The sequence below is a fragment of the Lentzea sp. NBRC 105346 genome (genome assembly GCF_030269605.1).
Classification (GTDB): Bacteria; Actinomycetota; Actinomycetes; order Mycobacteriales; family Pseudonocardiaceae; genus Lentzea.
The window spans coordinates 345,147-459,101 of record NZ_BSTQ01000003.1; the positions used below are offsets into that span (position 1 = coordinate 345,147).

Below are 113,955 nucleotides of genomic sequence, written 5' to 3' on the forward strand. Positions count from 1 at the left end.
CGTAGAGCAGGCGCGAACGCTGGCTCAGCGCGGCGATCGGGGTGTCCGTGCCCATCGACCCGATCGGCTCGAAACCGTTGGTGGCCATCGGGGTGAGCAGGATCCGCAGCTCCTCCTCGGTGTAACCGAAGGTGAGCTGGCGGCGCATGACGGACTCGTGGCTCTGCACGACGTGCTCACGGTCCGCGAGGTCGGCCAGGTCGAGCAGGCCGGCGTGCACCCACTCGTCGTAGGGCAGCTCGTCGGCCAGCCGCGACTTGAACTCGTCGTCCTCGACGATGCGGCCCTCGTCGGTGTCGACGAGGAACATGCGGCCGGGCTGCAACCGCCCCTTGGCCACGACCTGGTCGGACGGCACGTCGAGCACACCGGTCTCGGACGCGAGCACGACCCGCCCGTCGGCGGTCTGCCACCAGCGCGCGGGCCGCAGGCCGTTGCGGTCGAGCACCGCGCCGACCAGCGTGCCGTCGGTGAACGTGACGCAGGCGGGACCGTCCCACGGCTCCATGAGGCTCGCATGGAACTGGTAGAACGCGCGCCGCTTCGGGTCCATCGTGGCGTGGTTCTCCCACGCCTCGGGGATCATCATCAGCACGGCGTGCGGCAGGCTGCGGCCACCGAGGTGCAGCAGCTCGAGCACCTCGTCGAAGCTCGCCGAGTCCGACCCCTCGGGGTCGCAGATCGGGAAGAGCCGCGCGAGGTCGCCCGGAATGAGGTCGGACTCGAGCAGCGCCTCGCGCGCCCGCATGCGGTTGCGGTTGCCGCGCACCGTGTTGATCTCACCGTTGTGCGCGACGTACCGGAACGGGTGCGCCAGCGGCCACGACGGGAAGGTGTTCGTGGAGAACCGGCTGTGCACCAGCGCGATGGCGCTGTGCAGCCGTTCGTCGAGCAGGTCGGGGAAGAACGCGGGCAGCTGGCCCGTCGTCAGCATTCCCTTGTAGACGATGGTGCGCGCGGAGAGCGACGGGAAGTAGACGTCACCGTCGTGCTCGATCCGCTTGCGCAGCGCGAAGGTCGATCGGTCCAGCTCGATGCCGCTCTGACATCGCCGCCCCTTGACGAACAGCATGGAAAAGTGCGGAACGACCGACATCGCGGTCGGTCCGACGTTCGCCTTCTCCGGGTCGACCGGCACGTCACGCCAGCCGATGACGTCGAGCTCTTCCTCGTCGGCGATGCGCTCCGCGTTCGCGATCGCCTGCTGACGCTTTTCGGGCTCAAACGGCAGGAAAGCGATTCCAGCGGCGTACTGCCCACGTTCGGGCAGCTCGAACTCGACGACCTCCCGCAGGAACTCGTCGGGCAGCTGCAGCAGGATGCCGGCACCGTCACCGCTGGTCGGCTCCGCGCCGGCGGCGCCACGATGCTCCAGGTTGGCGAGCGCGGTCAGAGCGTCGCTCACAATTCCGTGCGAACGCCGACCCTGGATGTCGGCCACCATGGCCACGCCGCACGCGTCACGCTCGGCATTAGGGTCGTACAGACCCTGGGGACCGGGGATGGCGGAGAAGATCACTGCGCAGACCTCCTACGTCGTCCTCGCCAAAGAACAACAACGTCCTCGTGCTCAGACCTCGAACCAACAGGTTGGGCACGGGACGACGGTGGCCCGCGTGTTGACGCGACTTTAACAGCCGCGAAACCATGGAACACCCTCCAACGGGTGATCTAGGTCATTGACACGTAACGATTGAGGGCTGCTGAGCGACATTGCGGCGAACACTCACCGTTCGTTACGTCCGCGTTAGCGTAGCCGAACGTTCGACCGGCGTAAGTCGCCTGAGATGTGCACGACATTCGGGTGTGACAGCCAAGTGCGCTGGGTATCCCGTCGTGTTGCCTGGTCAGCCACTCGCCGTCTCAGTTAGCGGACGCTCACACCTGGCTCGGTTGGCCCGAAACGAGAAGGCGGTCCTACGCGGACGGTGACGGGCCGCGGACGCCACGTCCTGATCGGACGGCTGGACTCCCCCATGCGATTGCGTGTTTCATGATCTGACGCCGCCTTGCACACCCTGCTCAGTGCAAGGAGAAGAACATGAGAATCCTCGTGACGCTGACCGGCCTGATGGCCGCGCTGCTCGTCGCACCCCAGGCCCACGCCGCCGGCCCGCCGCCGGGCGAGACGGGCTGGAAGAAGCAGAACTTCACGTACAAGATCCACAGTCCGTACGACCGCCCGGTGAGCGACCGCTACACGTTCAGCGGCGGCGTGCACACGATGAAGATCCTGAAGACGGACAAGCCGTTCGAGCCGGGCAGCAAGACGAGTCCGCGGACCGAGATGCGCTGGCTGCAGGAGTACACGACGGGCGAACACCTGTGGAGCGCCGACGTGTGGATCAAGTCGGGCACCAACGGCTCGTCGATCGCGCAGATCCTGCGCGTCAAGCATCCGAGCGGCACCCCCGCCACGGACATCATGTTGTTCGCGCACAACCAGAACGGCGGGACGTTGAAGCGCTACAACGGCGAGGTCGTCAAGACCGGCGTGTACGACAAGTGGTTCAGCCTCAAGATCGCGCACAACGCCAAGACCGGGAAGATCCGGGTGTTCGCGGACGAGAAGCTCGCCCTCACCGTGAACGACCGGGGACCCGCGACGCGGCACTTCAAGAACGGCGTCTACGGGACCAGCGGCAGCTCCGAGGCCAGGTTCCGCAACGTCGAGTACTGGACCCGCTGATCGCTCCTTGACTTCGGACCGAGCCGAAAGCAATCATGAGCCCTCGTAGCCGGTGGTGACGCTCTGTTCACTCACCGGCCACCTGGGGGCTGGGGGGCTCGAAACCGGTGGCGCGTTCTCGCCGTGCCGGTTGTTCGTCGTTGCGCCTCATCTCCCGCATGTCCGCACGACGACTGGGGAGAAGACATGAAGGTCCAGGTTCTCTTAGCAGGCACCGCGGCGCTCGCGAGTCTGGGAGTGCTGATCGCACCCGCCGCGACCGCGGCGGAGCAGACGCCCGGCTACACGTGGGTCAACGCGGAGCCGAACTACCAGCGCACCACCAACGGCGGCCGGGCGAGCTGGAACGTCCAGGCCAGCAACCCCGAGGGCGACCTCACGGTGGCGTGCCTCGAGAACGCCGGCGACGGCCAGTCCGGCGGGTGCTCCAACCACGACGTCTACGTCAACTGGAACGTCTCGCACTACTACAACAACTGCGTGCAGTACGACGCCACGGCGCGGTTCGGCGCCGTGAGTGACGGCGAGCCCGCTCACTACACCGCGGAGAACGTGACCGTCGCCGTTCGCAACGGCGGGGCCTGCCGGTAGGGAACGCCACGCCGGTGGCGGCGCGACCCGCCGCCACCGGCCGGGCCGGAGCGGGAGTGAGCTCAGTGCGGAAAAAGCATCGCGCGTTCGTCGTGCTGACCGTGGCCGGAATCCTCGCCGGTTGTGCGGTCGCCACCCTCGGGCAGCAGGCGAGGATCAGCGTCGAGGCCGCGCTCGCGGACAACGCGCGCGGCGCGTACGACATCCTTGTCACGCCGGGTGCGGCGATGAACCTCGAGCAGACCCACGGCGTGGTGGAGCCGAACTTCCTCGCGGCGACCGGTGCCGGTGGCATCGACCTCGCCACGGTCGAACGCGTCCGCGGACTCGGGGACGTCGAGCTCGCGGCGCCGGTGTCGATCGTCGGCTCACTCGCCCTGCCCGCGCAGGTTCCGCTGCTGGCGGGCAACGCGACCGCGGTTCAGCCCGGCCTGTACGACGTGTCCCTCACCAGTGGTTTCGCCGACGGTGTGCGGGAGTGGCCGGCCACGAGGGAGCAGTTCAAGCTCGCCGTGACGCCGCAACGCAAGGTGCTGGCCGTCAACGACACGATGGGCGCGGACCCGGTGTTCAACGTCGTCGGCACGTCGGTGCCCGCACTGCGGCTGCCCGTGGTCGCCGTCGACCCGGTCGCCGAGGCCGCGCTGCTCGGCGGTGGGCACGACGTGCTCACCAGGCTCGCCGCGACTCGGGCCGCGAAGGGCACGTGGACCGCCAAGGAGTTCTCCGACGCGGGCCAGCGGATCCTGGGGTCGCTCAGCGGACCGGACCGGATGAACGCGCTCGGCAACCTGGCCAAGCTCAAGGGCACCGCGAGCGCCTCGCCCGCCACCCCGGTGATCCCCGTGGTCACCGTGTCGAACCTGCCGATGCGGCGCTACCTGCGCGCCGAGGTCACGCAGCTCGGCGGGGCCGACAGCGTCACCGGGCTCGCCGAGGACGAGCGGACCGCGCTGGTCCAGGCCGCTTCGCGCGCCGGCGGGTTCGCGACGCGCAGGCTCCCGGCCGAGGTGAGCACCGACCCGGTCGGCGTCATCTCCTCCCGGCCGTTCTACGTCGACTTCCCCGGCCAGCGCATCGATCCCGCGAAGGTCGGGTTCAGCTACCGCACCCAGGACGACCTGCAGCTGCGGGACGTGCTCTCCGGCCGCCCCGACTACCGGACGCTGTCCACCCCCGGTGACGGCCGTCCGCTCGAGGTCGGCGTGACCGCGCTGCCCGCCGAGGGCGATGCCGAGCCGCGGTACCGCGCCACCGAGTCCGTGCCGCTCGCGGTGAACGCGCCCGCGATGAAGGCACCCGCGGTCGAGCCGTTCGCCATCGGCGACCTGCCCGCCGAGAGCCTGCGCCCCGCCGGCGCGGACGGCGTGGGCAGCGTCCCGCTCGGCGTCTACGACGTGCCACCGGTGCGGGTGCTGGAGAGCGAGCACGCGAAACCGGGCACCGAGCTGTTGTCCACGGGCAACCCCGCGGGCCTGGTGTCGCTGCCGCCCGCGGCGATCGCGGACGTGCGCGACGCGGTGACGTTGCGCGGCGGCAAGCCGGTCGACGCCATCCGGGTGCGGGTCGGCGGCATCACGAAGTACGACACGCCCGCGGTGTCCAAAGTGGAACGGGTGGCCGACCGGATCATGGCGCTCGGCCTGCACGCCACGATCGTGCTCGGGTCCAGCCCGCAGGAGGTCCGGATCCGCGTCGCCGGCTATCTGCCGGACGGCCACGGTGGCCGCACCGACCTCGGTGTCGTCGGCCAGCGCTGGACGACGATCGGTGCCGCGCAACGGATCGAGCACGGCACGAGCACCACGGGCCTGCTCCTCGGCGGCCTCGCCGCGGTGGCGTTGCTGGGTGTCGTGCTGTCGCTCCAGGTGGCCAGGGGCGCCTCGCTCGCGCGGGACGCGGCCGTGCTGCGCCTGCTCGGGTGGCGCCGGAGCCGGGCCGCGCGCTGGCTCGCCGCGCCGACCCTCAAAGCGGCCGCGGCCGGCGCGCTCGTGGTCGCGGCCGGGTGGTGGCTGAGCTCGGCACCGGCGACCTCGCTCGCGCTCGGGCTGACGATCGCGCTCGCCGCTCCCCTGGCACTCGTCGCGGGGCTGTGGCGCGCGAGTGGTTCCTCGGTCGTCAGGACGACGAGGTCCGGCGACGTGCGCCGGGCGACGTGGGCGGGTGCCGTGCGCGGACCGGCGTCCCTCGCGGTCCGGTCGGTGCTGTCGCGGCCGCTGCGGCACGCGGTGCTGGTCGCGCTCCTGGTGATCGGTGGCGTCACCTTCGCGCTGGGCACGGACGCGCTGCTCGCGCTCGGCGGGCGGACCGGCCCGACGATGCTGGCGGGCCTGGTCGTCGACTCCGTGCGACCGATCTATCACCTGCTCGTCTGGGGTTCGCTCGCGGCGGTCGTGATCGGCGCGCACGCCCTGAACTCGTTCATCAGCACCGACACCGCCGCCGAACGACGCGCCCTGCGGCTGTGCGGCTGGGACGCGGCGGCACTGCGGAGCACGCGCCGCCGGCGGCGCGTGCTGCTCGCCGCACCGGCCCTGCTCATCGCGTTCGTCCTCACCATCGCGCTCATCGGCGCCACCGCACCGGCCGTCACGGCGGTGATCGCGTTCACCGCGTCGAGCCCGCTCTGGCTCGCCCTGTCGGAAAGGACGGCATCGGCATGACCGCCGCCGCGCTCGAACTCCAGGACCTGCGCGTCACCTACGGCGAGGTGACCGCCCTCGACGCGTGCACGGCCGCCGCGCACAGCGGTCAGATCTCCGTCCTCAAAGGACGGTCCGGCTCCGGGAAGACGACCGCGCTGATGGCCGCGGCCGGTCTGGTGCGGCCCACTGCGGGGCACGTGCGGTGGCAGGGCGAGGACGTCTACACACTGAGCGAGCGGGACCGCGACGAGCACCGCCGCATCACGATGGGCGTCGTGCTGCAGGACGGCGGCCTGCTCGACGGGCTGACCGCCGAGGAGAACGTGCTGCTGCCGGCCGCTCACGGCCGCGTCGGCAAGGCGGACCGCGATCGCGCGACGGCGTTGCTCGCCAAGGTGGGACTCGAGTCCAGGGCCCGGCACCTGCCCGCCGAACTGTCGGGCGGGGAACGCCAGCGCGTCGCGATCGCCCGCGCGTTGATGGGCTCACCGCGGGTGCTCGTCCTCGACGAGCCGACCGCGAGCCTCGACCGGACCTCCGCGAACGGGGTGATCGACCTGCTGACCGCGCTCGCCGCGGAGGGCACCGCGTTGCTGGTCGCGACGCATGATCCCGGGCTCGCCGCCGCCGGGCACCACAGCGTCACCCTCGAATGAGGGGTGGCTTGTTCTAGAAAACTGGGGGACAGAAAGGTGAAACGGAGACTGGGCGCACTCGCCCTGGGTTTCACGTTGACCGTGACAACGATGTCAGGCACGGAAGCGACCGCCGCGCCGCTGACCGATCCGGGCCTGGCGTTGCAGCAGCAGGACCAGACGGTCGGTGACACGTCGACCGTTCAGCTGGACCAGCGCGACAAGGTCCTGCCGAAGAACTGGAAGACGGCGGACGACCTCGCGTGGACGACATCCGGTGACGCCACGGGCTTCCACGTGCTCGTCGCGGACTCGAAGTCCGGCTACACGTGGCGCACGGCGGCGTCGCTGAGCGAGCCGACCATCGAGACGGACATGTGGATCGGCAACGCGTGCCTCACGTCGTCCGGCCGCAAGCTGGTCGTCACGTACGCGCCGCGTCACTTCACCAACCGCGAGCACCTGTTCAACCGCGGGGCGTTCGCCGCGACCGTCGACATCCCGACCGGCGTGGTGAAGAAGCTGCCGATCACGTCGACCATCGCCTACTTCAACCCCGGCTGCGGCCAGGGCGAGTCGGCGGTGCTGACGCAGGCCGGTGACCAGGCCATGGGCAAGACCCGGCTGGTGAAGCTCGACGCCACGACCGGCACGCTGCAGAAGGCCGTCGAGATCGACGGCCAGGTCACGTCGGCGGTGCCCGCGAACAGCGCCATCGTCGCCGCCTCGGGTTCGTCCGTCGTGCAGATCGCCGCCGACGGCAAGAAGAAGGCACTCGCCACCAGCACCGATGTGGCGTTCCGGCTGCACGCCGACGGCAACGGCGGCGTCGTTTTCATGGACCACGTCGGCGACACCGCCCGCGCGTTGCGGACCGCCGGCGGCAGCACCAAGGTGATCGCCGAGGGCAAGCTCGGCGAGTTCGCCGTGACGGCCGGGTCCAGTGGCCGGGTCTTCCTGACCGGCTCCGCGAAGGTCGCCGGCGGTCTGCCGCAGAAGGTGACCGCGCTGAACGTCCCGGCCGGCGCCGAGGTGTCGAGCACGGGTGCCGTGGCGATCACCAAGAGCTCCAAGAAGTCGCTCGCGAAGCGGCCCGACCAGATCACCGCACAGGACCTGCCGCAGCAGCCGGACGACCCCGAGCGCGTGGACATCGCGGCGAAGGTGGTCGCCACCGGCGCCGACCTCGCGTTCGATGTGCACCCGCAGGGCCGGGTCAGCGACAAGTCCGGGCAGGGCCGGACGATCAGCCCGGCGTTCACCGGCGCTCAGTCCACCGGCGAGGTGTCCGCGACCGGCGGTCCGAACGACCCGGTGGACGGTGACTACAGCTGCGCGGTGCCGCGCAACGACGTGAACACGCAGGTGTACCAGCCGACTCCGCGCCAGGTGGAGTGGGCGGTCGACCAGGCCATCAGCGGTGACCTCACGGTGCAGCGCCCCGCCAACTGGAAGAACTCGGGCCTGCCCGCGTACACGCCGCAGGGCATGTTCCCGCGGCGCGGTCTCGTCGGCGGCGGCACCGTGGCGCCGCAGCTCATGCTCGGCATCCTGTCGCAGGAGTCGAACCTGTGGCAGGCGGCACGGGTGGTCAACGAGGGTTCGTACGGCAACCCGTTGATCGGCAACTACTACGGCATCTCGTTCAACGACGACGAGCTGAAGTGGAAGATCGACTTCGTGCACGCGGACTGCGGGTACGGCATCGGCCAGGTCACCGACGGCATGCGCCGGCCGGGTCACCCCAGGCCGGGCGACGACACCCCACCGCTGCCCGAGGTCCAGCAGCGCGCGATCGCCATGGACTACGCGGCGAACATCTCGGCGGCGCTGCGGATCCTCGAGGACAAGTGGAACCAGATGCAGGGCGTCGGCATGAAGCTCGGCAACAACGACCCGTCACGGATCGAGAACTGGTTCTTCGCGACGTGGGCGTACAACTCGGGCTACCACCAGCCGGGTGCGACGGACGGCGGCATGGACACGAACGGCGCATACGGGCTCGGCTGGATGAACAACCCGGTCAACCCGAACTATCCGGCGGACCGCAAGATGTTCCTGCTCTCCGACCCGCGGGACGCGGCACATCCGCAGGACTGGCCGTACCCGGAGAAGGTCATCGGGTTCGCGGGCAACAGCATCGCGAAGACCCACGGCGCCGGGTTCCTCCCGGCGTGGTGGAACACCGATCTGTACAAGGAGACGTCGAAGCCGCCGAACGAGATGTTCTGCAACGGCACCAACGACTGCCAGCCGGGTGCCAAGTACAAGCCGACCGAACCGGGCGTCGAGGACCAGGATCCCGGGCCGTGCGCCCACAAGAACAAGGTCGGGCAGTACGACCTGCGGTGCTGGTACCACGCGGCCAGCACGTGGAAGCAGGACTGCGACGACACGTGCGGCATCTCCTTCGTCCGCTTCGATCCTCCGTACGCGGAGCAGCCGGACGGCTCGGAGAACCCGCCGAACTGCGAGATCAACAACATCCCGTCCAACGTGCTGATCATCGACAACCTGCCGACGTCCCAGGTGTCGATGAGGGACTGCAACAAGAGCACGTGGTCCAACGCCGGATCCTTCCGGCTGGAGTTCGCCGGTGACGCGGCGACGGACACCTACACGTCCAAAGCGGACACACATCAGCTGGGCGCCGGGTTCGGTGGCCACTTCTGGTTCGCCCACACCCGGACCGACGGCGACACGGGCCGCAAGATGAGGGTGAACGGCACCTGGACCCTCGATCGACAGCTCAACGGCTACGCGAGGGTCATGGTCCACATGCCGGACCTCGGGGCGCACACCCAGCGGGCCAAGTACCTGGTCAACCTGGGCAACGGGTTCACCGAGACCCGGTCGCTGATGCAGCGCACCGAGGAGAACCGCTGGGTCCCACTCGGCGTGTTCAAGTTCGGCGGAAGGCCCACGGTGAGCCTTTCGAACATCACCGATCCCGCGGACGGCGTGGAGGACATCGCCTGGGACGCCATCGCCTTCCAGCCGCTGCCCGGCAAGCCGCGCAACCAGGTGGTCGCGCTCGGCGACTCGTACTCCTCGGGTGAGGGTGCGGTCACCGAGCTCGACGGCAAGGGCACCGAGTACTACCGCGAGACGGACAGCGAGGGCACGACCCCGTACCGGAACGCGTGTCACCAGTCGAAGCTCGCGTGGAGCCGCAAGGGCGTCATGCCCGACTCGCCGGAGACGATCGGGGCACGTGCCGACGTGTGGGATCCCAACATGGACTACCACATGCTCGCCTGCTCGGGCGCCCAGACCGAGCACCTGTTGCCGTCCCCCGAACAGGGACAGCCACCGGTGAAGAACGCCTGGGGCGAGACCGCCAAGGGGAGCTACCGGGAGGGATCCCAGCTGGACCGGGGCTTCCTCACCGGCGACACGACCCTGGTGACGCTGTCGATCGGTGGCAACGACACGGGGTTCACCCCGATCATCACGTTGTGTGCGTTCACGAGTGACTGCAAGAACAAGAAGCTGGACAACGGGAAGACGCTCGACGAGAACACCCGCGAGATGATCGACACGATGGTCGTGCCGTCACAGCAGACCGTGCTGCGTGAGATCGCCAAGAAGGCGCCGAACGCGCGGATCATCCTGATGGGATATCCGATCCTCCTGGAGAGCAACTGTCCCGGAGGCGGCATCACCGACGCCGAGAACGTCGAGTGGCTGCGGTCGATCGCCATCCACCTCAAGACGAGGATGGTGAGCGTGGTGGCCGACGCGCAGGCCGGCGGGATCGACGCGCAGGAGGGTCTGCCCATCCCGTTCTTCGAGGGCAAGGGCATCTGCGGCAACCCGGAGGCGATCCACGGCGTGATCGACAAGCAGTTCAAGACGCCGGGCGAGTCGCGGGGCCCGCTGGAGTTGACCAGTCAGCAGTCCTACCACCCGAAGCCGCTCGGCACGTCGCTCTACGCGCAGGCGTTCCAGCAGGCACTCGCGCGGCCGAAGCCGCCCCAGTAGGAATGGATCTCTGAATGAACCGGCGCACGCGCTCGACCATCGCACTCGCGCTCGTTTGCGGTGCGAGCGCCTGCGCCGGTCCGCGCACCGCGTCCGAGGAGGCCGTGGACAACGCGTCCACGGCCGTCCGGGCGCGGGCGGCCCAGATGCGCGAGGACGTGGAGTACCTGTGGCGCGAGCAGGGTGAGGGGGACGTCGTCCCGATCGTCCAGAACTCGATGGCGCAGAACTACATTTGGCTCATCGACCATCGCCAGGAAGGCGGCGCGACGGTCGTCGACGTCGCCGTGCACGACGTCGGCAGCGGCGACGGGTTCCTGTTGCCCGACCGGCAGACGGTCGTGGTGCGGCTGTGCGTCCGGCTCGACGTGCGGAAGGGCGCGCCGGTCGTGATGACCGACGCGCCCTGTCCGTCCACTCTGGACAACTCAGTCCGTGGACTCGGCACCGTCAAGGCGACGGTGACCCTGACCTGAGGTCAGTGCACGGTCGCGTGCTGCTTCTGCATCAGCTCGTCGACGTCCACCGAGTCGGGATCGTCGAGGACCTGCTTGAGCTGGTCGCGGTCGAGCCCGCCCTGCCAGCGGGCGACGACGAGCGAGCCGACACCGTTGCCGATGACGTTGGTGATGGCACGCGCCTCGGACATGAACCGGTCGATGCCGACGATGAGTGCGATGCCGACCGCGGGGATCGCGCTGTGCGCCTCGAACGCCTGCAGTGACGCGGCCAGGGTGACCAGGCCGGCGCCGGTGACGCCCGCGGCGCCCTTCGAGGCGATCAGCATGAACAGCAGCAGTCCGATCTGGACGCCGAGCGACACGTCGTGGCCCGTGGCCTGGGCGATGAAGATCGCGCCCATGGTCAGGTAGATGCACGTGCCGTCGAGGTTGAACGAGTAGCCGGTCGGGATCGTCAGGCCGACCACGGACTTGTCGGCGCCGGCCGCCTCGAGCTTGACGAGCAGGCGCGGCAGCACCGACTCGCTGGAGGACGTGCCCAGCACGATGAAGATCTCGTCCTTGATGTAGCGCAGGAACTTCAGCAGGCTGAACCCGGCGAAGCGCGCGACCAGGCCGAGCACGATCGCGATGAACAGGATGCAGGTCAGGTAGAACGACCCCATCAGCCACGCGAGCTTGCCGAGGATCGAGCCGCCGAACTTGCCGACCGTGTAGGCGATGCCGCCGAACGCGCCGATCGGCGCCGCGTACATGACGATCTTGATGACGCCGAACATCACCTTGGCGACCGTCTCCATCGCGTCGACGACCTTCTGGCCGCGCTCCCCCATGCCCGCGACGGCGATCGCGACCAGGATCGCGACGACGAGGACCTGGATCAGCTGGCCGTCGGTGAACGCGCTGACGAACGACTTCGGCACCAGGCTGAGGATGAATCCGGTGACGCCCGTTTCGGCACTCGACGCCGACTTGAGGGTGTCCTTCGCGGCGTCGGCGTTGAGGTGGATCTCGCCGCCGTGGTGACCCGGTGCCACGAGGTTCACCACGATCAGGCCGATCGCGAGCGCGACCGTCGTCATCGCCGTGAAGTACAGGATCGTGCGCAACGCCAGGCCACCCGCCTTGGCGAGGTTGCCCAGCCCGGCGATGCCGACGATGATCGTCGCGAAGATCGTCGGCGCGATGACGACCTTCACGAGGTTCACGAACAGGTCGGCGAGCCACTTCATCTCGCTCGCGGGTTTCTTGAACAGGAACCCGAACAGTGCCCCCGCCACGATGGCCACGACGACCCAGAAGTACAGGTGTTTGTAGATCGGTTTGCGGGCTACGGCGGTGCTCGCCACGGCTCCTCCTCAGTTCGGGTTGCAGTGAGGGTGACCACAGCCTGGATCGGCTACAAGCCGACACTCGGAAACTTCAGACACATCTGACGTAACGTTTAGTCTTTATCGGTGTTGCTCAGCCGACGCACGCTGCTGGTAGGGGCGGCCGCCTTCGCGGCGGTGCCGGGGTGCACCTCGCACTCGTTCGAGGTGCCGCCGTCTCTCGTGCTGGCGACCGGCCCGGAGGGCGCGGTGTTCCGCGAGATCGGCGCCGCCCTGGTCGCGGCCCTGCGCGAGCAGCTCCCCGGATGCGACGTCACCGCGCGGCCCACGGGCGCGTCCGTCGAGAACCTCCGGCTGCTGCACTCGGGCCAGGCGCAGCTCGCGCTGTCCTCATTGGACCCGATCGTGGAGGACGTGGCGGGCATCTCCGCCGTCGGCCGGCTGTACGACAGCTTCATGCAGGTCGCCGTGCCGACCGCGTCGCCGGTCCGGGCGTTGCGGGATCTGTCCGGGCGGACGGTGTCCGTCGGCCCGGTCGGCTCGGGTACCGAGTTCACCGCGACGCGCCTGCTCGAGCTGCTCGGCGTGCGGGCGAGGTTGCTGCGAATGTCGCACACCGAGGCGGCCCAACAGCTTTCGTCCGGTGGCATCGACGCGCTGATGGCGTTGACGGGCATCCCCACGCCGGCGATCACCAGCGTGCAGGACCGGGTCCGGATGCTCGACCTGCCGGAGGAGGCGTCCCAGCTGGCCGACCGGTTCCCCGGCCCGTACGTGCCCGCGACGATCCCGGCGACGACCTACGGCACACTCCCTCCCAATAGGACGTTCGCGGTGCCGAACCTTTTGCTGGCGTTGAACTCCCTGAGCGCGGACGTCGTCGAGGTGGTCACGCGGACGGTGTTCACCGAGTCCGCGCGCATCGTGCGCGGACACCCCGAGGCGTCGCGGATCAACGTGCGGACGGGCATCGCGACCGGCCAGGTGCCGCTGCATCCCGGTGCCGAACGCTGGTTCCGTTCGGTCAAGCGCTGAGGGTCACGACGACTTCGAGGCCGTGCGGTTTGTTGTCGTGCAGGGTGAGGGTGCCGCCCGCCGACTCGATCAGCTCCGCGCAGATCGCCAGGCCCAGTCCAGTGCCGGTGATGTTCTGGTGCTTGGTCGCGCGCCAGAACCGGTCCAGTGCCTGGGTTCGTTCCTGTTGGGAGAGGCCCTCGCCGTCGTCGAGGACGTGCAGGGCGACGTGGCCGTTGTGTGGTCGCGCGGTGACCGTGACCGTCGTGCCGCCGGACAGCCGCACGGCGTTGCTGACGAGTTCGTCGAGCACACTGCCCAGACCGCCCGGCGGTTCCTGCACGCTGAGGTCCGCGGGCACGTCGACGGTCAGCTTCATGCCCGCCTGCAGGGCCAGCGCGCGCCACGCGGGTACGTGCGTCGCGAGGAGCGTGTCGATCTCGACGGGTTCGGCCGCGGACGCGCTGTCGAGGCGGGTCGCGGCGAGCAGCGTGTCGAGGACCCGGCCCATCTCCTCGGCCTCGTCGACGGCGATCTGCTGAGCCTCGCGCGCGGCTTCGGTCGTGACGTGCGGGGCGAGGTTGTCCACGGCGAGCCGCAGGCTGGCCAGCGGGTTGCGCAGCTGGTGCGACGCGTCGCTGACGAACGCCCGCTGCCTGCGCAACGCCCGGCCGACGACGTCGACCATGGTGTTGAACGACCGCGCGAGCCGGCGCAGCTCGGGCGGCCCGCCGACCTCGTCCGCGCGCACGTCGAGGTGCCCACCGGCCACCTTCGCCGTCGCCTCGTCCAGCCGCCGGACCGGCCGCAGCACCCAGCGCGACATCGGCCACGCGGCGGCGACGACGGCGAGCATCGGCAACAACCCGGCGAGCGCCAGCAGTCCCCACTGCCGGACCACCTCGGTGCGCAGGCTGCCGGTCGGCGAGACGGTGACGACGGCCGCGACGACCTCGCTGTCGCGGCCCACGGGTTCGACGACGACGAGCGGCCCGGTGTGCCACGGCCAGCCCGAGTAGTCGGGCTCGGGCCGATACCCGCCGAACGCCGCGGTGAGGCCGTTCTTCACGTCCTGGTCGTCGAGGTCGAACGTGTCGCGAGTGGACAGCAGCACCTTGCGGTCAGTACTGATCAACCCGACGGCGACGCCGTAGAGCTGGTCGTACCGCTTGATCTCCTCCTGCAACGCGACGAGCCGATTCGACTGCAACGCGCTCTCGCCGAGGCTGGCGAACCGGCTGGCGTCCCCCAGCCGGTCGAGGTAGGTGGCCTGCGTCTCCCGTTGCACAACGGCGAACGCCAGCGGCACGCCGAGCGCGCCGACGAGCGCGACCAGCAGCGGCACCACGATCACCAGCAACCGCTTGAGCATCAGACACCGACCAGGCGATAACCCACTCCGCGAACCGTCTCGATGCGGACATGATCGCCCAGTTTGGACCGCAGCGCCGCCATGTGCGTGTCGAGCGTGCGCGACGGCGCCTCCCAGTGCGCCTGCCACACCTGGTCGACGATGAAGTCGCGGCTGACCACCTCACCGGTCCTGGCCATCAGCAGCGCGAGCAGGTCGAACTCCTTGCGCGTCAACGACAACGGCTGCCCGCCGACGGTCACCGTGCGCGCATGTGTGAACAGCACGACGTCGCCCGTTTTCATCGGTTGCTCGGCCTCGGGTTCCGCCCGGTGAGTCCTCGTTCGCCTCAGCACCGCCTCGATGCGCGCCAGCAACTCCGCCGTACCGAACGGCTTCACCACGTAGTCGTCCGCCCCCGCGCGCAACCCCAGGACGCGTTCCCGCTCCTCACCGCGCGCGGTCACCGTGATGACCGCCGTACCCGAGCGTTTCCGCAGCTCACGGAGCACGTCGAGGCCGTCGCCGTCGGGCAGTCCCAGGTCGAGCAACACCACGTCCACGGGCGCGGCCTTCACCGCGTCCTGCGCGGTCGCGACCCGATGCACCTCGTATCCGGCGTGGCGCAGGGCGGTCAGCAGTCCCCGCGCCACCCGATCGTCATCTTCGACGACGAGGATGCGCACCCGTTCACTCCGTCTTTTTCGCGGACTCCGGCTCTTCCGCTTCCACGGGCTCCTGCGGCTCTTCCTCGGCCTCTTCGTCGTTTTCGGTCTTTTCCTCAGTGGCTGCTCGGAGGGCCGCGATGTCCTCGCGCTCTCCCTTCGACCGGGCGAGGATGAAGTAGACGACCCCACCGATGAAGACCAGCGCCGACACGAACACGTTGACCCGCACGCCGGCGATGAGCGTGGCCTCGTCGGTGCGCATCAGCTCGATCCAGAACCGCCCCGCGCAGTACCCCGCGACGTACAACGCGAACGCGCGCCCGTGCCCGAGCCGGAACCTTCGGTCCGCCCACACGACGAGCGCCGCGACCCCGAGGTTCCACAGCAGCTCGTACAGGAACGTCGGGTGCACGACCGCCATCGGCGTGTGGTCGACCGCGACCCCGCCCAGCTGGTCCGGCAGCCCGGTGGCCGGGTTGACGCGGTGGTAGATCTCCAGGCCCCACGGCAACGTCGTGTCGCCGCCGTACAACTCCTGGTTGAAGTAGTTGCCGAGCCGCCCAACGGCCTGCGCCACCACGATGCCGGGCGCCAGCGCGTCCGCCATCGCGGGCAACGGAATGCCCTTGCGCCGGCACCCGATCCACGCACCCACCGCACCCAGCGCGATCGCGCCCCAGATGCCCAGGCCGCCGTTCCAGATCGCCAGCGCGTCCAGCGGGTTCTTGCCCGGCCCGAAGTACTTGTCGTGGTCGGTGATGACGTGGTACAGCCGCCCACCCACCAGACCGAACGGCACCGCGAACACCGCGATGTCGGTGACCTCGCCCTTCACACCCCCACGCGCGACCCAGCGGCGTTCGCCCCACGAGATCGCGATGATGATGCCCAGGATGATGCACAGCGCGTAGGCCCGGATGGGGAGCGGACCGAGGTTCCACACACCGCGGTCGGGGCTCGGGATCGTGGCCAGAACGGCGTTCAACACGGGGACCACCGTAGCGGTTGGCTCCCGCACGGCTACTCCGGCCGTGCGATCGTTATCCGGTTGACCTCGGGTCGATCTCGGGGTGTGGCGCCTTCCAGGGGCGGGGCGCGCGTTGCCGCTGGGCTCAGCCCTCGGGGGTGCGGGTTGCACCCAGGCTCGGTGCTCGAGCTCAGGGCGCCGTTGCCCCTGGGGGCTTGGGGCGCTAGTTGCCTTGCGGCCTCGGGGTGCGTGTTCTGCCTTGCGGTCTCGGGGTGCGTGTTGCGCTCGGCGCTCGCAGGCCGTGTTGCCCTCGAAGCTCGGAGCGCGCTGCGCTCGGACCTGGGGCTGCGGGGCTCAGGATGCGCGTTCACCCAGTCCAGGCTCGGGTGCATCCTGCCTGGCTGCCGCAGCGCGCAGCGCGCGAAGCTGCCCCGCGAAGGGCAAGCCTGACGCCTGGGGTGTGAAGCAGAAGCTTCACACCCGCGACGCGTGAGCCCCAACCAGATGCGTGAACCCACTACCCCGCGAACCGTGGTTCGTGAGCCCACCACCCATCACCCGCGCCACGTGGGCCCGCCCATCACCCTCGTGAGCCCGGCATTCGCCACCCGCAGCGCGTGAGCCCGACACCTGACGCCCGCGCCGCGCGCGCCCGCACCCCGCCGTACACAGCCCCCGCACCGCCTGAAGCTGACGCCTGCCCCGGCCCGACCCCCGCCGCCCCCCGCGCGCTTCCTTTTGCTCGGAGCGTACTGCCGGGGTCTGACAATTTTCCGGCTCCGCCCCTGGTCGCCGGTTTTACGCCGCCGCAAGTCCCCCAATCGTGGCAACGCTCACCCCCGAAACGCAGCGGCCTGAATCTCGTACAGCTCGTGGTACGTCCCGCGGGCGGCATGCAGCTCGGCGTGCGTCCCCTGTTCGACGATCTTCCCCTCGGCCAGCACCACGATCCGGTCGGCGTTCTTGATGTTCGCCAGCCGGTGCGTGACGAGGATCGTGGTGTTCCGGCTCGCGTGCTTGAGGCCGGTGAACACGCGGGCCTCGGCCTTGGCATCGAGTGCGGCCGTCGGTTCGTCGGCGACCAACACGTGAGCGTCGCGGTAGATGCCGCGCGCGATGCCCAGGCGCTGCCACTGCCCGCCCGAGAGGTCCTGCCCGTCCTGGAACCGCTTGGACAGCAGCGTCTTCTCCTTCATGGGCAACGAGTCCACGACCTCGTCGGCACTCGACAGGGTCAACGCCGCACGCCACGCCTCAACGGAATCCCGATCCAGGCGCCCGACCACGACGTTGTGCTCGGCGGTCATCGGCCAGCCCGCCGGATCCTGGGCGATGACGGCGATCTGGTCGTGCACGCTGTGCGGGTCGGCCAGCGCCAGATCGACGCCGTCCCACGTGACGGTGCCGGTCGTCGGCTGGTAGAGACCGGTCAGCAGCTTGCCCAGCGTCGTCTTGCCCGAACCGTTCTCGCCCACCAGCGCGATCACCTCACCGCGCCGGACGACCAGGTCGAGTCCCTGCACGGCGGGCTTGTCGGCGGCCGGATACGTGAACGACACGCCCGACAGCCGGATCTCGGCCGGGTCTACCGGCGCCTGAACGGACGACGAAGGCTGGCGCCGGCGGGCGCACTCGGCGAGCAGGGTCTTGTAGAACTCGATGTGGAACGAACCCTCGTGCAGCAGGTCGACCGAACGCATGGTGTTCGACAACGACTGCGACGCCGTTCGCATCGCCAGGACCGCGGTGCCGGCCAGAGCTAGCGGCAGCTGACCCGAGTACAGCAGTAACCCCAGCACGCCGTAGGCCAGACCGCTGCCCAGACCGCCGGCCGCACGACCCACCAGCCGGATGAAGTTGCTGCGGTGCGCCAGGCGGATTTCGTCGGCCATCAGGCTCTCGGTGACGCGGCGGTGCTCGTCCAGTAATCGCTCCTGCAACGTGAGCGCGTGCCGTTCGAGCGCGTACTCGCGCGACATGGCGACGTCCTCGATCACGCCTTTGCGCATGTGTCGCGTGACGCCTTCCAGCCAGTGCTTGCGGTGCAGCCTGCCGACGCGCGCGGCCGCCCAGCCGTCGCCGACCGCGGTCAGCAGCAGGGCCAGCGTCAGCCACGGGTTGAGCAGACCGGCGGTCACCAGCGCCGCGCCGAGTGCGATGAGGGACGCCACCAGGTCCGCGATCCACCGCACGCACCCGTCGATGTACTCGACGCCGTCGCGACCACCTCGCCGGATGAGTTCACGGAAGTCGGCGTCCTCGAACGCGAGCAGCTCCGTCTTCACGACCGCGGCCGTCACCGCGTCGTCCGCCGCGCGGGTCACCAGCGGTCTCAAAGCACCTTCCACGCTGCCCACCGCGGCGTCGAGCAACGCACGCGTGGCATACGACGCGACCACGAGCGCGATCGCCGGTAACGACGCGAGCAGGCGTTCCGGCGTCGGGCTGTCTTTCAACAACGCGGTGAAGACGTCCGCGGTGGCGAGCAAACCGAACGCGGTCACACAGCCCGACGCCACGTGCACGACCGCGGCGAGCAGCGTCAGACGGCGCGAGGCTCGCCACGCCAGGCCTGTGACCACGCGAAACACCGTCGGCAGCTCGCGGAGCGCCTGGCGGAACGTCGCGTCCGCCACTTGCTCCGTGACCGCTGCCCATTTTGGAGTCTTGAGTTTCTCGACGCCGATCAAAGGCGTGTCTCGCCGCAACGAATCCCCCCGGAGTTCGCACGAATGATGAACCCAGGTTAGCAACGTTCCATTTCGCTGAAAATATTAATTAATGCGCTAGACCGAAAGGGCGATCGTGGCCGGAAATGGCCGTTCGATGGTCAGCACACCGTCGCGGCTGGTCGCGATCTCGACGTACTCGGTGCCCTGCAGCTCGAGCAGGGTTGCCGCGACCACCGGTTCCTTCGGGTCGACCACCAGGTACAAGGGCACGGCGGCCTCGGCATAGAGCTGACGCTTCACCAAGAGGTCGTTGATCCGAGTGGTCGGCGAGAGCACCTCACCGGCCGGCAACAAATCCTCGGCCGGAAGGTAGTCGCCGGACGAACCGGGTCTGATGATGGTGAAGTCCGGAACCAGCAAGCGTTCGCTCGACAAGCGGACGTAGACCTCGATGGTCGCCTCGAGCTCGGCCGGACACGCGTCCCTCAGCGCGACCGCCGCAACAAGGAGAAGCCGCTGATGGCGATACGTGCCCAGCGGGCGCACGATCAGCGCGCCATCGACGACTTCGATGCGCTGGCTGTGGTCTTCGGGTAGTGCGAGGACGTCGTCGATCGTCCACGGGCCGTGGTGAGCGGGCAAGAGGTGTTCGGAGGTGCCTGGTTGGTGCATGTAGCCACCATCTCGGCGGGGTCTGACAGTTTTGGCCTCGAACAGCGCTCACGCCAAAAAGGTCGCCCGATCGTGTGTCAGGCAGGCGTGACGGCCTGACGCACACCCGCCGCCAGCTCCGCCCCCAGCGCCCGCACGGCGTCCTCACCAGACGAAGCCGCGGTCACGAAGGCCGACCCCACGATGACCCCGTCGGCGAACGAGGCGAGCTCGGCCGCCTGCGCCCCGGACCGCACCCCGAGCCCCACACCCACGGGCATCGACGTGTGCTCCCGCACCCGGCGAACCAGCTCCGGAGCCGCCGACGACACGACGTCCCGCGCCCCGGTCACACCCATCACCGAGGTGGCATAAAGGAACCCGCGCGAGGAAGAGGCCGTCAGCGCGATCCGTTCCTCCGTGGAAGAAGGCGCCACGAGGAAAATCCGATCCAGATCGTGCGCCGAGGAAGCCGTTATCCAGGACTCGGCCTCATCGGGCACCAGGTCCGGAGTGATCAACCCGAGTCCACCGGCAGACGCCAAGTCGCGCGCGAAGGCGTCCACGCCGTACCGCAGAACGGGGTTCCAGTAGGTCATCACGACCGCGCGTCCACCGGAAGAAGCAACAGCGGACACCACGTCGAACAGGTCACGCACCCGGAACCCGGCGCGCAGAGCGGTCTCCGCCGCCACCTGGATGGTCGGCCCGTCCATCACGGGGTCTGAGTACGGCAGGCCGATCTCGACGAGGTCGCAGCCCGACTCGATCATCGCCTTCAACGCGGAGACGGATCCGGGGACGGTGGGAAAACCGGCGGGCAGGTAGCCGATGAGCGCCGCCCGCCCCTCGGCCGCGGCCTGCGAGAAGACGGGCGCGAGGCGGCTCATGCGTTCTCCTTGTCGAGGCCGAACCACTCCACGGCCGTGCCCATGTCCTTGTCGCCACGGCCGGACAGGTTGACCACCAGCAGGCCCGACGGCCCCAGCGACTGACCGACCTTCAACGCGCCCGCCAGGGCGTGGGCCGACTCGATCGCCGGGATGATGCCCTCGGTGCGCGACAGCAGCGCGAACGCCTCCATGGCCTCGGCGTCGGTCACCGGGAAGTACTCGGCACGCCCGGAGTCCTTCAGGAACGAGTGCTCCGGCCCCACGCCGGGGTAGTCCAGACCGGCCGAGATCGAGTGCGCCTCGGTGATCTGGCCGTCCTCGTCCTGCATGACGTAGGACATCGCGCCGTGCAGCGAACCAGGCGTACCGGCCGTCAAAGTCGCGCCGTGACGCCCGGAGTCGAGACCGTCACCGCCGGGCTCCACGCCGATCAGGCGCACAGAAGGATCATCGATGAACCCGTGGAAGATGCCGATCGCGTTCGAACCGCCACCCACACACGCCAGCACGGCGTCGGGCAGGCGGCCGGCCTTCGTCAGGATCTGCGAGCGCGCCTCGATGCCGATCACGCGGTGGAAGTCGCGGACCAGCAGCGGGAACGGGTGCGGCCCCGCGGCCGTGCCGAGCAGGTAGTGCGTGTCGTCGACGTTCGCGACCCAGTCGCGCAGCGCCTCGTTGATCGCGTCCTTCAACGTGCGCGAGCCGGTCTTGACCGGAATGACCTCGGCGCCGAGCAAACGCATGCGCGCGACGTTCAGCGACTGGCGCTGCGTGTCGACCTCGCCCATGTAGATCACGCAGTCGAGGCCGAGCAGCGCGCACGCCGTCGCGGTCGCCACGCCGTGCTGGCCGGCGCCGGTCTCGGCGATCACGCGCTTCTTGCCCATGCGCCGCGTGAGCAGCGCCTGGCCGAGCACGTTGTTGATCTTGTGTGAACCGGTGTGGTTCAGGTCCTCGCGCTTGAGGAACACCCGCGCGCCGCCCGCGTGGGCGGCGAACTTCGGTGCCTCGGTCAGCAGCGAGGGCCGACCGGCGTAGTCCTTCAGCAGCCCGTTGAACTCGTCGAGGAACGACGGGTCGGTGCGCGCCTTCTCGTACTCGGCGGCGAGCTCGTCGACAGCCGCGATGAGGGCTTCCGGCATGAACCGGCCGCCCCACGGCCCGAAGTGGCCGCGCTCGTCGGGGTCGTGCGGCGTGGGCGTGAACTGCCCCATCGAGAAGCTCCCCTTACCGAGTTACCGACTGGGCCGGGGGCACGCGGGGTGCGACCCGGCGGTCACCAGCTTGTTGACCGCGGCCTTCGGGTCACCGCTGGTCACGAGGCTCTCACCGACGAGCACCGCGTCCGCGCCCGCACCCGCGTAGGCCATCAGGTCACCGGGACCGGACACGCCCGACTCGGCGATCTTGATCGTCTCGAACGGCAGGCCCGGCGCGATGCGGCCGAACACGTCCTTGTCGACCTCGAGCGTGTGCAGGTTGCGCGCGTTCACGCCGATGACGGACGCACCGGCCTCCAGCGCGCGGTCCGCCTCCTCGGCGGTGTGCACCTCGACGAGCGCCGTCATGCCGAGCGACTCCACCCGGTCGAGCAGCGACACCAGGGCGTTCTGCTCGAGCGCCGCCACGATCAGCAGCACCAGGTCCGCACCGTGCGCCCGCGCCTCGTGCACCTGGTACGGGCTGACGATGAAGTCCTTGCGCAGCAAGGGAATCTTCACCTTCGCACGCACGGCGTCGAAGTCCGCGAGCGAACCGCCGAAGCGGCGCTGCTCGGTCAGCACGCTGATCACCTGCGCGCCGCCCGCCTCGTACTGGGCCGCCAGCTCGGCGGGCTCCGGGATCTCGGCCAGTTGCCCCTTCGACGGGCTGCGCCGCTTGACCTCGGCGATCACCCCCACGCTCGGCGCGCGCAGAACCGACATCACGTCGAGCGGCGCCGGCGCCTTGAGCGCCTGCTCCTTGATGTCGTCGAAGGACAGCTGCGCCTCGCGAGCGGCGAGATCCTCACGAACACCCTCGAGGATCGATTCGAGAACCGTCACAGTCTTGCTCCCCTTCCCGCTGCAAGGATGCTAACCCCGCAGGAGTAACGCCTCGCCCACCGGGGTTCCGAATCAGCGCAGCTCCGCAAGGGCCTTCACGGCCCACGTGCGGGAACGTGCGCGAACGATCTTCACTCGTTCGAGTCAGTCGGGTCCTCGCCGCGTTCCAGCGCCCGCCACATGTCCCGCTCGCAGTCCGGCCGAGCCGGCTCCTGACCGCCCATGCCGAACCGTGGCATGTGCTGCCCGAGCCAGGCCAGAGTCACGCCGGAGACGAGCAGGCACACGCCGCTGGCGATGGCGAACCCGTTCCAGCTCGGCGCCGCCACGGCCGCGGATGCGACGAGCACGACGCCCAGCACCCGTCGCGCCCACCCGCTGAGCGCGACCAGCGCCGCGACCCCGGCGAGGCAGAACAACGCGAACGGCACCTGCCCGGCCGCCAGCTGCCCCGCGGCGGCGAGCAGCAGGAGGACCAGGACTATCCACAGTGGACGACGCCCGCGCGGATTCGGCTCAGCGGTCAACAGCGGGCGCCATCGTCTGTGCCGTGGCGATGGCGGCCAGCACCGCCCCCGCCTTGTTCAGGCACTCGTTGTCCTCGGCCTGCGGGTCGGAGTCGGCCACGATGCCGCCTCCGGCCTGCACGTAGGCGATCCCCTGCCGCACGAGCGCGGTGCGGATCGCGATCGCGGTGTCCGCGTCGCCGGCGAAGTCGAAGTACCCCACGACGCCGCCGTAGAGGCCGCGCCGCGTGGGTTCCAGCTCCTCGATGAGCTCCATCGCGCGCGGCTTGGGCGCTCCCGAGAGCGTCCCGGCCGGGAAGCACGCCGCGACCGCGTCGAACGCCGTGCGGCCCTCGGCCAGCTCACCGGTCACCGTCGACACGATGTGCATGACGTGGCTGTACCGCTCGACCTTGAAGAAGTCGACCACGTGCACCGAGCCGGGCTTGCACACGCGCCCGAGGTCGTTGCGGCCGAGGTCGACGAGCATCAGGTGCTCAGCGCGTTCCTTGTGGTCCGCGAGGAGGTCCTTCTCCAGCAGCGCGTCCTCGTCCGGGTCCAGCGACCGCCACCGCGTGCCCGCGATCGGGTGCGTGGTCGCCTTGCCGTCGCGCACGGTGACGAGCGACTCGGGGCTGCATCCGACGATGTCGAACTCGTCGAGCCGCAGCAGGTACATGTACGGGCTCGGGTTCGTCGTGCGCAGCACCCGGTAGATGTCCAGCGGGTCCGCGGACGTCTCCATCTCGAACCGCTGCGACAGCACGACCTGGAACGCCTCGCCCGCGCGAATGGCCTCCTTGGCCTTCTCGACGGCGGCGAAGTGCTCGGCCTGGCTGCGCTTGCGCACGAACTCGGGCTTCGGCCGGTCGAACACGGCGGCCGTCGGTGGCGTGGGCGTGTGCAGGTCGTACGTCATCGCGTCGAGCCGCGCCACGGCGTCGTCGTACGCCGCGTCGACCCGCTCCGGCGAGTCGTCCCAGTTGACGGCGTTCGCGATGAGCGTGACCGTGCCCTCGTGGTGGTCGAGCGCCGCGAGGTCCGTCGCGAACAGCATGACCAGCTCGGGCACCTTCAGGTCGTCCTCGGCGAGCTCGGGCAGCCGCTCGAGCCGCCGCACCGCGTCGTACCCGATGTACCCGACCATGCCGCCGGTGAGCGGAGGGAGTCCGGGCAACGGATCCGTGCGCAGCACCTCGATCGTCTCGCGCAGCACCTGCAGCGGATCCCCGCCGTCGGGCAGGCCCACCGGCCTCGTCCCGGTCCAGAACGCCTCGCCCCCGGTCGCGGTGAGCGCCGCCGAGCTCCGCACCCCGATGAAGGACCACCGGGACCAGGATCTGCCGTTCTCGGCGGACTCGAACAGAAATGTCCCCGGCCGATCAGCGGCCAGCTTCCGGTACAACCCCACCGGCGTCTCGGCGTCGGCCAGCAACCTGCGCACCACCGGAATGACCCGCCGCCCGGCCGCCAGCTCGCGAAACTCCTCGCGAGTCGGACTGACCGCCCCCAAACCAGACTTCGCCACCGCTCCGATGACACTCACCATGTCCGCAATTCTTGCACATATTCAACATCTGTTGAAAACTGGTGTGGTGGTGGAACCCCAGAAGCGTAGAGGACGGCGAGCAGCAGGCGAGGACACCAAAGCCGCCCTGCTCACAGCCGCGCGTGAAGTGTTCACGGAACGCGGTTTCGACGGTGCCACGGTCCGCTCGATAGCCGCTCGAGCCGGGGTGGACGCGGCGATGGTGAACCACTGGTTCGGCAGCAAGGAAGGCCTGTTCGTGCAGGCCGTGTTCCAACTCCCGATCGACCCGAACGAGCTGGTCAAACGCCTGCTGGACGGCCCGCCGGAGGAGATCGGGTTCCGGATCGTCCGCAACTTCGTGACGATCTGGGACCTCACCGGCGGCGGCACGTTCGCCGCACTGGTGCGCAGCGTGACCGCGCATGAGGGCGTGGCCAAGGCGTTGCGGGAGATCTTCCTCAACACCGTCTTCCGGCGTGTCACGGCCGAGTTGGACGTCGACCAGCGGGAGCTGCGCGCCACGCTGTGCGCCACGCAGATGGTCGGGCTGGGCATGGTGCGCTACGTGGTGCACTTCGAGCCGCTGGCGAGCGCCGCACCGGAGGTCCTCGTGGCCGCCATCGGGCCGAACATGCAGCGCTACCTGACGGGACCGCTCGACTAGGCCGGTCCCAGCAACACGGTCGCGTCGAAGCAGGTCCGGTCGCCGGTGTGGCATGCCGCGCCCACCTGGTCGACCTCGAGCAGCAACGTGTCGCCGTCGCAGTCGAGCCGCACGGTGTGCACGTACTGCGTGTGCCCGGAGGTCTCCCCCTTGACCCACAGCTGCTGCCGGCTCCGCGAGTAGTAGGTCGCCCGCCGCGTCGTGAGGGTGCGGTGCAGCGCCTCGTCGTCCATCCACGCGACCATCAGCACCTCACCGGTCCCGCGCTGCTGGGCGACCGCGCAGACCAGCCCGTCCGCGGTCCGCTTCAGCCGGGCGGCGACCGAGGGATCAAGCGAGGTCATCGAGGCCCTCCAAGGTAGGCGCGGGCAGGCCCCGTGTTGAGCAGCACGACCCCGTAGACGTGCAGGGCGGACAGCACTCCGGACACGATCCGGGCCCATACCGGGATGTCCGCGAGCACGAACAGCAGGTGCAGCAACGCGACGATCAGGAACAGCACCATGCCGGAAACGTGTGCCACGCGCAGCCGGAACATGATCCCCGCGGCCACGAGCAACTCGATCAGGGCAATGAAGATCGGCGCCCGGAGCAGGTCCGCCCCACCTTCGATCTGCCACCGGACGAGCGCGACGAGCACGAAGGTGAGCCCGCCCGCCCCGGCGATCAGCGCGGAGAGGAGAACCTCGATCGGCGTGTCGGACCGGCGGATCACCGGACCACCACACCGGCGGCGCGCAGGCCGTCCTTGACCTCGCCGATGCGCAACTGTCCGAAGTGGAACACCGACGCGGCGAGCACGGCGTCCGCCCCGGCCTCGACGGCGGGCGGGAAGTGCGACACGGCACCCGCTCCACCGGAGGCGATCAGCGGCACGTCCACGACCGCGCGCACGCGCTGGATCAGCTCGATGTCGAACCCGGCCTTGGTGCCGTCGGCGTCCATGGAGTTCAACAGGATCTCGCCGACGCCGAGCTCCTGCCCCTTTTCGGCCCACTCGATCGCGTCGATGCCCGTGCCCGTGCGACCACCGTGCGTGGTGACCTCGAACCCGGACCCGTCCGGCAGCCGGCGCGCGTCGACGGACAACACGATGCACTGCGCGCCGAACCGTTCGGAGCACTCTTTCAGCAACTCCGGGCGGGCGATCGCCGCGGTGTTGAGGCTGACCTTGTCCGCGCCCGCACGCAGCAACTTGTTGACGTCCTCGGGGCTGCGCACGCCGCCGCCGACGGTGAGCGGGATGAACACCTGCTCCGCGGTGCGCCGCACGACGTCGTAGGTGGTCTCGCGCTCACCGGACGAGGCGGTCACGTCGAGGAATGTCAGCTCGTCGGCCCCCTCGGCGTCGTAAACCCTGGCAAGCTCGACGGGATCACCCGCATCGACGAGGTTGGTGAAGTTGACGCCCTTCACCACCCGGCCCCGGTCGACGTCGAGGCAGGGGATCACACGGACCGCTACTGACATGCGGGAAAGCCTACAAGGGGGCCCGGTGCGCGTTGTCCACGCCGACGACCTGAAGGACCCGATCCACGTCGAGGACGCCCGGATCGTCGGTTCGCTCAACCTCGAAGGCGTCCGGCTGGAGCACCCCCTGATCCTCCGCGACTGCTACGTCGAGGAGGAGATCAACCTCTGTCAGGCGGAGATCCCGCGCGTGGACTTCAGCGGCTCACACCTGTGGGGGTTGGACGCCGAGCAGCTGCACACCAAGCACGACGTAGACCTGCGCGAGGTGGTGACGACCGGTACCGAGATTGCACTGACAGGCGCCCGCATCGGCGGCTGCCTGCTGCTCGTCGACGCGCGACTGTCCAATGTGAACGGACGGGCCTTCCGGGCGACCGGCATCGAGATCGCACAGGACGTCTACGCCAACGGGCTCCGGGCCGCAGGCGAGGTGATGCTGCACCGGGCCCGTATCAAAGGCGATCTCAGCCTGCCCGGCGCTCGCCTGTTCAATCCCGGCCGTACCGCGCTGGAGCTGAGCTACGCCGAGGTCGGCATCCTGGCGTGCACAGGCCTTACCGCGACGGGAGCCGTGCACCTGTCTGGTTCACGGCTAGATGGCGACATGCTGTTGGGCGAGGGGAAACTGGCCAACGGCACCGGCGACGCGTTGTCGGCGATCGGGCTCGTCGTGACGGGCGCGGCCTTCTTCCAGGACTTCACCGCGCACGGCTCGATGATCCTGGACAGTGCCGACATCGGCGGCGTCCTGGATTTCAGCGAGGCCGAACTGTCCGGGCTGAATGCGGTGTGGCTCAAGGTGGGCCAGAACGCCCACTTCATCGACGTCATGTGCAGCGGCCGGGTGAACCTGACCGGCGCCGCTGTGCGGGCGAACCTGCTGGTCCTCTCCACGAAAGCCGGCGCGATCCACGCCGCCAGCCTCACCACGGGTCAGGACCTGGTCATCCAGCGCTGCGAGATCACGGGTGACATCGGGCTGGACGACGTCCGTGTTGGCGGTCAGCTGCGGCTCACCGAAATTCGCGCCGCCACACTGTCGGCCGATGCGCTCGTCGCGGACAAGGACCTGACTTGCGTGCTGAGGACGTCCGGTGACGTGTGGGCACGTGGGTTGCGCGTCGCCCAGGACGCAACGATCCAGGGTGAGTACGAGGGTGAGGTGGCGCTGCTCGACACGACGGTCGGCGGCCGACTCGATCTGGGCGCCGCGAAGCTCGACGCCGCCGATCTCGAAGGCGTGCGCGCCGCCGCACTGCGCCTACCGCGAATCCAGGCGCCCACGTCGGTCAACCTCACCAACGCGAAGGTCGGCACGTTCGAGGACCTTCCCGACAAGTGGCCAACACAGCTGGGTCTGCGCGGCTTCACATACGACGTCCTCGATCACGATCACGCGCCCGTCAAGGACCGCATCGGGTGGCTGCAGCGCAACCCAGGCGGCTACACGCCGGGCGTCTACGACACGCTCGCCGCCGCGTACAAACGCTCGGGCCGCCTCAACTTCGTGCGCAAGGTCAACATCGCCAAGCAGTGGTTCCGCCGCAACGAGTTCGGCCCGCTGGGCAAGCTCTGGAACTGGCTGCTCTACCTGACGGTCGGCTACGGCTACCGCCCCAACCAGGCAATTCTGTGGCTGGCAGGGCTACTGGGCATCGGCACGGCGGTGTACTGGCAGGCAGACCGAGTCCCGACCGGGCAGGTTGTGCAGGCGTTCAACCCGTTCGTCTACGCGCTGGACGTCTTGCTCCCGATCATCGATCTCGGTCAGGAGAAGGCCTGGGTGGTGAAGGGCGCGGCCCAGTGGTGCTCGTGGGGCCTGATCGCCGCGGGCTGGGTCCTCACGACGGCGGTGGTTGCCGGTCTCACGAACGCGTTGAAGCGGGACTAGGCTCGAAAAGTGATCACCGAACTCGGCAAGAGCGAGTACCTGCTGCTGACGACGTTCCGCAAGAACGGCACCCCGGTCGCGACGCCGGTGTGGGTGGCCGGCGAGGGCGACGTCATCTACGCGTGGTCCGCGAAGGACACCGGCAAGGTCAAGCGGCTGCGCAACAGCGGCGTGGTCGAGGTCGCGCCGTGCGACTTCCGGGGCAACCCCAAGGGCGAGTCGCAGCCGGCCCACGCGACGCTGCTGAGCGATGACGAGAGCGACCACGTGCGCAGCCTGATCGTGAAGAAGTACGGCTTCATGGGCTGGCTGACGATGTTCGGCAGCAAGATCCGCCGCGGCCGCACCGGCACGATCGGGATCAAGATCGTTGAGCGTCAACCTGAGGTTGACGGCTGATCGAACGTCAACCTAGAGTTGACGGGTGGTCATGGCACCGGTCCAGCTGACGGACCTCATCGTCACTGTCGCGACGGCGCACGCCGGCGCGCTGGACCGGCTGGCCGCCGCCGTCAGCCTGAGCGACCAGCTCGACGAGCTCGGCGACCACCTGATCGGCCATTTCGTCGACGAGGCGCGCCGCACCGGCGCGTCGTGGACGGACATCGGCGAGAGCATCGGCGTCAGCAAGCAGGCCGCGCAGAAGCGGTTCGTGCCCAAGGAATCGCCCGAGCTGAGCAAGCCGAGCTTCGACCGGTTCACGCAGCGATCCCACCGCGTGATCAACCTGGCGCGGCACCACGCGCGGTTCAGCCAGCGCATCGGCAGCGAGCATCTGCTGCTCGGCCTGCTCGACGAGACCGGTGGCCTGGCCGCGAAGACGATCACCAAGCTCGAGGCGTCCGACGGCACCACGCGCATCGCGACGCTCACCCGGCTGGTCGACGAGTCGCACCGCAAGCCCGACCCGCAGCCGTTCTCCACGCACTGCAAGAAGGCGCTGGAACTGGCGGTGCGGGAGGCGCTGCGGATGGGTCACACGTTCATCGGCACCGAGCACATCCTCCTCGGGCTGCTGGCCGAGGAGGAGGGCACGGCGGCTCAGGTGCTGCGCAGCACCGGCGTCAGCTACGAGCTCGCCGAGAAGCACATTCGCGACGTCATCGGCGCGGTGCTCCCCACGCCGCGCGAGGGCTAGCGGACCGCCGCCAGCGCCTCCGGGAGCGTGAACGCACCCGCGTACAACGCCTTCCCGATGATCGCGCCCTCCACGCCGTCGCGCGACAACGCCGACAGCGCCACCAGGTCGTCCACACTCGACACACCGCCGGACGCGATCACGGGCGCGTCCGTGCGGGCGCAGATGTCGCGCAGCAGCTCGATGTTCGGCCCCTGCAGCGTGCCGTCCTTGGAGACGTCGGTGACGACGTACCGGGAGCAGCCGTCACGGTCGAGCCGCTCCAGCACGTCCCACAGGTCGCCGCCGTCCTTCGTCCACCCGCGCGCAGCCAGCCTGTGCCCCTCGGGGGTGATGCGCACGTCCAGGCCGACCGCGACCTTCTCGCCGTATCGCGCCACGACCGAAGCGCACCACGCCGGGTCCTCCAGCGCCGCGGTGCCGAGGTTGACCCGCGCGACCCCGGTCGCCAGGGCGGCCTCCAGCGACGCGTCGTCGCGAATGCCTCCGCCCAGCTCGACGTTGACGTCCAGCTTGCCCACGACCTCCGCGATCAGCTCACGGTTGTCACCCCGGCCGAACGCCGCGTCGAGGTCCACCAGATGCACCCACTCCGCGCCGTCGCGCTGCCACGCCAGGGCGGCGTCCAGCGGGCTGCCGTAGTTCGTCTCGGTGCCGGCTTCGCCCTGCACGAGCCGGACGGCGAGACCGTCGGCCACGTCAACAGCGGGGAGGAGGGTGAAAGTCACCCGCACAGCCTAACGTGCGTCACCGAGCACCCTCGCTGCCGCACGTTCCTGCGCATCGACGGAGTCCGGGCCCCAGCCGCCCCGGACCATCATCCCGACGTAGCGCGGGTAGTAGTCGAACATGCCCAGATACAGGTAGATCGCGGAGCTCTCGGGCAGCAGCAGGAGATCCTTGTCCGGCACGCGTTCCTGCAACGCGTTCATCCGCGCCTCCAGCCCCTCGTAGTCGAGGCCCGGCTCGTAGAAACCGACCCGGTCGACCTCGGCGGGCACGGAGAAGTCAGCGTCGATCTTGCTGCCCGCCTCGACCTGCAGCACCGACGTACCCGGGAAGGTCTGCTTGATCAACCGGGCGGACGTGGCGACGTCGGCCGGCGTTGCCCTACGCGCGAACGCCTGGTCCAGCACGGAGAACCCGGCAGCACCCCGTGCGCGCGAAGCCAGTTGCTGCCAGCGCGCGGCGTGGTCCGGACGCAGCACACAGGAAGCGGTGCAGTCGAAGAACGTGTCGCCGGTGTCGACGATGCACGTCCCCGGAGCGCAGGCGGACAGGGCCGCCGGGGAAACCTGGTTGATGTTGCTGCGGCCGCGCACGGAGCGCAGGACCTGGTCGGCACCGTGGTATCCGAAGTAGCGCAACGACTCCGACCGCTTGCGCAGGTGCTCGGAGTTCATCTCGGCGAAGCGCAGGTTGTCGACGGAACCACTGCCGAGGTACACCCAGAGCCGCTCGGTCGGAACCGCCAGGTCCACCTTGCGCCGCGCGCCGTTGACGGAGAGATCCACAGTGGACCCGGACATGGTGAGCGAGACGCGGAACGGGCCGTGCGGCGCCAGCCGTGAGAACTTGCGCACCGAGACGCCCTTGCTGAACAGCTCCACGTCACCGTTGTCGCACAACACGAAACCGAGGTTCGTGGCCGGGTCGGCGACGTTCCCGCCGATGTTCGCCGACTCCGACAGCGCGATCGAAGATCGACTGGATGGCGTCAGCGTCGCCGAGATCGCCGACCCGGTGGACGGCGCGTCCACCATCACGACGCCGTCAACCGCCAGCTTGCCGTGGCCCACGCGCGCGGATCCCGACAGGACCGTGTAGGTGATGGCGCCCGAACCCTGACGCTGCTTGAGGTTGTCGTTCAAGGAACGAGCGTTGTCGAACGAGTCACTGAACGGATGCCGCGACGCGGCCGAAGCAGTGGGAACAACGAGAAAAGCAGCCAAGAAGACGATCAGGGCACGAACGATCAAAGCTCCCCCAGCCAGTTCTCCAGCAGGTGCGCCCCGGCGTCACCGGACTTCTCCGGGTGGAACTGGGTCGCCCACAGCGGCCCGTTCTCGACGGCCGCCACGAAGTCGTCCTTCACGTGTGTCGCCCACGTCACCAGCGGTGCCTTGATGGTGTCCGAGGGCTCCAGGACCCACTCTCGCACGCCGTAGGAGTGCACGAAATAAAAACGCGTGTCACTGTCCAATCCGGCAAAAAGCTTGCTCTCCGAGGGCGCCCGCACCGTGTTCCACCCCATGTGCGGCACGATCGGCGCGTCCAGCCGCTCGACCGTGCCGGGCCACTCCCCGCAGCCCTCGGTGTTCACGCCGTGCTCGATGCCGCGCTCGAACAGGATCTGCATGCCGACGCAGATGCCGAGCACCGGCCGTCCGCCGGCGAGCCGGTTGTCGATGATCCGCGCACCCTTGACCGAGTTGAGGCCCGCCATGCACGCCGCGTACGCGCCGACGCCGGGTACCACCAAGCCGTCGGCGGCCAGCGCCGCCTTGGGGTCCGCGGTCACCTCGACATGGGCGCCGACCCGCTGGAGTGCGCGCTCGGCGGAGCGCAGGTTGCCCGATCCGTAGTCCAGTACGACGACGCGTGCCATGTGACCAGCCTATTCGGTCGGTGCCGACCCCTGCGTCACCGGGATGACCGGCAGTGCCGTGTTGATCGGCTGCCCCTTCATCGGCTGACGTATGTTCCGGACCACGAACAGCGACACCACCATCGCGAGCGCTCCGGCGATCAGCCCGCCTTCCAGCGGCCTCAGGTCGGCCAGGACACTGCCCACGACGGCCAGCACCAGCAGCGGCGGCAGCAGCCACCAGTACCAGCGGCGCGGGTTCTTCGGCACCGGCAGCTGCGCGAGCCACGGGTCCGCGCGCCCCTCGTCCGCGAGCTGCGCGACCTGCGCGACGCCCGGCAGCCCCAGGGCCTCGAAGGCCTCGCGCAGGGCGGCCACACCGCCGGTGTGCACGTCGTCGATCCGCGCGGCCACGGCGGCGGCGTCCGCCTGCGGCACGACCTTCACGAGGTGCGCGACGGCGCTCGCGCGGTGTTTGGCGCTGTACCGCCAGCGGTCCGACAAGGTGACGAGCAGCCGGTCGAGCAGACCCCGCACGAAGCCGACCTGTTTCGCCTCGGCGCTCAACCGGATGAGCGCGTCGCGCTCACCCCAGCCCCAGCCGCGACCGATGGCGCCGGCGAACCCGATCTGGACCGCTGCGTCGGCGTTCCAGTAAGCGATCACCGAAGAACCGACGAGCTTGCGCGCCCGGTCCGCGATGACGAGGTCCTGCCCGAGTCGCGTGGCCGGCGACGGCAGGAGCACCGTTCCAGTCGGCACCGGGATCAACGCCGCCGGACCCACACCGGCCTGGTGCAACGCGCCCTGGAGCTCCGCGGTGGACATCGGCGTCCAGATGAGGGTTCTGCTCACGAGCGAAGATCATGCCCGACTCACCGGTGGAAGAAGGAGCGGACGGCGGTACTGATACCGACGACATCGAGATCGTGGGCCGCGTCATGGTCCTCGGCGGTGCCGTAGGCGTGCAGCTCCAGGTGCCGTTTGACCCCGAGCGACCGCAACCGGTGCGGCACCTCCTCCAGCGCCTCGTTCACGACGTGCGCCGAAGTGCCCTCCAGGTACGGCTCGACGAGCAGTACGTCGGACCGTTCCGTCTCGTCGAGCGCACGCCGCAGGCCGTCGCCGTCGAACGGCCGGACGGTCGACGCGTAGAGAACGGTCACATCGGCCTGTTCCTGTTCGACGGCCTTCACGACCCGGTCCAGCACGGGTCCGACGGCGAGCACCACACCCTTGCGTCCCCGCCTCACCTCGGTGAAGCCCTGGCCGGTCGGGTACGCCTGGCTGTTCTCGTGCAGCGACAACCTGATGTAGACGCGGTCGTCCCGGTTCAACGCGTCCTCGACGAGCGGCCCGACCTCGTCGGTGTGGCCCGGCACGTGCACGGTCCAGCCGGGCAGCGTGTCGATCAACGCCACGTCGCCGGGCGCCTGGTGCGTGCGGCCCCACACCGGGTCGTCGTAGGACGCGCCGATGCTGACCAGCACCGCGCCCACCTCCTGGTGCCCGAGGTCAAGCTTGATCTGCTCGAACGGCCGCTCGACGAGGAACGGCGCGTAGGTGTGCACCACCGGCCGCAGCCCGGTCAGCGCGAGGCCGCCCGCCACACCGATCAGGGCCTGCTCGCGGATGCCCACGTCGACCACGCGGTCCGTGCGCGGGAACAGGTCGCGGGAGATGGCCGCGATCACGACGGCGACCCGCGGGTCCGTCTGCATCCGATCGATGACCGTCTTGGCGAATTCCTTGCGCATCAGACGTCCTTCCGAATCTGTGCGACGACAACGCGCGGCATGTCATGAGGTGCGGTGAAGGCTTCGTAGAGCGCGTCGTGATCGCGTCCGTCCACGACCAGCGCGTCCCAGCCCTCGACGGTGAACCGGGACTCGATGCCGCCGGGCCACCCGTGGCTGGCCGACGAGTTGTCGATCACCACCGCGGTCAGCGTCCCGATGCCGAACCGGCCGGCGAGCGCGATCGCCTCGTGGTTGCTGCCCTCGTCCAGCTCACCGTCGCCGACCAGCACGAACGTCCGCGCCGGGCTGCCCTGGATCCGCAGGCCGAGCGCCGTACCGACGGCCAGCGGCAGCCCGTGCCCGAGCGAACCGCTGCTGATCTCGACACCGGGCACGAGCAGGCGGTCGGGGTGCTGGCCGAGCGGCGAGTCCCACGACGTCCAGGTGTCCAATGTGGATGGATCGAGGAAGCCCTTGGCGGCGAGCACGGCGTAGTACGCCATCGGGCCATGTCCCTTGGACAGCAGGAACCGGTCGCGGTCCGGGTCGGCGACCCGGTCCGGCGCGACGTTCAGCACCCGGTCGTACAGCACCCACAACACGTCGAGGGTCGACGCGGCCGCCCACTCGTGCTTCTCGTCACCGGTCATCCTCGCGAAGAGGGCCGGCAGCTCCGTCTGCATCATGCGATCAACTCTGCGACCTCGACCTAACTGGAGGTCAAGCTACGATGGGCGAGTGAGCAAGCTGCCGGAGATGTTGACCATCGGCCAGGTCGCCGAGCGCAGCGGTGTCCCGCACACCGCGCTGCGGTTCTACGAGGACCGCGGCCTGATCTCGTCCGTGCGCACGACGGGCAACCAGCGCCGCTACGCCCGGTCGGTGCTGCGCAGGCTGGCGTTCATCCGCACCGCCCAGCGGGTCGGCCTGTCCCTGGAGGACGTGCGCGACGCGCTGGCCACGTTGCCCGACAGCCGCACGCCCACCAAGACCGACTGGGCCAAGCTGTCCCGCGAGTGGCAGTCCGAACTGGACGCCCGGATCGACGCGCTGACGCGGTTGCGCGACCGGCTCACCGGGTGCATCGGCTGCGGATGTCTCTCGCTGCGCAGCTGTTTCCTGCAGAACTCCGACGACGCGATGGCCCCGCTCGGCCCCGGCGCCCCCCGCCTCAAAGCCGCCACCGAGGGCGGCATCTGAGGACCGTTATGGCCACCATCACGGACCTCAAGTCCGTCATGGTGGCCATAACGGTTCTTCAGTACACGTCCTCGACGTAGCGGTCGGTGTTGACGAGGTCGGCCAGCCACGCGGCGGCCTCCTCGTCGGTGGCACCGGTGTGCTTGCGGTACACGGTCTGGAACGCCTCCCGCACACCGGGCGCCATGCCCTTGGCGTCGCCACAGACGTAGACGTACGCGCCCTGTTCGAGCAGCTCCCACACCTCCTGCTCCTCGGCGAGCACGCGGTGCTGCACGTACTTCAGGCCGCGCTCGGGCGCCCGCGAGAACACCGGCCGCATGCTGACGTCACCGGCTTCGAGCTCGGCCCGGTGCAGGTAGTCGTCCGGCGTCTGGCAGCCGAAGTAGCACAGCGCCGGTTCCGTCCGCCCGAGCAACGGCCGGTCGATGATCGCGCCGCGGAACGGGGCCAGGCCCGTCCCGGCACCGACCATGATCACCGGCACGTCGGCCTGCTGGCGGAAGGCGTTGCGGCACGGGGCGACGCGGCCGCGCAGGACGTCGCCGGGTCGCAGCGACGCGAGGTGGTTCGACGCGATGCCGTGCGGCGTCACGGAGATCATCAGGTCGGCCTCGCCCGGCTGGGCCAGCGCGGACGACGAGATCGAGTAGTGCCTCGGGCGCAGCGCGGGCAGCAGCGACAGGAACACCTCGAACGGCAGCGTCTCGCGCAACGCCGGGAAACGCTCGATCAGGTCCAGGATGCGGCCGGTGGCGGTCTGCAGGGCCGTCTTCTCGGGCGGGCACGGGTTGTTCGCCGCGAGCACCTCGACCTGGGCGGGGGTCAGCTCGTCCTGCAGTTCGACGAAGTGCGTCAGCAGCGTGCGCACGGTCAGCGGCCGGTCGATCGGCAGCTTGCCGCGCACCGACACCACCGCGTCCGGGTCGAGGTGCAGCAACGTGCACGCGCGGGTCACCAGGTCGGCCGGGTTCGACGGCAGCACGGTCAGGTGGTCGGCGGTCCGGTAGGTCACGCCCTCGGGCAGCCGCACCTTCAGGAACCACTTGCCCGCCGCCAGCTCGCGGCTCTCCAGCACGGTCATCGCAGACATCTCGTGCCCCGCGTACAGCGCGTCCGTCACGTCACCGGTCAGGAACCGCACCTCGTCGTTCGACACCGGCGCGGCACCCGGCGAAGTGATCAGCTCCGAGGCAAGCGTGCGCACGAAGTCCTCGACCGCGGTGCCCTGGTCACCGGACGCGTCCACCTCGCCGCGGTCGACGATGCGGGTCGCGCCGGCCGCCTCCAGCAACTCGTCGATGTGGGTGGGCACGCGCTGGTAGGTGTCCGCCCAGTTGCGGTCGCCGACCCCGAGCACGGCGTACGAGACGCCGCTCAGGTCCGGCGTGGTCTCCAGCCACCGCACGAACTCCACCGCGTCATCGGTCGGCTTTCCGTTGTAGGACGCGGCGACCAGCACCACCCGCTCACCGAGCGCCTCGATCGCGCTGTCCAGTGAACCCTGCCGCACCTCGGCGCCGAACCCCGACAGGGCCGATGCGACCTGACCGGCGACGTACTTGGCGTTACCGAGGTTGGAGCCGTGCAGCACGGTGACCGCGGCGTCGATCCGCCCGGTGACCTCTTCCCGTTGCGCGGCAACGGTCTGTGCCTTCCGGCGTTCGGTCCGCGGCCGGATCTCGAGGGTGAAGCCCTCCGGCTTGATGGTGAGGGTCTCCTTGATCTCCAGCTGGTAGTCGGCGTGGTCGACGAACCGGAACCGGTGGATCAGCATGCCGAGCAGCATCGTGGCCTCGTGCAACGCGAACTGCCTGCCGATGCACGCGCGCTCGCCGGTGCCGAACGGCTTGAAGGCGTCGGCGGGCCGGGCGCTCTCCCGTTCCGGGCTGAACCGCTCGGGGTCGAACGCCTCGACGTTGTCGCCCCACACCGGGTCGCGGTGCAGCACGGGCGTCAGCACGACGACCGGCTGTCCCTTGTGGACCGGAACGCCGCCGAGAGTGGTGTCCTGCTTGGCTTCGCGCATGAACGCGGGAGCGGTCGGCCACAGCCGCAGCGCCTCGTTGAGCACCTGGCGGACGTAGCGCAGCTTGCCGATGTCCTCGTACGACGGGTCGGGGTCCGCGTCACCCCACAGGGCGTCGACCTCGGCCTGCGCGTTCGCCAGCGCCGCGGGGTTCTTCGCCAGGTAGTACAGCGCGAAGGACAACGCGCCGGAAGTGGTCTCGTGGCCCGCGATGAGGAACGTGACGATCTGGTTGCGGATGTTCTCCTCGTCCAGCACGCCGTTGTTCAGCATCAGGCCGAGCAGGTCGTCCTGCGAGGTGTCGCCGCGACGTGACGCGATGACGTCGTCGACGATCCCGTTGACGAAGGCGATGTCGTTCTTGTACCGCTCGGATCCCTTGCGGTACAGGAAGTCCATGCCGGGAATGTGCCGCCCCTGCTCCTGCGCCCAGGCGAGGCAGCGCACCATCGCCTCGACGAACGGGTGCGGCTCGTCGCGTTCGAAGGACTCGAAGTCGAACTTGAACCCGGCGAGCCCGATCGTGTCGAGCGTCATCCGGGTCATGTCGCCGGGCACGTCGACCGGACCGTTCGCCTTGTCCCAGTGGCGGATCAGCCGGCGCGACACCTCGAGCATCGTCGGGTGGTACATGCGCATGTTGCTCATCGCGAACGCCGGGATGAGCAGGTCGTGCGCCTTGGCCCAGTTCGGCTCGTCGTTGTAGGCCGAGAACAGGCCGTCACCGATCATCGGGCGCAGCCGCTGCAGGCCGGGGCCGACATGCTTGGCGAACCGGGTCTCGTCGGAGAGCTCCTCGACGAGGTCGAGCCGGCCGACGAACACGATCTCCTGGTTGAAGATCTTCCGCGTGAAGACGGGGCCCAGTTCACGGGCCTGCCGCATGGCGTCCTGGATCGCGTGACCGGGGGTGAGGGAGGCGAGGTCGCCAACGATCGGCAGGCGGCCCTTCGGGTGCGGGAGGTTCATACCAATGAGCTTGGCGTTGCGGAACCCATTGCCCCGCCAGTTCGACTACGGAATCTTGTAGTGCGTGGACCGCTTTCGGACCTTGACACCGGACGTCGCCTGGCGGAACCGGTTCGTCGCATTGCTGGACCGCATGCCGACGCCAACCGGCGTATGCACCCTCGACGGCACGCTGGTGCTCAGCAACCCGGCGCTGGCGGCCGTGTTCGGCACCGTGCCGTCGAGGCTGCGATCCCGCCGGATCGGCGAGCTGCTCTCCCCCACCGACGCCGAGGCGTTCCTGCGGCTGGTGCACGATCTCGCCGCGGGCCAGCACATGCGCGAGACCCTTACGGTCCGCTGGTCCGGCGGCGTCGGCGAGCTCGTCGTGCAGACCGTGCAGAACGTCTCCGACGACGACTCGCCGCGCCTGCTCGTGACGCTGGAACGCCGGCGTCCGTACGTCGACCCGCCTGCCGTGTCACCGGTCGAACAGCAGATCCTCGAACTGGTGGCGGCCGGCGAGACGTCCGCCACGATCGGCCGCGTGCTGGGCATGACCGCCGACGGCGTGACCTATCACCTGACCCAGCTCACGAAACGGTTCAAGGTGCCGAACCGGACCGCGTTGGTGGCGCGGGCATACACGCTCAACCTGCTCGACTCCCACGCGTGGCCGCCCGCGCGAACGAACGCAGGGCGAGGCCGCTGAGGACCACGGCGACCACTCCCACCACCAGGGCCACGAAGCCACCGACGATCCCGTAGCCGGTGCCGGGACCGCCTTTCGCGGCGGCGACCACCAGCCCGCCGACGGCCGTGCCGAGCAGACCCGCCACCAGGCCCACGACGGCTGTGCGGCGGCGGGAGCGGGTCCGCGCCAGCACACCGGCGACCACGCCGGCCAGACCCAGCGCCACGCCCACCAACGACCAGAAACGCCCTGCGGTCAAGGCGTAGGCATCAACGGCGGCAAGCATGAAGTGCTCCTTTGCTCGTATGACTGGATGTCGCCGATCGTTTCCTGTGAACCCGCCGCCGGTCGTTGTGCGAACGCGGACAGTTCCCCCTGCCGCACCCGCCGCAGGAGGCGCGAAAGTACTGCCGCCGCAGTAGGTCACCGATCATCCGTACACAGGAGGTGCCTCCGCGTACCCGCCGTTAAGGTGCGGGGATGAGCCGGACCACGGACTGGGCGATCGCCACCGGCGTGGCGGCGACCCTGGTCGTCGCCGGGCTGTCCAAGCCTGCTCCGGATCTCGCCCCGCTGGGCTACGCGCTGCTGGCCGCCGGAGGTCTGGCGCTGGTGGCGCGCCGCCGGGCTCCGATCGCCGTGCTGGCCGTGACCGGGCTGTGCGCGCTGGGATACCAGGCCGTCGGTTTCGACGTGCCCGTCGTCGCGTATCTGTTCGCGGTCTATGCCGCGGTCCGGGCGGGACACCGCGTCGTCACGGTGGTGGCTTCCGTGATCATGCTGGCGGCCCTGCCGCTCGCGATCGTGGTCTCCCTGCACGACTGGCCCGGAGCGTTCACGCAGTCCCGCAACGTCCTCGAAATCGCGTGGCTGATCGCCGCGGGCGCGGCGGGCGAGGCGCTACGCCAGGCCGAACGCCGGGCGGACGAAGCCGAGCGCACGCGTGAGGAGACCGCGCGGCGCCGCGCCAACGAGGAGCGGCTGCACATCGCGCGGGAGCTGCACGACTCGCTCACCCACCAGATCTCGGTCATCAAGGTGCAGGCCGAGGTCGCCGTCCACCTGGCCAACAAGCGAGGTGAGGAGGTGCCGGAGGCGCTGCTGGCGATCCGGGACGCCGGCCGTGAGGCGGCCCGCGAACTGCGCGCGACCCTGGAGGCGCTGCGCGACGACGACAAGAACCCGCCGCACGGCCTCGACGACGTCCCGGAACTGGTACAACGGGCCAGGACGACCGGTCTGGACGCGAAGCTGACGATCGAGGGCCACCGCGACGACCTGCCGGCCGCGGTCGACCGCACCGCCTACCGGATCGTCCAGGAGTCGTTGACCAACATCGCCCGCCACGCCGCGGCCGCTTCGGCGTCGATCCGGATCGACTACCGGCCCGACGCCCTGGTCATCCGGGTCGACGACGACGGCAAGGCCACAACGGACACCTCGCCGGGTCCGGGCGTCGGGCTGCTCGGCATGCGCGAACGGGTCACCGCGCTCGGCGGTCACCTTCAGGCGGCACCGCGCAGCGAGGGCGGCTTCACCGTCCACGCCGAACTTCCCGTGGACCGAACGTGATCCGGGTCCTGCTGGTCGACGACCAGCCGCTCATCCGTGGCGGATTCCGCGCGCTCCTCGACGCGGAGGACGACATCGAGGTGGTGGCCGAAGCCGCCAACGGTGGCGAAGGCGTTGCGCTGGTTCGTGAACACCTGCCCGACATCGCGCTCATCGACATCCAGATGCCGCTCGTTGACGGCATCGAGGCGACCCGGCGCATCGCCGCGGACCCGGCCCTGGCCGCGGTGCACGTCGTCATCCTGACCAACTACGGCCTGGACGAGTACGTCTTCCACGCGCTGCGCGCCGGCGCGGCCGGGTTCCTCGTGAAGGACATCCAGCCCGAAGACCTCCTGCACGCCGTCCGCGTCGCCGCGCGCGGAGACGCCCTGCTCGCCCCGTCGATCACCCGCAAGCTGATCGACCGATACGTCACACAGCCGCCCAGCGCCGGCACCGGGTTGAAGGAGCTGACGAACCGCGAACGCGAGGCCGTCGCCCTGGTCGCCCAGGGCCTGTCGAACGACGAGATCGCGGACCGCATGGTGATCAGTCCGTTGACCGCGAAGACCCACGTGAACCGGGCCATGGTCAAGCTCCACGCCCGTGACCGCGCTCAGCTCGTGGTCCTGGCCTACGAGTCCGGACTCGTCGTGCCGCGCGGCTCCTGACTGTTCACTGGATTCTCGGCGCCACCGGATGAGGAATGTCGACCGTGGCGAGCACCGCGCCGCGTTCCGGTCCACCGCCCACCACGGACAGGCAGATCAGATCACCGTTGCCGACCCGCCCCTCGGCGACGTCGTCGTGCAGCATCTGCATCGTGGACACGGTGACGAGGTTGCCGAACCGCCGGGCGTTGGTCGGCGCCTTGTCCTCATCGAGCCCGGCCAGCTGGTGGAACGCGTCCACCAGAGCGGGATTCGCCTGGTGCGTGTAGATGCGGCGGACCTTCTCGACGTAGCCCGGCAACGCGGCGTCGAGGTCGCGGTGGTTGAACATCATCGCGGTCCGGTAGAAGTGCGCGATTCCCTTGCTGTCCATGCCGAACACGGCCATCTCGGCCGCACCCGGCGTTCCCGGCGCGTGGTTGAGCCCGCCGCCCGGATAGTGGATCAGCGGGTCCTCCGCGAACTCGTCGGTGTCGCGCGAGTAGAACGCCATGCCCACGTCGGTGTCGGTGCGGTCGAGCACGAGCGCCGCGGCGCCGTCGGAGAAGATGCCGGGTGACGACCAGACGCTGTCGCCGTCCGGATGCACGGAGTTGGTGCGGTAGAGGTCGTTGATGCCGCCATCGCCGTCGCCGCTGGCCCGGCTGGGCACCGTGTAGGTGATGATCAGCACGCGCCGAGCGTCCATTTTGGACGCCAGTGTGATTGCCCTGGCCGGACCGGCGCATCCGGCCGCCATCTGCACGGGCAGCACGTCGTCGGGCAGCCCGATCCGCCGGATCAGCCGGAACGCGTCCTGGTCGAGCATCAGCTCGTAAGGCGTGCACGACACGACGATCGCGGCGTCGACCTGGTCCGGCGTCAGTCCGGCGGACGCGACGGCCCGGCGGCCGAGTTCGGCGATCGTGTCGATGTCGGCGAAGAGATCCGGGTTCCAGCTCTTGGCGTGGATGCCGAGAATCCGGTGCATCATGGCGCCGTCGAGGCACTGTCCCGGCCGGCCGCGGTGCGGCACCCGCACCCGTTGGGCCCAGTCGTCGAGGGGAATCGGTTTCGCGATCAACGTGGCCAGACCGGCCAGTCGAAACGGCAGCGGGCGTGGAACGGCACGACTCATGGCGAGCCTCCGGTTGCACAGCTGGGGATGTGCTATCAGTACATTCCTGGCCACGTCGCGTGGCAATCGCCCGATCGTTTCCAGTTCGCCTCCTCACGGAGGTGCCCGATCGGGCAGCCCGAAATGCCAAATTCAGTGGCATGGGCGTGCTTTCCTGTAGTCCATGCAACAGGAAAGACTGGTCCGCCTCTCCAAGCGGATGTCCCGCGTCCTCAGACACGACCCCGCGTCCGCCGGCCTCACGCTCGGCCCGCAGGGCTGGGTCGCGGTCGACGACCTGCTCGCCGCGCTCGGCATGTCGCGCGACGAGCTGCTGGAAGTGGTGGCGGGCAACGACAAGCAGCGGTTCGCGATCGAGGGCGACCGCATCCGCGCCAACCAGGGCCACAGCGTGTCCGTGGACCTGGACCTCCCGATCGCCGAACCGCCGGCGGTGCTCTTCCACGGCACCGTCGCCAAGTTCCTGCCGGACATCCTGGCCGACGGCCTGCGCCCGATGTCACGGCACGACGTGCATCTGTCCGCGACCCGCGAGACCGCGCACCGGGTCGGCGCGCGGCGTGGCAAGCCGGTGATCCTCACCGTGCGGGCGGGCGAGATGCACGCCGACGGCTACGAGTTCCGGGTGAGCGCCAATGGGGTGTGGCTGACGTCGCACGTGCCCGCCGGCTACCTCTCCCACTGAAGCACCCCGCGTTCGACCAGCCGCCGCACGGCCTCGGCCGTCGACTCCACCACCTGAGCGGGGTCCAGCCCGTATGCCGCGGCGAGCTTCGCCGCCACCTCGCGCGCGGTGAGCGTGCCGTCGCATCCCTCGACGAGATCGACCGCGAGCTGGTTGACGCGCGCGGACAGCTCCGCGGTCAGCAGGTGCTCGTCGACCAGCCACCCGTCGGGTCCCAGCCCCGCCGACTGCCGCAGCGTCACACCCGGCGCCGCGCGATAACACTCGTCCAGCGGCGAGTGGTCGCGCAGCCAGTCCTGAGCGGCGAACCAGCGGTCCACGTCCGGCACGCCGCCGGGCAACTCGTCGACCTGGACGACCGGGTCACTGCGGCCGGACCGGCGCAGGCTGACCAGGCCCCACCCGATCGCCTCGACGTCGTGCTCGACCAGCCACGCCAGCCAGTCCGCGCGATTCCGCAGACCCGCGCCGTGACTCCAGTTGTGCACGTACCGCACGGGGTCGGAGCACCCGAGCTGGACGATCCACGCGTCCAGCCCCGTGCCCGCCGCCCAGGACGACACGCGGTCCCGCCAGTCGCCGAGATGCACGAACGCCGCGAGATACTGCATCGTGCCGCCCTCGGTCAGCACGTCCGGCGCGGCCGCGGCGATCTTCTGGCCGAGGGTGTCGAGCGGCATCCCGGAGTCGCGGTAGAGGTAGTCGACCGTGCCCGGCTTGACGATGAACGGCGGGTTAGCCACCACGAGGTCGAACCGGCGCCCGGCCACAGGCTCGAAAAGGTTGCCGTGCAACAGTTCCCAGTCCAGCTCCGACAGTGCCGCACTCGTCGCCGCGAACCGCAGTGCGCGCGGCGAGAGGTCCGTCGCGGTCACCGAGCCGGCCTGCCCGGACAGGTGCATCGACTGGACGCCCGAGCCGCAGCACACGTCGAGCGCCGAACCGACGGGCCCACCGACGCGGGCGCGCGCGAGGACGTCCGGATACATGCTCAGGCCGACGACGAGGTCGCTCCCGCCGCCCGCCGCGTCCGCGAGCAGCCACCCCTGCCGATACGGGTAGAGCAGCACCGCGGCGCGGACCGCAGGCGTGCCTTTGCGCACGCCTCGTTTCAGCAAACCCGCGTCCACCAAGGGATCCAGCGGCCCCAGCACCGCGGTCGCCTCGTCGATCGGGACGGCGAGGGTGAGCAGGAACAACCGGGTCAGCGTGCCAAGCGGGGTCTCGTCGGTGACGAGCGGCAGCAGCCGGCTCGTGTCACCGCGCTCCAGCGCGCGCACCGCCCCCGCGTCCAGCCCGTCGCTTGTGAAACCCGCGGCGCGCAACGCATCGCGCAGCCGAGCGAGATCGGCCGCGCCGAGCAGCGGATCCAAGACGTCAGTCCTGGACGAAGTCGTCGTCGAACCGGAAGCCATCCGGCGGCGTCTTGCCTTCGTCCGGCGGTGTTTTGGCGTCCGCCGGTGCTTTGCCCTGGTCGAACTCGTCCGACTGGTAGGAGACCTTGGCCTCCTCCGTGTTACCGAGCCCCGGATAGACGACGACGTTGCCCGCGACCTCGTTCTCGGGGGTCTTCGCCGCATCCTCCGGCGGGCCGGACAGCTCGTGGTGGACCTCGGCCGTGAAGGCGCCCTTGGGGCCGGTCGACACGAACATCTCTTCCTCGTCGATCCGGCTCGCAGGCTCCTTGGGTTCGTCGGCGCGGCCGTCTTTCTGAGCCGCGTCGACGAACTCCCGCTGCGTGGAGACGATCTTGTACTTGCCCTCGGAAGCCAGCCCTTCGCAGTGCACCACCACGGTGTCGGTGATCTCCTCGACCTCGCCGCCGTCGACGATCTGCGACTGCGGGTCCACCACCTCCGCGGTGCACGACACCGCCGGTTTCTTGGGTTCCGCCTGCGCGGGGCCGGCAGCGGCGAAGACGACGACCGCCGGTGAGACCAGCAACGCCGCGGTGGTGACACGCGTCCGCAACGGCTTCCTGCCCATGGTGGGCTCCTCCCACGGTCCGCCGACATGGGTGTCCACACAGGAGCGTGGCCCGGTGTCGGCGGAAGTGCGCGGTGATGGTGCCTGAATCACCCGTTAGGGAATCATTTCACCGTTCTGAGTCACCATTTCCACGGCGGCGCCTCGATTTGCCCGCCCTCGTCGCGGAACGCCTCCGCGAACACGTCGAGAGTGTCGGACACATCGCCTTCCCGAACGGCGTCGCCGCTCGAAACCAGGGCGCAGTTCATGTCGACGTCGACCACCGCGGTCGGCCGGTCGGGGTAGTCGATCAACAGGCGGTATTGAGTCCGCAGCGCGAGGAAACACCCGGCCTCATTCGGCTTGGCCGGGCCCATCGAGTTGAGCGATTCGACGATCGCCCCGGCGCCGCGGCGGACCGTTGCGGGTGCATCGATGCGCCACCCTCCCTGGACCTGCAAGTCGGGCTTGTACACGCACAACGTCACCGCGGACGCGCCACCGGGCACCATCGGCTCCTTGGCGCTCAAGCCGGTCCTTCGGCCAACGTTCGGCTCAGCGCTCGGGCACTGCCCGGACGAGCTGCCACTCGCTGCCGCGAACGGCTCGCTCGGTTCACGTGCTGCCAGCCACAGGGGAATCGCGACAGCACCACTCGCCACGACCAGAACAGCGGCGAGCGCACGGTTCACAGCAGCCAGAGTACGGCGCCGCCTACCGCGAGCAACACCAGCACACCGAGAATCACGGCCAGCAGCCGAGCCGTCTTCCACGTCGCGTACACGCCACCCACCAGGAAACCCGCCACCAGCATCAAGCCGACGACGATGACTTCCTTCGGCATTACAGAACGCCCTTCGTAGAAGGAATGCCGCCAACGCGCGGGTCCGGCTCGACCGCCGCGCGCAGGGCACGGGCGATCGCCTTGTACTGGGCTTCCGCGATGTGGTGCGGGTCGCGGCCGTACTCGACGCGCACGTGCAGGGCGATCTGCGCGTGGAAGGCGAGCGACTCGAACACGTGCCGGTTCAGCACGTACGGGTAGTTGCCGCCGATCACGAACGTGTTGAACTCGGAAGGCTCGTGGTGAACGGTGTAGGGGCGCCCGGACACGTCGACCGCGGCGTGCGCGAGGGTCTCGTCCATCGGGATCCAGCAGTCGCCGAAGCGGCGGATGCCCTTCTTGTCCCCCAACGCCTCCCGCAGCGCCTGGCCGAGGACGATCGCGATGTCCTCGACCGAGTGGTGCGCGTCGATCTCGACGTCGCCCGTGGCGCGGACGATCAGGTCGAAGCAGCCGTGCACGCCGAAGGCGGTCAGCATGTGGTCGTAGAACGGCACGCCGGTGCTGATCTCGACCTGGCCGGTGCCGTCGAGGTCGATCTCGACGTACACCGAGGACTCCTTGGTGGTCCGTTCCACCTTGCCGACACGGCTCATCGGCCGACCTCCTTGCTGGCCGCGAGGAAAGCGTCGTTCTCCTCGGGCGTTCCGATGGTCACCCGCAGGTGACCCGAGATTCCGACGTCCCTGATCAGGACACCACGCTCCACATAGGACCGCCAGGCCGCGCGGGCGTCGGAGAACCAGCCGAACAGCACGAAGTTCGCGTCCGACGGCACGACCTGGAAACCCATGCCCGCCAACGCTTCCACTACGCGATCCCGCTCAGCAGCCAAGCGGGCCACCGAGCCCAGGGTCTCGGCGGCGTGGCGCAGCGATGCCCGCGCGGCGGCCTGCGTCAGCGACGACAGGTGGTACGGCAGGCGTACGAGCTGCAGCGCGTCCACCACGGCCGGGGCCGCGGCGAGATATCCCAGTCGGCCACCCGCGAAGGCGAACGCCTTGGACATCGTGCGCGACACGATCAGCTTCGACCCGTAGTCATCCAACAGCCGGATCGCGCTCTCCCGTGAGGAGAACTCCGCGTAGGCCTCGTCGACCACCACGATCGCCGGCGCGGCCTCGATCAGCACGCGCAGGTCGTCCAGCGGGATCGACTGGCCCGTCGGGTTGTTCGGCGACGTCACGAACACGACGTCCGGGCGGTGCTCCCGGAGGATTTCGGCCGCCCGCTCGACGTCCAGTGAGAAGTCGGAACGACGCGGCGTCGGCGACCACTCAGTCCGCGTGCCCGCGGCGATGATCGGGTGCATCGAGTACGACGGCTCGAAGCCCAGCGCCGTGCGGCCCGGTCCGCCGAACGCCTGCAGGATCTGCTGCAGGATCTCGTTGGAACCGTTGGCCGCCCAGACGTTCTCGGACGTGAGCGTGACCGAGGTCGACTCAGCAAGGTAGGCGGCCAGGTCCTCGCGCAACGCCACCGCGTCGCGGTCCGGGTACCGGTGCAGCTCGCCCGCGATCTCGGCGACCGCCGCCGTCACGTCCGCGACCAGCGCAGGCGTCGGCGGGTACGGGTTCTCGTTGGTGTTCAGGCGATACGGGACGTCCAGCTGCGGCGCGCCATAGGGCGTGCGGCCACGCAGGTCCTCACGCAGCGGGAGGTCGGAGAGCTCGACCCGTGCGCCGATGACGGGTTTGATCACCGGAACCTCGCAGTCACCGCTTGGCCGTGCGCGGGCAGGTCCTCGGCGTTCGCCAGCGCGACCACGTGGGAGGCCACCTCGCGCAGCGCGTCCTCGGAGTAGTCGATCACGTGGATGCCGCGCAGGAACGTCTGCACCGACAGCCCCGACGAGTGCCGCGCGCAGCCGCCCGTGGGCAGCACGTGGTTCGAGCCCGCGCAGTAGTCGCCGAGCGACACCGGCGAGTGCGCGCCCACGAAGATCGCGCCGGCGGACCGTACGCGAGCGGCGTCCGCACGCGAGTTCGCGGTCTGGATCTCCAGGTGCTCGGCGGCGTAGACGTCGACGACCCGGATGCCCTCGTCCACAGTGGACACGAGAACGATGCCGGACTGCTTGCCGGTCAACGCCGTCCGGATGCGCTCGGTGTGCTTGGTGGCGCCCACCTGGCGTTCCAGCTCCGCATCGACGGCATCGGCCAGTTCCTCGGACGTCGTCACCAGCACGGAGGCGGCGAGCGTGTCGTGCTCGGCCTGGCTGATCAGGTCCGCGGCCACGTGCACCGGGTCGGCGGTCTCGTCGGCCAGGATCGCGATCTCGGTCGGGCCGGCCTCCGAGTCGATGCCGATCAACCCGCGCAGCAAGCGCTTGGCGGCGGTCAGGTAGATGTTGCCCGGCCCGGTGACCAGGTCGACCGGCACCAGCTCGGTGCCGTCGGTGTCGACACCGCCGTGCGCGAGCAGCGCCACGGCCTGTGCACCGCCGACCGACCACACCTCGGTCACACCGAGCAGCGCGGCCGCGGCCAGGATCGACGGGTGCGGCAGGCCGCCGAACTCCGCCTGTGGCGGTGAACACACCACCAGCGATTCGACGCCCGCGGTCTGCGCGGGCACGACGTTCATGACGACCGAGGACGGGTACACCGCGAGCCCGCCGGGCACGTAGAGGCCCACGCGGGCGACCGGCACCCACTTCTCGGTGACCGTCCCGCCGGGCACGACCTGCGTGGTCTTGTCGGTGCGCCGCTGGTCCGCGTGCACCAGCCGGGCCCGCCTGATGGACTCCTCCAGCGCCTCGCGCACGGCCGGGTCCAGCTCGTCCAAAGCGCGGGAAAGCTCAGCTGAGGGCACCCGGACCGACGCCGGCCGGACCCGGTCGAACCGCTCCGTGTACTCCAGGACGGCCTCGACCCCGCGCGTGGCCACCGCCTCGACGACCGGACGCACCTGATGCAGCACCGCGTCGACGTCCACCTCGGCGCGCGGCAGCGCGGCGCGCAACTCGGCCGGTGACGTGGTGCGACCTCGCAGGTCGGTGCGGTTGAGCATGGCCTACAGCGTAGGCGAACGCGAAAAGTGTCAAATGTCAGCCCGCGATCGGCGCTACCTCGCGGTGTGTGCGCGGCGCGACGCTCGGTGAGCACCACTCCGTCGGAAAACCCTGCTGAGATGGAGGAGCTCCACACATGTTGACAGGACGCCGCGGCCTGGTGGCCGCAGTGGTCGGGGTCTGCCTGCCCCTGCTGGTGGGCACGAGCGCGCCGACCCAGGCCGTCGGTTCCGGCCGCACGGTCTACGAGATCACGGTGAAGAACGTCGAACAGCTCAGGCAGGTCGTCTACACGGGCACCGACCTGATCAGTGAGACCACGGACGGCCCGGTGACCGTCATCGCCAGCGCGAGGGAGGCCGTGGCTCTGCGGCGGACCGGGCTGCCGATGAAGTACATCGGCGACGCCGAGGCCGAGTTCGCGAAGCTCGGCAAGGTCGACTTCAAGGACCCGGAGATCGGCGCGAAGGACTTCCCGTCCGGCTACACGGGCTACCACAACTTCGCGGAGATGACCGCCGAGCTGCAGAAGACGGCCAGTGATCACCCGAACATCGCGAAGCTCTCCAGCATCGGCAAGTCGTACCAGGGCCGCGACCTGTGGAACCTGAAGATCAGCGACAACGTCGGCACGGACGAGAACGAGCCCGAGGTGATCATCACGTGCAACCAGCACGCGCGTGAGCACCTCACCGTGGAGATGTGCCTGCACTTCATCCAGCGGCTCACCGACGGTTACGCGACGAACTCGGCGATCAAGGCGCTGGTCGACTCACGCGAGATCTGGGTCATCTCGAGCGTCAACCCGGACGGCTCCGAGTACGACATCTCGACCGGGTCGTTCAAGGGCTGGCGCAAGAACCGCCAGGGCAGCGGCACCGACCTCAACCGCAACTGGGGCTACAAGTGGGGTTGCTGCGGCGGCTCCAGCGGCAGCCCGTCGTCGGACACCTACCGCGGCACGTCCGCGTTCTCCGCACCGGAGGCCGCCCGCATCCGCGACTTCGTGAACTCCCGCGTGGTCGGCGGCAAGCAACAGATCAAGACGAACATCGACTTCCACACGTTCTCCGAGCTGGTGCTGTGGCCGTTCGGCTGGACCTACAACGACACCGCGCCCGGCCTGGACGCGAACGAGCAGAAGGCGTTCTCCACGCTGGGCAAGCAGATGGCCGCCACCAACGGCTACACGCCCGAGCAGTCGAGCGACCTCTACATCACCGACGGCACCATCGACGACTGGATGTGGGGCCAGCACAAGATCTGGAGCTACACCTTCGAGATGTACCCGAGCAGCGGTGGTCTGAACGGCTTCTACCCACGTGACAACGTGATCGCCGCCCAGACCTCCCGCAACGACAAAGCGACCGACCTGTTCCTTCAGTACTCCGACTGCGTGAAGCGGATCATCGGACAGACCTGCTGACCGCTTCGACCGCCTGATCGATCTGGTCGTCGGTGACGAAGTAGTGCGGGGAGGCCCGCACTACTTCGTCCAGGCCGCGCTTGGTCGTGTCCAGCAACGTCGAGTTGCCCGGCGAGACGGACACGGTCACGTTCTGCTCGTACAGGCGCTGCTTGACCGTCTGCGGCTCGACGCCTTCCACGGTGAACGTGGTGATACCCGACTTCCGTTTCCCGATGTCGCGGACTTCGACTTGGGGTATGGCGCTGAGTCCCTCACGGAGGCGCTTGGCCCGTTCGGCCACTTCACGTTCGATTTCGCCGATCCCCTTGTCCAGCGCGAACTTCGCGGCGGCGATCAGGCCCAGCCGGTCCGCGTAGCTGTACTCCCACAACTCGAACACCCGCGCGTCGTCGCGCAGCCTGATCTCGTTCGGCCCGGTCCACTCCCCGCCGTGCATGTCGACCAGCCTGGGGTGGAGCTTGTGGCGAACTTCGTTGCGCACCATCAACGCGCCGGTGCCACGCGGCCCGCGCAACCACTTGCGTCCGGTGAACGACAGGATGTCCACCCCGGTGCCGCGCACGTCCACCTGCCCGACCGACTGGCACGCGTCGAGCATGACGATCGCGCCCACCTCGTGCGCCTTGTCCGCGATCTCCTTGGCCGGGTTGACGAGCCCGCTGTTGGTCGGCACGTGCACGACCGAGACGAGCTTGACGCGTTCGTCGAGCAGCTCCCCGAGCGCCTCGACGTCGACCTGTCCACTGTGGTCGGACGGGATCACCTCGATGACCGCGCCGGTCTCCTCGGCTCTGCGCAGCAACGGCACCGCGTTGCCCGCGTACTCGACCTCGGTGACCAGGATCCGGTCCCCCTTGCCTAGCGGGATGGCGTCGAACGCCGTGAGCCACGAGCGCGTGGCGCTGTCGGTGAACGCCACCTCGTCGCGTTCGCAGCCGACGAGTTCGGCGATGACGTCGTAGCCCTGTTCCAGGTCCTCGGCCCGTTCGGCCGCCGCCCGGTAGCCGCCGATCTCCGCCTCGCGGCGGAGGTGGGCGATCACCTCGTCGAGCACCGGCTCCGGTGGCAACGACGACCCCGCGCTGTCCAGAAAGATCCGACCAGAATGATCCGCTGCAGTCACCAGACCACCATGCCACCTGACAGGGGGCCGACAGGCTACTTGGGCTCCCATTTCTGGATGTTCCACCAGGGCCCCCAGGCCAGCGCCCCATACGACTGCGGATCCACCACCGGCTGATAGCCGCTCCAAGCGTCCCGCACCACGTAGAGGTGCTCGGGAAACACCAGCACCACCATGCTGGGCTGCACCACATAGGCCTTCTGGAACAGCTTGTAAGCCACCGCCCGCTGCGCCGGATCAGTGAACTTCCGCCCCTCCTCCAACGCCGCGTCCACCTGCGCGTTGCCCTGTCCACGCAGGTCGTAGAGCATGAGATCGACGTCGAACGGGTTGCCGTCGCCGGCGAGCAGGGCGTCGGTGGCCATGCGCGGCGTGATGGCCTCCCAGCTCAGGCCGGCGAGCTGCACGTCGATGCCGACCGCCCTGGCGTCGGCGGCGAACGCCGTGGCCAGGTCGGCTCGCAGCTGGTCGCCCAGCGGGTACATCAGCGTGAACCGGGCGACCACGCCGTCGCGGGTGCGGATGCCGTCGGCGCCGCGCACCCAGCCGGCCACCTCGAGCTGGCGTTCGGCCTCGGTCTTGTCGTAGCGGAACTTCGCGGACGGCTCGAAGAACTCCGGCAGCGCGTCCGGCACGGGTGAGCTGCCCGTGGTGGCCTTGCCCTCCAGGAGGCTGTCGACCATGCCCTGGCGGTTGACCGCGTAGTTCAGCGCGATGCGCACCTCGCGGTTGCCCGTCACCGGCCCGGAGAGGGGCAGCCACACCGCGCGGTAGTCGGCCGCCTTGTGGCTGAGCACCTGCATGCCGGACCGGGTGCTGAACGGCGTCGCCAGCTTCGGCGGCAGGACCGTGCCGTCGAACTCGCCGTCGCGCATGCGGGTGGCCCGCGTGTTGTCGTCCGGCACGAACACGACGGTCAGCTTCTTGATCTTCGGCTCACCGTCGAAGTACGTGCTGTTGGACTCCAGCAGCAGGCGGTCGCCCTTCTTCCACTCGACGACCTTGTACGGGCCGGTGCCGATCGGCGGGACGTCCTTGCCCACGTGTTCGGACGGCATGATCCCCAGGACCAACAGGTGAGGGAACGCCGCGTGCGGCTGCGTCAGCGTGAATTTCACAGTCGAGGGGTCGACCTGGTCCACGGCTTTCAGGGTCGAGAACGACTGGCGCACGGAAGAGCCGGTCGCGGGGTCCAGCACAGCGCGGTACGTGGCGACCACGTCCTCGGCGTTGAATGCCGTGCCGTCGGTGAACTTCACGTCGCCGCGCAGCTTCACGGTCCACGTCAGGCCGTCCTGGGACGGCTCCGGGTCGGCCGCCGCGAGCTGCGGCTTCAGTGAGCCGTCCTGGCGGTGTTCGACCAGGCCGTCGTAGATCTTCGACGCGCCCTGCCTGCCGTAGCCGAACAGCGGGTTCAGCGTCGCCGGCTCGTCGCGGTCGGCGAGGACGATCGAGGTGCCGTTCTTGTCCGGGTTGCCGTTCGGCGGTGTCGTCTCGGTGCACCCGGTCACCACGAGGGCGGCGACGACCAGAAGAGGCGGCAACAGTGAGGGCACGGTCCACGACCGTAAACCAAATGGGCCGTGCTGTGTCGTTCAGGGCGGAAACGACGTACGTCAGCGCGGTCTCCGTTTGGATACAAAGCCATAGGGCTATGGTGATCGTTATGCTGGCCAGGTATCGATACCGTATCGAGCCCAACGAACAACAACGGTCGATGCTGGCACGCACGTTCGGTTGCGTGAGGGTGGTATTCAACGACGCCATCAGGTGCCGTGAGGACGCATGGTCGACGGGTGAAAAGATCACGCCGACAGAGGTTCAGCGCCGGGTAGTCACGGAAGCGAAGACCACGGTCGAGCGGGCATGGCTGGCTGAGGTGGCATCCGTCGCCCTGGTCCAAGCGGTGCGCGATGCGCACCGCGCCCATCAGAACTTCTACGCCTCGACGACCGGCGCTCGCCGAGGCCGCAGGGTCGGCAAGCCGAGGATGAAGTCGCGCAAGGACAACCGCCAGTCGTTCCGGCTCGTTGGAGACGCGTTCTCCATTCGCGAAAGCGGTCGGCTTTATCTCGCGAAGGTTGGAGAAGTGCGTGTCCGGTGGTCAAGGGAGCTGCCTTCCACGCCTTCCTCGGTCACGATCATTCAAGAGCCGGACGGCCACTACTACGCGTCGTTCGTGATCAAGATCGAGCCGGAGCGACTGCCGGTGGTCGAACAGGAAGCCGGCATCGATCTCGGGATCAGCAGATTGGCCACGGTCGTGGACACCACTGGCCGCCGCACGGACGTGGTGAATCCGAAACACCTCGCGCGTAAGCAGCGCAAGCTCAGCCGCCTGGAACGACAGAAATCACGTTGTATGCCGGGAAGCAACAACCGGACGAAGGCGCGGCGCAAAGTAGCCGTCCAGCACAGCAAAGTCGCGCGAGCCCGGCGGGACTACCACCACAAGCAAGCTCTCGGCCTGGTGCGCGAGAACCAAGCGATCTACGTCGAGGACTTGAACGTGTCGGGCATGGTCCGCAACCGGCGGTTGGCACGAGCGATCCATGACGTCGCTTGGGCGCAGTTCGTTCGGTTGATCGAGGAGAAAGCAGAACGGTGCGGCCGCACGATTCTACGGGTGTCCCGTTGGCTGCCGTCCAGCAAAACCTGCTCCGGGTGTGGGTATGTCCTGACCGAACTGCCGTTGCAGGTGCGGTCTTGGGAGTGTCCTGCCTGCGACACATCGCACGACCGCGACGCCAATGCCGCACAAAACATCCTCGCCGCCGGGCAGGCGGAGAGGCGAAACGCCTGTGGAGCCCAGGTAAGTCCATCCTCCACGATGGTTCAGGGTGACGAAGCAGGAAGCTTCTCGACGTAGTAACGCCACGTCTTGGAGCACGCCAACTAGAGTGGTGCCATGCGCATCGCGGTGTGCCAGATCAGTTCGTCCACCGAACCGGCGGCCAACCTTGAGCTGGTGCGGGCCGGAGTCGCCGACGCGGCCGCGCAGGGCGCGCGGGTGGTCTTGTTCCCCGAGGCCACGATGTGCCGCTTCGGCGTTCCGCTCGGCCCCGTCGCCGAGCCGCTGGACGGGCCGTGGGCCACGGCCGTGCGGGCGATCGCCGTCGAGCACGGTGTCGTCGTGGTCGCGGGCATGTTCACGCCGTCCGGCGATCGCGTGACGAACACCCTGCTGATCACCGGCGCGGACGTGCACCGCGGCTACGACAAGATCCACCTGTTCGACGCGTTCGGGTTCACCGAGTCGCGCACGGTCGCGCCGGGGTCGGAGATCGTCACGATCGACGTCGACGGCGTCACGCTGGGCGTCGCGACCTGCTACGACATCCGGTTCCCGGAGCTCTTCCACGCGCTCGCGGACGAGGGCGCGACGGCCGTGCTGCTCGGGGCCTCGTGGGGTGCGGGGCCGGGCAAGCGCGAACAGTGGGAGCTGCTGGTCCGGGCGCGGGCCCTGGACTGCACTTCGTTCGTCGTCGCGTGCGGCCAGGCGTATCCCGGCGATCTCGGGTCCACCGCGCCGACCGGCATCGGGTACAGCACCGTCGCCGGACCGTTGGGCGACGTCATCACTCAGCTCGACGGCGAGCCCGCTCTCGCCGTGGTCGACATCGACCCCAGCAAGGTCGAGGAAGCACGGAAGGTGTTGCCCGTGCTCGCGAATCGGGTGTTGACCTCAAGTTAGGTCGAGGTCCGAGGATGATCGCCATGACGATTCCCGCAGGCATCACCCGCGAACACATCGACGGCTTCGAGCTCTACCGCGGCGCCGTGAACAAGGACAAGACCCCCGGCTGCGTCGTGCTGGTCAAGGTCGACACCGAGAACGCCGAGGTCGCCCGCGAGTGGGTGGACGCCGTGTTCCACGCGATCGAGACCGACCCGGACTTACCGCGTGAGGGCGGCATCTCCGCGCACTTCCACATCAGTGCGGACGGCAAGCGCGTCATCAACTACGCCGAGTGGATCTCCGAGGAGGCGCACGTCGCCGCCCTGGAGGCACCCGGTCAGGGCGTCGGCTCGGACACGCCGGAATGGCGCCGGGTGCAGAACTTCCCCGGCGTCACTCCGGTCGGCTTCGACCGCTACTCCATTTAACGCAGGTCCAGGCCCAGGTCGAGGGCGGGCGACGAGTGCGTCAGCCCGCCCACCGCCAAGTAGTCCACCCCGGTCTCGGCGTACGCGCGGGCAACGTCCAGCGTGAGCCCGCCCGACGCCTCCAGCTTCACGCCGACCGGACGCCTCGACACGGCTTCGGCGCACTGCGCGGGCGTGAAGTTGTCCAGCAGGATCAGCTGCGCGCCCTCGGCGACGGCCTCGTCGAACTGGGCGAGCGTGTCGACCTCGACCTCGCATTCCAACGAGGGCGCGTGCGCGCGTGCGGCCCGGATGGCGGCGCCGACCGAACCGGCCGCGGCGACGTGGTTGTCCTTGATCAGCACCGCGTCACCGAGGCCGAGGCGGTGGTTGACGCCACCGCCACAGCGCACCGCGTACTTCTGCAGCAACCGCAGGCCCGGCAACGTCTTGCGGGAGTCACGAACCGCGGCGCCCGTACCGTCGATCGCCTTCACCCACGCCGCGGTCGCGGTCGCGATGCCGGACAGGTGACAGACCAGGTTCAACGCCGTGCGCTCGGCCGTCAGCAGGCCCCGGACCGGGCCGCGCAACACCAGTGCGGGCTCGCCGGGCACGGCCTTCTCCCCGTCCGACGCCTGCGAGACGACCTCGAGATCGTCGCCCAGGACCGTGCGGAACACCTCCAGCGCCACCGGCACCCCGGCGAGCACGCCGCCGCGGCGGGGTGTGAGCTCCGCGAGCGCCACGGCATCCGCGGGCACGGTCGACGCGGTCGTCGCGTCCGGGCCGTACCGGAGGTCCTCCGCCAGAGCCGTCTCGATCACCCGGCGCGCATCGTCCCAGTCGATCATGCGACACCTTCCGTGAGAACCGGATCCGCCAGCACCGGCTGGCCGGTCGGGGTGAGCCGCACGACCTGGCTGCGCCGCCACGCGTCCGACCGCTCGGGGAAGTCCGTACGCACGTGGCAGCCGCGCGACTCGGTGCGTTCGGCCGCGGCGGCGATCAACGCGCGCGCCGCCATCGTCAGCGCCGCGTCCTCGACCAGTTCCCGCGTGTCCAGCACACGGTCCACAGTGGACACATCGAGTACCGATCCAACGACCGCGAGCCCCTCGGCGTCACGGCCAATGGCCGCGTACCGGGACATGACCCGCTGCAACAGGTCCCGATCGGCGACGGGCGCGACCGGCAGCACCGGGTCGACGCCGTTGCGCGGCTCGGCGAGCAGACCGACAGCAAGATCGGTGACGATCGCCTCGGCGGCACGCGTGCCGCACACGAGCCCTTCGAGCAGACTGTTGGACGCCAGGCGGTTCGCGCCGTGCAGCCCGGTGCGCGCGACCTCACCGGCCGCGTACAGGCCGGTCACGCCGGTTCGTCCATCCACAGTGGACACCACACCGCCGCACGCGAAGTGCGCCGCGGGAGCCACCGGGATCGGGTCGACCGCCGGGTTCACGCCGGCCGCGACACACGCCGCGTAGACGGTCGGGAACCGGGTCGCCATGTCGTGCAACGACGTCGCGTCGAGGAAGACGTGGTCGTCCACACCGCCCGGCTCGAGCGCCATGTGCCGGGTGATCGCGGCCGCCACGACGTCGCGCGGCGCGAGGTCCTCCAGCGGGTGCACGCCCTGCATCACGCGCGCGCCGGTCGCGTCGACGAGGATCGCGCCCTCGCCGCGCACCGCCTCGGTGACCAACGGGCACCGGCCGCGTGCGCCGCGTCCGGTATAGAGCACGGTCGGGTGGAACTGCACGAACTCGACGTCCGCGGCGACCGCGCCCGCGCGCAACGCCAGCGCCAGGCCGTCGCCCGTCGCGACCGCCGGGTTCGAGGTCGCCTGGTACATCTGCCCGAGGCCGCCGGTCGCCAGCAGTACGGCCGGAGCGCCGAGCACGCCGGGCACGCCGTTGCCGTCCAGCACGAGCAATCCGCACACGGCGCCGAGCGGCGTCCGGATCGCGTCGACCGCGACGTGGTTCTCCAGCAACGGAACCCGGCCGTCCACGGTGGCCTTCAGCAACGCGCGCTCGACCTCGGCGCCGGTCGCGTCACCGCCCGCGTGCACGACGCGGAACGCGCTGTGCCCGCCTTCGCGGGTGCGCTCCAGCGTGCCGTCGCCCTTGGCGTCGAACATCGCGCCGAGTGAGCGAAGCCGTTGCACGGCCTCAGGACCGTCGCTGATGATCGCCGCGACCGCGGCCTCGTCGCACAGACCGGCGCCCGCGACGAGCGTGTCCGCGATGTGCGCCTGGACCGTGTCGCCGGGGTCGTGCTCCTGCGGCAGCACGACCGCGACGCCCCCCTGGGCGTACCGCGTGTTGCCGTCGTCGCCGGACGCCTTGGTCACGACCAGAACGCGAAGTCCCAGCTCACGGGCTCGCAGCGCGGCGGTCAAGCCCGCCACGCCGGTGCCGACCACGATGAGGTCGGCCCGCGCCTCCCACACAGGGCCCAAAACGGTCTCTGTCATTCCCCGCCGCCTGGCTGCCCGATCTCGATCATGCGCTGCACGGCGCCCTGCGCCTTCTTCGCGGTCTCCAGGTCGACGTGCACCTCGTCCAGGCCGTCGCGCACGCAGCGCAGCAGGGCTGCCGGCGTGATCATCTTCATGTAGGTGCACGACGCGCGGTCGTTGACGGCGCGGAAGTCGATCTCCGGGGCGGCCTTGCGCAGCTGGTGCAGCATGCCGACCTCGGTGGCCACGAGGACCTTGCGGGCGTTGGTCGAACGCGCGGCGGTGATCATGTCGCCGGTCGAGAGGATCTTGACCTTCTCGGACGGGACGATGCCCTCGCCGCTCAGGTACAGCGCGGACGTCGCGCACCCGCACTCCGGGTGGATGAACAGGTCCGCGTCCGGGTTCTGCGCGGCGCGCTCGGCCAGCTCGGGGCCGTTGATGCCGGCGTGCACGTGGCACTCCCCCGCCCAGATGTGCAGGTTCTCGCGGCCGGTCTCGCGCTTCACGTGCGCGCCCAGGAACTGGTCCGGGCAGAACAGCACCTCGCGGTCGGCCGGGATCGACCGGACGACGTCGACCGCGTTGGACGACGTGCAGCAGATGTCCGTCTCGGCCTTCACCTCGGCGGTCGTGTTCACGTACGACACGACGACCGCGTTCGGGTATTGCGCCTTCCACTCGCGCAGCTGCGCGCCGGTGATCGAGTCGGCGAGCGAGCAGCCCGCGCGCTCGTCCGGGATGAGCACCGTCTTGTCCGGCGAGAGGATCTTCGCGGTCTCGGCCATGAAGTGCACGCCGCAGAAGATGATCGTGCTCGCGTCGCTCTGCGCCGCGATCCGGCTGAGCGCCAGCGAGTCGCCGGTGTGGTGCGCGATGTCCTGGATCTCCGGCAGCTGGTAGTTGTGCGCCAGGATGACGGCGTCACGCTCCTTGGCCAGGCGCAGCACCTCCTCGCGCCACGCGGCGTCCGGCTCGACTCCGCCGAACACACCCGACGCGGTCCGTTCGACCACCGCGGTCATAGCTGCCTCCTCGACCCCTTCCAGGGTTTTCGCCTAACGGTCGAAAACGGGGTCGATAGTATCAGCCGAGTGGGTGTCGCGGGGCATGAGGTTCTGGCCGCAGTTCTCCAGGTGAGAGCGGGATCACTCCAGGTCATGCTCTGGCAGCGCGCCAGGGAACCGCATGCTCACCGCTGGTCACTGCCGGGCGGCGGGTTGCGCCCGGATGAAGACGTGGAGACGTCCATCCGGCGGCAGCTGGCCGAGAAGGTGGACGTGAGACAACTCTCACACGTCGAGCAGCTGGCCGTTTTCAGCGCCCCGGACCGCGTTCCGGACCAACGGGTCGTCGCCACGGCGTTCCTCGGTCTCGTCCCCTCGGACGTGGATCCGGTGGTCCCGTCCGACACGCGCTGGCATCCCGTGGACGCGCTGCCTCCCACGGCGTTCGACCACAAGGCGATCGTGCTGCGGGCCCGTTCCCGCCTGGCCGCGAAGCTGTCGTACACGAACCTCGGCTTCGCCCTGGCTCCACCGGAGTTCACGATCTCGGCGCTGCGGTCGCTGTACTCGGCCGCGCTGGGCTACCGGGTCTCCGCGACGAACCTGCAGCGGGTGCTGTCGCGCCGCGGCCTGCTGGAACCGACCGGCGACACCTCTCCCCCCGGCCCGTCGGGCGGCCGGCCGGCGGCGCTCTTCCGTTTCAGCGCAAGGGGAATCCTCGTGACCGACCCGTTCGCCGTACTGAGACCGCCGGGCGGTGGCCGTCCGGCAGGCGCGTCCGGCACGCCGTAACGTGGACGCGTGGCCGAGACGCTTCCACTCTTCCCCCTGGGCACCGTGCTGCTGCCCGGAGCGTCGCTGCCGCTGCACATCTTCGAGCCGCGCTACCGCCAGCTGACCGTCGACCTGATGACGGGCACGCTCCCGTCCCGCACCTTCGGGGTCGTCTGCATCAAGCAGGGCTGGGAGGTCGGCCTCGACAACGTGGAGTCGATGCACGACATCGGCTGCGCCGCCGAACTGCGCGAGGCCGTGCCGCTGAGCGACGGCCGCTTCGACATCGTCGCGCGCGGGGAGCGCCGGTTCCGCGTCATCGACGTCGACTCCACCTCCGCTCCGTACCTGATCGGATCGATTGAGTGGCTCTCGGACGCGCCCGTTCCCACCGCGGCGCGCGAGGTGATCCCGTTACTGGAAGCGGGCGCTCGGACCGCGCACGAGCGGTACTGCGCGGCCGCCTGGAAGCCCGAGGACTGGACCGCGCCGCCGGACGACACGCCTCTGGGGGCGTTGTCGTACGTGATCGCGTCGGATGCCCTGTTGCCGGTCGAGGATCGGCAGCGGCTGCTGGAGGAGGGGTCGCCGGCCCGGCGGTTGCGGCTCGTGCGGAAGATGCTGCATCGGGAGACCGGGATTCTGCAGGCCCTGCACGCTGTGCCCGTGCCGCTGACCGAGTTCGGGCACGTGCCTTCGCCGAACTAGTTGCTCACCCACCAAGCGCCCTTGGTGTTCAGGTCGTACTGGGCGCGCTCGGTTATCGCGGCGTCGTGCTTGGCGCCGGTGAAGTCGACGTTCTCGATCCGCGCGTCGGTCAGGTCGGCCTGCGTGAGGTCGGCGCCGACCAGCTTCACGTTCCTGAAGAAGTTGTTTCCCAGCTTCGCCGCGTTCAGCTTCGCCCCGGTCAGATCCACGTCCTCGAGGAACACGTACCCGTTCAGCTCGGCCCCCTTCAGCTCGGCGCCGACGAGCGTGGCCCCGGCCAACTTCACGAGACTGCCGCTCGCAAGGTTCAGCTTCGCCTCGGTCAGGTCGGCGCCCTCCAGAGCGAACAGGGACAGGTCGGCGCGGTTCGCCTCGATCTGCGCGAGGCAGGTGTTGCGCAGATCCACGTTCGACCGCCGGTCCTGGAACTCCTCGCGGGTCAGCACCCGCCGTCCCAGCACGACGAACGCGGCCTGCACGTCCGCCGGCGTCTTCGGGCAGGTGGCCTGCCTCGGGCTCGCGGTGCGGATGAACGCGCTCAGCACCTCGACGACCGTCAGCCGGTCGCGCGGCGAGTCGACCGCGATGCGCTCCAACGCGAAGATGCCGCCCAGGCGTACCTGCAAGTCGGGCCTGCCCAGCTGGTCGATGGCCTTGGTGTAGCGGTCGGTGATCTGGCCCTGCTCGGCCACGGCGATCTGGTCGTGGGTCGCGCGCAGGGACAACGCCGTGAACACCAGGGCGCCCAGTGCCGTGAACGCGGTGACCATCGTCGCCAGCTGGGTGCGGTCCACCGGCGGTTTCTCTGCCGGCGTTGTCTTTGGACGGCTGCGCCACCACACGACGGCCGCCGCGGCCGCCAGCGTGATGACCAGGCCGACGATCCACCAGCGGCCGAGCCAGTCCAGGACGGTCTGCCACGCCGGCAGCACGTCCGCGTGCGCCAGCTCCGCGACGAGCGCGCCCAGCGCCAATGCGGCGAGGGCCGCGCTGATCAGCTTTGCTCTGTTCCGCATATCCGGTTAGTCGTCACGTGATGCCCGAGTGTCACCCTTGGCCGCATGACCGTCTGGCACCTCCGGCGCGGCGACGAGCTGCTCGGCACGATCACGATCACCGATGGCGACTTCCCCTGGCTGTCCGGCCGCTTCGCGCCCGAGCCGGGGTTCGCCGAGTTCGCGCCGCTCTTCGCCGAAGAACTGGCTCTGCTGGAATCCGAGGACTGGGAGGCGTGGGAGGCCGCCTACGACCGCATCAGCGGCCAGCTCACCCTCGTCGCACCCGACGGTCCGGTCGCCGAGTTCCTCCTCCACGTCCAAGGCGACGAGGCCTGGTTCCGCTGGAGCGACGAACCCTTCGACCAGGATTGAGGGATCGTGGGATTGCCCCCTTGTCGGATTGTTCAACAATCCTCTACTGTGAGCCAGGCAACACCGCTGGCTACCCTCCTGGCTGCGAGGTGCACTGGATGAGCACGAACACAACCACCGAGAGGCCGTTCGCCTGGTTCCGCACGCTGGGCCGCAACGGCAAGCGCGCGTTCGTGGGCGCGTTCGGCGGCTACGGCCTGGACTCCTACGACTACTGGGTCCTGCCACTGAGCCTGGTCGCGATCACGTCGTACTTCCACATCAGCAAGGGACAGGCGGGCCTGCTCGGCACGGCCACGCTCATCCTCAGCGCGCTGGGCGGTGCGGTCGCGGGCATCATGGCCGACCGGATCGGCCGCTCCAAGACCTTGATGATCACGGTCGGCACGTATGCGCTGTTCACCGTGCTGTGCGGGTTCGCGCCGAACTACGAGACGCTGCTGGTCTTCCGCGCGCTCCAAGGACTCGGCTTCGGCGGTGAGTGGGCGGCGGGCGCGATCCTGGTCGCCGAGTACTGCCGCCCGCACTACCGGGGCCGCACGGTGGCGTTCATCCAGAGCGCCTGGGCCGTCGGCTGGGGGCTCGCGGTCATCGTCTACACGCTGGTGTTCGAGTTCGTCAGCCAGGACACCGCGTGGCGCGTGATGTTCTGGACCGGCGCGCTCCCCGCGGTGCTGATCTTCTACGTGCGGCGCAACGTCGAGGACAACCCCGAGGTCACCAGGCGGCGCCAGGAAAGCCCGGTCAAGGGGACCTTCGCGAAGATCTTCCAGGGTGAGGTCGGCCGCAAGACGTTGTTCGCCGCCATCCTCGCGACCGGCGTGCAGGGCGGCTACTACACGCTCGCGACGTGGCTGCCCGCGTACCTCAAGACCGAGCGCCACCTCACGGTCGTCGGCACCGGCGGGTACCTCGCGTTCCTCATCGTCGGCGCGTTCACCGGGTACGTCACCGGCGGCTACCTGACCGACTACCTCGGGCGTAAACGGACGTTCACGCTGTTCGCGGTGGCCAGCGCCATCCTGATCGTCGGCTACACGCAGATTCCCAACGGCGCCAACACGTTGGTGATGTTCCTCGGCTTCCCGCTCGGGTTCTGCATGTCCGCGATCTTCAGCGGGTTCGGCAGCTACCTCGCCGAGCTGTACCCGCACGAGCTGCGCGGCACCGGCCAGGGCTTCACGTACAACTTCGGGCGCGCGTTCGGCGCGGTGTTCCCCGGACTCGTCGGGTTCCTGGCCGACAGCTGGGGTATCGGCGGCGCCATGGTGTTCGCCGCGGTCGCTTACGGCATCGCGGTGCTGGCGCTGATCCCGTTGCCCGAGACCGCGAACTCGGACCTGTCGTGACCACGTCGGGGGTCGCGCCCGGCTACGCGCAGGCCAACCTGATCGCGGTGCCGCGGGACTGGGCGTACGACGTTCTCCTGTTCGCGCAACGCAACCCGAAGCCGTGCCCGATCCTCGACGTCACCGACGAAGGCGAGACCACCAGCCACCTCGCCCCCGGCAAGGACATCCGATCCCACATCCCGCGCTACCGGGTGTGGGAGCACGGCGAGCTGACCGAAGAGCCCGAGGACGTCACCGAGTACTGGCGCGACGACCTGGTGAGCTTCCTGATCGGCTGCAGCTTCTCCTTCGAGACGCTGCTCGTCCAAGCGGGCGTGCCGTTGCGCCATATCGACCAACGCAAGAACGTCGCGATGTACGTGACGAACCGCGAATGCCGGCCGGCGGAACGGATGCACGGGCCGCTGGTGGTCTCCATGCGCTGGATCCCGGAGTCCGATGTGGACACCGCGGTGAAGACCACCGCCATGATGCCCGCCGTGCACGGGGCGCCGGTTCACATCGGTGCCCCGGAGGAGCTCGGGATCAAGGACATCACGGCCCCGGACGAAGGCGAGTACGCGGAACCGGAACCCGGTGACGTGCCGGTGTTCTGGGCCTGCGGGGTGACACCGCAGATGGCACTGCGAAAGTCGAAACCGCCGTTCGCCATCACGCACGCGCCGGGTCAGATGTTCGTCACCGACGTGCCGGACGCGACCTACCTGGTGTCGTGAGTGGTTTCCGTCGTCATAGCGACGGAAACCACTCACGACCTAGCCCAGTCGGCGCCCCAAGTCGTCGAGGCCGTTCCACGCAGCGCAACAGCCGTAGGCCAGCGCCGTGGCGAGCGGCCACGCGAGCAGCCCCCACCACGTCTCCAGGCTGGGGGCCTCGGCCACCACCTGGTTGACCTTCAAATCCGCCGGAATCGCGTAGATGCCCGCCGCCGACCCGAGGCCGGTCGTCTGCGCCACCCACGCGGCGCCCAGCGAGCCCAGGACCGCGGCGAGCATGATCACCGGGCCGCGACGCTGGCGCAGCAGCCACATGCCGATGCCCGTCACCAGGCCGAGCCCGAGGCCGAGCATCACGAACACCATCAGCGCGTCCAGCCGGTGGTAGCTCTCCAGGCCGACCGGGAACGGCTTGCCGTTCTCCAGGATGATCTTGTTCTGGGCCGGCGCGAGGCGCGCCCACAGCCAGCCCGCGGGCAGGCCGAGCATCGGGATCGAGAAGAGCACGGCGATGGCCGGGACCAGGTCGCGCTTGACCACCACGCGCGGCCGCGCCCGGACGAAGTAGTAGACGTACGCCGGTTCCGGAGCAGGGTCGATGCGAACCGGTGCCGCCTTGTCTTCCATTCGCGAAAGGTTACCGCGCCGAGGTGATCTCGCCGTGACGGCTGCACCGGGCCGTCCACCCGTCCGGGGTGACCTGAACGACCATGCGCCGCGCACAGGACGAGCAGTAGCGCGGCGGGTCGATGAAGGACAGCCGCTTCTCGCACGCGGAGTGGTCGCCCTCGGCCGTGGGTTTCCCGCAGTACGAACAGAACTCGTTCACAGTGCTCGTCCTACAGGGTCTGACTCAGGGCCTTGATCGGCATGGACAGCTCCTCGAGCATGTCGAGGTCCTGCTGCGCCGGGCGGCCCAGGTTCGTCAGGTAGTTGCCGACGATGATCGCGTTGATGCCGCCGAGCATGCCCTGCTTGGCGCCCAGGTCGCCGAACGTCAGCTCACGGCCGCCGGCGAAGCGCAGGATCGTGCGGGGCAGGGCGAGGCGGAACGCGCCGACCGTGCGCAGCGCCTCGGCGCCCTCGACGACCGGGTAGTTCTCGTACGGCGTGCCGGGGTTCGGGATGAGGAAGTTCAGCGGCACCTCGTCGGGCTGCAACGACGCGAGCTGCACGGCGAACTCGGCGCGCTGCGCGAGGGTCTCCCCCATGCCGATGATGCCGCCGCAGCAGACCTCCATGCCCGCCTCGCGCACCATCCGCAGCGTGTCCCAGCGCTCCTCCCAGGAGTGCGTGGTGACGACGTTCGGGAAGTGCGAACGCGCGGTCTCGAGGTTGTGGTTGTAGCGGTGGCAGCCCATCGCGACGAGCTCGTCGACCTGCTCCTGCGTGAGCATGCCGAGCGAGCACGCGATCTGGATGTCGTTGCCGTCCTCGCGGATCGCCTTGATGCCGTCACGGACCTGCGACAGCAGCCGCTTGTCCGGGCCGCGCACCGCGGCGACGATGCAGAACTCGGTCGCGCCGGTGTCCCGCGTCTGCCGCGCCGCGCGCACCAGGCCGGGGATGTCGAGCCACGCCGACCGCACCGGTGAGGGGAACTGGCCGGACTGCGAGCAGAAGTGGCAGTCCTCCGGGCAGCCGCCGGTCTTCAGGCTGACGATGCCCTCGACCTCGACCTCGGGGCCGCACCAGCGCTCGCGCACCTCGTGCGCCAGCGCGAGGAGCTCCGGGATGCGCTCGTCGGGCAGTTCCAGTACCTGCAGCACCTGCTGCTCGTCGAGTCCGATGCCACGCTCGAGCACCTGCTCACGCGCAGCGTCCAACACGTCGATCTGCTCAGGAGCGGCAGTCACGAGTTCTCCTCACGGCGGTTCGGCGGTCGCACAGCAGTTTGCCTCACGAAAGGCTCTGTTACGGAGCGATGAACGTCACTGCGAAGGTCACGGGGACACGAAGCGGCCGGTGAAGTTCTCCGGGTCGAAGCACCCGCCGAACCACGGCGACAGCGCCTCACGCGCGACCGGAAGAAAGTCTTCCCTGCTCAGATGGGGTGCGCCCGCTGGAAGAGCGCCCAGCAGCGGACCACCGGCGGCCTCCGGGAGGTCGGTCAGGTTGCACAGCGCGGCGAGATCGGGATCGCGCGGCCAGTTGCCGACGACGACGCCGACGGACTCCAGACCGCGCCTGAGCAGGGCCTCAGCCGTGAGCGCGGTCATGTTCAACGTGCCGAGCCCGGCGTGCGCGACGACCAGCACCGGGGCGTTCACCGCCCACGCGACGTCCGCGATGGTCGAGCCCTCGTCGTCGAACCGGACGAGCAGCCCGCCCGCGCCCTCGACCAGCACGAGGTCGTGGGTCTGGGTCAGCGACGTGATCTCCGCCGCGATGTCCTTCGGGTGCAGGGTCGGCATCCCCGCGCGTCTGGCGGCCGTCGCGGGCGCCAGCGGTTCGGGGTATCTGACCAGCTCACGGGCCGTGACGACAGGACCGGCGAGACGGACGACCTCGTCGACGTCTCCCGGCTCACCGGGCAGCAGCCCGGTCTGGGCCGGCTTCAGCACCGCCACCCGTCTGCCTTCCGCGGCTGCCACCGCGGCCAAGGCTGCGGTGACGGCCGTCTTGCCGACCTCCGTACCGGTTCCCGTGATCACGAGCACGCTCACGGGAACCCACCCTAGGACGTGACCTACCGTAACGGCATGACCGAGCACGGGATCGTGATGTACGGCGCGGAGTGGTGCGGTGACTGCCGCCGCGCGAAGTCGTGGCTGACCCGCAACGACGTGGCCTTCACCTACGTCGACGTCGAGCACGACGACGCGGCCCGTGACCGCGCCGTCGAGATCTCCGGCCGCAAGAACATCCCAGTCGTGGTCCTGCCCAACGGCGAGTTCCTCGTCGAGCCGACCGACACTCAGTTGGCCGCGGCGATCACGGCCTGACAGATCGCCGCGACGTCGTCGTCCGTGCTGATGAACGGCGGCATGGTGTAGATCAGGTCGCGGAACGGCCGCAGCCACACACCCGCGTCCACCGCGGCCTCGGTCGCGCGCGCCATGTCCACCGGCTCGTGCAGCTGCACGACGCCGATGGCACCGAGAACCCGCACGTCGCGCACACCGGGCAGCGACCGAGCGGGCGCCAGGCCGGTGTGCAGGCCCTGCTCGATCCGGCGGACCTCGCACTGCCAGTCCTGCGAGAGCAACAGGTCGATCGACGCCAGCGACACGGCCGCGGCCAGCGGGTTGCCCATGAACGTCGGCCCGTGCGCCAGCACCGGCACCTCGCCGCGGGAGATGCCCTCGGCGACCCGCGACGAGCACAGCGCGGCCGCCATGGTCAGGTATCCGCCGGTCAGCGACTTGCCGAGGCACATGACGTCCGGGCGGATGCCCGCGTGGTCCATGGCGAAGAGCTCGCCGGTGCGGCCGAAGCCGGTCGCGATCTCGTCGAAGATCAGCAGCACGTCGTGCGTGAGGCACAGCTCGCGCAGCACGTGCAGGTAGCGCGGGGCGTGGAACCGCATGCCGCCGGCGCCCTGCACGACCGGCTCGACGATCACCGCGGCCAGTTCACCCGCGTGCTGTTCGATCAGGTCGGACAGGTGCTGGACGTATGCCGTGTCCATCCCTGAGGGAGGCGCGTCGGCGAACACCTGCTCGGGCAGCACACCACGCCACAGGGAGTGCATGCCGCCGTCCGGGTCGCAGACGGACATCGGGTGGAACGTGTCGCCGTGGTAGCCGCCGCGCCACGTGAGCAGGCGCCGCTTCTCCGGGCGGCCTTGCGAACGCCAGTACTGCAGGCACATCTTGATCGCGACCTCGACCGACACCGACCCCGAGTCGCACAGGAACACGTGGTCCATGCCGGTGAGCTCGACGAGCTTCGCGGACAGCCGGATCGCTGGCTCGTGCGTGAGGCCGCCGAACATCACGTGGCTCATCCGGCCGACCTGCGCGCGCATGGCCTCGTCCAGCACGGGGTGCCGATAGCCGTGGATCGCCGCCCACCACGACGACATGCCGTCGATCAGCTCGCGCCCGTCGGCCAGGCGCAGCCGGACACCCTGTGCCGACTCGACGAGCAGCGGCTCCTGGGTGCCCGGCATCGGGCCGTACGGGTGCCAGACGTGCGCCCGGTCCAGCTTCAGCAGGTCGTCCACCTGCGGAACACTAAGCCTTCAGGCGCACCGGAAGCGTGATCAGACCCCGGATGAGGCTGCTGTCACGCCACGCGAGCTCCTCGGGAGTCCCGGCGAGCTCCAGATCCGGGAACCGGGCCAGCAGGCCCTTCAGCGCGACCTCGAACTCCAGCCGGGCCAGCGGCGCGCCCAGGCAGTAGTGGATGCCGTGCCCGAACGCGAGGTGCCCGCCCGCGTTACGCGTGACGTCCAGCTTGTGCGGGTCGCTGAACCGCTCGCCGTCGCGGTTCGCGCCGAGCAGCGACACCATGACCAGCTCGTTCGCGGGGATGGTGACGCCGCCGATCTCGACCGGCTCGGTCGTGTACCGGAACGTCGCCAGGTTGATCGGTCCCTCGTAGCGCAGGAACTCCTCGGCGGAGGCGGCGATCAGCTCCGGCCTGGTCTTGAGCAGCTCCAGCTGGTCCGGGTTGCGCAACAACGCCAGCACGGCGTTGCCGATCAGGTTGACCGTGGTCTCGTGGCCGGCGACGAGCAGCAGGAACGCCATGGACACGAGCTCGGTGCGGCTCAGCCGGTCACCGGAGTCGTCGGCCTGCACGAGTGCCGAGAAGAAGTCGTCGCCGGGGTTCGCGGTCTTCGCGTCGACCAGGCTGTACATGTACTGCGCCATCGACGCCGAGGCCTGGGCGATCTTCTCGGCCTTGCCGTACGTCAGCAGGGTCGTCGTCCAGTCGCGGAACGCCTCGCGGTCGTCGACCGGGATGCCGAGCAACTCGGAGATGACCGTGATCGGCAGCGGGAACGCGAACGACTCCAGCAGGTCCACCTCGCCGCTCATCGCGTCGAGCAGTTCCTCGGTGATCTCCTCCACCCGCGGCCGGAGCAGCTCGACGCGGCGCGGCGTGAACGCCTTGTTCACCAGCTTGCGCAGCCGCGCGTGGTCCGGCGGGTCGGTGTTGAGCATGTGTGCCGTGAGCGCCACGTCGAACTCGCGGCGGTCGGAGTCCGGCATCGCGTGCTGTTCGAACAGGTAACCGCCCACGGTCATGTTCTTGCTGATCCGGGGGTCGGTCAGCGCGATCTTGGCCTCTTCGTGGCGGGTCACCAGCCACACCTTGAGCCCATGCACCATGCGGATCTCGTGGACGGGCCCCTCGGCGCGCAGGAGGTCGTGCACCTCGTGCGGGTCGTTGATGTACTCGGCGGGGAGTCGGGTGAGAGTCGTCACCCCACCCAGTTAACCCTGTTAACGCATTGGGCGCCAACAACTTTTGGGTACGAGTGTTGGTTCAATCGGGGCATAGGGCGGCGGAGGAGGCACGAACGGTCCGGTCGGTTTGGCGTCCGGCCAGTTCACCCAAGCAGGGTCCTCCGGCGAGTGCGCGATCTTCATCGCCCGGCGCAGGTCGATCTCGGCCGCGAGCTGCGCCGCGTTCGGCGCGCAGAGCAGGAACTCGCCCTGGTGCCCCCACAACCACACTGCGGGACCGTCCACGATGTCGACCCGCGTGGGATCGACGTCCCACGAGTTGAACCACGTGTTGGCCAGACCGGGCGGCACGTTGACCAGATGCCCGAACTCGACCACGCGAATCGAGGTCCAGCTCAGAAAGTGCATGCCGCGGTGCACGTCCGACCTCGGGTTGAAGTAGCCGGGGAACTCCAGCGAGGTGCGACCGATGACGTACTCGACGGTGTCCTTGGGCAACTCGACACCCACCAGCACGCCGGGGCTCTTGCCGCTGCCGCGCAGTTCGCCCTTGATGTCCGGCAGCTTCCGGAACTGCGCGACGTCGTGCAGCGGCCGGGGCGGCCGCTGCGGCATGCCTGGTGAGGGTGCCAGCGGCGGCGCGGGTGGCAGCGGCGTCCAGGTGCCCGAGGGCACGATGTCCGGTGCGGCGGGGGTGTTCGGCAGCGGGAGGTCCGCGCGCAACGACGGCACGCGGTCCCAGACCTGCTGGGCCGCGTACCCACCGAGCCGCACGACCCGACGCCGCCTGCGGTCGATCTCCCGCGCCAGGCCCTGTGGATCCGGCGTCGGAATGATCCAGTCCACTTCGGCGTAGCGCAGCCACACGGCCGGTCCATCCACAATGGACAAACGGGCGGCCTTGTGGCCGAATTTCTCGTCGACCCGGAACTTCGCCTTTTCGGGCACCCCGCGGAGTACGCCGGGCTGCACCACGGTCAGCGCCGCTATCGGCAGGCTGCCGCTCTCGGAGTTTTGGATGTGCTCCTCGCGCCGCACCACGAAGCTGACCGTGTCCAGGCCGACCTCGAACGCGATCGTCGGCACTTCCGTGCCCCACGAGGAGATCAGGCCGAACAGGGCGGACTGCACACCCGCGAACGCGGGTACCGGCACGTGGAACGTGGCGTCGGGCGAAGACGGCCACACGCCCGGCAGGGCACCGGCGGGCCAGCCGGTGTTGGTCGGGTGCTGCATCAGCCGAGGCATCCCGGTCCGAGCAACGCCTTCAGGTCACCCATCAGCGACGGCGTAGGCGAGACGCGCAGCGCGTCGTCCAGCTTCAGCACGGTGTTCCGCGAGGCGTTGATCACCAGGTTCAGGTGGACCTCGGTGGTGCCGGGGTGCGCGGCGAGGACCTGCTTGAGCGACGTGACCGTCTGCGGGTTGCACTTCGACGCGGGCAGCCGCAGCTTCATCGCACGCGAGCCCAGCTCGGTGAGGTCCGGCACGACGAGGTCGTTGGCGATCAGCGAGATCCGGTCGTCGCGCTTGGCGACGCGCGCCTTCACCAGCACGATCGCGTCCTCGACGACGGACATGCCGTGAATGATGAAGCTCTTCGGGAAGAACAGCACCTCGATGCCACCGGCGAGGTCCTCCAGCTGGGCCGACGCCCAGGTCTCGCCGTTCTTGTTCACCCGCCGCATGACCGAGGCGAGGATGCCGCCGATCGTGACCTGCGTGCCGTCCGCGACGTCGCCTTCGAGGATCCGCGCGATCGAGGTGTCCGAATAGGACTCGAGGATGTGCTCGACGCCGTTGAGCGGGTGCCCGGAGACGTAGAGGCCGAGCATCTCCCGTTCGAGCGCGAGCTGGTGCTTGGACTCCCACTGCTCGTCGGGGATCTTCACGTCGAAGACGCCCGCGATGTCGTCGTCGTCGGAGTCCCCGCCGCCGAAGAGGTCGAACTGCCCCTTCGCCTCTTCCTTCTTGGTGATCATCACGCCGTCGACGGCGTCGACGTGGACCATGTGCAGGCCCTTGCGCGGGTGGCCGAGCGAGTCGAACGCGCCCGCCTTGATCAGCGACTCGACGACCTTCTTGTTGCAGGCCGTGGCGTCGATCTTGCGCAGGAAGTCGGAGAAGTCGACGAACTTCCCCTTCTCCTTACGTGCCTTGATGATCGAGTCGACGACGTTCGCGCCGACGTTGCGCACGGCGCCGAGGCCGAAGCGGATGTCCTGGCCGACCGGGGCGAACTCGCGCTCGGACTCGTTGACGTCCGGCGGGAGCACCGTGATGCCCATCCGGCGGCACTCGGCGAGGTAGATCGCCGACTTGTCCTTGTTGTCGGAGTTCGTGGTGAGCAGCGCGGCCATGAACTCGGCCGGGTAGTTCGCCTTCAGGTAGGCGGTCCAGTAGGAGACCAGGCCGTACGCGGCGGAGTGCGCCTTGTTGAACGCGTAGTCGGCGAACGGGACGAGGATGTCCCACAGCGTCTTGATCGCGTCCGGGGGGTAGCCGTTGTCCAGCATCCCCTTCTCGAAGCCGGTGAACTCCTTGTCCAGGATCTCCTTCTTCTTCTTGCCCATCGCGCGGCGGAGCAGGTCCGCTTGTCCGAGCGTGTACCCGGCGAGCTTCTGCGCGATGGCCATGACCTGCTCCTGATAGACGATCAGGCCGTAGGTCGTGCCGAGAATGTCCTCCAGCGCTTCGGCGAGCGCTGGGTGAATCGGCGTGATCTCCTGGAGCTTGTTCTTGCGCAGCGCGTAGTTCGTGTGCGAGTTCGCGCCCATCGGGCCGGGCCGGTAGAGCGCGCCGACCGCGGAGATGTCCTCGAAGTTGTCGGGACGCATGAGGCGCAGCAGGTCCCGCATGGGCCCACCATCGAGCTGGAACACGCCGAGCGTCTCGCCCTTGGACAGCAGCTGGTAGGTCTTCTTGTCGGTGAGTTCGATCTTGTCGAGATCCGGCTTGTCCTTGCCGTTGAGCTCGATGTTGCGCAGCGTGTCCTCGATCGTCGTGAGGTTCGACAGACCGAGGAAGTCCATCTTCAGCAGGCCGAGCGTCTCGCAGGTCGGGTAGTCGAACTGCGTGATGATCGAGCCGTCCTGCGGGCGCTGCCACACCGGGATGTGGTCCATCAGCGGTTCCGCGGACATGATCACCGCGCAGGCGTGCACGCCGGCGTTGCGGATCAGGCCCTCGAGGCCGCGGCCGGTGTCGATGATCTCCTTGACCTGCGGGTCGGTCTCGTAGAGAGCGCGGACCTCGGCGGCCTCGTTGTACCGCTTGTGCTGCGGGTCGAAGATGCCCGACAGCGGGATGTCCTTGCCCATCACCGCGGGCGGCATCGCCTTGGAGATCTTGTCGGCGACGGCGTAACCGGGCTGGCCGTAGAGGACGCGCGCGGAGTCCTTGATCGCGGCCTTCGCCTTGATGGTGCCGAACGTGATGACCTGGGCGACGTTCTCCTTGCCCCACTTCTCGGTCACGTACCGGATGACGTCACCGCGCCGGCGCTCGTCGAAGTCGATGTCGATGTCGGGCGGGCTGACGCGGTCCGGGTTGAGGAACCGCTCGAAGATCAGTCCGTGCGCGAGCGGGTCGAGGTCGGTGATGCCCAGCGCGTACGCGATGAGCGCGCCTGCCGCGGAACCACGGCCGGGGCCGACGCGGATGCCGTTCGCCTTGGCCCAGTTGATGAAGTCCGCGACCACGAGGAAGTACGCGGGGAACCCCATCTGCAGGATGACGCCGATCTCGAACTCGACCTGCTGCTTGTGGACCTCGTCGACACCGTCGGGGAACCGGCGGTGCATGCCGGCCCAGACCTCTTCGCGGAAGTACTCGTCCTCGGTCTTGCCCTCGGGGATCGGGAACCGCGGCATGAGGTTGTGGAACTCGAACATGCCGGCCGGGTCGACCTTCTCGGCGATCAGCAGGGTGTTGCGGCACCCCTCCTGCCACGCGTCGCTCGAGTCGATCGCGCGCATCTCGTCCGGCGACTTGAGGTAGTAACCCGTGCCGTCGAACTTGAAGCGCGTCGGGTCCTGCAGCGTCTTGCCGGTCTGCACGCACAGCAGCGCCTCGTGCGCTTCGCGGTCCTCGGCGAACGTGTAGTGCGAGTCGTTCGTGACGACGAACGGGATCTTGAGCGTGTCCGCGATCTTGAGCAGGTCGTCGCGAACCCGGCTTTCGATCTCGATGCCGTGGTCCATCAGCTCGACGTAGAAGTTCTCCGCGCCGTAGATGTCCCGCCACTTCGCGGCCGCTTCCAGCGCCTTGTCGTAGTGGCCCAGCCGCAGCCGCGTCTGCACCTCGCCGGACGGGCACCCGGTCGTGGCCATCAGCCCCTTGGAGTGCTCCGCGATCAGCTCGGCGTCCATCCGCGGCCACTTGCCCAGCTGGCCCTCGGTGGAGGCGCGGCTGGAGAGTTTCATCAGGTTGTGCAGGCCCTCGTTCGTGCGGGCCCAGATCGTCTGGTGGGTGTAGGCACCGGACGCGGAGACGTCGTCGGACTTCTGGCCGGGGTCACCCCACAGCACGCGCTGCTTGTTGAAGCGCGACTCTGGCGCCAGGTAGGCCTCGATGCCGATGATCGGCTTGATCCCCGCGGACTTGGCCTGCTGGAAGAAGTCGTAGGCGCCGTACATGTTGCCGTGGTCGGTGATCGCGGCCGCGGGCATGCCGAGCCGCTCGCACTCGGCGAACATGTCCTTGAGCTTGGCCGCGCCGTCGAGCATCGAGTACTCGGTGTGCACGTGCAGATGCACAAACGAGTCCGACACCACAACCCCCTTGTGTAGCAAGCAGTTTCGCGCAGGGAAGACGCCGGCCAGCGTGTGCGCGACACGAGCTTAGCCGAGAGGAAACCGGCCACTCCAGCGGCACGCCGTGCGAGTCGTAACCCGCCGTCAACGGCCTGTTCGCTTGATCGCACACGTGCGCGGCCGGGCATTGTAGTGACCGGCCGACGCGGCAGCGCGGCCCGAATCGCGCCGTTGAGGCCAGCCGCTTACGCGAAGATCGGCGCCGCGAGGTAGCGTGTTTTCGTGGTCGCCCCTGATCCTGTTGACGCCCGTCTCCTCGCACTGATCGCGGAGATGGGGCGCGCGGCAGTGCACGAGGTAGCCGCCCGCCTGGGCATGGACCCACGCGAGGCGGCCGCCCGCCTCATCACGTTGTCCGGCAGCGGTCTGCCCCTGCTGGTCGGCGTCGAGTGCGATCCCAACGGCATCCGCAAGGCGTTGGCCAACTCGGTGGCCTACGGCAACTACCAGGGCACACCGTCGGGCGCGTACCCCGTGTATCAGAGCGGTCCGTACCCGACGCACACCAGCGGCCCGCACCCCGTGCAGGGCCCGATCAGCACCCCGTTCCCGGCGCAGCCGCAACCGGGCCCGGCCGGCACCTGGGGCCCGCCGCAGTCCGCCGACTGGGCGCGCGGCGACCAGCCCCAGGCCGCGGCCAAGCCGATCTCCCGGACGGGCAAGATCGGCTCGACGCTCGAGGCCGACAGCCTCGAAGGCGCCCACCTGCAGATCCAGCTCGTCGAGGTGGTCGACCCGGCCGACTTCCTGTTCACCGCGGCGGGCTACAAGCTCGCCGACGGCGAGCGCGCGGTCGTCGTGCACACCGAGGTCACCAACCGCAGCCAGGTCGCCTACAACTCGCTGCCGGACATGTACCTGGTGCTCGTGACCAAGACCGGTGAGACGGTCACGAAGGCGCCGGTGTCGCTGTCGTCGCGGCCGTCGCACAAGATCGGCGTGCAGCCCGGCGAGACCGCGGGCGGACACACGGTCTACGTGCTCCCCGAGGAAACGGTGATCACGCAGGTGCGCTGGAGCGTGCGCAGCGAGGTGGACATCAACACCCTGGTGTGGACCGTCGAGGACTAACCCTCGTCGCGCAGCTTCTCCAGGGCGTCGGCCAGGTCCGCCGGGTACGGCGAGGTGAACTCCACCCATTCCCCGGTACCGGGGTGGTCGAAGCCGAGCCGATGCGCGTGCAGCCACTGCCGCGTAACCCCGAGCCGCTTGGCCAGCGTCGGATCCGCTCCATAGGTCAGATCGCCGACACACGGGTGGTGCAGCGCCGAGAAGTGCACGCGGATCTGGTGCGTCCGCCCGGTCTCCAGGTGGATCTCGACCAGCGACGCGGCCCGGAACGCCTCGATCACCTCGTAGTGCGTGACGGACGGCTTGCCATGCTGCATCACGGCGAACTTGTAGTCGTGCTTGGGATGCCGGTCGATCGGCGCGTCGATCGTGCCCTTGATCGGGTCCGGGTGACCCTGCACGACCGAGTGGTAGACCTTGTCGACCGTGCGTTCCTTGAACGCGTGCTTCAGCGCCGAGTACGCCGACTCGGACTTGGCGACCACCATCACGCCGGTGGTGCCGACGTCCAGGCGGTGCACGACGCCCTGCCGTTCCGCCGCACCCGAAGTCGCGATCTGGTGCCCGGCGGCGGCGAGCCCGCCGACCACGGTCGGCCCCGTCCACCCCGGCGACGGGTGCACGGCCACCCCGACCGGCTTGTCGACCACGATGATGTCGGCGTCCTCGTGCAGCACCACGAGTCCCTCGACGCGGATCGGCACGACCTCCACGGGCCGCTCCGGTTCGGGCAGCGTCACCTCGAGCATCGACCCCGCGACGAGCCGGTCGGACTTGCCCGCGGGCCGGCCGTCCAGCACGACGTCGCCGGACTCGGTCAGGGCCGCCACGGCCGTCCGGGAGAGCCCGAGCAGCTTGGCGAGGCCTGCGTCGACGCGCATGCCGTCCAGGCCGTCGGGCACGGGCAGGGTGCGATAACCGCTCACACTGAAACCTTCTTCTTGTGCACGGTGCCGTCGTAGTCGTGCTGGCGCAGCGCCATGAACACGATCAACGCACCGCCGCAGACGATCGCCGAGTCGGCGACGTTGAACACCGGCCAGACACGGCCGTAGGGGTCGAACAACGACAGGAAGTCCACGACATGGCCCTGCATCGGGGCCGGGGCGCGGAAGAGCCGGTCGGCGAGGTTGCCGACCGCGCCGCCCAGCACGCAGCCGAGGCCGATCGCCCAGCCGAGCGACCGCAGGTTGCGCGAGATCCACAGGATGAACACCACGACGCCGATCGCGATCAGCGCCAGGATCCACGTCATGCCCTCGGCCAGCCCGAAGGCGGCGCCGGGGTTGCGCACGAACGTCAGGTAGAGCGCGCCGCCGAACAACCTGATCGGCGCGCTGTCCTCGAGCAACGCCACCGCCACGACCTTGGTCAGCAGGTCCAGCGCCAGCACCGCCGCGGCGAGGATCGCGAGCAGCTTGATCCGCGGCTCGGGCAGTTCACCGGTGAGCGACCCGCTGCCGAACGACTCGAACTCCTCGTCGCGGACGGGTTCGGGTTCGGGCTCCGGCTCGATCTTCAGCTCACCGGTGACGTGCTCCTCGACCGGATCCGCTACCGGTTCGTCGACCGGTTCCTCGACCGCCGCCGGAGCCTCTTCGGAGGCTTCCGCGGGATCTTCCTCGGTGGGTTCCTCGTCGGTGGCTTCTTCTTCAGCCGCGTCTTCGGCCTCGGCGGCCTTCTTCGCGGCGAGCTTCTCGGCCAGCGCCTTGCGCGCGGCGAACCGTTCCGTCGCCGACTTCGCGGGCGAACCGTCGATCACGGACTCCTCGTCCGCAACCGGGTTGACCTCGGTCGACTCCTGCTCGGGCGGTTCACTCACCAGGTCATTGTCCACGACCTGTCTTACGCGAGGAACGGCGGCAGGGTTCGGGTGTCGTCGTCGGCGACCCAGCGGCCGTCGCGCTGGACGTAGTTCCAGCGGGGTCCGTCGGTCACCAGGGTGCGCAGCGCGGCGACGAGCCGGTCGACGTGTTCGGCGGTCGTACCGAGCCCGATGCTGGCGCGCAACGCCCGCTGCTCGTGCGCGCCGGTCCGCTCGGTGAGGCGAGACACCGCGACGTGCGCGCAGAACGCGCCGTCCCGCACACCGATGCCGTACTCGGCCGACAAAGCGGCCGCGATGAAGCCCGCGTCGAGCCCGGCGAGGGTGAAGCTGACGACGCCGACGGATCCGGTGTCGTTGAACAGGGACAGCGTGCGCAGCCCCGGAATCGTGGCGAGCCCCTCGCGCAGCCGCGACAGCAGCGCCTCCTCGTGCGCGACGGTCTGCTCCCAGTGCCGGGACAGCACGTCGCACGCCACGCCGAGCGCGTACACGCCGACGACGTTCGGGCTGCCGGCCTCGTGCCGCTCGGGCACCTTGGACCACGCCACGCCGAGCCGGTCCCCGTGGTCGGTGACCTTCGCCGTCGCGCCACCGCCGACCAGGTACGGGTCCGCGGCCTGCAGCCAGTCGGCCCGGCCGACCAGCACACCGGCACCGAACGGCGCGTAGATCTTGTGGCCGGAGAACGCGACGTAGTCGACGTCCAGGTCTCGCACGTCGAACGCGCGGTGCGGCGCCAGCTGCGCGGCGTCCAGCGCGATGCGGGCGCCGTGCCGCCGGGCGACCCGCGCGAACTCGGCGACGGGCCACAGTTCGCCGGTGACGTTGGATGCTCCGGTGACGATCACGAGCCGCGGGCCGACCGGAGCGGCGGCCAGGGCCTTGTCCAGCGCGATCACAGCCGCGGCGGACGAAGTCGGGGTGGTGAGGCGCTGCACGTGCCGGCCACGCCACGGCAGCAACGCGGCGTGGTGCTCGGAGTCGAACAGCACGACCGCGGTGCCCTTGGGCACGCTGCGCGCCAACAGGTTCAGCGCGTCGGTGGTGTTGCGGGTGAACACGACGGTGTCGCTCGACCGGGCGCCGACGAACCGGCGGACCTTGTCACGCGCCTGCTCGTAGACGCGCGTGGAGACCTGGGAGGCGAACCCGGCGCCGCGGTGCACGCTGGCGTACCAGGGCAGCAGCTCGTCGACGGCGTCGCGCACCTGCTCCAGACAGGGCGCGCTCGCGGCGTGGTCGAGGTTGGCGTACGTGACGCGCTCACCGGTCACCAGTGGCACCTTGAGCTCCGCACCGACGACGGCGGGAACGGTGACCTTGGGGAGTGCGAGCGTCATGGTGAACCCTCCTGGGCCAGGGACCCGTCGGAGGGCCCGCGCTTGCCCGGCACCCTTCGTGCCGAGCCAGGTCCTCACCAGGGGCACCCCACCGCGGTAGGAGGGTTGCCGGCCAGCAAGCCTGGGCTTAGCGCTGGCACTCATGACCTTCGATATCGAAGTTAGCGGATCGGTCGACCGTCCGTCGACTCCCGATCACATCGTGAGAACGGGCCACAGGAACCAGAGCAGGAAACCCGTCATGACGACTCCCATGACGAGGGACCCGCCGACGTGGCCGCCGCCCAGCCCGCGGACGACGGCGCGGTCCGGACCGGCCGGGTCGTAGCAGACCTGGACCTCACCACCGGTCCAGCGCTGCTTGGTCGCGCCCGCCGCCACCACGGTGAACCCCTCGGTGCCGACGTTGTAGCTGACCACCGGGTGGTACAGCCGCCCACGCCCCAACAAGCACCTGTGGTGGTCGATGATGCGCCCGGTCACCGAGGTCTGGCGGCGGATGATCAGCCGAGTCCGGATGATCACGTACAAGCCGTAGACGAGGTGCGTCACCCCGATGAACGCCCATATCAAGATGACGATCACTCGCCCGCCTCCCCTCCATGGACCGATCAGGTGGTCAGCACCTCGGCGTCCGACGGCCGGTTCGGGTCGTAGCGCACCGGCATCTTCGCGCCCACGTGACACCGCGCGGGCAACGGGCGCCGAGCGACCCTGGTGAACTTCTCGTCACCGACCCGGTAGCGCACCACCGGGCAGAACCGCTGCTCGCCCAGCCGCTTGTTGTCGATGACCGTCCCCTCGACGGTCATCCCGTACGTGGCGAGCCGCTTGCGGCGCCGCCGGCTGTTGTTCCACAACAGCAATCCCATAGCGCTGACCAGCGCCAACACCCACACTGCGATCATCTCGACCAGTCCCCCGACTAGTTCCTTCACCCCCATAGACGGCTGACACCGCCGCGCTGTTGCACGACGGGGATCAAGGTCACTCCCCGGTCTCGCCCTTCCAGCGCGCGTACCGGCCGGCGCGGTCGACGGCGCGGATCCGGCGTTCCGTCGCGAGCCGGGACTCCTCCGTCGTCACGACCAGAAGCTGGTCGTGCACCTGCAGCCGGGTCGTCGGCTGCGGCGTGAACCCCTTGCCCTGCCGCACGATGAGGCTGACCGTGGCACCGGTCGGCAGCCGCAGCTCGGACATGTAGACGCCGTGCAGCTTGGAGCCGCGCTGGATGCGCACCTGGAGCAGTTCGGCGCTCAGCTCGTCCAGCGCGGAGACGTCGACCTGCACCTCCTGGGCCTCACCGGACTTCACCAGGCCCAGCCATCGGGCGAGCCACGGCAACGTTGTGCCCTGCACCAGCGTCAGGACGATGACCAGCACGAACACCGTGTCCACGAGGTCCTGCGCGTGTGGCACGCCCTGGATCAGCGGGATCAGCGCGAACACGATCGGCACCGCGCCGCGCAGGCCGGACCACGAGAGGAACACCTGCTCGCGCCACGGCACGCGGAACGGCAGCGCGGCCAGCAGTACCGACAGCGGGCGGGCGACCAGGAGCAGCACCGCGCAGGCGACCAGCGCGGGCAGCAGGACGCCGAGCAGGCGTGACGGCGAGGCGAACAGGCCGAGCAAGACGAACAGGCCGATCTGGGCGAGCCAGCCGAGGCCTTCCGCGAACGACAGGGTGTCCGAGCGGTGCGGCAGGCGGGCGTTGCCGAGGACCAACGCCGCCGCGTACGTCGCTAGGAAGCCGGACGCGTGGGCCAGGTCGCCGACGGTGTAGGCGAGCACGCACACGGCCACGGTCGCGAGCGGGTAGAGACCAGTGGCGGGCAGGGCGGCCCGGCGCAGCGCGGCGCCGCCGACCCAGCCGAGCAGCACGCCGATCGCACCGCCGGCGGCGAGCTCGTAGAGCATCAGCAACGGGGCGGTCCAGCTGATCGGCCCGGTCGAGGCGAGCAGCACGACGGCGATGTAGACGGGCGCGTCGTTGAGACCGGACTCGAGTTCCAACGCGCCGGTCAGGCGTTTGCCGACGCCCAGCGTGCGCAACACGCTGAACACCGCGGCCGCGTCGGTCGACGACAGCACCGCGCCCCACAGCAGCGCCATCCGCCAGTCCAGACCGAGCAGGAAGTGCAGCGCGGTGCCGGTGACGCCGACGCTGACGCCTACGGCCACTGTGGACAGTGCGACGCCTAACCACAGCGACTGCCGCACGGCCTCCCAGCGCGTGGTCAGGCCACCCTCGGTGAGGATCATGACGAGCGCGGCGATGCCCAGCGACCGGGTCAGGTCGGCGTCGTCGAAGTGGATGCCGAGCACCGACTCGCCGAGCAGGACCCCGATGCCGAGGTACAGCAGCAGCGACGGGAGGCCGAGCCGGATGGACACCCGCACCGCGAGCACTGCGAGCAGCAGTACCGCGGCGCCGATGCCCAACACAGTCGTGACATCTCCCACCGGCTCATTCTCCAGTCGACTACCGAATTGGACTAATGCGACACCCACCGATCGCACCTAGCGCGACCATGCACAGGAGAGCATGTTGATCAGTGGATTCATCCCTACCCTGCAGGAGTTGAACCATGAGGATCATCACTGCGCTGCTGGCCTCAGCAGCGCTGATCGGCGCGGGCGCCACCGCACAGGCGGAGCCCGTGAACGCACTCGCGGCGCCCAACATCCCGGTCGCGGCGGTGCAAGGCCACCTGAACCAGCTACAGAGCATCGCGAACTCCAACGGCGGCAACCGCGCTCACGGTCGTCCGGGGTACCTGGCCTCGGTCAACTACGTGAAGGGCAAGCTCGACGCCGCCGGGTTCGTCACGAAGGTGCAGTCGTTCACCAACGGCGGCGCCACGGGCTACAACCTGATCGCGGACTGGCCGGGCGGTGACCCGAACCAGGTCGTCATGATCGGTAGCCACCTCGACAGCGTCACCGCCGGTCCGGGCATCAACGACAACGGCTCCGGCTCGGCGTCGAACCTGGAGGTCGCGCTGCAGGTCAAGGCGACCGGGTACAAGCCGACGAAGCACCTGCGCTTCGGCTGGTGGGGTGCCGAGGAACGCGGCCTGATCGGCTCGACGTTCTACGTGAACTCCCTGCCGGCGGCCGAGAAGTCGAAGATCAAGGCGTACCTGAACTTCGACATGACCGGCTCGCCGAACCCCGGCTACTTCGTCTACAGCGCGTCCGGGCAGCCGTCCGGCTCGCTGGCGCTGCAGCAGAAGCTGGAGGAGGGCTTCAAGTCGCTCAACGTGCAGACCGAGCTGACCAGCGTGGGCGGCCGGTCCGACCACGCGGCGTTCGCGCGGGCCGGCATTCCGATCGGCGGCACGTTCACCGGCGCCGAGGGCACCAAGACCGCGGCGCAGGCGGCCAAGTGGGGCGGCACGGCGGGCAAGGCGTACGACCAGTGCTACCACCGCGCGTGCGACCGGATCGTGAACATCAACGTGCCCGCGCTCGACCGCAACGCGGACGTGATCGCCTACACGTTGTGGGCGATCTCCGCCTGATCATTTGCCATGAGGGGAGCCTTCATGGACCTGAGGTCCATGAAGGCTCCCCTCATCCACCACCCGATTGGGTGAGGGCCTGCACGACCTCGCCGAGGATCGGCTCGACGAGGTCGGGCAGGGTCGCCATCATCTGCGCCTGCCCCAGGTAGACCGAGTACGCGAGCACCGCCCGGCGATGCGCCTGGTCGCGTTCGAACCCCAGCCCGGCGAACAGGTCCGTCAGATAACCGATCCGGCGCTCGGCCACCCGCTTCAGCACCGGCGCGATGATCGGGTCGTCCGCGGCGTTGTGCAGCGCCAGCTCCACCGAACCCTTCCGCGACCGGTCGAGCACCGTCGCGAACAGCGTGCGCAGCTTGTCCGACGGGCTGCCCTCGGCCTCGACGAGCTCGATGACCGCCTCGGTGTGCTGCCGCTCCCATCGCTCGACGGTCGCCTGCAGCAGGGCGTCGCGGTTCGCGAAGTGGTGGTAGACGCTCCCCTTCGTCGCCCCCGCGCGCGCCGCGAGCGGCTCGATCGCGACCGCCGCCACCCCGCCCTCCGCGAGTGCGGTCATCGCCACAGCTGTCCAGTCATCACGGGATCGACGCGCCACGTTCCGTACGCTACCGTATGTTCCAGAAACATACGCCACCGTACGGAGGGGGCATGTCATGATCAAGAACATCCACGAGCGGGTGTTACCCGGTGCCGCCGGTCCCCTGATCGACCGGCTGACCGAGCTCTGGCCGCCGCAGTGGGGTCAGCTGAAGTTCGACCGCCCGTTCGGCGTGGGCGCGGACGGCGGCCACGGCCCGATCCGCTACTCGTGCACGGCCTTCGAGCCGGGCAGGCGCGTGGAGTTCACGTTCGCGCCCGTCATGGGCCTCAACGGCACGCACACGTTCGTCGCCGACGGCAACGTCCTGCGGCACACGCTCGTCGGCACGCCCAGGCTCGGCACCCGGCTGCGGTGGGCCCTGGTGATCCGCTGGCTGCACGACGCGTGCCTGGAGGACCTGCTGGACAACGCGGAACGGGAGCTGGGCCGCGAACCGGCGCGGCCCAGCCGTTGGTCGCCGTGGGTCCGCCTGGTCCGGCGGATCGTGGTCCCGAAGGCGCCCGCTCAGCAGGTCAACGGGTAGGGCACCCGTTCACGGTCAGCCGCAAACGACGTGTGTCGGCACGTAGGCGACGGCCTTGTCGTCCCACCGCACGCCGTAGAGGTCGCCGCTGTCGGTGAGCTCGCTGGCGCCGATGATCGGCACCTCCTGCCGCCCGGACGGCCCGACCACCAGGTTGGTCGAGTAGTCGGTCCCGCTGCCGAGCACGTGGCCGGACGCGTTGACGTCACGGACCAGGGCGAGGTCGTCGAACTTCCGGACGACCCGGCCGTCGAGCCCCCACGCGACCACCGTCTCCGGCCCGTCGAAGCCGGCGGCGGAGTAACCGACGATGCGCCCGCCGCGGAACGCCACCGGCCGCACCCAGGTGTGCCCCGGCAACGGCTCCAACCGGGTGCCGTGTCCCGCACTGTCGAAGACGTAGCCGCCGCGGGCCGGAGACTTGGTCTCCTGAGCGAGGATCCGGCCCTCGTCGTCGATGTCGATCGGGAGCCAGCTGTTGCCGTTGTCGGTTTCCGCGACAACGCTCACCAAGCCCGGCGTGGCGGCGGGCCACACGACGACGTGCCGCCCGTTCGGGCCGACGGCATGGCCGACGATGTCACCCGCGGCGTTGATACCCACCGCGAACGACTCGGTGTCGCCCACGCGCGCGGGCAGCTCGGCCTTGTCACCGTTCGCGAAGTGCGCGTACGAAGACTTCTTGTCGTACGAGTACTCCAGCGCGGTCCCGAGTCTGTTGACCCCGGTCGTGATCGAGTCGCCCGGCTCCAGCTTCAGGCTGCGCGCGACAGCGTTGTCATGCCACACGACCGCGGCGTCCTGACCGCCGGAACGGGCGGTCGCCACCACCCAGCCGCCGGCCGGGTCGGCGTCCGAGATCTCGGCCTGCGTGACGCCTTGCGGCAGCGGCAGGTCCTGCACCTTCCACGCACAAGCGGAGTCCGCCTGCGCGGTGGCGGGTGCCACCACGCAGACGGACAAGATCGCGGCACCTGCTGCCAGGCGCCATCCCCCAGTGTTCATCACTGCCCCTTTCATGATCAGGCAGTGCGAACGCTAAGGACGATCGCTCACGCGGCGCTCACATCGCTATGACGCCGCACTCTCGTTTCCTCAGGCCTTGCGGACCGCGACACGGACCTTGGCGCCGTCGCCGACGGTGCCGTCCGAGCCCTCGGCCACGTCCGCGAACGACAGCTCGTTCGCCAACGTCTCACCCTTCACGAACTCCGCGTGCGGCTGGACGTCCGCCACGACGCCGTCGGGCGCCTGCACGGTCAGCGTGATCCGGTCCGACACGTCCAGCCCGGCGTCCTTGCGGGCCTGCTGGACGACGCGGACCAGGTCGCGCGCGACGCCTTCGGCGGCGAGCTCCGGCGTGACCGTCGTGTCCAGCACGACGAGACCGGCACCACCGGGCAACGCGGCCGTCGCGGCCGGGTCGGTCGCGACGAGACGCTGCTCGTACTCGCCCGCGAAGAGCTCGATGCCCGCCGCGACGATCTTTCCGTCCACTTCGGACCAGTCACCGGCCTTGACGGCCTTGATCACCTTCTGCACGTTCGGGCCGAGGCGCGGGCCGGCGGCGCGCGCGTTGACCGCGAGCTCGAAGTGACCGTGCGCGTCGACGTCGGCCGTCAGCTCGACGTTCTTGACGTTGACCTCGTCGCGGATGATCTCCGCGAACGGCTCCAGCGCGGACGCCGTGGCCGACGCGATCGTCAAGCGCGCCAACGGAAGCCGCACGCGCAGCTTGTTCGCCTTGCGCAGCGACGACGCCGTCGAGCACACCGAGCGCACCTGGTCCATCGCCGCCACGAGCGCGTCGTCGGCGGGCAGGTCGGCGACCGCCGGGTAGTCCGTCAGGTGCACCGAACGGCCGCCCGTGAGCCCGCGCCACACGACCTCCGCCGTGTAGGGCAGCAACGGCGCCGCGACGCGCGTGACGACCTCCAGCACGGTGTGCAGGGTGTCGATCGCGTCCTGCTCACCGGACCAGAACCGGTCGCGCGAACGCCGGACGTACCAGTTCGTCAGCACCTCCAGGAACTCCCGCACGTACTGGCAGGAACCGGAGACGTCGTAGACGTCCATCGCCGCCGTGACGTCACGCACCAGGTCGTGCGTCTTCGCGAGCACGTACCGGTCGAGCACGTGCTGCGAGTCCGTCCGCCAGGTGCCCTCGCGGCCCTCGGCGTTGGCGTACAACGCGAGGAAGTACCACGAGTTCCACAGCGGCAGCACGGCCTGGCGCACCGCGTCGCGGATGCCTCGCTCGGTGACGATCAGGTCGCCGCCGCGCAGGATCGGCGAGGACATCAGGAACCACCGCATGGCGTCGCTGCCGTCGCGGTCGAAGACCTCGTTGACGTCCGGGTAGTTCTTGAGCGACTTGGACATCTTCTGCCCGTCGTCGCCCAGCACGATGCCGTGCGCCACGCAGTTGCGGAACGCGGGCCGGTCGAACAGCGCCGTCGCCAGCACGTGCAGCGTGTAGAACCAGCCGCGCGTCTGGCCGTTGTACTCGACGATGAAGTCGCCGGGGTAGTGGTTCTCGAACCACTCCGCGTTCTCGAACGGGTAGTGCACCTGCGCGAACGACATCGAGCCCGACTCGAACCAGCAGTCGAGCACGTCCGGCACGCGGCGCATCGTCGACCTACCGGTCGGGTCGTCCGGGTTCGGCCTGGTGAGCTCGTCGACGTGCGGCCGGTGCAGGTCGGTCGGCCTGACGCCGAAGTCGCGCTCCAGCTCGTCGAGCGAGCCGTACACGTCCACGCGCGGGTATTCCGGGTCGTCCGACACCCACACGGGGATCGGCGAGCCCCAGAACCGGTTGCGCGAGATGTTCCAGTCGCGCGCGTTCTCAAGCCACTTGCCGAACTGGCCGTCCCTGATGTGGCCGGGCACCCAGTTGATCTGCTGGTTCAGCTCGACCATCCGGTCCTTGAACTGCGTCACCGCGACGAACCACGACGACAGCGCGCGCTGGATCAACGGCGTCGCACAGCGCCAGCAGTGCGGGTACGGGTGGTCGTACGTCTCGTGGCGCAGCAACAGACCCGCTTCCTTGAGGTCGCGGATGATCGCCTTGTTCGCCTCGAAGACGTGCTGCCCCTGGTACGGCGCGACCTCGGCGGTGAACGTGCCGTCGGAGGCGACCGGCACGACGACCTCGATGCCCGCCGCGTCCGTCACGACCTTGTCGTCCTCACCGAACGCGGGCGCGATGTGGACGATGCCCGTGCCGTCGTCGGTGGTGACGTAGTCCGCCGCGAGCACCTGGTGCGCGTTCTCGCGCCCGACGAAGAAGTCGAACGGCGGCAGGTACTTCTTGCCGACCAGGTCGGATCCCTTGTACCGGGCGACGACCGTCGGTTCCTCGCCCAGCTCACGCGCATAGGCCGGTACGCGGGCCTCGGCGAGCAGGTAGCGCTCGCCGTCCACTTCGACCGTCACGTAGTCGACGTCCGGGTGCACCGCGGCGGCGAGGTTGCTCGGCAGCGTCCACGGCGTGGTCGTCCACACCAGAGCCTTCTCGCCGGACTCCAGGCGCAACGCCACCGTGACCGCCGGGTCCTGCCGCTCGCGGTAGGCGTCGTCCATCTTGGTCTCGGTGTTGGACAACGGCGTCTCGCACCGCGTGCAGTACCAGAGCACGCGGAAGCCCTCGTAGACCAAGCCCTTGTCCCACAAGGCCTTGAACGCCCACATGACGCTTTCCATGTAGTCCAGGTCGAGCGTCTTGTAGTCGTTGTCGAAGTCCACCCAGCGCGCCTGACGGGTCACGTAGTCGCGCCACTGATCGGTGTACTGCAGCACGGAAGTGCGGCACGCCTCGTTGAACTTCTCGACACCGAGCGCTTCGATGTCGCTCTTGGTCTTGAGGCCGAGCTGCTTCTCGGCCTCGAACTCGGCGGGCATGCCGTGGGTGTCCCAGCCGAACCGGCGCTCGACGTGCTTGCCGCGCATCGTCATGTAGCGCGGCACCACGTCCTTGACGTACCCGGTCAGCAGGTGGCCGTAGTGCGGCAGGCCGTTGGCGAACGGCGGTCCGTCGTAGAAGACGAACTCGTTCGAGCCGTTGTCGCCCGCCGGGTTCCTCTTGATGCTGGCCTGGAAGGTGTCGTCGGCGTTCCAGAAAGCGAGCACGTCCTGCTCGAGCTCCGGGAACGCCGGCTGTGCCGGGACCGCTTCCTGCCCAGCCTTGGGGTAGGCCATCGCTACTGCTCCTCGCGCGTCTGACGGACGCGGGGACGACACGCCTGCCTTCGGCGTACCGCGGTACCACCCCGCTTGCCATCGCTTTTAGCGCGCGCTGGCCTCTCTGGCGGCTGTAACGGGCCGTACCCGTCCGGTTCTACTAGGGCTCGCGCCTGTTCTTCCGGAGGCTCCCCGGTGATGGCCGGATCGGTGCCTGTGGGTCAAGCGTAACGGGTCGGCGCAAACCGTATGCTCGCGCGATGACCATTGCGTTGTCGATCGTGCTCGCGGTGCTGTTCCTGGCGACCGGCGGCGGCAAGCTGCTGGGCGCGAAGGCGTCCCTGGAGGCCCGCGACCATTTCCGCATGAGCGCGGCGTTGTGGCGCACCATCGGCGCACTGGAGTGGGCCGGCGCGGCCGGGCTCATCGTGGGCCTGTTCGTGCCGTGGATCGGCATCGCCGCCACCGTCGGCCTGGGCCTGCTGATGGTCGGGGCCACGGTCACGCGGCTGCGTTACGACTCGAAGCCGGTCGGGATCATCGTCGACCTGGTCCTGCTGGCCCTGCTGATCACCCTGCTGTTCCTCGACCGCTGACCTCAACCCCGCGCGTGTCTTACCTTCCGGCCCCGTGTGTCTTACCTTCCCGCGCCCCACAAGGTGCCGGAACGTAAAACACACGGGGCCGGAGCGTAAGACACGCGGCAGTCAGTGGGCGGCGCGAAACTTGCGGGCCAAGGTTGAGTCTGGGGCGCAGACGCTGCAGGGCGTGAAGCCCAGTTGCCTGGCCTCCTGCACCGGGAGGCCCAGTGAGGGCCTCCCGGCGAGCCAGGAGCAGTCGGCGAGGTGATAGCGCGGATGCTCGTCGAGCACCCGCACCTCGTCCTTCAGATCTGCGACGGTCAACAGGTCCGCGGCGTCGGTGTCCTCTTCCGGGGGTTCCCCAGATGAGACCGGCGTGTCGGCTGTCGGGGGCCTGACAACCTGTTGATCATCGGCTACAGCATGTTGATCTACGATCGGCACCGAGCGACGCCGCCACCAGTCGACGAACAGCACGACGGCGGCGGCCGCGCTCGCACCCACAGACGACCATGCCCACAGGGAGTTGGACGTGGTCAGCGCGGGTACGAGCAGCCCTAGGGCAGCCAGCACCAACAGCAGAACTACATACAGCACGTGACGCAGGTTACGTCACACCGTCAAGATCAGCCTGCCTCAGCGCGGGCGCCGAAGGAGTAGCCCTGTGAACGGCCGTCGGACGGGGCGGCGGGGCCGCGGTCCTGCAGGTCGCGCAGCGAGGACTCCAGCATGGTCTTGAGTCGCGTGCGGTATTCGCGCTCGAACGTCTGCAGCTTGTCGATCTGCTTCTCGAGCGTGTTCTTCTCCTGGGTGATGTTGCCCATCACCTCGGCGTGCTTGCGCTGCGCGTCGCGGTCCAGCGCCGTCGCCTTCTCGCGGGCCTGCCGCTCGAGGGTCTCGGCGCGGGTGCGCGCGTCGTTCAGCATGGTCTCGGCACGCGTGCGGGCCTCGTTGACCATCGTGTCGGCCTTGGCACGGGCGTCGCTGAGCAGCTGCTCGGACTTGGTCCGGGCCTCCGACAGCATGCCGTCGGCCTCGGCCTTGGCCTCGCCGGTCAGCCGGTCCGCCATCTCCTGGGCAAGGCCCAGGACCTTGGCGGCCTGCACGTGGTGGTCACCGCCGCCACCGGGCGACGTCTGCTCCAGCACGGACGGGGGCGGCACCGGGGCGAGCCTGCGCGGCTCTTCCACGCGGGCCGTCATGGGGCCGGAGGAAGCCTTGGCACGTGCGTCGTCGAGGTCGGCACGCGCGGTCTCGAGCTGCTGGTCAAGCTGCTCAACCTGCTGACGGAGGTCGTTGTTCTCCTCGATCAGGCGGGCGAGCTCGCCCTCAACCAGGTCGAGGAACGCGTCCACCTCGTCCTCGTTGTAGCCCCGCTTGCCAATCGGCGGCTTGCTGAACGCGACGTTGTGCACGTCAGCGGGGGTCAACGGCATCGGATCACCTCTCGCACTCCTGGGCTGCGGATATCCCGGCTCCCCGTCACCTGGGATCTGCCACTCGCATCAAAATGATAACGACCAGCAACAGCACAATAATCGATAGGTCCAGCCCGACGCCCCCGATCCGCACGGTTGGGATCAACCGTCGCAGCAAGCGGACCGGGGGATCGGTCACTGTGTAGATGGTCTCCAGCGTGACGGCGACACCGCCCGCAGGACGCCACTCCCTCGCGAAAGACCGCACCAGCTCGACCACGACACGCGCGGTCAGGAGCAGCCAGAACGAGAAGAGCAGGTAGTACAGGACGAAGAGGATGGGCTCCACGTCACAACTCTAACCGTGGGAGCCGAACCCGCCTTCGGCCAGCTTCTTGCGGTCCTCGGCGGTCACGTCCACGTTCGGCGGTGAGAGAAGGAACACCCTGCTGGTGATCTTGTCCATCGAGCCCCGCAGCGCGAACGCGAGACCCGCCGAGAAGTCGACGAGCCGCTTGGCGTCCGCGTCGTCCATGTCCGTCAGGTTGAGGATCACCGGCGTGCCGTCGCGGTAGTGCTCACCGATGGTGCGCGCCTCGCTGTAGCTCCTGGGGTGGAGCGTCGTGATGCGCGCCAGCGGGTTGCTCACCGGCTCGGCCACCGGCCGCAGCCGGCTGACCGGCTCGCGGTGCGGGTCGACCGCCAGCGCGCCGTGAACGGGCGCGTCGGCGTTCCACCGCCGCGCGGGGCCACGCCGCGACTCCGGCTCGTAGTCGTCGGACTCCTCGAGCTCCGAGCGGTACTCGGATCGACCCGTGAAGGCACGGGTGCGCCGGGGGTACGGGTCGTACTCCTCGGCCTCGGCTCCGTACTCGGACCGGTAGTCGCCGTGGTAGCGCCCCCGATCGTCCTCGTAGCCGGGGTCGTCTGCGTATTCGGCGGGGACCATGCCGAAGTAGGCCTTCAGCTTGTGCAACGCGCTCATCCCAGCCCCTCCTCCGCGAGTTCCCCACCATAGGGACGGTGCGGCCGGCCCCTCGGTTCCCCGACAGTTACGGCAACGTTAGTCGCCTGCTGCCCAGCAACGCGGTTCCGACACGCACGCAAGTGGATCCGTGCGCGATGGCATCTTCCAGGTCTCCGCTCATCCCCGCTGAAACCTCGGTGACAGTGGGATGATCATCACGTAGGCGAGATACCACCTCCTCCAGCACCTCAAACGCTGCTGTAGGAGACATCGCACGGGGCGCGACAGTCATCGCACCGCGGAGAATGAGATCACTCGATCGTGTGATCGCGCCAGCCAAATCCGGAACATCCGGAATAGCGCAACCGCCTCTCGACGTGTCGCCGTCGATGCTGACCTGCAGCAACACGTCCAACGGACGTCCGCGATCTTGTGCGGCTTTCGCGAGCGCCTCGGCGAGTCGCACGGAATCCACCGAGTCCACCCGGTCCGCCCACCCGACGACCGAGCGCGCCTTGTTGCGCTGCAACCGGCCGACCATGTGCCATCGCGCGTCGACCAGATCGCTGAGCTCCGCCGCCTTCGGCCCGGCCTCCTGATCGCGGTTCTCCGCGAAGTCCCGCAAGCCCAGCTCGTGCAGCAGCCGCACGTCGCTCGCCGGGAAGGTTTTCGTCACGGCGAGCAGCTTCACCTCACCCGGATCGCGCCCGGCCGCCCGGCACGCGGCGTCGATGCGCTCCCGCACCTCCGCGAGGTTCGCGGCCAACTCGTCGAGTCGGCTCACGGCTCCATCCAGATCACCGCGGCCAGCCGTCCGGTCGGATTCTGCCTGCGGTGACTGAAGAGCGTCGCCTCCTCGAACGTGCACCGCGGGTCGATCCCGATCTTGCCGACACCGGCGTCCGCCAGCTGCTGCCACAACCCGGCGCGCAGGTCGAGCGAAGGCGTTCCCTTGCGGGACTTCGCCGCGCTGCCGGGCAGGTGCTTCTCGACGTCCTTCCGCATGTCCGCCGGAACCTCGTAGCACTCACCGCACACCGACGGCCCGAGCAGCACCTCGATGCGATCCAGCCGCGCGCCCTGCGCCAGCATCGTCTTGAGCGTCTCCACCACGACGCCGACGCGCGCGCCGACACGTCCGGCGTGCACAGCCGCGATGACGCCGGCCTCCGGGTCTCCGAGCAGGATCGGCACGCAGTCCGCGGTGAGCACGACCAGTCCGAGGCCGGACTGTTTCGTAACAACGGCATCGGTGGCTTCGAGCGGTTCGGCCCGCGGTCCGTCGACCACGCCGACGGTCCGGCCGTGCACCTGCTCCATCCAAATGAGACGGTCGGGCGTGAGGCCGATCCCCTCGGCCAGCCGAGCCCGGTTCGCCTCAACGGCCTTCGGGTCGTCACCGACGTGGTCGCCGAGGTTGAACGACTCGTACGGCCCTTTGGACACCCCACCCTCGCGAGTGGTCACAACTCGACGGATGCGCACACCCACAGCCTATTCATGCATGAAGGGAGCTTTCCAAGCGGTCAGCGCTTGGAAAGCTCCCTTCATAGCGTTCTCAGCGGCGCATGAACGGTGGGACGTCGACCTCGTCGTCCGGGTCCTCGGTCACCGGGATCGGACGCGACGGCAGCGTGCCGTTCTGCGACAACGAACGCGGCGCCGGGTAGCCGTTGCCCTGGGGCTGCGGCGGCACCGTGGTCGTCGGCGGAGGTGGCGTGGGCCGCGGGTCCGGCTGCACCGGCGGGGGCGGCGGAGGCGTCACCGGCTGGGCCACCGGGGGCGGCGGAGGCGGAGGAGCCTGCTGCGCGACGGGCTGGGGCTGCGAGATCTGCCCGGCGGTCGCCGCGGCGACCGTCCCCGACATCCGCTGCGGCGAGGACAACGCCTGCGGCTCGAGCTTCTTGTGCGTCGGCCCGCCACTGTCGAACCCGGCCGCGATCACCGTGACCCGGACCTCGTCGCCGAGCGAGTCGTCGATGACCGTACCGAAGATGATGTTGGCGTCGGGGTGCGCGGCCTCCTGCACCAGCGAGGCCGACTCGTTGATCTCGAACAGGCCGAGGTCCGAGCCACCCGCGATGGAGAGCAGCACGCCGTGCGCGCCCTCCATGGAGGCCTCCAGCAGCGGCGAGTTGATGGCCTTCTGGGCGGCCTGCACCGCCCGGCCCTCCCCGCGCGCCGAGCCGATGCCCATCAACGCGGAACCCGCGCCGGACATGACCGACTTGACGTCGGCGAAGTCGAGGTTGATCAGACCGGGGGTCGTGATCAGGTCCGTGATGCCCTGGACACCGGAGAGCAGCACCTCGTCCGCGGAGCGGAAGGCGTCCATCAGGCTGACACCGATGTCACCCAGCTGCAGCAGCCGGTCGTTCGGGATGACGATCAGCGTGTCGCACTCGTTGCGCAACGCCTGGATGCCGTCCTCGGCCTGCTTGGCGCGACGCTTGCCCTCGAACGAGAACGGCCGCGTCACGACACCGATCGTCAGTGCGCCGAGCTTGCGGGCGATCGAGGCGACGACGGGCGCGCCGCCGGTACCCGTGCCACCGCCCTCACCAGCGGTGACGAAGACCATGTCGGCGCCCTTGAGCACCTCTTCGATCTCTTCGCGGTGGTCCTCGGCGGCCTTGTGTCCGACCTCGGGGTTCGCGCCGGCACCGAGGCCGCGCGTGAGCTCGCGCCCGATGTCGAGCTTGACGTCGGCGTCGGACATGAGCAGAGCCTGCGCGTCGGTGTTCACCGCGATGAACTCGACGCCCTTGAGCCCGACCTCGATCATGCGGTTGACGGCGTTCACGCCGCCACCGCCGATGCCGACGACCTTGATCACCGCGAGGTAGTTGTGCGGGGGCGTCATCGGATCCGCCTTCCTGATCGTGGTCCGTGCTGTGGTGCTGGGTGGGACTCCACCCGGATTGAAACCCTCAACCTCGACTTGAGGCTCAGAGTTATGTCAACCCCGTATGTTCCTGCTGGACGGTAGGCACCCTGGACCGCGTTTTCCAGCAGCCACGCCGTAGGCCCCCTCCACTGTGCGCTACTACTCCCCGGTCGTGCCGTCAAGCAGTTCGCGCACGATGTCGATGTGGCCCGCGTGCCTGCCGGTCTCCTCGATCATGTGAGCCAGCACCCAGCGCGCGGAAATCGTTCCCTCCCCGCGGAACGGAACCTCGTGACCGAGGTCGAGACCCGCGAGGATCTCCCGACTCACCGTGCACTGCGCAGCGTAGTCGGCCAGCAATCCGGTGATCGTCTCGCCTTCCTCGATGCGCCAGTCCGCGTCCGGATCCTCCTTCGTGTACGGGGCCCGCGAGGGTTGCCCGTCGAGCACGACCTCGAACCAGTAGTGCTCGACCCAGCGCAGGTGCTTCACCACGCCGGCGGCCGTCATCAGCGGCGACGGCAACGTCGAGCGCGTCGCATCCTCCTCGGACAAGCCCTCGCACTTGACCTCGATCGTGCCGCGCAGGAAGTCCAGGAAGCCGTTGAGGGTGTCGCGCTCGTCGGCGACCATCGGTGGATCAACACGTGTCATGTGGCGCAGTCTGCACGCAAGAATGTCCAAAATCATGCGGGTTTCCCCAAGGTCCCTCGTAGCGTCGCGCGCATGAGCAAAAGATCACTGGCGGTCGCGCTGACCGCGATCGCCTTGGGGGCAGTGACCACGGTTTCCGCGCACGCCGAGGCGGCCGGGAACCCCGTCATCGAGATCAAGAGCGTCGCCCTGGGCTCGTGCTGGGAGCCCGGCAAGACCGACCGCGTCGACGACATCGTCGTGCTCGCGCCGTGCGACGGTTCCGCGAAGCAGCGCTGGGAGAAGGCGCCGGCCACCGCGGGCGGGTTCGTCCTGCGCAACACGGCGACCGGTCGGTGCGTCACCGGCTGGGGCTATCTGTCGATGTGGCACTGCGAGGTGGAAGGAACCGACCAGGCCGTCCAGATCGTGCCGGACGTCGCGGGCGCGGTGAAGCTGAAGTACGGCGAGAAGTTCGCCGACTCGTGGCTGGCGCCGGGTGTCGGCACGCGTGGCAAGTGGGATGGCCCGGAGCAGAAGTGGCTGGTGACCGAGGTCGGCACAGCCACGCCGCCCGCCGACACGGCAGGCAAAGTCGTCCGCATCAAGAGCCACTACCGGCAGGAGTGCGCGACCCCCGGCCAGTTCTGGCCGGTGCTGGCGGCGTGCGATGACAGCACCGGGCAGCGGTTCGGGCGCATCGAGCTCGGCGACGGCTGGTTCCAGCTGCGCAGCGAGTCCACGGGCACCTGCGTCGCGGACGCCAAGTGGTACCCGGAGCTGGCGCCGTGCGCTGCGGGTGACAACCAGAAGTGGCGTCTGGACAACGACTCGCTCGGTCTGTCGACCATCGTCAGCGCCATCGGCAACACGCTGTACGTCGGCCCGGCGCCGGACAAGAACGTCGGTCTGACCGAGCCGATGACGCAGAACCGCTACGCCCAGAAGTGGGAGATCAGCGCGGTCGCGTGATCCTTTCAGCGGCGAGCCGCCCGGAGATCAGCACGGGCGGCACGCCGACACCGGGCGTCGTGCCCGCCCCGGCGAGCACGACGTTCCCGGTGCCGCGCATCAGGTTCCGCGGCCGGAACGGCCCGGTCTGCGCGAACGTGTGCGCCGCCGCGAACGGCGTGCCCGCGGCGTTGCCCCAGTCGGCCGGCGTGACGAGCCGCTCGGTGGTGATCGCCGCGCCGAACCCGTCCAGCCCGCGCCGTTCCAGGGTGCGCACGAGCTCGTCGCGGTAGCGCGGCCCGACGCGCGCCCAGTCGATCGGCGCGGTGAGCAGGTTCGGGCACGGCGCCAGCACGTAGTGCATCGACTCCTGGGTCCGGGTGACCAACAGGGACGGGTCCGACATCAACCGTCCCTTGTGGATGATCTCGTCGAACGTCTCGCGCCAGGCGTCGCCGAAGAGAATGGTGTGGTGGTCGAGGTCCCACGTCCGCGACGTCCCGGCGTGCAGCACCACCGCGGACGGCGACCACCGGATCGGCGGCACGCGCCGCGGGGTCCGGCCGAGCAACCGGTACGCCTCCGGCAGTTCCACCGCCAGCACCACGGCGTCGCACGGGATCCGTTCCTGCCCGGTGTGGACGGCGACGACTTGGTCGCCCCGCTTCTCCAGGCTTGAAACGGTTGTGCCGTAACGGAAGTCGGCACCGTGCTGTTGTGCTGCCGCGGCCATCGCCTTCGGCAGCTCGTGCATGCCGCCACGCGGGTGGTAGACGCCCGCGATCGTGTCCATGTACGCGATCACCGCATACGCCCCCAGCGCGCGCTGCGGCGGCACACCGGCATAGAGAGCCTGGAACGAGAACACCCGGATCAGCCGTTCGTCTTTCAGGAACCGGCGCAGGTTGCGCTCCAGTTTCCCGAACCCGCCCAGCCACGCCAGCTTGGCCAGCTCGGGCCGCACGAGGTCGAGCGGCGAGTCGAAGTTCGCGCCGATGAAGTGCTCGCGCTGCACGTCGTACAACTCGGTGAGCCACCGGCGCAGCCTCCGGTACCCCGCGGCCTCGGCCGGCCCGGCGAACCGCTCGACCTCCGCCTCCATGGCGAACGAGTCCGAGAAGACGCCCAACGACGAGCCATCGGCGAACCTGGCCCGGTAGGCGGGGTCGAGGCGGTCGAGCGTGACCCGGTCCGCCATCCGCTCCCCCACGGCCGCGAACGCCTCCTCGGCGTACTCCGGCATCGTGAGGACGGTCGGTCCGGTGTCGATGCGGTAGCCGTCCAGCTCGAGGAGTCCCGCGCGGCCGCCCGGCTGGTCCGAGCGCTCCACCACGGTGACGCGGCGGCCCGCGCCCAGCAGGTGCAGGGTCGCGGAGAGGCCGGCGAGCCCGGCGCCGACGACCACGACGTGGTCCGCCTTCATCGTTGTTCCTCCATTCGGGTGGCCACGGTAATGCGTGCGCCCACCTGCCGATGAGGACGGGTGACGCACACGAGTGGAGGCGCAATGGACCAGGTTGTCTCGATCTCACCACCGATCGCAGCGGAGCAACCCAAAGCTCGCCGGCGTTGGCCGGTGTTCTTGGTCGGCGCTGTCCTGTTGCTCGCGGCGGGGGGCATCGGGTTCGGACTCGGTCGCGCCACGGTCCAGAACAATTCCGAGGCGTTTGCGGTCACCGGGACCATCGACGTGCCGAAGTGCCAGTCGAGCGGCTACGACGACGTCCGCGTCGGAGCACAGGTCGTGATCACGAATCAGCAGAATGCCGTACTGGGAGCGACTTCGTTGAAGGCGAAGGGTGTGTGTCTGTTCGAGTTCAGCATCCCGGAGATCCCGTCCGGCGAGCGAATGTACGGGGTCCACGTCGGCAACTCGAACCGCGGCATCATCTGGAAAACCGAGGCGGAAGCTCGCAGCGAAGGCTTCCACCTGACGCTCGGCAGCTGAGTCACGACACCGTGGGCAGTTCCGGCGACGACACGTCGTACGTCTTGCCCTGACGCGTCAGCAGCACCATGAGAATGGCGCCCTTGCGCGTCGTGTCCGCCGCGCTCCCCCACTTCACGACCCGCCCCTGCGTCAGCTGCACCTTGACGTCCGCGGGTCCGGTGGCGGACACCGAAAGCACGTCGGGCCGCAGCTTCTCCGGCAGCTCGTTGACCACGGCGACGACGGCCCGCGTCGCGGGGTCGTTCGCACCGGGCGTCGCCAGCAGCAGCTCGGGCACCTGCGGCGGCGCGGTCGTCAGGGTCGCGTAGTCCTTGCCGGTGGCGTCGATCAGGTGGACGCCGTCGGACGTCTTCACGATGCCGACCGGGGTGCGTTCGGAGATCAGGATGCGGACGGTGCCCGGCAACGAACGTTCGACCTCCACCGACGCGACCCGCGGCACCTCGCCGACTCGCGCGGCGATGCCCTTGAGGTCCAGGCGCACCAAGGGAGATCCGGGTTCGATCGCGGCGGCGGTCCGCACGTCGTCCTCAGTCAGCACGACGGTGCCGCGCACGTCGACCGTGCGGACGCCGAACAGCGGCGTGAACCACACGCTGTACGCCAGGCCGATGATCGACAACACCGTCAGTACCGCCACGATCCGGCGGCGCATGATCTTGCGCCGCAGCTTGCGACGGTCTGGGCGCCGGTTCGCGGCCGCGCGAGATGTGACCCTGCGGCCACGAACCGGGGTGCTCATGACAAGGCGCTCACGATCTCGGGACCAAGCATGGTGACGTCACCGGCACCCATGGTGACGACCAGATCGCCTTCGCGTACCAGGGAAGCGACCAGGGACGGCACGCGGTCGAACGACGGCTCGTAGTGCACGGAACCGGACTTCACCGCGTCGGCCACGAGGGCACCGGTCACGCCGGGCTCGGGCTCCTCGCGCGCGCCGTACACGTCGAGCACGACGATCTCGTCCGCCAGACCGAGAGCCTCGCCGAACTCGCGCGCGAATGTACGGGTGCGCGAGTACAGGTGCGGCTGGAAGACGACGACCACACGTCCGTCACCGGCGACCGGGCGGGCGGCGCGCAGCTGCGCGTCGACCTCGGTCGGGTGGTGGGCGTAGTCGTCGTACACCGAGACGCCACCGGCGCGGCCCTTGAACTCGAACCGCCGGCGCACACCGCCGAACGCCGCCAGGCCCTCGAGGAAACAGTCCTTTGAGGCACCCAGCTCCAGGCCGGCCAGCAGAGCGGCGATGGCGTTCAACGCCATGTGCTCGCCGGGAACGGCTACCCGCACCTCGACCGTGGCGCCGTCCAGCGACACGGACGCGAGCCCGCCGCCCTCGTCGGGCCGGTAGTCCAGAATCCGCGCGTCGTCCGAGGAACGTCCGTAAGTGCGAACCCGGATGCCCAGTTCACGGGCGCGCGAGGCCAGTTCGGCAGCTCCGGGATCGTCCACACAGGTAATCAGCACGCCACCGGGCTCGATCCGCGACAGGAACGAGTCGAACACCGCCACGTACGCCTCGACGGTGCCGTGGTGGTCGAGGTGGTCGGCCTCGACGTTCGTCACGACCGCGACCGACGGCGAGAAGAACAGGAACGAGCCGTCCGACTCGTCGGCCTCGGCGACGAACATGCCACCGGTGCCCTGGTGCGCGTTCGCACCGGACTCGTTGAGGTCGCCGCCGATCGCGAACGACGGGTCGAGCCGGCAGTGCTGCAGGGCCACGGTCAGCATCGACGTCGTCGACGTCTTGCCGTGCGTGCCCGCGACACACGCGACGCGGTGCCCCTCCATCAACGCCGCCAGCGCTTCCGCGCGCCGCAGCACCGTGATGCCGCGTTCCCGCGCGGACGCCAGCTCCGGGTTCGTCTCCTTGATCGCGGTCGAAACCACGACCGCGGTCGGGCCATCGGCCAGCTGGTCCAGGTTCGACGCGGCGTGCCCCACGGCAACGGACGCGCCCTGCGCACGCAGCGCCAGCACGGTCCGCGAGTCCTTGGCGTCCGAACCGGACACCTGACCGCCCCGCGCCAGCAGGATGCGGGCGATGCCGCTCATGCCCGCGCCACCGATACCGACCAGGTGGACGCGATCGAGAACATCGTTCACTTCTTGATCACCTCCAGCACGCTGCGAGCCAGGACCTCGTCGGCCTCGCGCCGCCCGGTGCCCAGCGTCGCGGTGGTCATCGCCTGCAGCCGCGCACGGTCGGCGACCAGCGGCACGACCAGGTCGATCACCTTCTGCGTGGTGAGCTCCTCGTCCGGCACCAGGATGCCGCCGCCCGCCTGCACGACCGGGCCCGCGTTCAACGCCTGCTCGCCGTTGCCGTGTGGCAGCGGCACGAACACCGCGGGCAGGCCGACGGCCGACACCTCGGCGACGGTCATCGCGCCGGACCTGCACAGCACCGCGTCCGCGGCGGCGTAGGCGAGGTCCATGCGGTCCACGTACGGCACCGGCTGGTACGCGGGCGCGCCCGGAACCGCTTGCACCGCAACGGTGTTCTTGGGTCCGTGCACGTGCAGCACGCCGACACCGGCGGAAGCGAACGCCGCCGCCGCACCCGACACGGCGTTGTTGATCGACCGTGCGCCCTGCGAGCCGCCGGTCACCAGCAGCGTCGGCGCGTCCGGGTCGAGGTCGAAGAACTTGCGCGCCTCGGCCCGCAGCGCGGCGCGGTCCAGCGTCGTGATCGACTGGCGCAGCGGGATGCCGATGATCTCGGCGTCCGACAGGCCCGAGTCCGGCACGGCGGCCGCGACGTGCGCGGCGAACTTGGCGCCGACCTTGTTCGCGAGACCCGCCTTGGCGTTGGCCTCGTGCACGACGATCGGCACCCGGCCGCGCGCGGCGAGGTACGCGGGCAGCGCCACGTAGCCGCCGAAGCCGACGACGACGTCGGCGCCGACGCGCTCCAGCACCTCACGGGTCTGCTTCACCGCGCCACGCACGTTCAGCGGCAGCTTCAACAGGTCCAGCGTCGGCTTGCGCGGCATCGGCACCGGCGGGATGAGCTCCAGCGGGTACCCGCGCGCGGGAATGATCTTGCTCTCGAGGCCGCGCTCGGTACCGAGCGCCACGACACGCGCGTCCGGCCGCAGCCGCATGACCGCGTCGGCCAGCGCCAGGGCGGGCTCGATGTGTCCCGCGGTGCCACCGCCGGCAACCACCACGCACGGACCACTGGGGGCAGGGTGCCCGGTCAAGAAATGCCTCCGAAAGATGACGTCAGTTGTAGCGCCCGCGAGTGCCGCGGGTGTTTCGGTCGGGGGACGCTCGTCGCGACTCGCGCCGACGGTACTCCGACGGCGGCGCGGATCGTCCGGCCATCCTGCGTTCGGCCGGATCCATGATCGGCAACTGCGCGGTGCGCCGGCCCGGCGCGCGCGGCGGCGTCGACGGCCGCACGGGCTTGCGCTTGGGCGGCGGCTTGTACGCCTCGGGCGCGGGCAGCTTCAGCAGGCCACCGACGCGACCGGGTCCGAGCTTGCGCAACGCGGCCACCGCGTCCGGCTCGTGCCGGGCGCAGTTCGCGAGGATGCCGAACACGACCATGGTCGTGACGATCGACGTGCCGCCACTGGAGATCATCGGCAGCGTGATGCCGGTGACCGGCAGCAACTGCACGACGTACCCGATGTTGATCGCGGCCTGCGCGACCAGCCACACGGTCAGCGTCGCGGCCACGATCCGGATCCACGGGTCGGTGTTGCGGGCGGCGATGCGCAGTCCCACGACCGCGAGCCCGGCGAACAGCGCCAGCACCAGGAAGCACCCGACGAAGCCGAGCTCCTCACCGATGACGGCGTAGATGAAGTCCGAGTGCACGTTCGGCAGGTACCGCCAGCGCGAGCTGCCCTGCGCGAGCCCCTTGCCGAACAACCCGCCCTCGGCGAGCGCGAACAACGCCTGCCGCGCCTGCAGACCGGCGCCCAGCGGGTCCTGCTCGGGGTTGAGGAACGTCAGCACGCGCTGCAGCCGGTACGCCGCGCCGATCGCGAGGACGATGGCGCCACCGAGCGCACCGGCCGCGATCACACCGAACAGCCGCAGCGGCGCGCCGACGAACCACAGCAGGCTGATCAGCACCACGCCGAGCGTGATCGTGCCGCCGAGGTCCGGCTGCAACATCACCAGCGCGAACACCAGCAGCGCCACCGGCACCACCGGGACCAGCAGGTGCCGGTACTGGCTGAGCAACGCGCGCTTCGTGACCAGCACGTGCGCGCCCCACAACGCCAGGGCGAGCTTCGCGGCCTCGATCGGCTGGAACGACACCGGACCGACCTGGAACCAGGACTGCGCGCCCCACTTCTCCGTCCCCAGCGGCGTCAGCACCAGGCCGAGCAGGATCACGCACACGAGCATCGCCATCGTGCTGGTGTGCCGCAGCCTTCTCAGCGGGAACCGCAGGACCAGCCAGAACAGCACCGCGCCGACCAGCACGTAGAGCAGCTGCTTCTGGAAGACGCCGTACGCCGACTCGCCGTCCGCGACCTGGCCCGGCGCGGAGGCCGACAGGACCATGACCAGACCGATCACGGTCAGCGTGCCGAAGATCGCCAGCAGCAGGTGGAAGTCGGCGAGCGGGCGGGACAGCCACGCGGTCAGGCCGTTGCGCAGCGCCACGACGCGCCCGGTGGGGCGCACGCGCTTCGTTCTCGGCTTGTCGGCGACGACGGTCACGGGATCATCGTCTCCTGTGTCAAGCGCACGAACGGGGAATTCTGGGGCGTGTCGCCCCTTTCGAACCCTACCCGTCAGAGTCAGCGGCATCCGCCACTGGTCCACTTGTGCGAACGGACCCGGTAAGTGCCCTTGAGGTTGATCCGCTGACCTGGCACTTCACACGCGATGGGTTGCTGGTAGCCGGACTCGGCGAAGAACACGAGAGTGCTCCTCGATTCGCCGGGCGCGCTGTTGTTCAGCACCGACATCACGTTGTCCCGGTCCGCCCAGGAACACATGAACTCGCCGTCCAGCCAGTCCGGGTCGGCGATGTCCCACTCGCAGCGGGAACCGGTGCCATCGGCGTCGTTCCAGAAACAGACGCTGCCCACCGGGCAATCCCACGCGATCATTTCGGCCGGAGCGGGTGCGGATTCCACGGGAGGCGGCAAGGGTTCCGCGGTCGATTCGGTCGTGGTGGTGGACGTCTCGGCCGCCGACATCCCGGACGACTCCGTGGCGAAAATGGTGCGTACCCATTTGGCGGTACCGGCCGGATCGGTGATGACGAAATACCCGGCGATCAGCATCCCGACCACGGCGAGGATGCCGAGTGCCTGTGGCCTGCCGACGGCGTGTGCGAGCACCACCGGTCCCGAACGCGCGGCGAACACCGACAACACCAGTAGAAATATGATCAAGCACCAGAACAGAAATGTTCCCATGTCGCCCCACCCGCGCCGGCCCACCTGCATTCAACAGGACGACGGCGGCGGAACAAATGCCGCCATCCGAGTGGACGGCGGCATTGTGGAGATTCAGTTCATGAATAGCTCAGGAAAGTGACTGAACGGCTTCCGTGAACACCTGCCCGCGGTGGGCGTAGTCGTTGAACATGTCCATCGACGCCGCCGCGGGCGCCAGCAGCACGGCGTCGCCGGGCCGGGCGAGGTCCGCGGCCGCGCGCACGGCCTCGAGCATGCCGTCGGCTAGCCGGACGGGGACGTCCGGGGCGTACCGCGCCAGCGCGTCCGCGATCACGTCACGATCCGCGCCGATCAGCACGGCCCCGCGCAGCCGATGTGCCTCGGACCGGACCATCTCCTCGACCGAAGCGCCCTTCAGCAGGCCGCCCGCGATCCACACGACCGACGGGAACGACCGCAGCGACGCCAGCGCGGCGTGCGGGTTCGTGGCCTTGGAGTCGTTGACGTACGTGACGCCACCGGTCTCGGCGACCACCACGGCCCGGTGCGCGGCCGGCGAGAAGGCCGCCAGACCCTCCCGGACGGCCTCGGACGGCACGCCGTACGCGCGCGCCAAAGCCGTGGCCGCCAACGCGTCCGCGATGCCGGGCGGCCCCGTGGGACGGATGCGGGAGACCTCGATCAGCGGCTCGTCGTCGGCGAACGCGCGGTCGACCAGCCAGCCGTCGCGCACGCCCAGCTGGCCCGGTGCGGGCACACCCAAGGTGAAGCCGACCTGGTCACGGGCCGGTGAGTCCTCCAGCAGGTCGGCGACCATGTCGTCGTCGAGCCAGCCGATGGCCACGTCACCGGTGAGCACCTGGGCCTTGGCCTGCGCGTACCGGTCCATGCCGCCGTGCCAGTCGAGGTGGTCCTCGGCGAGGTTCAGCAACGCCCCCGCCTGCGGCCGCACCGACGGCGACCAGAACAGCTGGAAGCTCGACAGCTCCACGGCCAGCACCCGTCGTCCGGCCAGCAGCGCGTCGACGACCGGCAGGCCGACGTTGCCGCACGCGACGGCGTCGGCGCCGGCCGCGTGCAGGATCGACTCGAGCATGCCGACGGTCGTGGTCTTGCCGTTCGTGCCGGTCACCGCGAGCCACACGGGCGGGTCGGCCAGCTCGGCGCCCATCCGCCAGGCCAGCTCGACCTCGCCGATCACCTCGATGCCCCTGGCGGCGGCCGCGGCGAGCAACGGCGCGGTCGGCTTCCAGCCCGGTGACGTGACGACGAGGTCCGTCCCGGCGGGCGGCTCGGTCAGGCCCGGCATCAGCTCCACGCCGCTGAGCAGCGTGTCCAACGCCATCAGCCGCTCGGCGGAGCCGTCGGTCACGACGACCTCCGCACCCGCGGCGAGCAACGCCTCCGCGGCGGACCGGCCGGTCACACCGGCACCTGCGACCAGAACCCTGCGACCGGCCAGCACGCCCATACTCAGCTCCCGACCGCGGTGAGCCACTCGCTGTAGAACAGGCCCAGGCCCAACATGCAGCAGATCCCGGCGAGCAGCCAGAACCGGATGATGACCGTGGTCTCCGCCCAGCCCGCGAGCTCGAAGTGGTGGTGGAACGGCGCCATGCGGAACAGGCGGCGCCGCGACGTGCGGAACACCGCGACCTGCATGACGACCGACAGGGCCTCGACGACGAACAGACCGCCGATGACGACCATCAGCAGCTCGGTGCGCGTCGCGATGGCGAGACCCGCGACGAGACCGCCGAGGGCCAGCGAGCCGGTGTCGCCCATGAAGATCTTGGCGGGCGCGGCGTTCCACCACAGGAAGCCGATGCACCCGGCCATCGCGGCGGCGGCGACCAGCGCCAGGTCCAGCGGGTCGCGCACCTCGTAGCAACCGGCCAGCGCGGAGGTCGAGCAGTTGTAGCGGAACTGCCAGAACGAGATCACCACGTAGGTGCCGAGCACCATCGCGGATGAACCGCCGGCGAGACCGTCGAGGCCGTCGGTCAGGTTCACGGCGTTCGACCACGCGCTGACGGCGGCGTAGCAGAACACGACGAAGCCGACGGTGCCGAACGACACGACGGCGATGTCCCGCACGAACGACAGGTTCACCGAGGCCGGCAGGACCTGGTCCTTGTTCGGGAACTGCAGCACCAGGATCGCGAAGACGATCGTGGCGACGAACTGGCCGACGAGCTTCGCGGTCTTGTTCAGGCCCAGGTTGCGCTGCTTGCGGATCTTGATGAAGTCGTCGAGGAAGCCCACGATGCCCAGCGACGTGGTCAGCATCAGCACCAGCAGGCCGGAGGCGCTGGGCGTCTGGCCCTGGGCGGACGCCGAGAACGAGTTCACCAGGTGTGCGCCGAGGTAACCGGCCCACATCGCGACGAGGATGGCGACGCCACCCATGGTCGGCGTGCCGCGCTTGGTCTTGTGGTGCTGGGGGCCCTCTTCGCGGATCTCCTGCCCGAAGCCCTGCCGGGAGAAGGTCCTGATCAGGTACGGGGTCAGCAGGATCGACACGATCAGCGAGATCGCTGCCGCGATCAGAATGCTCTTCACTGGTTTCCTGCCTCCAGCAGGGCCTCGGCGACGCGCCACAGGCGGTAGGCGTTGGATGCCTTCACTAGCACGACGTCACCGGGCCGGACCTCCGCGCGCAGCAACGTGATCGCCGCGTCCGCGTCCGGCACCAGGACGGATTCCTCGCCCCATGATCCTTCCAGGTGGGCGCCCTGGTGCATCGGCCGGGCGGCGTCTCCGACGACGACCAGCTTGTTGATGTCCAGCCGGACCGCGAGCCGGCCGATCTCGTCGTGCGCGCGAACGTGGTCGTCCCCCAGCTCGGCCATCGGCCCGAGCACGGCCCAGCTGCGGCGCGCGGGCTGCGTGGCACGCGAGATCGTCGCGAGCGACTTGAGCGCGGCGCGCACCGACTCGGGGTTCGCGTTGTACGCGTCGTTCACCACGGTCACGCCGTCCGCGCGCTCGGTGACCTGCATCCGATGCGCGGAAACCCGTTGTGCCGCACCGAGTCGCTCGGCGACCTGCTGCGGCGTCGCACCCAACTCCAGCGCGATCGCGGCGGCCGTCAGCGCGTTGCCGACCTGGTGCGGGCCGTGCACGCCGAGCTTGACGTGCGCCTCGCCCTGTGCGGACACGAGCGTGAAGCTCGCGCGGGCCTGCTCGTCCAGCTCGACGTTCGTCGCGCGGACGTCGGCCTTCGAGTCCTCGCCGACGAGCACGACCTTCGCCTTGGTGCGGCTCGCCATCGCGGCCACCAGCGGGTCGTCGGCGTTGAGGATGGCGATCCCGTCTTCGGGCAACGCCTCCACGAGCTCGCCCTTGGCCTGGGCGATGCCCTCGCGGGAGCCGAACTCGCCGAGGTGCGCGGTGCCGACGTTGATCACCGCGCCGATCTTCGGCGGGGCGACCTCGCACAGGTGCGCGATGTGGCCCGGTCCGCGCGCGGACAACTCCAGCACGAGGAAGCGCGTGTCCTCGGTGGCGCGCAACGCCGTCCAGGGGTGGCCCAGCTCGTTGTTGAAGCTCCCAGGCGGCGCGATCGTCTCGCCCGCGGGCGTCAGGACCTGCGCGATGAGGTCCTTGGTCGACGTCTTGCCCGCCGACCCGGTGACCCCGACGATCGTGAGGTCCTTCAAGCGATCCGTCACGTGCCGGGCGAGCTTCGCCAGTGCCGCGAGGACCGCGGCACCCGTGCCGTCCGTGTCACCCGCGAGGACGTAAGCGTTCCCGTGCTGGGTCTCGACCGGCGGCGCGATGACCGCGGGTGCGTCCACCTCACGTCCGGCCAGCACGCCCGCGGCTCCGGCTGCGACCGCCCGCGCCGCGAAGTCGTGCCCGTCGACGCGCTCACCGGGCAGGGCCAGGAAAAGCCCGCCCTCGGTGATCTTGCGCGTGTCGAACTCGATCGAGCCCGTGATCGTCGGTGTGCCGTCGGTTCCGTGCAACCGGCCGCCGACGATCTCCGCGATCTCGGCGAGGGTCAGAGCGATCACGAATGAGCCTTTCTGATCGCGGCGGCGAGCGTCTCCACATCGGAGAACGGGTGCACCACTCCGGCGATCTCCTGTCCGGTCTCATGTCCCTTGCCCGCGACGACGACGACGTCGCCCGTGCGGGCCAGCGAGACCGCGTGCTCGATGGCCTTCCCGCGGTCCCCGATCTCCACGACCTCGCCGCGAGGCTCGGCCTTGAGCGCCCCTTCGAGCATGGCGGCCCTAATAGAGGACGGTTCTTCGCTGCGCGGGTTGTCATCGGTGATGATCAACACGTCACTTCGCTGTGCGGCGGCCTCCCCCATCAACGGCCGCTTGCCCTTGTCGCGGTCGCCGCCGCAGCCCAGCACGGTGATGATCCGGCCGGCCGTCTTGGAGCGCACGGCGTCCAGCGCCAGCGCCACCGCGACGGGCTTGTGCGAGTAGTCGACGACCGCGGTGAAGTCCTGGCCCTCGTCGACGCGCTGCATGCGGCCGGGCACCTGGACCTGCTTGAGCCCCTCGGCGATCGCCGCTTTGTCGACGCCCTCGAGGTGCAGGCAGCCGATCGCCAGCAGTGCGTTGGCCACGTTGAACGAACCGGGCAGGCGCAGCTCGATCGCGATGTCGCCGTCCGGGCCGTGCGCGGTGAACGTCTGCTCGCCGGTCGGCGACACCTCGACGTCGCTGGCGGTCCAGGTGGCGTTCTTCGTGGTGGCGACGGTGATCGTCTTGTCGTTGACCAGCCGCTCGCCCCACTCGCTGTCGACGCAGACGACCTCCTTGCGGGCGCGGCCGTCGAACAGCTTGGCCTTGGCCCGGAAGTAGTCCTCCATGTCCGGGTGGAAGTCGAGGTGGTCCTGGCTGAGGTTGGTGAACGCGCCGATCTCGAACTCGGTGGCGGCCACGCGCCCGAGTTCGAGCGCGTGGCTGGAGACCTCCATGACCACGTCGGTGATGCCGCGCTCGGCCATCACCGCGAAGAGGGCCTGCAGGTCCGGCGACTCGGGCGTGGTCAGCGCGCTGTCGATCCGCTCCGTGCCGATACGCATCTCGACCGTGCCGATCAGACCGGTGCTCCGGCCCGCCGCCCGCAGCGCGGACTCGATCAGGTAGCTCGTCGTCGTCTTGCCCGACGTGCCCGTCACACCCCAGACCCTCGTCTTGGTGGACGGGTTGCCGTAGACGTGCGCGGCGAGCAGCCCGACGACGCTGCGCGGGTTGTCGTGCACCAGGACCGGCACATCGGCCTTGATCTTGGCGGCACCGACCTCGTCGGTGAGCACGGCGACGGCACCGTGCTCGATCGCGGTCCCGGCGAAGTCCGCGCCGTGCGCCCGGCTTCCGGGCAGCGCGGCGTAGAGGTCGCCGGGCACCACGTGCTGGGCACGGAGCGTCACGCCTGTCACCTGGACGTCGGCATGCGCTGGCCCGGTCAGGTGGGCGTCGCCGATCGTCGCGAGAGCGGCGACGGACACGGGTTTGATGCTGGTGGGGCGGGGCGGGGCGGTCGCGACCTTGCCCTCTAGCTTGGCAGGCACGGGCAAGAGGCTACCGGCGTACGGAGAGTGGCCGATCGCCGCGTGCGCGTTCGGGTGATGATCAGCAAGGATCGCCGTCACCGGCCCCGGCGCCGGGGCCGTGAACGGCACCGAGGCGCCAGATTTGTCGGTGCCCGTCGCTAGGCTGGAATCGGGGGTGCCCCGCACGGCTGAGCAGACGACGGGCCCCCGAATCCGAGCCTAGCCGCGAGGTCTGACAGTTCCGGTCAGCACAGAGTCCATCCGCCGGCGGGCACCCGCAGCGTGAACGCCCCGCAGCTGAAGCTCAACCCGAACGCCACGAGCAGCGCCCCACCCGCCGTCCGCCCCTGACGCGGAGCGAACGTGACGTTCAGGGACAACTATGTCCCCAAGCGTCACGTTCACCGCGCACCACCACGGCTGTTGAGCGGCCTGGGACGGTCAACTCGGATCCCATCCGCCGGCGGGCACTCGCAGCGTGAACGCACCGCAGCTGAAGCTCAACCCGAACGCCACGAGCAGCGCCTCACCCGCCGACCGGTGCACCGGTTCCGCCAGCATCAACGGCACGGAACACCCGATCGTGTTCCCGTAGTCGCGCAACACCCGGTACGACGAAGCGACCTGCTCCCCGTTGTTCGGCACCCCGAACTCGGCGCACAGCCCGTCCAGGATCCGCGTGCTACCGGTGTGCAGCAACAACATCGACGCCTCACCGGGCGAGGAGAGACCGGTCCGCCCGGACGCGATCAGCGACTTGACCGTGGTGCTGGCGTAGTAGGTGCCGCGCGCGGTGACGTCCGGGCCGAGCGTGTAGAGCCGGCGGCCGTGCACGACCGGGATGTCGGAGCCGCCGTCGGGCACGGTGCCCAGCTCGGCGTCACTGGGCAGCGCGTTGGTCAGGTTCTCGACCTCACCGAACTCGGGCCCGTCGCCGTCGGCACCGAGCAGCATCGCCACGGACGCGTCACCGAAGAGGAACCCGTGCATGGCGTCGACGGTCCGCTGGCGGTCACTCTCCTCGGTGAAATGCCCGTACCGGCCGGGCAGCACCGGCGAGAGCGGCGTGATCGCCTCCATGAAGCACGCGAGCACGCGCTTGCCGGGGTTGGCGTTGAGGTACCAGCGCGCGGTCTCGACGACCTTCGCCAGCGCCGAGCACCCCATGTACGAGATGCTCAGGTTGGCCGCGTCACGCGGCAGCTCCGGCATCATCGCGAACACGTCGCACACCAGGCTCGGCAGCAACCGGCCCGGACTGCTCGTCACCCCGAGCACCAGGCCGATCTCGTCCGGATCGATGGAAGCGATCACACGCCGGGCGGCGGTCACAGCCATCTGGGTCGACGGGGCGTCCAGCACGGGGTCCGCGCCGTCGAAGAGGACCTGCGGGTAGTTGGCCAGCACCGAGTGGCGCTTCTCGACGCCGAGCTTGCCGAACATGTCCGTCAGCTGGTCGGTGAGGTGCCCGTCGGCGGCGGCGAGCAGCTCGTCGGTGGTGAAGTGCGGCCGCGGCAGCTCTGCGGAGATGGCCTGCAGACGTGGGTTGATCAAAGCTGGACCTCGATGTCGCCGTCTCGGTACTGGACTCGGGTGGTGCGGCCGGCCAGACCAGGATCCTCTGCCGGGTGATCCGCACGGAAGAAGAATCCGCGGCTCTCGGTCCGCGCCAACGCCGACGCGACGCACGCCTCGGCGAGAAGCAGCACGTCAGAGCCACGATTTTCCCGCGCCCAACGGAGAAAAGCGGTCATCGTCTCACTTGTCGAATTGTGGTCGAAACACGCTGCGAGACGTGCCCGCAGGTCCGGGAAATCGACGAAAGCAACGGGCTCCTCCGGTATCGGCGAGGGCTTTCCAAGAGGCTCCAACCGTTCCGCGAGCATTCCGCCGGTGGCCAGGAAGACGAGCCACGGCAGTCCGGCGAGCGCGTCCGCGGCGATGTCGTAGCGCGCCTCACCCGTCGCGTGCAGGTTCTCGATCCCGCCGGCCAGACCGCCGTACGAGAACCCGCGCACGGGGCCCAGTTCGACGGTGACGTCCTTCAGCTGCGCCGTGTGGGGGACGCCCAGGTTCGACGTCCAGTACTCCCGGAAGAGGGCGAGATCCGTGCCCCGCAGCTCGATCGGCGAGCCGTCGCGCAACAGCCGGGCGCCGTCGAGGTCGAACGGGTAGAGCGGCCGCCGGCGCGTCCGGTCGCCGAGCGCGAAGCGCTGGAACAGCTCCAGGTTGGCCAGCGTCGCGCCGTGCCGCAGGCACGTGCCGAGCAGCGCGCCCGAACTGTTGGCGACGCCGTCGGCGAAGAGCCCGGAGAAACCGCCGGACGCCAGCACGACGTGGTTCGCGGCGATCGACCCGCGGTCGGTTCGCACGCCGTGGCAGACGCCGTCGCGGACGACCAGATCGGTGACGCGTGCCTCGACCATCCGTCCGGCGTAGTGCCGCAGCACGGTTGTGACGACCTCGTCGCCCGCGCCCAATCGGGGCATGGGCACCTGATGTCTGGGAATCAGCACACCTTCGAACGGCATGAGCTCGACGAGCGACCGTAGTTCGGCCAGCTCCCTCGGCAGGTGTCGTTCGATCAACGGGCGCAGCGCCGGATCCTGCGTCCCGGACGAGTCCTCCAGCGCCCGCACTGGATCTTCGACCAGCTGCCGGTTGAGCACGCACGCCGCCCACTCGCGCGAGACGGGTGGTTCGGGTCCGACGACGAGAACCGTGTCGACGCCGCGCTGGGCGAGCCGGTACGAGAGCCAGGCGCCCGCGATTCCCCCGCCGACGACGGCGACCTGTGAGGTGATCACGGCTCCGGATGCTATTGGTGACAACCGCTACTAAAGTCGCTACGCGGTCCCTGACTTGGGTTCGAGCCATACCGGTGATGCCGGTGATTGGGACTTTGGGCCCTTCTGTCGATCACCTAAGACGGGTGAGGTCAATACGGCAGGGGGTCGACGAGTTGAGGGCGGCGATGACGAAGACGATCGACAGTGACGTTGCGGTTGAAGCCCGGCGGTTCTCCTTCTGGGCACCTGATTTCAGCCGCTCGGTCACGGTCGGCGTGGACACCTCCCAGGCGGCTTACCACGCGTTCGAATGGGCGGCACGGCACGCGTGGTCGTTGCGGACCGACCTTCAGGTGTTCCTCGCGGACCCGGCGGACGCGACCGTGCAGCGCGTGCTCGAGCGGCTGCCGATGCTGACCGCCCACTTCCGCCCCAGCGGCGACGACCCGGTCGCCGCGCTCGAGAAAGCCAGTGCGGACAGCGCCATGCTCGTGCTCGGCTGCCGGGGCGAACGGCACCGCAGCCTCGGCCTCGGCTCCCTGGTGCTCCCGGTCCTGCGGCGCGCGCGGTGCAGCGTCGTGGTCGTGCGCGGACGACCCCCGGCGATCCGCGGCGAATACGGTTGGATCACCGCCGCAGTCGGCGGGTGCGAGGACCCGGTCGTGCTGCGGCGCGCGGTCGAGCTCTGCCGCACCCGCCGGGCGCGTTTGCGCCTGCTGCACGTGCACCCGCCGCAGCCGCACGTCAGCGCCGTGCCGCGCGACGAGGTCGCGGTCCGGCGAGCGGTGCTGTTCCTGCGCACCACGGCGCCCGAGCTGACCCCCGAGGTGAAGATCGACTCGCGTCACCCGCACGAGGCGGTCGCGTCGCTCGACAGCGACCTGCTGGTGGTCGGCCGGGGCGGCCAGCAGAACGGGGTCGGCCTGATCACCCGCGCCGCGCTCTACCACTCCTCGTGCCCGGTCCTGATCGCCCGCCCGGAACCCCAGGCCACCCTCTGACTGACCGGGGTTAGTGCCGTTATGGCCACCATGACGGACTTGAAGTCCGTCATGGTGGCCATAACGGTTGTTCAGAGCTGGAGGATCGGCGTCTGCTCCGCGGACAGCGGCACCTGGTAGCGCTGCGCCAGGAAGGACGCGATGTCGTGGAACAGCGGTGACGCGTTCTGCGACTTGGTCGGCGCGTCCAGCATGATCCCGACGACGTAGCGCGGGTTGTCCGCGGGCAGGATGCCGGCGAACGTGATCCAGTAGACCGAGCTGGAGTAGCAGGAGCAGTTCGGGTCGATCTGCTGCGCGGTGCCCGTCTTGCCGGCGATCTGGTAGCCCGGCAGCGCCGCCGCGGGCCCGGTGCCCGCCTGGCTCGGGTCTCGCGAGGTCTGGGTGACCCCGCGGAACATGTCGCGCACCGTGCGAGCCGTCTCGGGTGAGACGACGCGAACGCCGTCGGGCCGCTTCATCTCCGTGCGCGAGCCGTCCGTGCCGATCTCGGCGCGGATGATGCGCGGCGGGATGCGCAGGCCGTCGTTGGCGATGGCCTGGTACATGCCGGTCATCTGCAGCAACGTCATCGACAGACCCTGGCCGATCGGCAGGTTGCCGAACGTCGAGCCGGACCACTGGTTCAGCGGCGGCACGAGCCCGGCCTCCTCGCCGGGCAGGCCGGACTGCGTGCGCCGGCCGAGGCCGAACTTCTGCAGCATCTCGGCGTAGCGCTCCTTACCGATCGCCTGCGCCGTCTTCAGCGTGCCGACGTTGGACGACCGGGCGAAGATCCCGGTGAACGTCATCGGCACGGTGCCGTGGTTCCACGCGTCCTTGATCGTGCGGTCGGCGACCTTGATGCTGCCCTCGACGTCCAGCACGGTGTCCGGCTTGAACAGCCCGTCCTCGATCCCGGCCGACGCGGCGACGATCTTGTTCACCGAGCCCGGCTCGAACACGGCGGCGACCGAGCGGTTGCGGGTCTGGTCCACCGTCACGTTCTCGTAGTTCGACGGGTCGAACGTGTTGTCGTCCGCCATGGCGATGATCTCGCCGGTGCGCGAGTCGAGCACGACGGCCGAACCGTGCTTCGCGCCGCTTTTCGCGGTGTACTGGGCGACCATGTTCTGCACGGCGTGCTGGGTGTCGATGTCCAGCGTCAGCTCGAGGCTCTTGCCCGGTGTCGCGGCGATGACCTCGCGCTCGGTGTTCGGGATGACGAGCGTGTCGTCACCCTGCATCGTGTCGACGACGCGCTGGCCCATCCGGCCGGCGAGCACGGTGTCCTGCGAGTTCTCGATTCCCAGCAGACCCTGCGTGATCGGCGGCTTCTCCTCGAGGCGCCAGTTGGCGTAGCCGACGACGTTCGCCCCGATGGTGTTGTCGGGGTAGATCCGCTTCGCCCGGTACTCCGAACCGATCTGCGCGTACTTCTTGACGATCGCCTGGGCCTTGCTGGGCTCGACCTCGCGGGCCAGCACGATGTAGCTCGTGTCCTTGGTGAGCTTGTCGTAGATCGTCTGCTCGTCGGTCTTGTCGCCGCTGACCTCGTTGCCCACCGTCAGGTTGATGAACTTCGCGATCTCGCGCGCACGGTCCTCGTAGCTCGGCAGGGTGTTCTTCTTGGCGCGCTCGGCGTCCCACGTCCTCCGCGCGGTCTGCGGCAGCGTGTAGAGCGCGCGCACCTCGATGCTGAACGCGAGCTGGTTGCCGTTGCGGTCGAGGATCGCGCCGCGCTCGGCGGGGATCTGTTGCTTGGTGGCGCGCTGCATCTTCGCCGCTTCGGACAGGGCCTCGGCCTGGAAACCCTGTACCTGCACCAGCTTGATGCCGGCGAGCAGCAGCGCGCCGACGAGCAGGATGCGCCCGATGGCGATGCGGACGCGGCTGTTGCCACCCGCCCGCTTCGCCGGCCGGGGGCCGCGCACGGAGAGCGGACGGCGCGGTGCCCGGCCGCCCGGTGGACCCGGCATCAGTAATCTCCCGCCGTGCCGAGGACCTGCACGAGCCGTTCCTGGCCGTCGTGCGGCTGCTGCTGCCCCTGAACAGGCGGCTGCTGGACCTGCTGCTGCACCGGTGCACCCTGCTGGGCCGGGGGCTGCTGCTGGCCCTCGGCGGGCGGCTGCACCGGTTGCTGCTGCTGTTGCTGGGCGGGTGGCTGCTGGGCCTGGTCCTGCGCGGGCGGCTGTGCCGGTGGCGTCGTTGTCGTCGGCGTCGTCGGAGAAGACGGCGGCGGCGGCGCCGGCTTCGGCGGCGCCGAGGGCTTGCCGAACACCTCGATCGAGCCGTCGGCGTTCTGCCGCAGGCGCGCGGGATCCGGCGGCAGCACGAGGCCCAGCTCGGCCGCGCGCTTCGCCAGCTCGGTCGGCGACTCGAGCAGCGCCACGTCCTGGCGCAGCTGCTCGACGCGCAACGTCAGCCGCTCCTGCTCCGCACGGGCCTCCTGCAGCCGGTACGAGTCGGCCGCGGCCTGCGTGGAGAGGTACATGATCCCGGCCAGCCCGACGGCGAGCACGACCATGACCATCACGACGAACGGCGCCTTGGGGGCGGGACCGGCCGGACGCTGCTGGGCGGGCGTGCCGCGCAGGTTCTGCGCGCGCTGCGCCCGCCGGGCGTAGGCGCGCTCGGCCGCGGCGGAGCGCCGCCGGGCCCGGTCGGCCTCGTTCTTGCGCTCGCCGGTGCGGGAGCCGTCGCGAGGGGACGGCTCACCCACGTGCGGGAGTGCCGTCATGTTCTTTCTCCAATCCGTTC

General features: G+C 69.4%; 110 protein-coding genes and 1 riboswitch (2 of these 111 running past the window's edge). Of the genes, 33 read left to right on the forward strand and 77 right to left on the reverse strand.

Going from position 1 to position 113,955, the window contains the following annotated elements:
- Positions 1-1,519, reverse strand: partial view of a glutamate synthase large subunit gene (gltB, locus tag QSK35_RS09055; RefSeq protein ID WP_285744163.1) — the 5' portion only. 3,005 nt of this gene lie to the left of the window's left edge; only the first 1,519 of its 4,524 coding nucleotides appear in the window; its start codon is at positions 1,517-1,519; the stop codon falls past the left edge of the window.
- Positions 1,520-2,041: 522 nt separating this feature from the next.
- Between gltB and QSK35_RS09060 the strand changes: the two genes are divergently transcribed.
- The 6 genes from QSK35_RS09060 to QSK35_RS09085 all read left to right on the forward strand — a co-directional run bounded on the left by QSK35_RS09060 (position 2,042) and on the right by QSK35_RS09085 (position 11,020).
- Entirely contained in the window at positions 2,042-2,689 is a 648-nt protein-coding gene (locus QSK35_RS09060; RefSeq protein ID WP_285744165.1) for a hypothetical protein, read from the forward strand.
- A gap of 186 nt (positions 2,690-2,875) precedes the next feature.
- On the forward strand, positions 2,876-3,280 hold the full coding sequence (locus QSK35_RS09065) for a hypothetical protein (protein WP_285744167.1): 405 nt from the start codon (positions 2,876-2,878) through the stop codon (positions 3,278-3,280).
- A 65-nt stretch (positions 3,281-3,345) separates the two neighbouring features.
- Positions 3,346-5,943: a hypothetical protein gene (locus tag QSK35_RS09070; protein ID WP_285744168.1), complete on the forward strand. Its 2,598-nt coding sequence runs from the start codon at positions 3,346-3,348 to the stop codon at positions 5,941-5,943.
- Positions 5,940-6,581 carry an ABC transporter ATP-binding protein gene (locus QSK35_RS09075; protein ID WP_285744170.1) on the forward strand — a complete coding sequence of 214 codons (642 nt, stop codon included), beginning with the start codon at positions 5,940-5,942 and terminating at the stop codon, positions 6,579-6,581. The genes QSK35_RS09070 and QSK35_RS09075 overlap by 4 nt, the downstream gene beginning before the upstream one ends.
- Before the next feature lie 90 nt (positions 6,582-6,671).
- Positions 6,672-10,544, forward strand: coding sequence for a golvesin C-terminal-like domain-containing protein (locus tag QSK35_RS09080; RefSeq protein WP_285744172.1), 3,873 nt, complete (start codon positions 6,672-6,674; stop codon positions 10,542-10,544).
- A gap of 14 nt (positions 10,545-10,558) precedes the next feature.
- Positions 10,559-11,020, forward strand: a complete 462-nt coding sequence (locus tag QSK35_RS09085; protein WP_285744174.1) for a hypothetical protein — start codon at positions 10,559-10,561, stop codon at positions 11,018-11,020.
- Between the two features lie 2 nt (positions 11,021-11,022).
- On the opposite strand, the gene dctA is transcribed toward QSK35_RS09085, so the two are convergent.
- The gene (dctA, locus tag QSK35_RS09090) at positions 11,023-12,354 is read right to left on the reverse strand and encodes a C4-dicarboxylate transporter DctA (protein ID WP_285744175.1); all 1,332 of its coding nucleotides are present in this window, start codon (positions 12,352-12,354) and stop codon (positions 11,023-11,025) included.
- A gap of 108 nt (positions 12,355-12,462) precedes the next feature.
- Between dctA and QSK35_RS09095 the strand changes: the two genes are divergently transcribed.
- Entirely contained in the window at positions 12,463-13,371 is a 909-nt protein-coding gene (locus QSK35_RS09095) for a TAXI family TRAP transporter solute-binding subunit (protein WP_285744176.1), read from the forward strand.
- Here QSK35_RS09095 and QSK35_RS09100 read toward each other — a convergent pair.
- The 10 genes from QSK35_RS09100 to QSK35_RS09145 all read right to left on the reverse strand — a co-directional run bounded on the left by QSK35_RS09100 (position 13,361) and on the right by QSK35_RS09145 (position 24,652).
- Entirely contained in the window at positions 13,361-14,722 is a 1,362-nt protein-coding gene (locus tag QSK35_RS09100) for a HAMP domain-containing sensor histidine kinase (RefSeq protein ID WP_285744178.1), read from the reverse strand. The two genes, QSK35_RS09095 and QSK35_RS09100, sit on opposite strands and share 11 nt — an antisense overlap.
- A complete protein-coding gene (locus tag QSK35_RS09105) occupies positions 14,722-15,387 on the reverse strand; it encodes a response regulator transcription factor (protein ID WP_285744180.1) in 666 nt (221 codons plus the stop codon). The genes QSK35_RS09100 and QSK35_RS09105 overlap by 1 nt, the downstream gene beginning before the upstream one ends.
- A 4-nt stretch (positions 15,388-15,391) precedes the next feature.
- Complete coding sequence (gene lgt, locus QSK35_RS09110) at positions 15,392-16,354, reverse strand: prolipoprotein diacylglyceryl transferase (RefSeq protein WP_285744485.1); 963 nt, start codon at positions 16,352-16,354, stop codon at positions 15,392-15,394.
- An 815-nt stretch (positions 16,355-17,169) separates the two neighbouring features.
- Positions 17,170-18,972: an ABC transporter ATP-binding protein gene (locus QSK35_RS09115; RefSeq protein ID WP_285744182.1), complete on the reverse strand. Its 1,803-nt coding sequence runs from the start codon at positions 18,970-18,972 to the stop codon at positions 17,170-17,172.
- 150 nt (positions 18,973-19,122) lie between these two features.
- Positions 19,123-19,680: a Uma2 family endonuclease gene (locus QSK35_RS09120; RefSeq protein ID WP_285744183.1), complete on the reverse strand. Its 558-nt coding sequence runs from the start codon at positions 19,678-19,680 to the stop codon at positions 19,123-19,125.
- A 77-nt stretch (positions 19,681-19,757) separates the two neighbouring features.
- Entirely contained in the window at positions 19,758-20,549 is a 792-nt protein-coding gene (gene trpA, locus QSK35_RS09125; RefSeq protein WP_285744185.1) for a tryptophan synthase subunit alpha, read from the reverse strand.
- The gene (gene trpB / locus QSK35_RS09130; protein WP_285744188.1) at positions 20,546-21,766 is read right to left on the reverse strand and encodes a tryptophan synthase subunit beta; all 1,221 of its coding nucleotides are present in this window, start codon (positions 21,764-21,766) and stop codon (positions 20,546-20,548) included. Before trpB ends, trpA begins: the two co-directional genes overlap by 4 nt.
- Before the next feature lie 21 nt (positions 21,767-21,787).
- Positions 21,788-22,597 carry an indole-3-glycerol phosphate synthase TrpC gene (trpC, locus tag QSK35_RS09135; RefSeq protein WP_285744189.1) on the reverse strand — a complete coding sequence of 270 codons (810 nt, stop codon included), beginning with the start codon at positions 22,595-22,597 and terminating at the stop codon, positions 21,788-21,790.
- 131 nt (positions 22,598-22,728) lie between these two features.
- Positions 22,729-23,124, reverse strand: a complete 396-nt coding sequence (locus QSK35_RS09140; RefSeq protein ID WP_285744191.1) for a Trp biosynthesis-associated membrane protein — start codon at positions 23,122-23,124, stop codon at positions 22,729-22,731.
- Positions 23,114-24,652, reverse strand: a complete 1,539-nt coding sequence (locus tag QSK35_RS09145; protein ID WP_285744192.1) for an anthranilate synthase component I — start codon at positions 24,650-24,652, stop codon at positions 23,114-23,116. Before QSK35_RS09145 ends, QSK35_RS09140 begins: the two co-directional genes overlap by 11 nt.
- Here QSK35_RS09145 and QSK35_RS09150 point away from each other — a divergent pair.
- On the forward strand, positions 24,651-25,298 hold the full coding sequence (locus QSK35_RS09150) for a TetR/AcrR family transcriptional regulator (protein WP_502881630.1): 648 nt from the start codon (positions 24,651-24,653) through the stop codon (positions 25,296-25,298). The genes QSK35_RS09145 and QSK35_RS09150 overlap by 2 nt on opposite strands.
- On the opposite strand, the gene hisI is transcribed toward QSK35_RS09150, so the two are convergent.
- From hisI to hisF, 3 genes are read right to left on the reverse strand one after another with little or no spacing between them, the layout of a single operon-like run.
- Positions 25,295-25,642: a phosphoribosyl-AMP cyclohydrolase gene (hisI, locus tag QSK35_RS09155; protein WP_285744196.1), complete on the reverse strand. Its 348-nt coding sequence runs from the start codon at positions 25,640-25,642 to the stop codon at positions 25,295-25,297. The genes QSK35_RS09150 and hisI overlap by 4 nt on opposite strands.
- Entirely contained in the window at positions 25,639-26,013 is a 375-nt protein-coding gene (locus QSK35_RS09160; RefSeq protein ID WP_285744197.1) for a hypothetical protein, read from the reverse strand. The genes hisI and QSK35_RS09160 overlap by 4 nt, the downstream gene beginning before the upstream one ends.
- Positions 26,010-26,768: an imidazole glycerol phosphate synthase subunit HisF gene (hisF, locus tag QSK35_RS09165; RefSeq protein ID WP_285744198.1), complete on the reverse strand. Its 759-nt coding sequence runs from the start codon at positions 26,766-26,768 to the stop codon at positions 26,010-26,012. Before hisF ends, QSK35_RS09160 begins: the two co-directional genes overlap by 4 nt.
- 25 nt (positions 26,769-26,793) lie before the next feature.
- Between hisF and QSK35_RS09170 the strand changes: the two genes are divergently transcribed.
- The 3 genes from QSK35_RS09170 to QSK35_RS09180 are packed head-to-tail and all read left to right on the forward strand — an operon-like array spanning position 26,794 to position 29,800.
- Positions 26,794-28,662 (forward strand): hypothetical protein, encoded by a 1,869-nt coding sequence (locus tag QSK35_RS09170; protein ID WP_285744200.1) that lies wholly within the window; start codon positions 26,794-26,796, stop codon positions 28,660-28,662.
- 9 nt (positions 28,663-28,671) lie between these two features.
- Positions 28,672-29,061, forward strand: a complete 390-nt coding sequence (locus tag QSK35_RS09175) for a PPOX class F420-dependent oxidoreductase (protein WP_285744202.1) — start codon at positions 28,672-28,674, stop codon at positions 29,059-29,061.
- Between the two features lie 31 nt (positions 29,062-29,092).
- The gene (locus QSK35_RS09180) at positions 29,093-29,800 is read left to right on the forward strand and encodes a Clp protease N-terminal domain-containing protein (protein ID WP_285744487.1); all 708 of its coding nucleotides are present in this window, start codon (positions 29,093-29,095) and stop codon (positions 29,798-29,800) included.
- On the opposite strand, the gene priA is transcribed toward QSK35_RS09180, so the two are convergent.
- The 6 genes from priA to QSK35_RS09210 form a co-directional block, all read right to left on the reverse strand.
- Positions 29,797-30,528 carry a bifunctional 1-(5-phosphoribosyl)-5-((5-phosphoribosylamino)methylideneamino)imidazole-4-carboxamide isomerase/phosphoribosylanthranilate isomerase PriA gene (gene priA, locus QSK35_RS09185; protein ID WP_285744204.1) on the reverse strand — a complete coding sequence of 244 codons (732 nt, stop codon included), beginning with the start codon at positions 30,526-30,528 and terminating at the stop codon, positions 29,797-29,799. The two genes, QSK35_RS09180 and priA, sit on opposite strands and share 4 nt — an antisense overlap.
- 9 nt (positions 30,529-30,537) lie before the next feature.
- Positions 30,538-31,671, reverse strand: coding sequence for a hypothetical protein (locus QSK35_RS09190; RefSeq protein ID WP_285744205.1), 1,134 nt, complete (start codon positions 31,669-31,671; stop codon positions 30,538-30,540).
- A 104-nt stretch (positions 31,672-31,775) separates the two neighbouring features.
- Positions 31,776-32,408 (reverse strand): imidazole glycerol phosphate synthase subunit HisH, encoded by a 633-nt coding sequence (hisH, locus tag QSK35_RS09195; protein WP_285744207.1) that lies wholly within the window; start codon positions 32,406-32,408, stop codon positions 31,776-31,778.
- A 9-nt stretch (positions 32,409-32,417) separates the two neighbouring features.
- Positions 32,418-33,242 carry a hypothetical protein gene (locus QSK35_RS09200; RefSeq protein WP_285744209.1) on the reverse strand — a complete coding sequence of 275 codons (825 nt, stop codon included), beginning with the start codon at positions 33,240-33,242 and terminating at the stop codon, positions 32,418-32,420.
- Between the two features lie 20 nt (positions 33,243-33,262).
- On the reverse strand, positions 33,263-34,144 hold the full coding sequence (locus QSK35_RS09205; RefSeq protein ID WP_285744211.1) for a transketolase family protein: 882 nt from the start codon (positions 34,142-34,144) through the stop codon (positions 33,263-33,265).
- On the reverse strand, positions 34,144-34,812 hold the full coding sequence (locus QSK35_RS09210) for a thiamine pyrophosphate-binding protein (protein WP_285744213.1): 669 nt from the start codon (positions 34,810-34,812) through the stop codon (positions 34,144-34,146). Before QSK35_RS09210 ends, QSK35_RS09205 begins: the two co-directional genes overlap by 1 nt.
- A gap of 70 nt (positions 34,813-34,882) precedes the next feature.
- On the opposite strand from QSK35_RS09210, the gene soxR reads away from it, so the two are divergent.
- Positions 34,883-35,326 (forward strand): redox-sensitive transcriptional activator SoxR, encoded by a 444-nt coding sequence (gene soxR / locus QSK35_RS09215; protein ID WP_502881635.1) that lies wholly within the window; start codon positions 34,883-34,885, stop codon positions 35,324-35,326.
- 58 nt (positions 35,327-35,384) lie between these two features.
- Here the strand turns inward: soxR and QSK35_RS09220 are convergent, their stop codons facing one another.
- The gene (locus tag QSK35_RS09220; RefSeq protein ID WP_285744215.1) at positions 35,385-38,324 is read right to left on the reverse strand and encodes a bifunctional cytochrome P450/NADPH--P450 reductase; all 2,940 of its coding nucleotides are present in this window, start codon (positions 38,322-38,324) and stop codon (positions 35,385-35,387) included.
- A 64-nt stretch (positions 38,325-38,388) separates the two neighbouring features.
- On the opposite strand from QSK35_RS09220, the gene QSK35_RS09225 reads away from it, so the two are divergent.
- Entirely contained in the window at positions 38,389-39,015 is a 627-nt protein-coding gene (locus QSK35_RS09225) for a LuxR C-terminal-related transcriptional regulator (protein ID WP_285744217.1), read from the forward strand.
- Here the strand turns inward: QSK35_RS09225 and QSK35_RS09230 are convergent.
- A complete protein-coding gene (locus QSK35_RS09230; RefSeq protein ID WP_285744219.1) occupies positions 38,954-39,283 on the reverse strand; it encodes a DUF6223 family protein in 330 nt (109 codons plus the stop codon). The genes QSK35_RS09225 and QSK35_RS09230 overlap by 62 nt on opposite strands.
- Positions 39,284-39,477: 194 nt before the next feature.
- Here QSK35_RS09230 and QSK35_RS09235 point away from each other — a divergent pair, with 194 nt between their 5' ends.
- Both QSK35_RS09235 and QSK35_RS09240 read left to right on the forward strand, forming a co-directional pair.
- Positions 39,478-40,569, forward strand: coding sequence for a sensor histidine kinase (locus tag QSK35_RS09235; RefSeq protein WP_285744221.1), 1,092 nt, complete (start codon positions 39,478-39,480; stop codon positions 40,567-40,569).
- Positions 40,566-41,222: a response regulator gene (locus QSK35_RS09240; protein ID WP_285744223.1), complete on the forward strand. Its 657-nt coding sequence runs from the start codon at positions 40,566-40,568 to the stop codon at positions 41,220-41,222. The genes QSK35_RS09235 and QSK35_RS09240 overlap by 4 nt, the downstream gene beginning before the upstream one ends.
- A gap of 4 nt (positions 41,223-41,226) precedes the next feature.
- On the opposite strand, the gene QSK35_RS09245 is transcribed toward QSK35_RS09240, so the two are convergent.
- Positions 41,227-42,339 carry a 3-oxoacyl-[acyl-carrier-protein] synthase III C-terminal domain-containing protein gene (locus QSK35_RS09245; protein WP_285744226.1) on the reverse strand — a complete coding sequence of 371 codons (1,113 nt, stop codon included), beginning with the start codon at positions 42,337-42,339 and terminating at the stop codon, positions 41,227-41,229.
- A 163-nt stretch (positions 42,340-42,502) separates the two neighbouring features.
- Here QSK35_RS09245 and QSK35_RS09250 point away from each other — a divergent pair, with 163 nt between their 5' ends.
- On the forward strand, positions 42,503-43,024 hold the full coding sequence (locus QSK35_RS09250) for an RNA 2'-phosphotransferase (protein ID WP_285744228.1): 522 nt from the start codon (positions 42,503-42,505) through the stop codon (positions 43,022-43,024).
- Here QSK35_RS09250 and QSK35_RS09255 read toward each other — a convergent pair.
- The 7 genes from QSK35_RS09255 to hisD all read right to left on the reverse strand — a co-directional run bounded on the left by QSK35_RS09255 (position 43,009) and on the right by hisD (position 48,848).
- Positions 43,009-44,397, reverse strand: a complete 1,389-nt coding sequence (locus QSK35_RS09255) for a PqqD family peptide modification chaperone (RefSeq protein ID WP_285744230.1) — start codon at positions 44,395-44,397, stop codon at positions 43,009-43,011. The two genes, QSK35_RS09250 and QSK35_RS09255, sit on opposite strands and share 16 nt — an antisense overlap.
- 4 nt (positions 44,398-44,401) lie before the next feature.
- Positions 44,402-45,010 carry a hypothetical protein gene (locus QSK35_RS09260; RefSeq protein ID WP_285744232.1) on the reverse strand — a complete coding sequence of 203 codons (609 nt, stop codon included), beginning with the start codon at positions 45,008-45,010 and terminating at the stop codon, positions 44,402-44,404.
- 122 nt (positions 45,011-45,132) lie between these two features.
- The gene (locus tag QSK35_RS09265; RefSeq protein WP_285744233.1) at positions 45,133-45,684 is read right to left on the reverse strand and encodes a hypothetical protein; all 552 of its coding nucleotides are present in this window, start codon (positions 45,682-45,684) and stop codon (positions 45,133-45,135) included.
- Positions 45,681-45,836, reverse strand: a complete 156-nt coding sequence (locus QSK35_RS09270) for a CG2302 family histidine operon protein (RefSeq protein ID WP_285744234.1) — start codon at positions 45,834-45,836, stop codon at positions 45,681-45,683. The genes QSK35_RS09265 and QSK35_RS09270 overlap by 4 nt, the downstream gene beginning before the upstream one ends.
- On the reverse strand, positions 45,836-46,432 hold the full coding sequence (gene hisB / locus QSK35_RS09275; RefSeq protein WP_285744236.1) for an imidazoleglycerol-phosphate dehydratase HisB: 597 nt from the start codon (positions 46,430-46,432) through the stop codon (positions 45,836-45,838). Before hisB ends, QSK35_RS09270 begins: the two co-directional genes overlap by 1 nt.
- Positions 46,429-47,535, reverse strand: a complete 1,107-nt coding sequence (locus QSK35_RS09280) for a histidinol-phosphate transaminase (RefSeq protein WP_285744488.1) — start codon at positions 47,533-47,535, stop codon at positions 46,429-46,431. Before QSK35_RS09280 ends, hisB begins: the two co-directional genes overlap by 4 nt.
- Positions 47,535-48,848 (reverse strand): histidinol dehydrogenase, encoded by a 1,314-nt coding sequence (hisD, locus tag QSK35_RS09285; protein ID WP_285744238.1) that lies wholly within the window; start codon positions 48,846-48,848, stop codon positions 47,535-47,537. The genes QSK35_RS09280 and hisD overlap by 1 nt, the downstream gene beginning before the upstream one ends.
- A gap of 137 nt (positions 48,849-48,985) precedes the next feature.
- On the opposite strand from hisD, the gene QSK35_RS09290 reads away from it, so the two are divergent.
- A complete protein-coding gene (locus tag QSK35_RS09290) occupies positions 48,986-50,275 on the forward strand; it encodes a M14 family metallopeptidase (RefSeq protein WP_285744239.1) in 1,290 nt (429 codons plus the stop codon).
- Here the strand turns inward: QSK35_RS09290 and QSK35_RS09295 are convergent.
- Together QSK35_RS09295 and QSK35_RS09300 are read right to left on the reverse strand one after the other, a co-directional pair.
- A complete protein-coding gene (locus tag QSK35_RS09295; protein ID WP_285744241.1) occupies positions 50,256-51,401 on the reverse strand; it encodes an aminotransferase class V-fold PLP-dependent enzyme in 1,146 nt (381 codons plus the stop codon). The genes QSK35_RS09290 and QSK35_RS09295 overlap by 20 nt on opposite strands.
- A 35-nt stretch (positions 51,402-51,436) precedes the next feature.
- Entirely contained in the window at positions 51,437-52,957 is a 1,521-nt protein-coding gene (locus QSK35_RS09300) for an ABC transporter substrate-binding protein (protein WP_285744243.1), read from the reverse strand.
- A 110-nt stretch (positions 52,958-53,067) separates the two neighbouring features.
- On the opposite strand from QSK35_RS09300, the gene QSK35_RS09305 reads away from it, so the two are divergent.
- The 3 genes from QSK35_RS09305 to QSK35_RS09315 are packed head-to-tail and all read left to right on the forward strand — an operon-like array spanning position 53,068 to position 55,508.
- Complete coding sequence (locus tag QSK35_RS09305; protein WP_285744245.1) at positions 53,068-54,270, forward strand: RNA-guided endonuclease InsQ/TnpB family protein; 1,203 nt, start codon at positions 53,068-53,070, stop codon at positions 54,268-54,270.
- 39 nt (positions 54,271-54,309) lie between these two features.
- A complete protein-coding gene (locus tag QSK35_RS09310; protein WP_285744247.1) occupies positions 54,310-55,095 on the forward strand; it encodes a carbon-nitrogen hydrolase family protein in 786 nt (261 codons plus the stop codon).
- Positions 55,096-55,118: 23 nt separating this feature from the next.
- Positions 55,119-55,508, forward strand: a complete 390-nt coding sequence (locus QSK35_RS09315; RefSeq protein WP_285744248.1) for an antibiotic biosynthesis monooxygenase — start codon at positions 55,119-55,121, stop codon at positions 55,506-55,508.
- On the opposite strand, the gene nadC is transcribed toward QSK35_RS09315, so the two are convergent.
- From nadC to nadA, 3 genes are read right to left on the reverse strand one after another with little or no spacing between them, the layout of a single operon-like run.
- On the reverse strand, positions 55,505-56,341 hold the full coding sequence (gene nadC, locus QSK35_RS09320; RefSeq protein ID WP_285744249.1) for a carboxylating nicotinate-nucleotide diphosphorylase: 837 nt from the start codon (positions 56,339-56,341) through the stop codon (positions 55,505-55,507). The genes QSK35_RS09315 and nadC overlap by 4 nt on opposite strands.
- The gene (locus tag QSK35_RS09325) at positions 56,338-57,969 is read right to left on the reverse strand and encodes an L-aspartate oxidase (protein ID WP_285744251.1); all 1,632 of its coding nucleotides are present in this window, start codon (positions 57,967-57,969) and stop codon (positions 56,338-56,340) included. Before QSK35_RS09325 ends, nadC begins: the two co-directional genes overlap by 4 nt.
- Positions 57,966-58,979 (reverse strand): quinolinate synthase NadA, encoded by a 1,014-nt coding sequence (gene nadA, locus QSK35_RS09330; RefSeq protein ID WP_285744253.1) that lies wholly within the window; start codon positions 58,977-58,979, stop codon positions 57,966-57,968. The genes QSK35_RS09325 and nadA overlap by 4 nt, the downstream gene beginning before the upstream one ends.
- Before the next feature lie 69 nt (positions 58,980-59,048).
- Here nadA and QSK35_RS09335 point away from each other — a divergent pair, with 69 nt between their 5' ends.
- A complete protein-coding gene (locus QSK35_RS09335) occupies positions 59,049-59,753 on the forward strand; it encodes an NUDIX hydrolase (protein WP_285744255.1) in 705 nt (234 codons plus the stop codon).
- Positions 59,754-59,762: 9 nt separating this feature from the next.
- Entirely contained in the window at positions 59,763-60,443 is a 681-nt protein-coding gene (locus tag QSK35_RS09340) for an LON peptidase substrate-binding domain-containing protein (RefSeq protein ID WP_285744257.1), read from the forward strand.
- On the opposite strand, the gene QSK35_RS09345 is transcribed toward QSK35_RS09340, so the two are convergent.
- Complete coding sequence (locus QSK35_RS09345) at positions 60,440-61,459, reverse strand: pentapeptide repeat-containing protein (RefSeq protein ID WP_285744259.1); 1,020 nt, start codon at positions 61,457-61,459, stop codon at positions 60,440-60,442. The genes QSK35_RS09340 and QSK35_RS09345 overlap by 4 nt on opposite strands.
- Before the next feature lie 45 nt (positions 61,460-61,504).
- Between QSK35_RS09345 and QSK35_RS09350 the strand changes: the two genes are divergently transcribed.
- From QSK35_RS09350 to QSK35_RS09360, 3 genes are all read left to right on the forward strand, one after another.
- Positions 61,505-61,813, forward strand: a complete 309-nt coding sequence (locus QSK35_RS09350) for a hypothetical protein (RefSeq protein ID WP_285744261.1) — start codon at positions 61,505-61,507, stop codon at positions 61,811-61,813.
- A gap of 98 nt (positions 61,814-61,911) precedes the next feature.
- Positions 61,912-63,162, forward strand: a complete 1,251-nt coding sequence (locus QSK35_RS09355; RefSeq protein ID WP_285744263.1) for an MFS transporter — start codon at positions 61,912-61,914, stop codon at positions 63,160-63,162.
- Positions 63,159-63,881 (forward strand): putative hydro-lyase, encoded by a 723-nt coding sequence (locus QSK35_RS09360; protein ID WP_285744265.1) that lies wholly within the window; start codon positions 63,159-63,161, stop codon positions 63,879-63,881. Before QSK35_RS09355 ends, QSK35_RS09360 begins: the two co-directional genes overlap by 4 nt.
- 39 nt (positions 63,882-63,920) lie before the next feature.
- On the opposite strand, the gene QSK35_RS09365 is transcribed toward QSK35_RS09360, so the two are convergent.
- From QSK35_RS09365 to bioD, 4 genes are all read right to left on the reverse strand, one after another.
- Positions 63,921-64,508 carry a DUF2567 domain-containing protein gene (locus tag QSK35_RS09365; RefSeq protein ID WP_285744266.1) on the reverse strand — a complete coding sequence of 196 codons (588 nt, stop codon included), beginning with the start codon at positions 64,506-64,508 and terminating at the stop codon, positions 63,921-63,923.
- Between the two features lie 10 nt (positions 64,509-64,518).
- The gene (gene bsaP / locus QSK35_RS09370) at positions 64,519-64,710 is read right to left on the reverse strand and encodes a biotin synthase auxiliary protein BsaP (protein ID WP_285744268.1); all 192 of its coding nucleotides are present in this window, start codon (positions 64,708-64,710) and stop codon (positions 64,519-64,521) included.
- A 10-nt stretch (positions 64,711-64,720) separates the two neighbouring features.
- Positions 64,721-65,737 carry a biotin synthase BioB gene (gene bioB, locus QSK35_RS09375; RefSeq protein WP_285744270.1) on the reverse strand — a complete coding sequence of 339 codons (1,017 nt, stop codon included), beginning with the start codon at positions 65,735-65,737 and terminating at the stop codon, positions 64,721-64,723.
- An 87-nt stretch (positions 65,738-65,824) separates the two neighbouring features.
- Complete coding sequence (gene bioD / locus QSK35_RS09380; RefSeq protein WP_285744272.1) at positions 65,825-66,547, reverse strand: dethiobiotin synthase; 723 nt, start codon at positions 66,545-66,547, stop codon at positions 65,825-65,827.
- A gap of 36 nt (positions 66,548-66,583) precedes the next feature.
- Between bioD and QSK35_RS09385 the strand changes: the two genes are divergently transcribed.
- Positions 66,584-66,826: a glutaredoxin family protein gene (locus tag QSK35_RS09385; protein WP_285744274.1), complete on the forward strand. Its 243-nt coding sequence runs from the start codon at positions 66,584-66,586 to the stop codon at positions 66,824-66,826.
- Here QSK35_RS09385 and QSK35_RS09390 read toward each other — a convergent pair.
- From QSK35_RS09390 to dnaE, 4 genes are all read right to left on the reverse strand, one after another.
- Entirely contained in the window at positions 66,799-67,995 is a 1,197-nt protein-coding gene (locus tag QSK35_RS09390) for an adenosylmethionine--8-amino-7-oxononanoate transaminase (RefSeq protein ID WP_285744489.1), read from the reverse strand. The two genes, QSK35_RS09385 and QSK35_RS09390, sit on opposite strands and share 28 nt — an antisense overlap.
- Before the next feature lie 64 nt (positions 67,996-68,059).
- Entirely contained in the window at positions 68,060-69,259 is a 1,200-nt protein-coding gene (locus tag QSK35_RS09395) for a cytochrome P450 family protein (protein ID WP_285744276.1), read from the reverse strand.
- 18 nt (positions 69,260-69,277) lie between these two features.
- The gene (locus QSK35_RS09400) at positions 69,278-70,477 is read right to left on the reverse strand and encodes a hypothetical protein (RefSeq protein WP_285744278.1); all 1,200 of its coding nucleotides are present in this window, start codon (positions 70,475-70,477) and stop codon (positions 69,278-69,280) included.
- A complete protein-coding gene (dnaE, locus tag QSK35_RS09405; RefSeq protein ID WP_285744279.1) occupies positions 70,477-74,016 on the reverse strand; it encodes a DNA polymerase III subunit alpha in 3,540 nt (1,179 codons plus the stop codon). Before dnaE ends, QSK35_RS09400 begins: the two co-directional genes overlap by 1 nt.
- Before the next feature lie 261 nt (positions 74,017-74,277).
- Here dnaE and QSK35_RS09410 point away from each other — a divergent pair, with 261 nt between their 5' ends.
- The gene (locus QSK35_RS09410; RefSeq protein WP_285744281.1) at positions 74,278-75,126 is read left to right on the forward strand and encodes an Lrp/AsnC family transcriptional regulator; all 849 of its coding nucleotides are present in this window, start codon (positions 74,278-74,280) and stop codon (positions 75,124-75,126) included.
- On the opposite strand, the gene QSK35_RS09415 is transcribed toward QSK35_RS09410, so the two are convergent.
- The 6 genes from QSK35_RS09415 to QSK35_RS09440 form a co-directional block, all read right to left on the reverse strand.
- Positions 75,123-76,007, reverse strand: a complete 885-nt coding sequence (locus QSK35_RS09415; RefSeq protein WP_285744490.1) for an RluA family pseudouridine synthase — start codon at positions 76,005-76,007, stop codon at positions 75,123-75,125. The two genes, QSK35_RS09410 and QSK35_RS09415, sit on opposite strands and share 4 nt — an antisense overlap.
- A gap of 41 nt (positions 76,008-76,048) precedes the next feature.
- Positions 76,049-76,948 carry a signal peptidase II gene (gene lspA, locus QSK35_RS09420; RefSeq protein WP_285744283.1) on the reverse strand — a complete coding sequence of 300 codons (900 nt, stop codon included), beginning with the start codon at positions 76,946-76,948 and terminating at the stop codon, positions 76,049-76,051.
- A gap of 23 nt (positions 76,949-76,971) precedes the next feature.
- Positions 76,972-78,294: an aminotransferase class V-fold PLP-dependent enzyme gene (locus tag QSK35_RS09425; protein ID WP_285744285.1), complete on the reverse strand. Its 1,323-nt coding sequence runs from the start codon at positions 78,292-78,294 to the stop codon at positions 76,972-76,974.
- A 33-nt stretch (positions 78,295-78,327) separates the two neighbouring features.
- Positions 78,328-78,442: riboswitch (SAM riboswitch) on the reverse strand.
- 47 nt (positions 78,443-78,489) lie between these two features.
- The gene (locus QSK35_RS09430) at positions 78,490-78,879 is read right to left on the reverse strand and encodes a DUF3592 domain-containing protein (protein WP_285744287.1); all 390 of its coding nucleotides are present in this window, start codon (positions 78,877-78,879) and stop codon (positions 78,490-78,492) included.
- Positions 78,880-78,905: 26 nt separating this feature from the next.
- Entirely contained in the window at positions 78,906-79,202 is a 297-nt protein-coding gene (locus tag QSK35_RS09435; RefSeq protein WP_285744289.1) for a DUF3592 domain-containing protein, read from the reverse strand.
- A 79-nt stretch (positions 79,203-79,281) separates the two neighbouring features.
- Complete coding sequence (locus QSK35_RS09440; protein WP_285744291.1) at positions 79,282-80,760, reverse strand: potassium/proton antiporter; 1,479 nt, start codon at positions 80,758-80,760, stop codon at positions 79,282-79,284.
- 125 nt (positions 80,761-80,885) lie between these two features.
- Between QSK35_RS09440 and QSK35_RS09445 the strand changes: the two genes are divergently transcribed.
- On the forward strand, positions 80,886-81,821 hold the full coding sequence (locus tag QSK35_RS09445; RefSeq protein ID WP_285744293.1) for a M28 family metallopeptidase: 936 nt from the start codon (positions 80,886-80,888) through the stop codon (positions 81,819-81,821).
- A gap of 52 nt (positions 81,822-81,873) precedes the next feature.
- On the opposite strand, the gene QSK35_RS09450 is transcribed toward QSK35_RS09445, so the two are convergent.
- Positions 81,874-82,380: a TetR/AcrR family transcriptional regulator gene (locus QSK35_RS09450; RefSeq protein ID WP_285744295.1), complete on the reverse strand. Its 507-nt coding sequence runs from the start codon at positions 82,378-82,380 to the stop codon at positions 81,874-81,876.
- Positions 82,381-82,477: 97 nt separating this feature from the next.
- Here QSK35_RS09450 and QSK35_RS09455 point away from each other — a divergent pair, with 97 nt between their 5' ends.
- The gene (locus tag QSK35_RS09455; RefSeq protein WP_285744298.1) at positions 82,478-82,948 is read left to right on the forward strand and encodes an SRPBCC family protein; all 471 of its coding nucleotides are present in this window, start codon (positions 82,478-82,480) and stop codon (positions 82,946-82,948) included.
- A 15-nt stretch (positions 82,949-82,963) separates the two neighbouring features.
- Here QSK35_RS09455 and QSK35_RS09460 read toward each other — a convergent pair whose 3' ends face one another.
- Both QSK35_RS09460 and ileS read right to left on the reverse strand, forming a co-directional pair.
- Complete coding sequence (locus QSK35_RS09460; RefSeq protein ID WP_285744299.1) at positions 82,964-83,953, reverse strand: hypothetical protein; 990 nt, start codon at positions 83,951-83,953, stop codon at positions 82,964-82,966.
- A 90-nt stretch (positions 83,954-84,043) separates the two neighbouring features.
- A complete protein-coding gene (gene ileS, locus QSK35_RS09465; protein ID WP_285744300.1) occupies positions 84,044-87,151 on the reverse strand; it encodes an isoleucine--tRNA ligase in 3,108 nt (1,035 codons plus the stop codon).
- Positions 87,152-87,393: 242 nt separating this feature from the next.
- Between ileS and QSK35_RS09470 the strand changes: the two genes are divergently transcribed.
- On the forward strand, positions 87,394-87,729 hold the full coding sequence (locus QSK35_RS09470; RefSeq protein ID WP_285744303.1) for a DoxX family protein: 336 nt from the start codon (positions 87,394-87,396) through the stop codon (positions 87,727-87,729).
- A gap of 111 nt (positions 87,730-87,840) precedes the next feature.
- Here the strand turns inward: QSK35_RS09470 and QSK35_RS09475 are convergent, their stop codons facing one another.
- The 8 genes from QSK35_RS09475 to QSK35_RS09510 all read right to left on the reverse strand — a co-directional run bounded on the left by QSK35_RS09475 (position 87,841) and on the right by QSK35_RS09510 (position 93,640).
- Positions 87,841-88,311 (reverse strand): hypothetical protein, encoded by a 471-nt coding sequence (locus QSK35_RS09475; RefSeq protein WP_285744304.1) that lies wholly within the window; start codon positions 88,309-88,311, stop codon positions 87,841-87,843.
- A gap of 29 nt (positions 88,312-88,340) precedes the next feature.
- Positions 88,341-89,150, reverse strand: a complete 810-nt coding sequence (gene wag31 / locus QSK35_RS09480) for a DivIVA-like cell division protein Wag31 (RefSeq protein WP_285744305.1) — start codon at positions 89,148-89,150, stop codon at positions 88,341-88,343.
- A 46-nt stretch (positions 89,151-89,196) separates the two neighbouring features.
- Positions 89,197-89,472 carry a YggT family protein gene (locus tag QSK35_RS09485; protein WP_146353993.1) on the reverse strand — a complete coding sequence of 92 codons (276 nt, stop codon included), beginning with the start codon at positions 89,470-89,472 and terminating at the stop codon, positions 89,197-89,199.
- A gap of 18 nt (positions 89,473-89,490) precedes the next feature.
- Positions 89,491-90,117: a cell division protein SepF gene (locus tag QSK35_RS09490; RefSeq protein ID WP_285744307.1), complete on the reverse strand. Its 627-nt coding sequence runs from the start codon at positions 90,115-90,117 to the stop codon at positions 89,491-89,493.
- A 67-nt stretch (positions 90,118-90,184) separates the two neighbouring features.
- On the reverse strand, positions 90,185-90,883 hold the full coding sequence (locus QSK35_RS09495) for a YggS family pyridoxal phosphate-dependent enzyme (protein ID WP_285744308.1): 699 nt from the start codon (positions 90,881-90,883) through the stop codon (positions 90,185-90,187).
- Complete coding sequence (gene pgeF / locus QSK35_RS09500) at positions 90,880-91,584, reverse strand: peptidoglycan editing factor PgeF (protein WP_285744310.1); 705 nt, start codon at positions 91,582-91,584, stop codon at positions 90,880-90,882. Before pgeF ends, QSK35_RS09495 begins: the two co-directional genes overlap by 4 nt.
- Positions 91,585-91,657: 73 nt before the next feature.
- A complete protein-coding gene (gene ftsZ / locus QSK35_RS09505; RefSeq protein ID WP_285744312.1) occupies positions 91,658-92,962 on the reverse strand; it encodes a cell division protein FtsZ in 1,305 nt (434 codons plus the stop codon).
- Positions 92,963-93,145: 183 nt separating this feature from the next.
- Positions 93,146-93,640, reverse strand: a complete 495-nt coding sequence (locus QSK35_RS09510) for a DinB family protein (protein ID WP_285744313.1) — start codon at positions 93,638-93,640, stop codon at positions 93,146-93,148.
- 72 nt (positions 93,641-93,712) lie between these two features.
- On the opposite strand from QSK35_RS09510, the gene QSK35_RS09515 reads away from it, so the two are divergent.
- Complete coding sequence (locus QSK35_RS09515) at positions 93,713-94,591, forward strand: RICIN domain-containing protein (RefSeq protein ID WP_285744315.1); 879 nt, start codon at positions 93,713-93,715, stop codon at positions 94,589-94,591.
- On the opposite strand, the gene crtI is transcribed toward QSK35_RS09515, so the two are convergent.
- A complete protein-coding gene (crtI, locus tag QSK35_RS09520) occupies positions 94,575-95,993 on the reverse strand; it encodes a phytoene desaturase family protein (protein ID WP_285744316.1) in 1,419 nt (472 codons plus the stop codon). The two genes, QSK35_RS09515 and crtI, sit on opposite strands and share 17 nt — an antisense overlap.
- An 84-nt stretch (positions 95,994-96,077) precedes the next feature.
- Here crtI and QSK35_RS09525 point away from each other — a divergent pair, with 84 nt between their 5' ends.
- Positions 96,078-96,518 carry a hypothetical protein gene (locus QSK35_RS09525; protein WP_285744318.1) on the forward strand — a complete coding sequence of 147 codons (441 nt, stop codon included), beginning with the start codon at positions 96,078-96,080 and terminating at the stop codon, positions 96,516-96,518.
- A 1-nt stretch (position 96,519) separates the two neighbouring features.
- Here the strand turns inward: QSK35_RS09525 and QSK35_RS09530 are convergent, their stop codons facing one another.
- The 11 genes from QSK35_RS09530 to QSK35_RS09580 form a co-directional block, all read right to left on the reverse strand.
- Positions 96,520-97,263, reverse strand: a complete 744-nt coding sequence (locus QSK35_RS09530) for a cell division protein FtsQ/DivIB (RefSeq protein WP_285744320.1) — start codon at positions 97,261-97,263, stop codon at positions 96,520-96,522.
- Positions 97,260-98,636 (reverse strand): UDP-N-acetylmuramate--L-alanine ligase, encoded by a 1,377-nt coding sequence (gene murC, locus QSK35_RS09535; protein ID WP_285744322.1) that lies wholly within the window; start codon positions 98,634-98,636, stop codon positions 97,260-97,262. The genes QSK35_RS09530 and murC overlap by 4 nt, the downstream gene beginning before the upstream one ends.
- On the reverse strand, positions 98,633-99,754 hold the full coding sequence (gene murG / locus QSK35_RS09540; protein WP_502881636.1) for an undecaprenyldiphospho-muramoylpentapeptide beta-N-acetylglucosaminyltransferase: 1,122 nt from the start codon (positions 99,752-99,754) through the stop codon (positions 98,633-98,635). Before murG ends, murC begins: the two co-directional genes overlap by 4 nt.
- A gap of 4 nt (positions 99,755-99,758) precedes the next feature.
- Positions 99,759-101,216 (reverse strand): putative lipid II flippase FtsW, encoded by a 1,458-nt coding sequence (ftsW, locus tag QSK35_RS09545; protein ID WP_285744325.1) that lies wholly within the window; start codon positions 101,214-101,216, stop codon positions 99,759-99,761.
- An 80-nt stretch (positions 101,217-101,296) separates the two neighbouring features.
- Complete coding sequence (locus QSK35_RS09550) at positions 101,297-101,881, reverse strand: peptidase inhibitor family I36 protein (RefSeq protein WP_285744327.1); 585 nt, start codon at positions 101,879-101,881, stop codon at positions 101,297-101,299.
- A gap of 151 nt (positions 101,882-102,032) precedes the next feature.
- Entirely contained in the window at positions 102,033-103,376 is a 1,344-nt protein-coding gene (gene murD / locus QSK35_RS09555) for a UDP-N-acetylmuramoyl-L-alanine--D-glutamate ligase (protein WP_285744329.1), read from the reverse strand.
- Between the two features lie 2 nt (positions 103,377-103,378).
- The gene (mraY, locus tag QSK35_RS09560) at positions 103,379-104,467 is read right to left on the reverse strand and encodes a phospho-N-acetylmuramoyl-pentapeptide-transferase (RefSeq protein WP_285744331.1); all 1,089 of its coding nucleotides are present in this window, start codon (positions 104,465-104,467) and stop codon (positions 103,379-103,381) included.
- Complete coding sequence (locus tag QSK35_RS09565; protein ID WP_285744333.1) at positions 104,464-105,924, reverse strand: UDP-N-acetylmuramoyl-tripeptide--D-alanyl-D-alanine ligase; 1,461 nt, start codon at positions 105,922-105,924, stop codon at positions 104,464-104,466. Before QSK35_RS09565 ends, mraY begins: the two co-directional genes overlap by 4 nt.
- A complete protein-coding gene (locus tag QSK35_RS09570) occupies positions 105,921-107,444 on the reverse strand; it encodes a UDP-N-acetylmuramoyl-L-alanyl-D-glutamate--2,6-diaminopimelate ligase (protein WP_285744335.1) in 1,524 nt (507 codons plus the stop codon). Before QSK35_RS09570 ends, QSK35_RS09565 begins: the two co-directional genes overlap by 4 nt.
- A gap of 423 nt (positions 107,445-107,867) precedes the next feature.
- A complete protein-coding gene (locus QSK35_RS09575) occupies positions 107,868-108,980 on the reverse strand; it encodes a 3-oxoacyl-[acyl-carrier-protein] synthase III C-terminal domain-containing protein (protein ID WP_285744337.1) in 1,113 nt (370 codons plus the stop codon).
- Positions 108,977-110,233 carry an FAD-binding protein gene (locus QSK35_RS09580; protein WP_285744339.1) on the reverse strand — a complete coding sequence of 419 codons (1,257 nt, stop codon included), beginning with the start codon at positions 110,231-110,233 and terminating at the stop codon, positions 108,977-108,979. The genes QSK35_RS09575 and QSK35_RS09580 overlap by 4 nt, the downstream gene beginning before the upstream one ends.
- A 167-nt stretch (positions 110,234-110,400) precedes the next feature.
- Between QSK35_RS09580 and QSK35_RS09585 the strand changes: the two genes are divergently transcribed.
- The gene (locus QSK35_RS09585; protein WP_285744341.1) at positions 110,401-111,216 is read left to right on the forward strand and encodes a universal stress protein; all 816 of its coding nucleotides are present in this window, start codon (positions 110,401-110,403) and stop codon (positions 111,214-111,216) included.
- Positions 111,217-111,287: 71 nt separating this feature from the next.
- On the opposite strand, the gene QSK35_RS09590 is transcribed toward QSK35_RS09585, so the two are convergent.
- The 3 genes in view from QSK35_RS09590 to rsmH are tightly spaced (each overlapping or abutting the next) and all read right to left on the reverse strand, a layout consistent with a single transcriptional unit that may run on beyond the window.
- Positions 111,288-113,174: a peptidoglycan D,D-transpeptidase FtsI family protein gene (locus QSK35_RS09590; protein ID WP_285744343.1), complete on the reverse strand. Its 1,887-nt coding sequence runs from the start codon at positions 113,172-113,174 to the stop codon at positions 111,288-111,290.
- Positions 113,174-113,935, reverse strand: coding sequence for a cell division protein FtsL (gene ftsL, locus QSK35_RS09595; RefSeq protein WP_285744345.1), 762 nt, complete (start codon positions 113,933-113,935; stop codon positions 113,174-113,176). The genes QSK35_RS09590 and ftsL overlap by 1 nt, the downstream gene beginning before the upstream one ends.
- A protein-coding gene (gene rsmH, locus QSK35_RS09600; RefSeq protein WP_285744346.1) for a 16S rRNA (cytosine(1402)-N(4))-methyltransferase RsmH crosses the window boundary here: on the reverse strand, positions 113,932-113,955 show its end. Its footprint extends 930 nt past the window's final position; 24 of the gene's 954 nt are visible here — the last part of the coding sequence; its start codon lies beyond the right edge, outside the window — the gene reads right to left on this strand; its stop codon occupies positions 113,932-113,934. The genes ftsL and rsmH overlap by 4 nt, the downstream gene beginning before the upstream one ends.

Excerpts from the sequence above, each read along its gene's own strand:
- QSK35_RS09085 (WP_285744174.1), top strand. The coding sequence starts at position 10,559 with ATGAACCGGCGCACGCGCTCGACCATCGCACTCGCGCTCGTTTGCGGT.
- QSK35_RS09445 (WP_285744293.1), top strand. The coding sequence starts at position 80,886 with ATGAGGATCATCACTGCGCTGCTGGCCTCAGCAGCGCTGATCGGCGCG.
- QSK35_RS09365 (WP_285744266.1), bottom strand. The coding sequence starts at position 64,508 with ATGGAAGACAAGGCGGCACCGGTTCGCATCGACCCTGCTCCGGAACCG.
- trpA (WP_285744185.1), bottom strand. The coding sequence starts at position 20,549 with ATGAGCCGCCTCGCGCCCGTCTTCTCGCAGGCCGCGGCCGAGGGGCGG.
- trpB (WP_285744188.1), bottom strand. The coding sequence starts at position 21,766 with ATGGGGCAGTTCACGCCCACGCCGCACGACCCCGACGAGCGCGGCCAC.
- QSK35_RS09425 (WP_285744285.1), bottom strand. The coding sequence starts at position 78,294 with ATGACGCTCGCACTCCCCAAGGTCACCGTTCCCGCCGTCGTCGGTGCG.
- QSK35_RS09390 (WP_285744489.1), bottom strand. The coding sequence starts at position 67,995 with ATGCCGGGCACCCAGGAGCCGCTGCTCGTCGAGTCGGCACAGGGTGTC.
- QSK35_RS09455 (WP_285744298.1), top strand. The coding sequence starts at position 82,478 with ATGATCAAGAACATCCACGAGCGGGTGTTACCCGGTGCCGCCGGTCCC.
- QSK35_RS09355 (WP_285744263.1), top strand. The coding sequence starts at position 61,912 with ATGAGCACGAACACAACCACCGAGAGGCCGTTCGCCTGGTTCCGCACG.
- QSK35_RS09230 (WP_285744219.1), bottom strand. The coding sequence starts at position 39,283 with ATGCTTGCCGCCGTTGATGCCTACGCCTTGACCGCAGGGCGTTTCTGG.
- QSK35_RS09345 (WP_285744259.1), bottom strand. The coding sequence starts at position 61,459 with ATGCGGAACAGAGCAAAGCTGATCAGCGCGGCCCTCGCCGCATTGGCG.
- QSK35_RS09260 (WP_285744232.1), bottom strand. The coding sequence starts at position 45,010 with ATGGGCAGGAAGCCGTTGCGGACGCGTGTCACCACCGCGGCGTTGCTG.
- QSK35_RS09220 (WP_285744215.1), bottom strand. The coding sequence starts at position 38,324 with ATGAACCTCCCGCACCCGAAGGGCCGCCTGCCGATCGTTGGCGACCTC.
- wag31 (WP_285744305.1), bottom strand. The coding sequence starts at position 89,150 with ATGCCGTTGACCCCCGCTGACGTGCACAACGTCGCGTTCAGCAAGCCG.
- QSK35_RS09145 (WP_285744192.1), bottom strand. The coding sequence starts at position 24,652 with ATGGTGAGTGTCATCGGAGCGGTGGCGAAGTCTGGTTTGGGGGCGGTC.
- QSK35_RS09315 (WP_285744248.1), top strand. The coding sequence starts at position 55,119 with ATGACGATTCCCGCAGGCATCACCCGCGAACACATCGACGGCTTCGAG.
- QSK35_RS09400 (WP_285744278.1), bottom strand. The coding sequence starts at position 70,477 with ATGCAGCACCCGACCAACACCGGCTGGCCCGCCGGTGCCCTGCCGGGC.
- QSK35_RS09450 (WP_285744295.1), bottom strand. The coding sequence starts at position 82,380 with ATGACCGCACTCGCGGAGGGCGGGGTGGCGGCGGTCGCGATCGAGCCG.
- soxR (WP_502881635.1), top strand. The coding sequence starts at position 34,883 with ATGTTGACCATCGGCCAGGTCGCCGAGCGCAGCGGTGTCCCGCACACC.
- crtI (WP_285744316.1), bottom strand. The coding sequence starts at position 95,993 with ATGAAGGCGGACCACGTCGTGGTCGTCGGCGCCGGGCTCGCCGGCCTC.
- QSK35_RS09350 (WP_285744261.1), top strand. The coding sequence starts at position 61,505 with ATGACCGTCTGGCACCTCCGGCGCGGCGACGAGCTGCTCGGCACGATC.
- QSK35_RS09290 (WP_285744239.1), top strand. The coding sequence starts at position 48,986 with ATGTTGACAGGACGCCGCGGCCTGGTGGCCGCAGTGGTCGGGGTCTGC.
- QSK35_RS09525 (WP_285744318.1), top strand. The coding sequence starts at position 96,078 with ATGGACCAGGTTGTCTCGATCTCACCACCGATCGCAGCGGAGCAACCC.
- QSK35_RS09415 (WP_285744490.1), bottom strand. The coding sequence starts at position 76,007 with ATGCGCGTCGACGCAGGCCTCGCCAAGCTGCTCGGGCTCTCCCGGACG.
- ftsZ (WP_285744312.1), bottom strand. The coding sequence starts at position 92,962 with ATGACGCCCCCGCACAACTACCTCGCGGTGATCAAGGTCGTCGGCATC.
- QSK35_RS09065 (WP_285744167.1), top strand. The coding sequence starts at position 2,876 with ATGAAGGTCCAGGTTCTCTTAGCAGGCACCGCGGCGCTCGCGAGTCTG.
- QSK35_RS09590 (WP_285744343.1), bottom strand. The coding sequence starts at position 113,174 with ATGCCGGGTCCACCGGGCGGCCGGGCACCGCGCCGTCCGCTCTCCGTG.
- QSK35_RS09310 (WP_285744247.1), top strand. The coding sequence starts at position 54,310 with ATGCGCATCGCGGTGTGCCAGATCAGTTCGTCCACCGAACCGGCGGCC.
- QSK35_RS09075 (WP_285744170.1), top strand. The coding sequence starts at position 5,940 with ATGACCGCCGCCGCGCTCGAACTCCAGGACCTGCGCGTCACCTACGGC.
- ileS (WP_285744300.1), bottom strand. The coding sequence starts at position 87,151 with ATGGCCTACCCCAAGGCTGGGCAGGAAGCGGTCCCGGCACAGCCGGCG.
- QSK35_RS09490 (WP_285744307.1), bottom strand. The coding sequence starts at position 90,117 with ATGAGCGCGTTGCACAAGCTGAAGGCCTACTTCGGCATGGTCCCCGCC.
- QSK35_RS09250 (WP_285744228.1), top strand. The coding sequence starts at position 42,503 with ATGCAACAGGAAAGACTGGTCCGCCTCTCCAAGCGGATGTCCCGCGTC.
- QSK35_RS09325 (WP_285744251.1), bottom strand. The coding sequence starts at position 57,969 with ATGACAGAGACCGTTTTGGGCCCTGTGTGGGAGGCGCGGGCCGACCTC.
- ftsL (WP_285744345.1), bottom strand. The coding sequence starts at position 113,935 with ATGACGGCACTCCCGCACGTGGGTGAGCCGTCCCCTCGCGACGGCTCC.
- QSK35_RS09210 (WP_285744213.1), bottom strand. The coding sequence starts at position 34,812 with ATGATGCAGACGGAGCTGCCGGCCCTCTTCGCGAGGATGACCGGTGAC.
- QSK35_RS09060 (WP_285744165.1), top strand. The coding sequence starts at position 2,042 with ATGAGAATCCTCGTGACGCTGACCGGCCTGATGGCCGCGCTGCTCGTC.
- QSK35_RS09435 (WP_285744289.1), bottom strand. The coding sequence starts at position 79,202 with ATGATCGCAGTGTGGGTGTTGGCGCTGGTCAGCGCTATGGGATTGCTG.
- QSK35_RS09270 (WP_285744234.1), bottom strand. The coding sequence starts at position 45,836 with ATGCCGAAGGAAGTCATCGTCGTCGGCTTGATGCTGGTGGCGGGTTTC.
- nadA (WP_285744253.1), bottom strand. The coding sequence starts at position 58,979 with ATGACCGCGGTGGTCGAACGGACCGCGTCGGGTGTGTTCGGCGGAGTC.
- hisB (WP_285744236.1), bottom strand. The coding sequence starts at position 46,432 with ATGAGCCGTGTCGGCAAGGTGGAACGGACCACCAAGGAGTCCTCGGTG.
- QSK35_RS09305 (WP_285744245.1), top strand. The coding sequence starts at position 53,068 with ATGCTGGCCAGGTATCGATACCGTATCGAGCCCAACGAACAACAACGG.
- QSK35_RS09385 (WP_285744274.1), top strand. The coding sequence starts at position 66,584 with ATGACCGAGCACGGGATCGTGATGTACGGCGCGGAGTGGTGCGGTGAC.
- hisD (WP_285744238.1), bottom strand. The coding sequence starts at position 48,848 with ATGCTCAACCGCACCGACCTGCGAGGTCGCACCACGTCACCGGCCGAG.
- QSK35_RS09470 (WP_285744303.1), top strand. The coding sequence starts at position 87,394 with ATGACCATTGCGTTGTCGATCGTGCTCGCGGTGCTGTTCCTGGCGACC.
- murD (WP_285744329.1), bottom strand. The coding sequence starts at position 103,376 with ATGGGCGTGCTGGCCGGTCGCAGGGTTCTGGTCGCAGGTGCCGGTGTG.
- QSK35_RS09080 (WP_285744172.1), top strand. The coding sequence starts at position 6,672 with ATGTCAGGCACGGAAGCGACCGCCGCGCCGCTGACCGATCCGGGCCTG.
- QSK35_RS09235 (WP_285744221.1), top strand. The coding sequence starts at position 39,478 with ATGAGCCGGACCACGGACTGGGCGATCGCCACCGGCGTGGCGGCGACC.
- hisH (WP_285744207.1), bottom strand. The coding sequence starts at position 32,408 with ATGGCACGCGTCGTCGTACTGGACTACGGATCGGGCAACCTGCGCTCC.
- QSK35_RS09205 (WP_285744211.1), bottom strand. The coding sequence starts at position 34,144 with ATGCGCAAGGAATTCGCCAAGACGGTCATCGATCGGATGCAGACGGAC.
- QSK35_RS09515 (WP_285744315.1), top strand. The coding sequence starts at position 93,713 with ATGAGCAAAAGATCACTGGCGGTCGCGCTGACCGCGATCGCCTTGGGG.
- QSK35_RS09530 (WP_285744320.1), bottom strand. The coding sequence starts at position 97,263 with ATGAGCACCCCGGTTCGTGGCCGCAGGGTCACATCTCGCGCGGCCGCG.
- QSK35_RS09120 (WP_285744183.1), bottom strand. The coding sequence starts at position 19,680 with ATGCACCAACCAGGCACCTCCGAACACCTCTTGCCCGCTCACCACGGC.
- QSK35_RS09180 (WP_285744487.1), top strand. The coding sequence starts at position 29,093 with ATGGCACCGGTCCAGCTGACGGACCTCATCGTCACTGTCGCGACGGCG.
- QSK35_RS09100 (WP_285744178.1), bottom strand. The coding sequence starts at position 14,722 with ATGCTCAAGCGGTTGCTGGTGATCGTGGTGCCGCTGCTGGTCGCGCTC.
- QSK35_RS09245 (WP_285744226.1), bottom strand. The coding sequence starts at position 42,339 with ATGAGTCGTGCCGTTCCACGCCCGCTGCCGTTTCGACTGGCCGGTCTG.
- nadC (WP_285744249.1), bottom strand. The coding sequence starts at position 56,341 with ATGATCGACTGGGACGATGCGCGCCGGGTGATCGAGACGGCTCTGGCG.
- hisF (WP_285744198.1), bottom strand. The coding sequence starts at position 26,768 with ATGTCAGTAGCGGTCCGTGTGATCCCCTGCCTCGACGTCGACCGGGGC.
- QSK35_RS09510 (WP_285744313.1), bottom strand. The coding sequence starts at position 93,640 with ATGACACGTGTTGATCCACCGATGGTCGCCGACGAGCGCGACACCCTC.
- QSK35_RS09460 (WP_285744299.1), bottom strand. The coding sequence starts at position 83,953 with ATGAACACTGGGGGATGGCGCCTGGCAGCAGGTGCCGCGATCTTGTCC.
- QSK35_RS09150 (WP_502881630.1), top strand. The coding sequence starts at position 24,651 with ATGTCCGCAATTCTTGCACATATTCAACATCTGTTGAAAACTGGTGTG.
- hisI (WP_285744196.1), bottom strand. The coding sequence starts at position 25,642 with ATGACCTCGCTTGATCCCTCGGTCGCCGCCCGGCTGAAGCGGACCGCG.
- QSK35_RS09585 (WP_285744341.1), top strand. The coding sequence starts at position 110,401 with ATGACGAAGACGATCGACAGTGACGTTGCGGTTGAAGCCCGGCGGTTC.